The sequence below is a fragment of the Fodinibius salinus genome (genome assembly GCF_008124865.1).
GTDB lineage: Bacteria > Bacteroidota > Rhodothermia > Balneolales > Balneolaceae > Fodinibius > Fodinibius salinus.
Genome location: NZ_VNHY01000002.1, coordinates 749,728 through 865,070, shown reverse-complemented (window position 1 = coordinate 865,070; position 115,343 = coordinate 749,728). Strand labels below are relative to the sequence as shown.

The following is a 115,343-nucleotide window of genomic DNA, read 5'->3' as shown; positions in this document are numbered from 1 at the left end:
TGGTGCCATGACCAACATCATCTTTGATAACGCAGGCACCGTTGACAAATATATCGGTGATGCGGTTATGGCTTTTTGGGGAGCCCCCATTGCCCAGGATAATCATGCTGAACTGGCCTGCCGCAGTGCTCTGCAGATGATTGAAAAAGTGGACCAGCTAACCCCTCAGGATACTCCTACTCATGCTCGGTTTGGCATTGCTACTGGCAATATGATTGTCGGAAATATTGGGTCTTTCAATCGATTTAACTATACCGTTTTGGGTGACAATGTAAACCTAGCTGCCCGGCTTGAAGCTGCTAACAAAACATTTAACACCAAGGCCATGATTGCCGAACCTACGTATCAACAGATTAAAGATCAGTTTCTTTGCCGGCAACTGGATCTGCTGGTTGTAAAGGGCAAAACCGAACCAGTGAAGGTGTATGAACTAATGGCGGAAAAGACATCCGAAAACGATCTTACCTCCCTAAAAGAAGCTACTGAGATTTATAATCGGGCAATGGAATACTATCTTAACCGGCAGTGGAATCAGGCAATTAAACATTTTAGCGACGTCTTTGATATTTTGCCTGAAGACGGACCTTCACAAACCTACATTGAACGGTGTGAAGAATTTAAAAACACTCCTCCGCCTGATGATTGGAATGGGGTATTTCATCTTAAAACAAAATAGAGAGTATCATCATGAACCGATTATCAACATATACAGCTCTAATGCTTTTGCTTGTACTGGGGCTTTCCGCCATTTCAGCCACAAGCCGTATTGCACCAATCACTGTAAAGTCTAGCGTAGATATGCGCAACGGACCGGGTTCTTATTATAAGTTATTGCTTCGGCTAAAATCCGGGGCTACGGCTAAAAAAATGGACGAAGAACAACAGTGGCTTAAAATTAAAGCCTCTAATAAAACCGGGTGGATTCCAAGGCGATCAACCTATATCGAAGATACTGAAAAACGAACATCTCCTGACCAAGACCAAGTAAAGACAAGCGCTGAGGATGCTTTTGATGAGCTTGCTGATGGAGAAACTGACTCCGCCGGGACTCCCTCTGCTTCGCAAGCTCAGGTTGCAGCAGCTGTCAAAGGTTTTGCCAAGGACTTTACCTCTCAAAAAACAGAATCAAAAAATACAGATCTGTTGCAGAACTTTGACGGATTTGTTTCGCCCTCGGCCTATAAAGAATTTCGAAACCAGCGACTACAGAACTGGAGTTGGGATAAGGCACAATCACGCTTTGAACTTAAAGCCAATGAAGCTGCGGGATTAGATCCACTTAGAGAACAAGCAGGATGGGGCATAGCCAATGTTATTGCCCAGCAGGGGCTTGTCGAAAATGAGGCTCTGCAACAGTATTTAACTCATATTACGCTTGTCATTGCCGAAAATTCACACCGCTACGAAACCCCCGTGCAAGTCTATATTTTAGATTCAACGTCCATCACCGGCTATGCCTCACCAAATGGATCCATATTTGTATCCAGGGGCTTACTTAAACTGATCAAAAACGAAGCCGAGTTTGCCTTCTTCGCTGCCCACGAACTAGCACATATTGTCCATAATCACGGCATCAAAGAAACCGAAAAGCGCAAACCAAAAATCAAGGCGGAACAACAATTTGAAGAGCTTAACCAAGAGATTGGAGAGCGCAAAGAAAAATACAAAAAGGTGGAGGCCGAACTCACTAAACTGGCCAATCAGATGTATGAATACACGGTTAAAGATCGGCTGGATGAATATGAATATGACGCCGACTACTGGGCGGTAGCCTATACCTATCGCGCTGGCTATCACCCTGGCCGCGGGCTTGATCTACTAAAACGAATTAATAATCAACAACAACAGCTGGGAGGACAAATAGAAAAAACTAAATGGAAGGGGGCATCACTCCAAAAAAGAATAAATAAGATCGAGAACCAACTTAAAGACCTTCAGATTCCATCTTCATTCGGACGCAGTTATGAATACATTTTTCAGAGAAAAATGCAGGCATTATCCGATAATTGATCAACTACGTTTATCCACCAGCTTTTTAAGCTCCGAGACGAGCATCAATGATTCGATGGGGGTCATCCGATTAGGGTCGCAGGCTTCGAGCTTGTCGATAAGCTGCTCGGTATTGGGATCGAGCTGTGCCTGAAAAAGTGATGGCTGGGCAATCTGCCCCTGCTTTTCCATCTCCTCAGCCGCTTTTTTGACGGCCGCTTTCTTTTTCTGGGCACCCTCTTCGAGCGTACCGTTGCTATCGGTCACATCCAAGCTGTGACTTTCGAGATTCGACAAAATTTCTTTAGCTCGTTCAATAACGATGGACGGCAAGCCTGCCATATCAGCTACTTGTATGCCATAACTGTGATCGGCACCGCCGCGCACCAGCTTCCGCAGAAAAATTACTTTATCGTCATGCTCTTTGACCGATACGTTATAATTAGCTATATGCTCATACATATTTTCGAGCTCGTTCAACTCGTGGTAGTGCGTAGCAAAGAGCGTTTTTGCCGCCACCGAAGGCTGGTTGTGCAGATATTCAGCCAGCGACCAAGCAATGCTCAGACCGTCAAAAGTACTAGTTCCACGACCCACTTCGTCCAATAGAATCAAGGAATTACGCGTAGCGTTATTCAGGATATTTGCTGCTTCATTCATTTCTACCAAAAAGGTACTTTCGCCCGCAGCAAGATTATCAGATGCTCCCACACGGGTAAATATTTTATCCACCAAACCAACATGGGCCTCGTCGGCAGGTACAAAGCAACCGATCTGTGCAAGTAACACAATTAGTCCTGTCTGTCGCAGAATGATACTTTTCCCTGCCATATTGGGCCCGGTAATAATGAGAATCTGCTCGTCTTCATTCTCGATATGTATGTCATTGGGAATAAACGGATCGCCCGGCGGCAGCATCTGCTCCACTACCGGATGTCGTCCTTTGCTAATATCAATTTTCTGATCATCGGCAATAGCAGGCTTACAGTAATTGTTATGGTAGGACACCTCTGCAAAACTCTGCAAACAATCGATTTGGGCAATCGCCTCGGCCACTTGCTGAATCTGCTCGGCATAACCGGCAATCTCAACGCGCAGTTCTTCGAAAAGCTCATATTCAAGCGTCTTACTCTGTTCTTCAGACGACAGTATTTTCTCTTCTACCTCTTTAAGCTCAGGCGTAATATATCGCTCAGAATTTACCAGCGTCTGCTTGCGGATAAACTCTTCCGGCACTTTGTCGGCATGCGTATTTGTGACTTCAATATAATATCCATACACCTTGTTATAACCTACCTTTAGTGAGCTGATACCGGTTTCTTCGGCCAGTTCATCTTTAATTTCGGCGATATAATCTTTGCCGTTACGAGCAATATTACGCAGCTCATCAAGCTCGTCATTAAATCCATCCTTAAAAATATCACCGTCGCGCACGCTGGCAGGGGGCTCTTCGGCAATAGCTTCCTCAATACGCTCTTGCACTTCAATCAGCAGCTCCATGCGATCCAAAATATCAGACAACAGCGGTTCATCGAGATGATTGAATTGCATCTTAACGAGCGGTATCTGTCCCAATGACTCTTTAAGCTTCATCAAGTCGCGGGCATTGGCTCGTCCTACACAAATACGTGAAATAAGCCGTTCAAGATCGGCTACCTTATTCAGTTCTTCGCGCAAATTTTCGCGCGCATCGTGATGGGTCGCCAGTGCTTCAACGGCATTCAATCGCTTTCGGATAGGTTCTAAACTTTTAAGGGGACGCATGATCCACTTGCGCAACAGACGCCCACCCATGGCTGTAGCCGTATCATCAAGGATATTAATAAGCGTACCTTCACTGGCCCCTTCCTGGATAGTTGTGGTAAGCTCCAGGTTCCGTTTTGTAGAACCGTCAAGGGCCATATAGTCATTGTTTTCGAACTTTTGCAAGCGCTTGATATGACCCAGTGATGCTTTTTGGGTCTCCTGAATATAGTGCATCAGTGCGCCGGCAGCTACTTGTGCAACCTCTTGATCCTCAACACCAAATCCTTTCAACGAGTGCGTCTCAAAATGATCTGTCAGTAAATCATAGCCATAATCTCCTTCATATACCCATTCTTCAATAAAGGTGAGATTATAATCCAACAAAAATTCCGGTACATCATTTTTTAAATCCTTTGGCAACAATAATTCTGCGGGAGTGATAGATTGCAACAGATCATTAAGCTGCTCTTCAGGTACTTCACTGAGCGAAAATTCTCCTGTTGACACATCTGCAAACCCAATACCCGCACGATCGTCTTCCCAATAGATTGCAGCAGCGTAATTATTGCGCTTGTGCTCGAGTAATTTTTCCGACATGGTAACGCCGGGAGTGGTAATTTCGGTAACCTCTCGGTTCACTACTTTTCGGCCGGCATTCTTGGCTTCCGAAGGTTCTTCAACCTGCTCGCATACGGCTACCCGATACCCTTTTTTAACTAATTTTGGAAGATAGGTATCCAGGGCGTGATAAGGAAAGCCTGCCAGCGGTGTTTGATCACTGCCATTATTTCGTTTGGTAAGAGTAATCCCCAGTTCCTCACTTACCAGCTCAGCATCATCAGCAAAAGTCTCATAAAAATCGCCCACACGAAATAGTAATATCGCACCCTCATGCTCTTCTTTTATATGATGATACTGACGCATCAGCGGCGTAAGCGATTTTGTCTTGGTACTCATGGACAAGCAGTTGTGTTGATCTTTATATTATTAAGTAGTATTTACACTGTTTTGATACCAATTTCTCGAAGTTGGCCGGTAGAAATTGGCAAACATCTTCAATAGAAACGTTTAAACTTACGAAATTTGACAGTGCAGAAGTATAAGAATTTCTGGCGGCGCATCGTAACCCTGGCAAAGGATAACGACATTTTTTTTAACGCTTCTGCTATCACATTTAATCTCTTTATCTGTGCCATACCGTTTATTCTGCTGATGATTTCGATCATTGGTTTTGTCTTATCGTACGAGCATGCCTTTAACGAGATTGTACGCTATGGCCAAGAGCTCTTTCCCAGCTTTGCCTACGAATCACAATCAGGTGATGTTTATCGTGGAACTGCTACTATAGAATCAATACTACAACCACTTATCGGGGCGCGGCGTATTTTTGGTATCGTAGGTATAGTTATTTTGGGATTTTTCTCGCTGGGATTTTTTCGTACGCTCAAACATGTGGTTTTTGATATTTTTGAGATCCAAGACCGACGCCATCCTATCCTCGAAATGGTTTACAACTTCTTTACCTTTGGATTGGTAGGCGGAGTGTTCCTTTTCTTCAGCCTCATTATTGCGGTGATTTCACTAGTCTCTTTCGATCCACTTAACCTTCCCTTCACCGATATGATGTTTAAGCTAAGCTGGATATACCAGTTCTTAAATTTTGTTATCCCGATCCTTTTTACATTCATTCTTTTCTACATCATTTTTCGATACATTAGCGAAAAACGGATGCAGCCCAAAGTCGCATTAGTGGCCGGCACGCTTTATACCCTTTTATTTGAAATTGCCAAGTTTGGTGTTGGCCATTACCTGGGATATGCATTAAGTGGCTATCGGTATTTTTACCAGGGATATACTATACTCGTTATTATTGGTATTTGGGCATTTTACTCAGCAGTGCTTTTTGTAATAACCACCATAGTGGCGCGCGCCTATCAGGATGCGTTCATCGATCCAGAACCCGCCTATCAAAACCCCTACACCAAAATTTCTTAATGTAATGCACGGTTCTAAAATCCCACTCTCTTTTTACCGCCAGTCTGATGTGGTAAATGTCGCACAACAACTCGTCGGCAAGGTATTATGCACTAATATAAATGGACAAAAAACCAGCGGAATTATTACTGAAACCGAAGCCTACTGTGGCCGGGGAGACCAAGCCTGTCACGCTAGCGGCGGCACCCGAACAAAAAGAACTGAAACTATGTATCAACCCGGCGGTATCGCCTACATATATTTGTGTTATGGTATTCACCATCTTTTTAACGTAGTAACAAATGTTAAAGACAAGGCTGATGCAGTACTGATCCGAGCCGTTAAACCTTTCGAAGGCGAAGACATAATGCTACATCGGCGCAATGCCAATGCACATACTCCAGCACTCACTGCCGGACCCGGCCGATTAACCGAAGCACTTGGTATCAATACTGATTACGACAGTACTTCTCTTTCGGGCAAGAGCATCTGGATTGAAAAGCACGATACCAGCATTGGATCAGACAATCTCACAGCAACTTCACGAATTGGAGTTGATTATGCCGGCGATGACGCTTCATTACCGTGGCGTTTTTATCCCAAAAACTGCTCATGGATCAGCCAGAAATAAAAAAAGCCTGTCTTGAAAACAAGACAGGCTTAAATAAAATCCAGGTCAGCTTATTGCTGGTTTCCACCCATGGAACCTTTAGCAATTTTTTGGAACCGTTTCATGACATCAGGGTTGCCCTGCACCGCTTTCATAATAGCTTGAAAACGCTGGGGATTTAAGTCATTTTCCTGCATTGCAGACATCATCTTCTTACGTGACTTCTGCTGCATTTCTTGCATTTTTGGACGAATCTCTTCCACAACTTTCTGCTCTTTTTCGGTAGGCTTCAACGAATCAGGAGCTTTAGGGTTGCGCTTACTCATCATTATTTGCTGCATGCGCTGCATAGTCATGTCTTTATCCTTTAACATCGTCTGCAACTCCTTCATAGATTCTCGCTGAACTTGCTGACGTGCCTGCATAACAGCAGCAAACTTTTTGAGCTCTTTATCAGAGATACTGTCGGGCTGGGCATTGTTATTGTTCTGCATACCTTTCATTTGCTGACCTTGTGCAACAGCTGCACCGGCCATAAGAAAAAATCCTAATACAAAAGTGATAGAATGTTTAAGAAACTTCATATAGTATGTGATAGTAAAATTGGAATTAAAAAAATTTTTGCTAACAGTTTCGAAAATATATCGATTATTTGACCCGATATAAAATCGAGTTAAGAATATAAGAATAAACGATACTTGAGTACTTACCTCACAATAAAATAACGTTGTAAAACAATTTATATTATATTCTTTTTCATGCATGCTGTAACTTAGATTTACGAAAGGTAATGGATATATTAAACGGCCGTCTGCACTGAAATTAGTTTTATAACAATGCGCATTGTCTCTCTTTTACCAAGTACAACCGAAATTATTTCTGCTCTCGGTAAACAGAACCAACTTGTGGGGCGATCACACGAATGTGACTTCCCCAATGGGATCTCATCTTTACCTGCCTGTACCGAATCAAAATTCAATGCCGACGGCAACAGTTACGAAATTGATCAACGGATAAAGGCATTGCTGCAAGAAGGACTATCGATCTATCGCGTTGATGAAAACCAACTTGCAGATCTGGATCCTGATATTATTGTAACACAAGATCACTGTGAGGTTTGTGCCGCCTCAGTTGATGATGTAAAACAAGCCGTTCGTAACCGTCTGGGAAAGGAGGTGAAGATCATTTCTGTTTCTCCTACGAACTTATTTGAAGTGGTGGACTCTATTAGGACCATTGCTGATGCTATTGGCGCCCGTAAAGAAGCAGAAAAACTAACAGCACAAATGAAGTCAGAACTAAAGGGCATACAGGAAGCTGTAACCAATTTCTATCATCCCGAGGTATTGGCCCTTGAATGGATGGATCCACTGATGGCGGCGGGCAACTGGATCCCTGAGCTCATCCAGCTGGCAGGGGGCTATCCTGTAGGTGCCCAATCAGGCCAACATTCTCCCTCGTTGGGATGGCAAAAAGTTCAGAAAATGGATCCGCCAATTATTACTATTACTCCCTGCGGGTATTCCATTGAGCAGACACTTTCTGAAATTTCTATACTTACCGGTCGCAAGGGATGGGATCAACTATCGGCTGTAAAAAATAAGCAAGTTTTTGTAATGGACGGGAATCACTTTTTTAATCGTCCCGGCCCAAGACTGGTCGACTCAACTCAAATTCTTGCAGAAATTCTGCATCCGGCGAAATTTCGAAATGGTAATAACCATTCCGGCTGGATCAACCTTTATAAGCATCAATTTCAGCAAGACATATTATAATTTATGAGTAAAAAGATCGCTATCATTGGCGCAACATCGGGCATTGGCCGCGCCTTGGCACGAGAACTGCATTCTAGGGGACACCACATAGGCGCCACCGGCAGACGAATAGAACGGCTCGAAGAACTTAAACAGGAACTTGAGCGGCACATATCTGTCACATATATGGATGTGACGAACCACGAAAATGCTATTAATCAACTGGAACAGCTTAAGCAAAAGATGGGCGGTATTGATACTATTGTGCTGAATGCCGGTATCTCAAATTATCAAAAAGCGGTGGGGCGCGAAGGTGATCTGCAAATTATAGATGTTAATATTCGCGGATTTGCGAACCTAACGGCGTACAGTTTTTCAATGTTCTACAAACAGGGCCACGGACATATTGTGGGCATTTCGTCGGTAGCCTCTCTTTTTGGATGGGGATTAAGTGCTCCTTACAGTGCGTCAAAGGCTTTTGTAAATACCTACCTCCAAGGATACCGTCAAAAGGCTAATCATTCTGATGCCGATATTGCTGTAAGCACAATTTTGCCCGGCTTTGTAAAGTCTGAGATGACCGACGGCAAAAAGGGTATGTTTTGGATAGCTGAAACAGAAGAAGCCGCTACTCAGATAGCAGATGCCATCCGTCGTAAAAAAAATTGGTCCTATGTACCTAAAAGATGGCGATTGGTAAGCTGGTTGATTAAGCTTATCCCCAACTGGGTGTGGGATCGGCTTTGAAAACTATCGAAAAGGGACATTACTTTCCTTATTATTTATATTGGAAAACCCATCTTCGGGATGAACATTTATTGCAACCTGTAATAATCCCTGTCTGCCATCTGCATTTTTAAAATCCGGATCCACTCCGGATATATCACTAATCCCATAAATGGTAATACTGCTGTCAGACTGAACCTCCTTTAACACAAAGATATAATCGGACTGAAGATGGGCATTCAAATCAGATAACCGAATGGGGCGCTTAACACCAGTACTATCTTCAAATGCCAAGAAGCTTTGACCTCCGCCCCCTCTGTCAGCAGGCAGGTAGTACAATTCATAAGCTTTTCTTGCCATTTTTCTGAGATCACTTTCGAGCTCATCTGCTGTTTTTGAAAGCCTAATTAGTTTGTTATTGTTTTGAACGCTATCGTCTTGGAAGCTGATCAACCGAGTTGTTGTGCCATAAATAGTCGAAAATAATCCCATACCCACGAGAATAACACCCACATACCAGATAAAGCTCTTAAGTTTTATATGCTCTTTCTGGCTTCGAATTTCACCCCATATCCAACAAGCCGGACCAACGATAAAAAGCAACAAAATTGCTGCTAAAATTCTTAACTGATCACTGAAAGGAGCGGCTTCAAGTGGCGTTATTTTTTCGAAAGCATCAATCGCCTGTATTGTAAATACTCCGTTTACGAGGGGCCAGGGTGTAACAAATATGTTAGGCCAATCCATAAATTTTATGCCCAGTGAAATGCTGACTATAACAGAAAGGGCAACCGCCCATGGTAGCCAAGGCCGAGTATTATTAGTTTCTTCGCTCATAGCTTATTCCCTTAGGTGTTAATATTCCATGCATTTCAAATCTGCCCTGTGCTCCCGAAGCGTTTTGAAAGTCTCCAGACTTTGCGTCCAAAATACTGGATTCGCCCGCAATAATTAGCGTATCAGCATTCGCTTTATACACATAAAAAGCAGTTGTTAGATCACTCTCATCAAGAGCTGCAATCATTAATTCTCTATCCTGAACTAACGAGTCGTACCTTGCATAAAAAGTTTCATCAATATTCTGTTTTGCATCTTCAGATGTTTGATAGTCACGCAGTGTTTTAAGCAACGGCTTTTGAACATACGTGCTTAGTATTTCCTTTTCGATATGCGTACGAATGTGGGTAAGCCGATCGTGCTGATTATTGCTGTCAATGTAGATTAGTGTCGCATAAACACTTGACCCCAACAGCATTACAGCTAAAACCAATATTATGGCTTTTCGGTTAAGCGAAGAGTTGATCTCACCAATCCACCGAAAGGCAAAGCCAATAATAAATATAGTTCCAACAATGCTTGCAGTGATTACAGCCGGCCAAATTGATCCACTTCGATCGACAATAAAGAACGCTAAAACAGTAATCGCCAGCCCGCCAATAATCCAAATTATTTTTCTTATCATATTCAGACCCTCGATTTTTATTTTCTAATAATTATAAGATTTCAAATACAATCTCAACCACCTTGTCTAACAAAAGCGCCGGTATCCTTCTTTTTAAACGTAAACCGCACCTGCATGTATTACTTGCCCACCCAGGCGGTCCTTATTGGTGGGATAAAGACGAAGGCGCCTGGTCTATTCCCAAAGGAGAAGTAGAAGAAAACGAAGAACTACTAGAGGCAGCCAAACGTGAGTTTGATGAAGAACTGGGTTTTATACCCGATGGAGATTACATCGAACTGGGATCCATCCAGCAAAAAGGCGGAAAAACCGTACACGGCTGGGCAGTAGAATACCAAATCCCGGATGACTTTATTTTTGTCCCTAACGAGTTTGAGCTCGAATGGCCACCCGAATCGGGACAAAAAGAAACCTTCCCCGAAATCGACCGTATCGAATATTTTGGCCTTTTTGAGGCACGTAAGAAAATAAATACCAAGCAACGGACTTTCTTGAATCGATTGTTGGATAAATGCACCTAGCAGAACGTTAATGTCTTACTAGGAGTTAGATAAGTAGGAACATCTAATACTAAAAAACGAAGGTTCATATTATGGATGGAAAAAAACTTTTAATGCTGGTTGGTGATTTTGGAGAAGATTACGAAATCATGGTGCCCTTTCAGGCACTGCAAATGGTAGGCCATACTGTTCATGCGGTTTGTCCGGGGAAATCAGAAGGCGAATCGGTAAAAACTGCGATCCACGATTTTGAAGGAGATCAGACCTACACCGAAAAGCCGGGTCATAATTTTACCCTCAACGCAACATTTGATGAGGCAAATCCGGCAAATTACGATGCACTCGTTGTAGCCGGCGGACGTGCCCCCGAATATCTTCGTCGCGAAGATGGAGTATTGGATATGGTTCGTCACTTCTTCGATGAGGATAAACCAGTAGCAGCAATTTGTCACGGCCTGCAAATTCTTTCTGCCGCCGATGTAATCCAAGGCAAAACATTAACGGCCTACCCTGCTTGCGGTCCTGAAATGGAAGCAGCAGACGCTAATTACAAAGATGTTCAGCCTACTGAAGTGGTGGTTGATGGCAACTTGGTAACCTCTCCTGCCTGGCCCGGACATCCCAAATGGTTGTCTGCATTTTTGGATGTGCTGGGTACCAAAATTTCTCATCACGAGAAACCAACGGCTTAATCATTTAGCCCTATAAAATTAAAAAAGCGAGGAGTATTAAGCTTCTCGCTTTTTTAATAAAATGCTGATTTTCCCAAACGGTTCCTGCCTCCATACAATCTGCTAACTCCTTGTCTTCACATGTTTCTGGAGAATCCGCTCATTTTCTCTTTTTACTTTTGGATCATTTTTCTTTGACCAAAGCGTTTCATTAGCCTTATTGTATGCAACCTTATGATCTACTAATCGCTCCGGATATTCACTGCCCAACTTAACGCCATACATCTGCTGTTCCATCGGACTCATCTGCCACGGCTCATGGATCAGCTCGACAGGCACCGGTCGCAGTTCTGGTACCCACTGTCGAATAAAATTTCCATCGGCATCATGGTCATACCCCTGTTTCACAGGATTATAAATTCGCACACTATTTACGCCCATCGTTCCGGCTTGCATCTGAAACTGTGAATAATGGATTCCAGGCTCAAAATCCAGGAACTGCCGACCTAAAAACTGTGCTCCCGCCTGCCAAGGCTGCCACAGGTGATGCGTTAAAACCGATACCAACATAGCCCGCATCCGAAAATTAATATAGCCCGTTTGTTTGACCGCCCGCATGCAGGCGTCAACAAGCGGAAAGCCTGTCTCACCTGCTTCCCAAGCCTCAATAAATTCTTCATTTCGTTCTGTTCGGATGTCATTGTATCCACGATTTAAATTCTCAAATTCAATGCGGGGCTCAGCTTCAAACTTTTGAATAAAATGACAATGCCACTTCAAGCGTGACCCAAAACTTCGTAACGGCCATTGGTGATCCAGCTCTTCATACTGATCCCACAAAAATTGATAAGCTTGCTGCAAAGACAAATTACCCCAGGTTAAAAACGGCGAAAGGCGACTACATCCATAGCGACTGCCGGCCGGTTTTGAAATTAAATCGTTGTAGCGTCTTCCCCGTTCATACACAAAATCTTCAAGACAGCGCCACGCATTCGCTTCGCCACCTTGCTGAAATAACAAGTTCGGTGTTTTAAATGACTGTGGAATTGGCTTCAACTTAAACTCATTCCACTGATCCGATGAGATTCCAATCGCATTCAAGGCCGTAAGATCTGGTGCATGTAATTCCCTTTTGGCACGTTCTTTCCACCGATCCCGCCAGCCATCGCGATGCATAAGGCCCCGAAATACCGCATTCGTAGGCGACTCCTCCCACCGGATACCATAACGATCACAAAACCGAGCAAAATCCTTATCCCGCTCAAAAGTCAGATTAATGCCGGTTTCTTCGTGACTATACGCTGTGTGGATATTGTATATTTTCGATAGTTTTTCAAAGAATGGGATAACCTCATCATATACAGTAACAATATCAGCATCGTATGGTTCAAGCTGATCACGCATGTCACAAAGTGACTCCCATACAAAACGCCCATGCCGATTGCCGTAATGATCTGATTCAAAAAGGGATGGCTCAAAAATATAGAGCAGTAACACCGGACGTGGCGATTCGATAGCGTGTTTAAGCGGTACATGATCACTCAGACGCAAATCGCGTTTAAACCATACCACATCAATAGTCTGGCGATTATTCATCCGAATCCTCCCGCAAACGCAAGCGAATAGGACCCGAAACGTTATCCGGATCTACTGATTTTCCATCCTTTTCAATCTGTACTCTCCATTTCTGATGTAAATTACGGGCAACTGCCCTTACATCATCCATCAACTCACGCCAATTATCGGATGCGAATGCACGTGCCACTTCGGAGGGGCAGATCGTTTTCTTTGATCCACGCTCACGAATCAACTCCATAATAACTGTTCGTAACTCTTGGTCCAACATCGTCAATCTCGATTTCTGATTTCTTTGTACGACGCTTCCAAATCGATCATCGGCTCGGGATAATCACTGCCAATTTCAATGCCAGCCAACTTCTGCTGCTCCATTGCCATGGTATGCGGCTGATGGATAAATTCTTGCGGCACGTCCCCAAGCTCGGTCAACCAGTGGCCAACATACTCCTCTTTTTTATCATGCAATCGCAGATTATTTCGGAACCAAAGAATAGAAATGGCCATAAATTTTACTTTCGGTAGCCTTAACTGTTAATTAATTAACAAAACACAAAATCCGTTCGAAATTCATCGTTTTCAATTGTATAATTAATTAACAGAGTCCGAGATTTGGTATAACCGAAACGGCTTGCTTAAACAATAATATCGTGGATTATTTGAAACGCTCTGCCCTCGTCCTTTTCTGCTGGATGCTGAGTGCCGCTTTTTTTTGCGGATGCAGTTTTTCGCAGGAGAATCCTCAAAAGGTAGTCCAGCAATTACAAATGCCTGATGGATTTTCGGCCCACATTTTTGCAGAAAATGTACCCAATGCACGTCAGCTTGCCCTCGGGGATAACGGAACCGTATATGCCATCACGGATACCAACGGCGATTACAAGGCCGATAATGTCTATACCATTGCCGAAGAACTGCGCCTGCCCAGCGGAATTGCCTTTAACAAAGGATCCCTATACGTAGGAGCAGTAAGTAAAATTTTGCGATTTGATGAGATCGGTCAACGTCTTGAAAATCCACCTGAACCGGTTGTTGTAACCGACACCTACCCGACCGACGGTCATCACGGATGGAAGTTCATTGATTTTGGTCCTGATGGCAAGCTTTACGTACCCGTTGGAGCCCCCTGCAACATTTGCGATCCTGATAACGAGATTTATGCCAGCATTACACGTATCAATCCCGATGGAACGGAACGCGAAATTGTGGCTCACGGCGTTCGCAATTCAGTCGGCTTCGACTGGCATCCTAAAACAGCTGACCTCTGGTTTACCGATAATGGCCGCGACTGGCTGGGCGATAACCGTCCGCCGTGTGAGCTAAATCATCTTTCAAAAGTTGGACAGCATTTTGGTTACCCCTTTAAACACGGGAATGATATCTGGGATCCGAAATTTGGTGAGCAAGGCAAAAAAATGGAGCAACCTTTTCGAGCTCCTGCACAAGAATTGGGGCCACACGTAGCACCACTGGGCATGATTTTCTATACCGGAAAGATGCTTCCCAACGAATACAAAAATCAAATTCTGATTGCCGAACACGGAAGTTGGAACAGAAGTGAAAAAATCGGGTATCGTATAACCAAGGTTTCGCTGCAAGATGGAGAAGTTATCTCGTATCGTCCCTTCATTCACGGATGGCTACAAGATAACGAAGCTGTACTTGGCCGACCGGTAGATCTGCTCGAACTCGAAGATGGTTCTATTCTTATCTCTGATGATCTCAGCGGCACCATTTATCGCATAACTTATAACAAATAAGATCTTAGGATCCAATGCTAAACAAACGAAAAAACAATGAATACCGCCAGATTGGATATCTAATCCTTCGACTCGGATTGGGCATTATGTTTATTTTACACGGATATCCTAAAATGTTTGGGGGGCCAGATATGTGGACCGAAGTAGGCGCATCGATGCAATATGTAGGAATCGATTTTGCTCCCATGTTTTTTGGATTTATGGCCAGCGTCACCGAATTTTTTGGTGGTATATTTTTAGTTGGCGGACTATTCTTTACACCTACAGTTTCCTTTTTACTGATCGTTATGATTGTTGCCACTGCCAAACATATCGCTCTGGGCGACGGTTTTGCCAGCTATTCTCACAGTATTGAATTAGGGACCGTCTTTATAGCCCTGCTGTTTATTGGTCCCGGCAAATATAGCCTTGACCAAAAACTCCAACATCAACGCAGGCGCCGATACTAGAGAATAACAAATTTATCCTGACCAACTAACAAACTGTTATAATGCAAGCAATGCTCTTAGAAGAGCAAGGGGATCCGCTGCAACCCACCACCTTGCCTAAACCATCACCCGGCGACCAACAAGTCAGAATCAAAGTTGAAGTATGCGGAGTTTGTCGCACCGATTTGCACATTCTGGATGGGGACCTTAACCAACCTAACCTACCGCTTATTCCCGGTCATCAAATTGTAGGTACTGTTGATAAGGTTGGTACTAACACATCTAACTTTACTGTTGGCGACAAGGTGGGTGTGCCCTGGCTCGGTTATACCTGTCAACAGTGTGAGTTTTGCTCATCAGGAAAAGAAAATTTGTGCAACAATGCCGAATTCACCGGTTATACCCAAAACGGCGGCTTTGCCGAATATGCTGTGGCCGACAGCCGTTTTTGCTTTCCTATTCCGGATCATTACCCTGCCACCCAGGCCGCTCCGTTGCTCTGCGCCGGTCTCATTGGCTACCGCTCGCTGCGTAAGACAGACAATGCTCATACACTCGGCTTCTATGGATTTGGCTCTGCTGCTCATATCCTTATCCAAGTAGCCTCACACCAAAATAAAGAAGTATTGGCTTTTACGCGGCCCGGTGACGACGAAACACAACAGTTTGCACGGTCACTCGGCGCCAGCTGGGCAGGCAGTTCCGAGACAATGCCTCCCAAAAAACTTGATGCAGCTATTATCTTTGCTCCGGTTGGCAAACTGGTTCCCCAAGCACTTAAATCAATTAAAAAAGGAGGTAAGGTAATTTGTGCCGGCATCCATATGAGTGATATTCCGAGCTTCCCTTACGGTGATCTTTGGGAGGAACGCTCAATTGAATCAGTTGCAAACTTAACGCGCCAAGACGGTATCGATTTTATGCAATTGGCACCAAAAATTCCTGTTCGGTCTCACGTTACCACCTATCCCCTTTCAGATGCTAACCGAGCACTCAACAATCTTAGAAACGGTGATTTTGATGGGTCTGCCGTGCTCGAAGTATCATCCGAGGGAATAAACGACCATTAATTTTTCTGACATCACGTGCTTTTATTTGTATATTTGGGGCTTATTGAAAACGAAGAACTGAACGTTATAATCTGTAGAAAATTTTTTGTTATATGCATGACATTGTTTTAATACCGGGCGACGGTATCGGTCCTGAAATCACTGAATCTGTGACTACTATTCTTGACAAGGCCGGGGCCGACATTAACTGGATTCGATGCACAGCTGGGCTCAATGCCCAAGAAGAGTTGGGAAATCCCCTGCCTGATGAAACTATTGATGCAATTGAAAAATACCGCATTGCACTCAAAGGTCCGTTAACCACTCCTGTTGGTGCCGGATTTCGTTCAGTGAATGTAGCTATGCGTAAAAAGTTTGATCTGCACAGCAATATTCGTCCCGCCAAAACACTGCCGCATATCCACAGCCGGTACGAAGATGTTGACCTTGTCATGTTCCGTGAAAATACTGAAGGATTGTATATTGGCAAGGAAAAATGGGTTAAAGAAGATAGCCACGCCGAGAGCATTGCCGTTGTTACTCGTGATGCCAGCGAAAAAGTTATCCGATCGGCCTTTGAGTATGCCAAGAAGAAAAATCGCAACAAAGTTACGCTTGTCCATAAAGCTAACATCCTAAAATATACCTGCGGCTTATTTATGGAAGTGGGCGAAGAGGTTGCACAGGATTATCCCGATATTGAATATGAAGATCTCATTGTGGACAATATGGCAATGCAGATGGTACTCAATCCCAAACAATTCGATGTTATTGTCACTACGAATCTCTTTGGGGATATCCTTTCAGATCTTTCATCTGGTCTAGTTGGCGGACTCGGACTGACCGGAGCTGCAAATATCGGGGATGATGCCGCTATATTTGAAGCCGTACATGGATCAGCACCTGATATTGCCGGACAGAATATAGCAAATCCTGTTGCCTTTCTACTTTCGGCACTAATGTTGCTAGAACACCTCGATGAAAATAACCTGGCCGATCGAATCCGCCAAGCAGTATATTATACTCTCGAGAATAAATCAGTTTGCACACCTGACATTGACGGTAGTGGATCTACTACCAAATTCACTGAAGCCGTTTGCAGTAATCTATAGGGTGTAACTCACTCAGAAGTGTAATTCCATCGTAGCTTTTAGAGTCATTTATTAAGGTCATGTCCAGCTATGTATTCCACTTCTATTTTCTTTTAGGATGATGTCATACTGCGCATACTGATCCCGATGCTTCGGGATCAGTTTCCCTGCGCTCCATTCAGGATGGCACTCCTTGTAGTAATGAGCGTACCGCTAATTATGCTATTGGCGCCCTTCGACCAAGAGACACCGGCAATCCCGGACGGTACTACCATCGGCTCAGGAATGGCCACGCCTTTGGAATGTTTAACCTCGATTCAAAAACACTACGTGCCCATCATCCCCAGCATATCTCCATAGCATTCTCTGACCCCTCCAGATATATATCCTGTTTCAAACCAAATTCGTAAAAGCCCAAATCATACTTCTTGCCCTGCTTGGAGAGGAAGACTGAGATGGGGGGGATAGAAGTTAGCCATTTGCCAAGCGATACAGCGCTCCCCCTCCCCATTTCTAGATTTCTGACAGTTTATAAGCATTGTACTTCTGCTACCACGCTACTTCTTCGTTGTTAGTTGCCCCTTAGGCCTTGCTAACGGGGGTCTGTACTTCTTCGATCAATTTGATCTCTTTTTGTTCTGGGTTACGTATATAATAGTGGCAGCTGGAACACCTAGCCCTATCTGCCATGAGCGACCATAACTAATCATCAACAAAATCTCTTCTGTTATGTCTTACAAACTACTATTCCCCATTGTATTGCTGGGTGCCCTGCTTATGGCGGCCGGCTGCGGCTCTTCGGGTTCGACTCCGCAACATACCTTAACGCTCAGTGCCTCTCCCGGCCAGGGCGGCAGCGTAGCCCCGGCCGACAGCGCCTACGATGAGGGCACCACCGTCACCATCAGCGCCACCGCCAACCAACAGTGGCGGTTTGATCACTGGGAAGGGGACTACAGCGGCACCAGCGCTTCGGCATCGGTGACCATGGACGCAGATAAAACCATTACCGCAATCTTTGCCAAAAAACAGTATGCTCTTACCGTGGATACCACCGGACAGGGAACTGTTGATGAACAAGTGGTCTCCCCCAAGCCCACCGATTACGAGGCCGGCACAGTGGTAGAACTGACCGCCAACCCCGCCACCGGCTGGGAATTTATCGAATGGCAAGGGGCGATCACCGGCTCCGCCAATCCCCAGCAGCTCACCATTGACGACCCCAAACAAGTGACGGCCGTATTTGGACAAGCGGCATTTTACCTGGCCTCCAACGGAGTAACTATTAAGTGTGAGAACGCCAGCGTGGGCGATACCGGCACGATCAACGGCACCACCTATACCAAACGAAGTGTCGGACAGATCACCCCAGCCAATGCCCCCTCCACCTGCACCTCCGGCATCACGGATATGAACAATTTGTTTAATGGGGCCGGCTCATTTAACGGAGATATCAGCCATTGGGATGTCTCGTCCGTTACTGATATGAGTGAGATGTTTGCCTTTGCCCATGCCTTTAACGGGGATATTGGCAGCTGGGATGTGAGCAGCGTAACGGATATGGGTAGTATGTTTGTTAGTACTGACTCCTTTAACGGTGATCTCAGCAGCTGGGATGTTTCGAATGTGCAGATTATGGGCACTATGTTTAACGGGGCCGATTCGTTTAACCAAGACATCGGGAGTTGGGATGTCTCCAACGTTACGAGGATGGGAAGAATGTTTGCTTATGCTTCGTCATTTAATCAAGATATAAGCGGTTGGGACGTCTCCAGCGTAACGAATATGAGCACGATGTTTGAAGGCGCTGTTTCGTTTAATATAGACCTCAATAGCTGGGATGTATCCTCTGTAACGACTATGAGAAAAATGTTTTTGAATGCCTCCTCTTTCAATGGAGATTTGAACAGTTGGGATGTGTCCAGTGTGACTAATATGAGTAAGATGTTCCAAAATGCTGCGGCATTTAATACCGATATCAGCAATTGGGATGTTAGTAACGTTACGGACATGAGTTATATGTTTAGTGGTGCCAGCGCCTTTAACCAGGATATTGGCGGTTGGGACGTTTCATCAGTCACCAACATGATCAGAATGTTTGAGGGAGCGGATGTCTTCAACCAGGATCTAAACGGCTGGGATGTCTCATCTGTGATTTCCATGACAGGGATGTTTCAAAATGCCACGGCCTTTAACGGGAATATCAGCAGTTGGAATACTTCAGCAGTAACTAATATAGCTTATATGTTTGATGGGGGCTCCTCCTTTAACCAAGACATTGGAAGCTGGGATGTATCATCAGTAAGTACCATGTATTCAACCTTTAAGAGCGCGAGCTCTTTCAATCAGGACATTGGAAGCTGGGATGTTTCTTCGGTAAACAATATGGGTTTTATGTTTAATAACAGCAGTTCCTTTAATCAAGACCTTAGCGGATGGTGCGTATCCAATATTTCTTCAGAGCCTAATAACTTTTCAACGGGTAGTCCGCTTACAAACAGCAATAAGCCGCAGTGGGGAACGTGCCCCAGTCCGTAGCACGACCTTCCAAGGTTTAGTAATAATCAAAAATAAGTTAGTAGCTGGAACCCGGCAAGGCCTTTGGTGGCCTACCGGGTTTTATAATGGGTGACATTTTTATTAACTCTGAGAGATTTCGAATCCTGTCAGAGTTAGTTAGTTGAGAGTTCGGAGCTCCAGGGAAACTCAACTCTAAGGGAACTGCACACCTGTAAGCAACAGCAGGAGCATAGCTCCTTTGCAATTATAGAAAACTGATCACTTGATTAGGCAAAAATTTTATCAATGAAATTGGGTAAAGACCAAACAAATTAATAATATTATTCCATCTAACTGCTAACAACAACAGAGAGTACAAACATTATGAAAACATATCTATCTGTAATCTTTTCGTTTTGCATACTACTTTTTTGTGCTACCCAAACATCCGTAGCGCAAGATTTTGAAGGTATTATCCACTACGAAATTCCTGAAATGACTCAACAAGGAATGGGCCAAATGCCCTATATGGTAAAAGGCAATAAAGTACGCATGGAATTAAATCGAGGACAACAAAAAGGAGTCATGCTTTTTATGCCTGAGCAATCAAAGACGGTCATTTTAATAGATCAAATGAACGGCTACATGACCATGGATACAGAAACCCGAGATGATATAAATACAGGAAAGGATGGGAATGCCACCCAAACCGGACAAACCAAAACAATAGCCGGTAAAAACTGCAAGGTTTGGAAGATAGAATCCGATGGTAAAACCATGGAAGTCTGTATGGCAAAAGGTATGGGTTCATTTATGATGCCTAAAAGTCCAATGAGCAAAGGAAGTCAGCCTGACTGGGCAAAGAAATTAATGGCTAACGAAGCTATGCCTTTAGAAGTTATTGCAATAACAGATGAGGGGAAAAGTACAAAAATGAAGGCTGTTAAAATTGAAGAAAAATCTCTTTCTGCTGATCTATTTAAAATTCCGGACGGTTACAAAGACATGAGCGGGATGATGAATCCTAACCAAAACTAACTGCTTGATTTATTTTCCGGCAGAAAGCAATTCTTTAGCTTCCTGTCGATATGAGGATTCGGCCCGGGCACCAGCAATAGCATTCAAATATGTTTTTGCCTGGGCGGTATTCCCTTGTTTGTGTAATATTTTTCCGGCAGCATATCCCGAAATCACATAAAACGAACGTTCAGCCGGGTTGGGCAATGTACCGCTCTTTTCAAAAGCACGGCGATAGCAATCCAGTGCTTGTTTGTCCTTGCCGCGTTGTTCCAAGATACGTCCCTTCCACGTCAACAGCTCTTCCTGCATAATCGCCAAGTACGGCAGCTGATTATCATCCCAGCGTTGCAGAGTAGCATTAATAAATTGCAGTGCTTTCTCTTTCTGACCGTTCTGGTAATAACTTTTTACCAGGCGACGCGCATAAAAATTATTTCGGGGATATTTTTGGGCAAGCTTCTCAAAATTGTTAACCGCTACCTCTAAATTATCCTCATAATTAAAGTTGATATTCCCCAAAAAATAAGTAGCCTCGGCACGGGCAAATACCGCCTGTTGAGAAGCTTCTTTAATTAATGACAAACCCTGCTTTTTATCCCCTTTCGGCAAGGCCCAAGATACGGTTTTAACAATAGGGTATTCTTCGGGCAAGTGAGCAAGGTAGTACTTCTTTAATCCTTCTGCCAGCTTTAGATCATCCATCTCGGGCTGTAAGTTCATTAGGTAATCATGAGCACTCATCGCCTTCCGTCCGTATTGCAGGCTATTTAGCCATTCTTCGCGATTGGCATATTGCCGCGCCACATATCCATTAGCAATGGCTTTAATTAACAAGCCGTCAGCATGAGATGGTTGTTTATACAGCAACTTTTCAACCTGATAACTGGTTTTCTTCATTATCTCAAAAAACTGCTTATCGTGGGCAGTCGTTTCTAAATCCGACAGCACTTTCCACCAAAACTCAATACCTGAAAGCAGCATCCAGATGGGGTGTTCGGGGTATTTTTGCTTCCATTCGGCTATTGCCTGTTCTGCACCAGAAAATTGAAAATTATACATAGAATCTACTGCTGCTTTGGCATCTGACCGAAACTGTGGCTTCTTAATTAGTTCGGGAACTTGGGCATTAGCAGTCGAGAGCAGTGTGCCTATAATAACAAAGACGAAAAGAAGCTTTCGTATTACCATTTATATCTGGTGATTTAATACGTTCATAATTCTCGTGTCATTTTCATACGGTCTTATAACGAAAAGTGCAGCTATTCATTATTGCAAATAAATGAATAGATAACACCTTCCTTACTAACTTGATAGTAATATTTTTTTATTATAAAATGGTGTAAATTCAATGAATCCAAAACAATTTATGACTATTCGTAATTTTCTTTACATCTCCTTAGTATTCCTTATCACAAGCTGCAGTTCTTCTACCGGGGAACAAAAAATAAATTATACTGATCTTAAAAAAGTAGATTTTAAAACTACTTTAGAAATCGGGGAAAGTGAACAGTTTTTGCCGGGCCGACTAAGAGACCTTTTTGTTAATTCAGAGGGTGATATAATCGTATCTGACGGGGCAAGCACGAGCATTAGCCAGTTTGATAGTGAAGGCAATTTTGTGGCTACAGTGGCTCAAAAGGGAGGCGGACCGGGAGAACTGGCGCAATACTTTTCAATGCAGAGCTTCCGCTCTGATACCCTATTGGTGACGAATCAACAATCCGCGCAAAAAAAATATTTTGCACAGGGAAATAATGGAGTCTATCAGTTTGTACGTTCAACAGTTACAGAAGACAACAAAGAGAAAAACGCTGAAATTTTAGCCCAGAAATCAGACTCTACCTATTATGCCAGAATCAACAATTGGTTAACAAACATCCAAGACGCCACAAAAAATGCTAACGAATACAAAAAAACTAGGTTAGTGACCACTAATCTTGAGGGAGATATTGTCACTGATTCATTACTATTATTAAAAGAAGGGACCTATCACTTTACAAAGGATAATAAAATGATTCGAGCTTATCGTGTTCCTTATCGATATAATGATCATTTTACAATGCTTGAAGATGGATCCTTTCTCGTTGCTCGACCAGACAGCAGTGCTCTTTTCGTTTATGACCAAAACCAACGGCTTAAAAACCGCATACCGCTACCCATCAAAAAGCGACCGGTGAGAGATGATGATTTAGATTATGCACTTGACCATGTGGACCGAAAAATACGATCGAATATCGAAGCGAGAGTGAGTGAATATAAACCACTCTATCTTGATGTATGGGCTACCCAAGACCATATCTGGCTCAAAACGGATGAAACTAAGAAGGACAACCTAAATAAGTTGTAGTGGATTTAAACAGTGGTCCAGTCGGTAAATCCACCTTGCCCGAAGAAGATAGTATCGAGCAGATCCGTGGGAAGACGGTATATACCATCCATCGAAGCGAAACAAAGGGGAACATCATCCGGCGCTACCTAATCGAACTGTAAATATTATTACAATAAATTATCCGTAAACCACTGCTTGGTGCGGCGCAATACCTGCTGAAACGCTTCGGGGAAATCATCTTCCTCAAACGGATGAGCGGTATCAAAAGTATGTCCGGAATCCGGGATAAGCACCAGTTCTCTCTTATTTGATGAACAGCTTTGATACAATTTTTCTGCATTATTATAAGATACAGCTTCATCCCCTTTTGAGTGGATAAACATTGCCGGAATTGCCAGTTCGCCTGCCCGGTTATCAGCCATTAATCTATCAGCGTTCGCTTGAGCATCATCATAAACCACTTTTTTCAACGGCATCATTTGACCAGTGCGGCCATTTTTGATTTCCGTTACGCCTTTTGATTCCCAATCAGTAATCATTTCTTCGCTCCAGCGTTCGTTATAATTTGCTACTGCCGACCACGTAACCAGACAGGATATTTCAGGGTATTCAGCGGCTGCCGTCACTGCGGTATGTCCACCACGGGAGTGGCCAATCAACCCTATGCTATCCGATTTTAACACTGCCTTACCACTATTAATCTCTCCATCTTTAATGGCTTTGATTACAGATCCCAGATCATCAAGGTCCTGGCTAAAAGTTTCGCGCGAAAACCGATCCAACTCATCAAATTCGCTCATACTTTCGCCTACACCATTCAGCGAAAAATTAATCGCCACCACGGCAAAACCAGCAGAACTAAGAAAGGCACAACCTTCAGAAAATGCCCCCCAATCCTTAAATCCTTTAAAACCATGTACGAAAATGATAACAGGCAATGACTTTTCGGAGTATTCTTCCGGCAGGTGACAATCATAATAAATAGGTAATCCTTCTGTGGATGATATCGCACCTGATTTCTTTTGTGTCCCAAAATCCATCATAAAATCAAAAAGTATTATCCTTCAAAGTTCAATGCATTTAGTTTTACCATTTTTCGCAGTGCGTTTATTTCTCCTTTTTTGAGATAACGCCAACGTCCCATTTTTACCCCCTCGAGCGTCAAACCGGCATAATCAATACGTTTTAACTTTGTTACCGAAGATCCGAAATACTCAACCATTCGCCGCACCAGCCGATTACGACCTTCAAAGATGGAGAGCACAAACCCATTGGGGGTGGCTTGCAATGATTGTGCCTTTACAGGACCATCTTCAAGCTCAATACCCCTTGCCAACTGATCAAGCTCATCTCCCTTTAAACCAGGTTCAGATTCCACTTCATATGTCTTGCGCACCTCGTAGCTGGGATGCATGAGCCGGTTGGCCAGATCTCCGTCGTTCGTTAACAGCAAGAGTCCCATGGTGTGCCGATCGAGGCGTCCCACTGGATAAACTCGCTTATCAGTCGCCTCTTCTATCTTATCCATCACCGTGTCGCGCCCGCGGGGATCGTCAGTGGTAGTAATAGTATCTTTAGGCTTATTAAGCAGGATATAAACGAAATTTTCCAAGTTTAGTGCCTGCCCTTCTACCACAACCTTATCCGACCGTTTGACTTTAACTCCCATTTGGGTGACGACCTCTCCATTAACTTCCACTTTTCCGGCAGCAATATAGTCGTCCGCATCACGACGTGAACAAAATCCACAGTGGGCAATATATTTATTCAGGCGGATGTCTTCTTCTTTGCTGTAATTCTGATCAATCGCGTGCGATGGCTCTTGTCTATTACTCATATAATTATTCTTCTTCAGTACTGTTTGTATCAGATTGTGATTCTTCCTGTTCTTCTTGGTCTTCATCAAGTAGCAGCTCTTCGGCGGTATATTCCTCCAAATCCGGCACCTCTTCCTCATCCATATCTTCAACGGCTTCAATCAATGAAAGCGCCGTCTCGGCCGTATCCTCATCATCCACTTTTTCTTGCAAATCCTTAAGTTCGAGCTGACGATCAAACAGGAACTGCCGGTGTTCGGCCATGTCATCATCTCTGAGAATTTCTTCAATTTCGCGAGGTTTGGGCAACTCGTCAATAGAATTAATGCCAAAGTGTTTTAAAAAGTGTTGGGTAGTCTCATATAACAGAGGCTTTCCGGGTGCATCCAGGCGGCCGGATACTTCAACTAACACCTTTTCAAGCAGCTGGCGCAGAATATATCCTGAATCTACACCACGAATATCATCCACCTCAGGCTTGGTCACCGGCTGCTTATAGGCTACAATTGCAAGTGTTTCAATAGCCGACTGTGATAGCTTTCGATAGGCATTTTCGTGCTGAAATATACTAAGCCAGGGATCAAAGCGCTTGCGCGTAGAGAAGGTATATCCCCCGCCTACATTTGCTATCCGAAAAGCCAAACCGTTTTCTTCATAGCGTTGATTCAGCTTTTCAACAAAAGGAGCAATAGCGTCAGTCTCCAAACCGAGATTCTCTTCACCTTTAGCAATGACTTCACAAATTTTTTGCTCTGATATCGGTTCTGGGCTGGCAAAGATAAGCGACTCAATAACCGATGAAAGCCGCGTACCATCAACAAATTGATAATCTTCCATAACCAACTGCCTTTGCTATTTTTATTTGGAATCTACACCCCAAAGATAATAAAAAATGTTACCCCTCGTGCTCAATAATGATGAAAAAACCGTCATCGCCCTGATCCTGATAAAGGGGCATCAGGATATAGCCATCACAATCGGCAATAATTTTACCATCCTTGTCGCTAGCCAGCCACTCTCCTTTTTTGATATGCTGAAAATTCTTGTAGCCGGGCCGCATCCGAAACTCATCACCGGGCTCTATAATATGCTGATAAATAAGCTTAGTCTCTGTCGGTAAATATTTTGTGTGCGACTGTAGGTGCTTTTCATATTCCTTCAACTCATCAACATACTGCTCTTCAATACAGCCCACTGCCTGTAGCAACAACATTAGCGATGCCGTAGTATTATAGGCCGTCATATCGTTGGTATGCTGACCACCCTCCAGCCCAAATGATATAAATCCCTGCTTCTGATAATAGCCCAACGCCGTACCGCGAAGTGTTTTCTCAATCCCAAACACCATAGGTACATGCAGATTGGACAGCAGTTTTCGCTGCCGGGGGTCTGAGCTGGTGATAGTAAACATCCAGCCCTCAGCCGAAAAAGTATGAATATCAGCTAAAATAACGGGGCTCTCAGATTGGTTGTTGATATCATCCAAAACCGAAAGCAGCTGTTTAACCTCCCTGCGCTCGCTCGACTGCAGCTGTGATTCCGGTGTATTTCGAATGTCTTGCAGGATAGACGGGAACCAGATACGGTTCATATCCTCATCAATATATCGCACATTTTGTTCGAGTGCTTTAATATTGCCCCGCAGCGCCAACAGTTGCCCGCGGATGGGCGATTCAACATCTTTGAGTGTATCTAATACACTGGAGATAGCCCGCACTCCCGCCGGCTCATTGCCATGCACGCCCCCCAGCACAATTACAGTTGGGCCGGGCTGAAGTCCTTCTATAGATCCAATAATCCGTTCCTCTGAAACGTCAGATTTGCTATCTTTTGCTAAAGCTTCATTCATCAGATGTATCGTTCGCATGTAATTGTTTAAGTAGCCGTGCTACTGTTGTCATGTAATTTTGCTCGGTAATAATTCCAACTAATCTGTTATTTTTTACTACCGGCAAGCATCCAATTTGTTGGCTATCCATTATTTCCATCGCCTCCATAATCGATGCCTCGGGATGTACAGTAATCGGGTTCTTGATCATAAAATCTTCGACCGACTGCACGACCTCTTCATCATGGTTAACGGCATTGCTGTATTCATTAAAAAGCATTCGCATGGTAACAAGCCCCACCAAGTGCTTTTTATCATTCTCTACCGGCACATACCGTATGCTGCGCCAGTCAATCAGATTTGCTACAAATTCTAAAATATCATCTTTTTGTACTGTAAACAGGTCAGTTGTCATAAACTCTTCCACAATCAGGCTCGAAGGCTTCCAATGCTCCAAGTCTTCCATACGTGCTCGTCCCCATTTATGCACCGGCTCTCCTTTTTTCTGATTTTTGATCATGGCCGTAGTAATAGCTGCCAGCGTCTGTTCTTTGGAATCATGCTCTTTCATCAGTGAGGCATAATTATTAAGCATCCAATAAGAAGGAGTCTGACCCGCGGTAACCCGCTCCTCAATAATTTCGAGATATTCCGTAATATCCTGATCAATAATATCTGCCTTTTCAAGTCCTTCACGTGCAATAGGCAGCAGCTCCTCCGTAATTAAATCAACAGCATTGACACGCTTATCACCAAACCAACGAAACTTGGTATCCAACCCCAGCTTAGAGGCAGCCACAAAGTTCATACGCGCATCATCAAAGTCCATTTTCTCGGATACATTCGGATAATACTCCTCCATCTGATTCATGAGCCCCAGCCAAAAAGCGGAGTTCGCCATTTCATCAGTGACCGTGGGACCAGACGGAAATACACGATTTTCTATCCGCAGATGTGCCTTCCCGTCGATGACACCGTAACAGGGTCGATTCCATCGATACACCGTTCCGTTATGAACCTGCAGAGCTTTAAGAGCCGGTGGCGTGCCTTCATCCAACAACTTTCCCACATCTTCAGTTACCTCAGAACTCAGCATCACGCGGTAACGTGCAGTATCTTCTTGGAATATTTCGAGGATACTTTCATCCACCCATTTATTACCAAATGTTACCCGTGGACTGCTTTCACGCAGGTGATCACCCACAGTACGTGTATCGACAGATTGTTGAAAAAGTGCAATACGTGTTTCATTCCAAAGCCGTTTGCCAAACAAGATGGGTGAACCGACTGTACATGCCAATACAGGAGCCGTTATCAACTGAGCAATATTATACTTGGGCACAAACTCATCGGGACCAACCTGCAAGTGCACCTGGAAACCAGTATTACAAGCCTCAAGAAGGGGAGAATCAAACTTCATCAGCAGTTCGTCCATTCCCTGGATGCGGAGATCGAAATTTTCGCTGCGCAGCTTGTTGATCGCTTCGCATAGCGCACGATACCGTTGCAATGGAGTCAAGTTCTTTAAATCCACATCCATCTTTCTAATTGTTGGCAGAATGCCTGTCAACAATAGCTCTCCACCCATTTCTTCCGTTACAGAACGCACTTCATCAATATGGCCCTGCAAATTTTCTTCCATCTGCGATAAGCAATCACCGGTAAATTCGAGCGGACTAAGATTAATCTCCAAATTAAATTTAGCAAACTCCGTAGTATATGGGCTATTATCACCGTCCTGCAGCTGATCCAAAATTTCCATTGCCTTGGGCCAAGCTTTGGCATGCTGATCGACCAAGCAAAGTTCCTGCTCGGCTCCAATACGGATAGGGTCTGTCTCGAACCAATCATCCTCTTCCAACATACGATCCATCGCCCGCAGGTCTTTCAGCACATACTTCATAAACTGCTGAACTTCCTCCTGGCTGTCGGCTAATTTTACCCTTGCTTCACCCATAAATGAAAATTTGGTTAACCATAGCTGTTAATGGTTACAATAATCGAATTTATTGTACGGAATGCAAGTTTCAGCTACGATATTCAGTAGTGGGGATTACCTATTTTTTAATATATACGAGGTACACATTATTCCAGCGCATCTACATTTACATTAATTCGAACAGAACTCCCCCCTTGGGGTTTATGCTCGTCATAATCATCAAACACGTCATCAATAAGCTTCTCAATGGCACCGGCTCCGTTCCCGGGTTTTATTTTGATAAATGTCTCCCATCGATAATAATTCTGCATTTTTCCAATAGCAGCAGGCGATGGACCCAGTACCGGACCGGATTGCCCTAATACTTTGATGAGGCTTTCGGTAAATACCTGTGCTACCTGTTGTACCCTGCGTTCTTTTTTCCCTTTAAAGATAAAACGGATAATGCGCGAAAAAGGCGGGTACTGAAGTTGTTTTCGCTGGTCAAGTTCTTGTTCCGCAAAAGCTTCATAATCATGCTTTTGGGCCTTTTGTATTGCCGGGTGATCGGGCTGCCATGTTTGAAAAAACACTTTACCTTCTTTTTCAGCCCGGCCCGAACGTCCTGCTACCTGGCTCAACAACTGATACATACGCTCCCCCGACCGAAAAGATGGGAAGGCCAGCTCCGTATCGGCATCAATAACCCCCACCACCGTCACATCCGGGAAATCAAGCCCTTTACCCACGATCTGTGTACCTACTAAAATATCTGCCTCTTTGCGCCCAAAGGCATTGAGAATATTGGCATGTGCGTTTTTACCTGATGTTGTATCAAAGTCCATGCGCAGCGTTTCGGCATGCGGAAACAATTCTGTTATTTGCTCTTCAAGCTGCTGTGTGCCGCTGCCTTGAGCCGTAACCACTTCATGTCCACATTCACTGCACTGTCTGGGCTGCCGCTGCGAATATCCACAGTAATGACAACGCAGCTGTTTTTTTGATTTGTGAAATGTCAGACTTACCGAACAATTGGGACATCCCGGTATTTCACCACAATGTTGGCACTGCAGATAAGAAGAAAAGCCACGACGATTGTATAAAAATATCGCCTGCTCATCTTCTGCAAGTGCTTCTTTTGTTGCCTGATAAAGAGGTACAGCAATAGGACCCCGCATCGCTGAACGGTACTGCTTTAGATCCAGCACCTGTACCTCTGGCATGGTAGAATCCAAAGGTCGTTCGGCAAGTGTAAGCAGTTTGCTTTTTCCAGTTCGGCTCCCCTGCAATGATACCATGCTCGGCGTCGCCGAGCCCATTACAACTGTTGCATCGTTAATATGAGCACGCATAATAGCCACATCCCGACCGTGATATCGCGGTGCCGGGTCTTCTTGCTTATAAGAAGCATCGTGCTCTTCATCGATTATAATGATTCCTAAATTTGGGACAGGAGCAAATACCGCTGAGCGTGCCCCAATAGCTATACTCTTTTCTCCCTGCTGCAATGACCGCCACGCATCATAACGCTCTCGGTTTGTCAGACGACTGTGCAACACGGCAATTTCATCCCCAAAAATTTGATAAAATCGCTCTACAATCTGTGGTGTTAAACTTATTTCGGGCACCAGCACAAGTCCACCCTTTCCCTGTTCCAGTGCCCGTTTTAAAGCATGGATATATACTTCAGTTTTTCCGCTGCCGGTAACTCCGTAAAGCAGAAAGCTGCCAAATTCACCTTTATCCAATACTGATGTAATTTGGGTAAAGGCCTGCTGTTGCTCCTCATTAAGAGTATGCAGCTGATCGGGGCTATACTCATACCGAATGCTTAGATTGTTACGTTCTACCTCTTCAAAAGTAATTAAGTTTTCTTCAGAAATCCGCTGCAAAGTATAGTACTCCAACAAGCTGTGGGATGTCAGGTCTTTTTGGAACTCCGGCAATTCCGTTTCTGTAAGTACCTCCAGGGCTTGTACCCATTTATAAAAGTTGTCGTTTTCTTTGTATTGCGATACAAGATCACGCGCTTCTTCAACTGATGATAGGTCGGTCCACATCCATAGCTTTTCTGTCTTCGGAGCCGTCTTTTGAATGGGCTTTTCCCATATTCCTAACACTTTTTGCCGAACCAACTGATCGATAATGCCATCTCCCCATCGCTTTTCGGCCTCTTTTAATGGATAGGATTCTTTTTCTTTAATCTGCCTGACAATCTCCACCTGCTTCTCATTGAGATGAGCGGGTAATTGTTCCATCCCAACCTCAAGATGTTCTTCGGATGAAAAATTAAGTCCATGCGGCAGGGCAGCCTGTATTACCTCTCCCCATCCGCAGTAATAAAAGCGATGCATCCATTTTGTCAGTTGTAGAATCTCATCAGATACAATGGATTCTTCATCCAAAACTTGCTCAACAGGACGAGTATTGAAGTCCGGCTTTTCATGATGAATATTTACAACCATCCCCACCGCTTTGTGTTTTTGTAAGGGTACCCAAACGCGTTTACCTACCCCTGCCTGTTCCTGAAGTTCTTGAGGCAGTTTATAGGTAAACGGCTGGCGTACAGCTGTGGGGAAAGCAATGTCGGCAAATGTAGGCAAAACTGAAATCATTTATCTAGTTAGAAAAGCATCCGTCACTGTCATAAGTGGTCATAATAAAAAATTAAACAGCAAGATCAGACCCCCATTTTACACTGCCTGAATAAACCATGAGAACAACAATTATTGATTCTTATTAAGATTTTATTCTTTACGGAATTATATATATATATACAGGCGTTAACGTTTTCCTAACAAAAGGATCAAATTTTAATAACTAATCATAATCTAACTAATCATAAAATAAATAATCAGAGCTATGGTGAAGAAAATACTATCTCTATTTACGTTCTGCCTGATATTTTCCGCAAGCGCATTTGCGCAGACGGGAACTATTACAGGTACAGTAACCGACCAAAGTTCGGGTGAGACGCTACCCAGTGTCAATATTTTTATCGTTGATACACAGCAGGGTACTGCAACAAACCCCGACGGCGAATACACCATCAAAGGGGTCGAATATGGTACATATACTATTCGAGCCAGTTTCGTTGGTTATAAAACAGTCGAACAAAAAGTTACAGTTGATCAATCAACTGTTAATCTCGACTTTTCTCTTTCTGCCTCTACACAAGAACTTGAAGATGTTGTGGTGACGGCATACGGAGTTGAAAAAGAAGTTAATGACCTTCCGTATTCAGCACAGAGCGTTGATACGGAACAAATTAGCGAAACCGGAAGTGATGATTTCATCAGTGCACTCAGTGGACGCGTTTCCGGCCTGAAGGTCCAATCTGCCAGCGGAATGGGCGGTTCTACGGATATTGTACTGCGTGGTTATAATTCACTAACCGGTAACAACCAAGTATTATTTGTTGTTGACGGTGTGCCTTATGCCAATAATAGGTTTAACTCTGAAGCTACCGAAGAAGGGTCTGCTGGATATGATTACGGCAGTACCGGTGTTGACATTAATCCCGATAATATTGCATCTATGAACGTCCTTAAAGGTCCTGCAGCTGCAGCTCTTTATGGATCACGTGCTTCTAACGGTGCTATTGTTATTGAAACCAAAAAGGGTACCCCTGGACAAAAGGATGTTGAAGTTCAGTTCAAGTCCAGTGTCGGGGTAAACATGATGAACTCAAACACCTTCCCCACCTACCAAAAAGAATACGGTGCAGGCTATGTACCTTCTTTCTTCTCTGAAGATATCAATGGAGATGGTAATCCAGATGAGGTTGCTCGATACACTGCAGATGCTTCATTTGGACCTGCCTTTGACTCTAACCGCATGGTATATCAGTGGGAGTCACTCTATTCTGACAACCCTCAGCCAGAACCTTGGACCGCAGCTGAAAATATGCCATCTGAATTTTTCGAAACCGGGACAAATGTTCAAAATAGCATTTCTATAAACGGTGGTATTTCGGATGGTGGTTACTATAATATTGGTTATAGCCAAAGTAACATTCGCGGAATGTTACCAAACAGCGAGCTTGATAAATACAAGCTTAATTTCAAAGGAGGGTACCAAGTAAGTGATAAAGTTACGGTAAGCGCCTCCATCAATTATTCTAAAACCAGTGGTCAGGGACGACCAGAACGTGGATACAGTACCATCATGTCTGAGTTTCGCCAGTGGTGGCAAACAAACGTTGATATAGAAAAACAACGGCAATCTTATTTCCGCAATAGAAAGAATAACACATGGAACTTGACCTCAGATAAAGCCGGTGCTTTTTACTGGAATAACCCATACTTCGAACAGTATGAAAATTACGCCAGTGATGAGCGGGACCGTTATGTTGGTAGTGCTGAAGTGAAGTACGAAGTAGTCGATTGGTTAAGTTTTACCGGTCGTGTTGCACTTGACAGCTACAACCAGCTTATCGAGGAACGGCAAAATGTTAACAGCGTTGGAGTATCTTCTTATTTCCGACAAACGGAATCATTCTCGGAATATAATTTTGATCTTTTGGCAAACTTCAACAAACGCCTTAATGAGTCTGTGGCCATTGATGGTGTTGTAGGAGCCAATATTAGACGTTCTTACACAGAAGGTATCTCAGCCAGTACTACCGGCGGACTTTTAGTTCCCGGACTTTACTCGCTGGATAATTCTGCTAGCTCCATTCAATATCCTGGCGAAACAGATCGCAAGTTGGGTGTGAACGGATATTTTGCTCAGCTGAATGTTAACTATAATGACTATTTGAACCTCTCATTAACAGGGAGAAGAGATAAATCTTCTAGCCTGCCTGATGGAGAGAATGTTTATTATTACCCATCAGCTTCACTTGGTTTTACATTCAGTGAGTTCCTTAACAATGATCTTTTAAGCTTCGGTAAAATTCGAGGAAGTTGGTCTGAAGTTGGGAACACAGCACCTGCATTTAGTCTTCAAGATACCTATCAACGCCCAAGCAACTTTGGTTCAGCAGGACGTTACACCTTACCTTCAACCAAAAATAATCCAGACCTAAAGCCCGAACGAACAAAGAGTTGGGAGGTTGGATTACAGTTAGGGTTTATTCAGGACCGTATTTTCATAGATGCCAGCTACTATGATGAAAATACAATCGATCAAATTCTTCCTGTAAACGTATCTGCTGCTTCCGGTTATACCTCACAATTTGTTAATGCCGGAAACGTCGAAAACCGTGGCGTAGAAGTGAGCTTTACAGGTATTCCCGTTCAGTCACGTAATCTCCGATGGAGTATTACGGCAAACTGGAGTAAAAATGTGAATACCGTTAAAGCACTTGCTCCAAATGTTAACTATTATGAACTTGCTTCACCACAAGGTGGTGTTAGTATTGGAGCTCTTGAAGGTGGTCCATATGGTGCCATTCGTGGATCAGATTTCATAAATGTTGACGGTAATCCCGTAAATCAAGACGGCGGCGAACCTGTTGTGGGGCCCGGCGGTTATTACCAAAGCACCACTACTTCCAATAACGTTATTGGGAATATGAATCCTGACTGGCGTGGTAGTATTTCAAATACAGTGAACGTTCAGAATTGGACCTTAGACGTACTAGTAGATGTGCGTTGGGGCGGAGACATCTTTTCGCTTGACCAATGGTACGGACAAGGTACTGGGCTCTATCCTGTAACAGCCGGATTAAATGACAAGGGAAATCCCAAACGAGATCCGGTTGCTCAGGGCGGTGGCGCTCGATTAGACGGTGTGCAAGCAGACGGTAGTAAGAATGATGTTTATGCTCCGGTTAATTATGCTGGACCATACGGCTACTTCAGTAATCCAAGTGCAGCTTATATTTATGACGGTAGCTATGTGAAACTGCGTGAAGTGGGCATTACCTACAATCTGCCGCAAAGCTTGATAAATAAATCAGGCGTACTTACCTCTGCTTCTATTTCGGCCAAGGGTAGAAACTTGTGGATTATTCACAAAAATATTCCCCATGCCGATCCCGAGCAGAACCTTGCCGGAAGTAACGTTCAAGGATACCAGGGAGGGAACTTACCTTCTGCCCGAAACGTCACTCTCAATCTGAAATTGAACTTTTAGGATAGACCACTATGAAAAAACTAATAATTTCACTACTCGCACTAGCTTTTCTGCTAGGTTCATGCGATTTAACAGAACTGAATAAAAATGAGAAGGATCCCTCGGATGTTCCCGGGGAACCCTTGTTTTCTAATGCACAAGTGAATATGGGTACATTCCTGCATAACACGAATGTGAATGTAAACATATTCAAACTGATATCTCAGCAGTGGACAACCACAACCTATACTGCAGAACCAAGATACGAAATCGATACACGAGCAATTCCGGATAATGTCTGGATTACACTCTATCGAGATGTATTAGTTGATCTGCAGGAATCCAAAGCGAAAATTAAAAATGATGAATTCATCCCAGCTGGCGAAAAGAAGAATAAAATAGCCACCATCGAGGTGATGAATGTTCTAGCCTATTCAACATTGGCTAAAATATTCGGGGATGTGCCTTATGGTAAGGAAGCGCTGGATCCAAAAAATACTCAGCCATCATACACCGATGACGCAGAAATATATGAGAATCTGATGAGTCGGTTGAATACCGCTATCGGTAATTTTGATACCAACGCTGCCAGCTTTGGAAGTGCTGATGTATTTTATAATGGTGATGTTGACAAATGGGTTAAATTTGCCAACTCGCTTAAAATGCGATTAGCCATTACAATGGCAGACGCCAAGCCCAGCATGGCACAAAAGGCTATTCAAAACGCTGCGCCGAATGCCTTTACTTCCAATGCAGATAATGCACTTATTCCATTTCAGTCATCTCCTCCAACTACGAACCCGGTTTGGGAAGCACTAGTACAAAGTGGACGTGATGATTATCTGCCCGCCAACACGATGGTGGATAAAATGAACAATCTCAATGATCCGCGTCGTCCGATATTCATAACTAAGGTTGACACTACGGATGACAATATCGACAACCCAGAATTCGTGGGGGCTCCTTACGGAGAACAAAATGATTATCCTGCTTTTTCTCACTTTTCGTCTGAGATAGAGCGGCGTGATCGACCCGGGATGATTCTGAGCTACAGCGAAGTTGAATTTATTTTGGCCGAAGCTGTAGAACGCGGTTATAGCGTTAGTGGTACAGCACAATCCCATTACAATGAGGCGATCAGAGCCGATATGGAATTCTGGGGCGTCAGCAATTCAGATATAAACACCTATCTGGCGCAAACCAGTGTAGATTATTCTACGGCTCCGGGTACCTGGAAAGAAAAAATTGGTACCCAGAAATGGCTGGGAAGTTTTCTGCAGGGGATTCAAGGTTGGACAGTAGCAAGACGGCTGGACTACCCCAAGCTTGTACTTCCACCAAATGCACAAGCTTCGGCTGTACCTACTCGGTTTACTTATCCAGCTGATGAGCAGAACTTTAATGAGCAGAACTACAATAGTGCTGCTTCTGCAATAGGTGGAGATGAATTAACCACTAAGCTTTTCTGGGATCAAAACTAAGCTTGATGATCTCAATAAAATTAAAAGCCCCCGAATTTCGGGGGCTTTTTTATTTTATTAAATAAACTATAACACTATTTTCCCTTTTCTGTACGGATCTCTATTACCCCATATGCTCCCTGGTTACCATACATACTTGGTGTCGATAGTACACGTACAGATGTTATTGTTTGATTTAACAATGCGGTGTGTACATCGTAAAAATCACGACCCCATCGCTTACCATCCACAACAAAAAGCGGCTGTTTCCCCCTGTTCTTAACGGATTTTTCACCACGTAAGCGAACACGTGTATTTTCGTCATATCCTTCAAGAGAAACCCCGCCCGATCGTTCTAAATGTTGACGGAGTGTTAAATCCTTGCTTCCTTTTTTTTGCATATCGCCACTCGACGAACAACTAAAAACAAATAAGGAAGCAAATAAAATAATTGGGAATACAGTCTTTAAATATCTCATCTTGGTATATCTAATTAGAATTTATGTCATTTCATTATACTAATATTTTTTTAGGGAGAAAATATGCTCCCTTCACAAATATAATTACTACCCCAACCACCCTTCACGATCCAGACTGCGGTATTGAATAGCCTCTGCAATATGATTGGATCGAATTTCTTCGCTGTCCTCAAGATCGGCGATAGTACGCGATACTTTTAGAATTCGATCATAGGCACGTGCCGAAAGTCCCAATGAAGTAATAGCTTTTTTGAGCATTTGGGCACTGGTCTCATCGAGAGTGCAAATCTTTCGAGACATTTTAGTATTCATTTGTGCATTGCAATACACGCCTTCTATTCCTTCAAATCGCTGTGTCTGCAAGTCCCGTGCTTCTACCACACGCTGGCGAATGGTTGCCGAAGATTCTCCTTTTGATTTGCTAGACAGTTCATCATAACTCACTTTCTGTACTTCAATATGCAGGTCAATACGATCGAGCATAGGACCACTTATCTTACTGAGGTACCGTTGCATTTGCGAAGGTGATGCCCCGCCCGGGTCTGCCGGATCGTACCAGTCACCCGTGGGAGAAGGATTCATCGACGCCACGAGCATTATACGGCTTGGATAACTCACGCTCATGCGCGCACGAGAAATACTAACAGAACCGTCCTCCAGCGGTTGGCGCATTACTTCGAGGGCGCTGCGTTTAAATTCAGGTAGCTCATCTAAAAAGAGTACTCCATTATGTGCCATAGAAATTTCGCCGGGCATTGGAATACTACCACCTCCAACCAAGGCAACATCCGAAACTGTATGGTGAGGAGACCGGAAGGGGCGGTCTGTTACCAGGGCTTTACCACCAGGTAGCAAACCCGAAACAGAATGAATTTTCGTAGTCTCCAATGCCTCATCAAGCGTTAGTGGTGGTAAAATATCAGGCAGGCGTCGAGCTATCATTGTCTTGCCCGACCCCGGCGGACCTACCATAATGACATTATGTCCTCCGGCCGCCGCTACTTCGATTGCGCGTTTTACATTTTCTTGTCCGCGCACGTCACTAAAGTCTAACACCTTACCCTCTCCGTTCTGACGAAACATTTCTTTTACATCTACATCGAGCCGCTCGTGACTATCTTCATCACGCAGCCATTCCATCACTTCGGTTAAGTGCTCAAACGAATACACATCAATACCTTCAACGACCGCTGCTTCGGGGCCATTTTCGGAAGGCACTACCATATTTTTTAATCCTTTGTCGCGTGCCTGCACAGCCATGGGCAGCACACCCTTAACAGCACGCAACTTTCCATCCAGTGCCAACTCTCCCAAGATGAGCGTATCCTCAAGCTTATCTGTCTTTATTTGTCCCGATACGTTTAGCAACGTTACGGCAATGGGCAGATCAAAGGCACTACCCTCTTTAGGAAGATCAGCCGGCGCTAAGTTTACGGTGATGCGTCCGTCCGGGAACTCAGCACCGGAGTTTTTAAGAGCAGCATCAATCCGGTCACTGGATTCACTGACGGCCCGATCAGGCAATCCCACTAAAAAGTATTTGGGCATACCGCCGCCCGATCTGTTAACTTCAACTTCAATGAGTCTGGCATCAACGCCAATGGTAGAAGCACAATAAACACGTGAAAGCATAAATTCTTGATATGAATCTTTAACTGTTCTTTTACGTAGTAAGACCCTGTAGCGACTCATTCCTTACAAAAGGAATTAAATTGATTGCGAAAAACAGCTTTTTAACAGATCAAAGTAATATTATGGAATCTTCAAACAGCCGGAAAACATTTAGCCAAGAACTGCAAGGCACAATAACAGAAATCATCAGCCAGGTTAAGAGACTGATTAAAGAAGGAAATGCGCGCCGCGTCATCATCGAAGACAAAAACGGGAAAGTGCTTTTTCAAACCCAGCTGACAATTGGCGTAGGCGGGGCTGCAGTATTAACCACCATTGCGCCCGTAGTTTCGGCCATAAGCATGTTCGCTCTATTTATGAATGATGTGAAAATTATCGTTGAGCGATACGAGAATGGCGATGAATACGAGGTGGAAGCTGACTTTATTGAAATCCGTGACGAGGATGAGGAAAATGATACGTCTTCTGCAGCACAAGAAGATGATGAAGAAATAAATAAAACAATAGGAAAAGATAGTGAGGAGTAATAAGTAACGAGTAGAACTATCTCACTCGTTACTCATCACTCATTAAAGCTTATTCTGCCAACGCTTTTTCTTTTACTTCTTGTTCGGCTAAAAATCCTTCGGCGTCAAGTGCCGCGCGGCATCCCGTACCCGCTGCGGTAACAGCTTGGCGATATACCGGATCCATCGCATCACCGCACGCAAAAATGCCGGGCATATCCGTTTCTGTTGACTGTCCCTTTGTCTGGATGTAACCTACATCATCCATTTCGAGAACGCCCTTAAACAAATCAGTATTAGGTTTATGTCCAATGGCAATAAAAACGCCTGTCACATCCTCCAGGGTAGTAATTTCTTGCGTTTCGTTATTGATTACTTTAACACCGTCCACTGCTTCATCACCAAGAACTTCTTCGAGCTCAGTATCCCACATAAACTCAATCTTTTCATCGTTAAATGCACGCTGTTGCATTGTCTTGGATGCTCGAAGCTCCTGCCGACGATGCAAGATGGTAACTTTGCTGGCAAACTTAGTTAGAAATGTAGCTTCTTCCATCGCGGTATCACCGCCGCCAACGACAATTACATGTTCGTCACGGAAAAAGGCGCCATCACAGGTTGCACATGCTGATACACCCTGGCCACGCAAACGTTGTTCACTTTCAAGCCCCAGCCATTTGGCAGATGCACCTGTAGAAACAATAAGTGAGTTTGCAAAAAGTGTGGTTTCCTCGTCCACTTCCAGCTTATAAGGACGATCCTCGAAATCAACATCTGTGACCATACCGTAGCGGCAATCGGCACCAAATCGCTCGGCCTGTTCGCGAAAGTCCTGCATCATTTGGGGCCCCATTACACCTTCGGGATACCCGGGATAATTTTCTACATCAGTAGTTTGCATGAGCTGCCCGCCGGGTTCGGGTCCTTCAAAAACAAGAGGATCTAAATCAGCACGTGAAGCATATAGTGCGGCCGTCAAACCTGCGGGACCGCTTCCTACAATAACGACATCAAATGTTTTTCCAGCAATATCTTCCATCAGTACAAAAAAGTTTTTTAAGATTGTTCGATCTAAAAGTACAAAAATTAGTTCAAAGGATAGAGTCGAAATTTTCTATTGGATTGATAGAATAAGACAATTCACCTATGATTACTTAAACTTTAGACGTACTGGAAACCTTATATCTTACATCATTTTCCGTTTGTAATATTCCAACTTTTCAATAAGTTACGATCCAATTTAAAACAGGCGGAAACCAATTGTGATTGTAGCTATCCCCAAAGAAACGGCCGAGCGCGAAAAACGAGTAGCCCTGATTCCCGAAACTATTGCTAATCTTGTCGAGAAGGGATTAGAAGTACGGGTTGAATCGGATGCCGGTCGTGCTGCTAACTACCTGGATGAGACCTATCAAGAGGCAGGAGCTGAAATTGTAAAAGACCGAAACAAACTTTTTAAAGAAGCAGACATTCTTATTAGCATTCAAACACCGCCCAAAGAAGATCTTGAACAGATGAAAGCGGAAAGTATTTTAATCTGCTTTTTATGGGCACTGCAAAACGAGGAAACCGTTACTCTTCTCAAAAAAGAAAATATCACCGCCTTGGGAATGGATGCCATCCCCCGCATTTCACGTGCTCAAAATATGGATGCGCTATCGTCGATGAGCTCTATTGCAGGATATAAAGCAGCCCTTATTGGCGCCAATGAACTGGATCGTTACTTGCCCATGATGATGACTGCTGCCGGTACTATTGCTCCTGCTAAAGTACTTGTATTGGGAGCCGGCGTAGCGGGGCTTCAAGCTATCGCCACCAACAAAAGACTAGGGGCTGTCGTCGAAGCTTTTGATATTCGTCCTGCTGTAAAAGAACAAGTTGAAAGCCTTGGAGCGACCTTTATAGAAGTACCTGATCTTGATGATGAATCAGAAACTGAAGGTGGATATGCCAAAGAGCTGGCCGAGGATGAACAAGAACGGCAGCGACAAATAATTCATGAACACGCTAAAAAATCGGACATTATTATTACTACGGCACTCATTCCCGGAAAGCCGGCTCCGCTCTTGGTAACGAAAGAAATGGTGAAAGATATGCATGCCGGTGCTGCTATTGTTGACCTGGCAGCCGAGCAAGGCGGTAATTGTGAAGTTACCAAACCGGGAGAAACTACGGTTACTGATGAAGTAAAAGTTATTGGTCCATTAAATATACCCAGCATGTTGGCTTATCATGCCAGCCAAATGTATTCAAAAAATATGCTGGCATTACTCAATCATCTGCTTGATGAAGACGGTACCCCGGAATTTGATTTTGATGATGAGATCACCCTAAAAACAACAATAACGCATCAGGGCGACATTATTAGTCCAATACTGAAAGAATAGAACGCAGATTATGCTAATTTACACAGAAGAAGATTCAAATTAACATATAATTTTCCGTGGATATTTTCCTTAATCCGTTTTATCCGCGCTCCTTAAATAGTTGTTAATTATGTCCGGACTCATTTTTAATCTCTTTATTTTTGTGCTCGCCTCTTTTGTAGGCTTTGAACTTATTTCAAAGGTTCCACCGACATTGCACACGCCACTAATGTCCGGCGCTAATGCCATTTCGGGAATTACCATCATCGGAGCTGTTATTATTGCCGGACAAATCGATCAGCAAGTAGCTCAAATTATTGGTTTTGCTGCTATTGTCTTTGCCACTATCAACGTCGTGGGCGGATTTATGGTAACCGACCGCATGCTCGAAATGTTTAAGAAAAAAGAGGATAACGATGGGTAATTTCTTACCTCCGTCTATACAGTCGATACTGCCCAACATCATACAGCTTTGCTATCTTATAGCTACCGGGGTATTTATTTTTGGGATTAAGCGGCTCGGCTCTCCGGCCACCGCCCGGTCGGGCAATCAGCTGGCAGCGCTGGGGATGTTAATTGGCCTTGTTGTTACTCTCTTTGATCAACAAATAATGTCATTTGAATACATTATCGGTGGAATTGTGGTGGGATCGGCAATTGGTGTCTTTGCTGCCAAAAAGGTAGAAATGACGGCCATGCCCGAAATGGTGGCCATCTTTAACGGTTTTGGGGGTGGCGCTTCAGCGCTGGTGGCATGGGGTGAGTTTGTGCGCATCAGTGACCCTACCCTACTTGGTACACAAGATCTAATAACTATTGGACTCAGTATCCTCATCGGGTCCATAACCTTCACTGGTAGCTTTATTGCCTTTGGGAAGCTCAAAGGATTCATCAGCGGTAACCCCATTACCTTTCCGGGTCACAACATTTTTAATGCGCTATTGACGGTTGGCACACTCGTGCTAGTGGGGTTGCTAACGGTTAACCCAGCTAACCAGCTGGTGTTCTGGCTATTATTTGGCATTGCACTTCTACTCGGGATCCTCACCGTTATACCCATTGGCGGGGCCGATATGCCGGTAGTAATTTCCTTACTTAATTCCTATTCCGGCATTGCTGCTGCCATGGCCGGATTTGTAATCAATAACAACCTGCTGATTATCAGCGGTGCACTGGTTGGTGCTGCGGGACTCATCCTCACAAATATCATGTGTAAAGCGATGAATCGTACACTCACCAATGTGCTCTTTGGTGCATTCGGTGGCAGTGATAGTTCAGACTCTGGTCCTGCTTCCGATACTGACAAAACAGTGCGCGAAACGACCCCTGATGATGTAGCCCTACAGTGCACCTATGCTAACAAAGTCATTATCGTACCCGGCTATGGGCTGGCCGTTGCACAAGCACAACATGTACTCAAAGAAGTAGCAGATAAGCTAGAAGAGGAAGGTGTAGAAGTGAAATACGGTATCCATCCCGTCGCAGGACGCATGCCCGGACACATGAACGTACTGTTAGCCGAAGCAGATGTGCCTTACGACCAGTTATATGATAGGGAACAAATCAATCCCGAGTTTTCATCCACGGATGTGGTACTCATTATTGGTGCCAATGATGTGGTTAATCCCGTTGCCAAAACTGAGCCGGGCAGTCCTATTTACGGCATGCCTGTTATGAATGTAGATGACGCTGACCGAACAATTATTTTTAAGCGAAGCCTGAATCCCGGTTTTGCGGGTATTGACAATCCGCTTTTTTATGCTGAAAGCAACCAGATGTTCTTTGGCGATGCGAAAGACTCACTGCAAGCACTTTCCCAATCACTTAAGGATGTAAAATAGACGGCAAATCTACGCGGATATGTACCGATACAATCAGCCATAGCCCGATATCCGCTTAGATAAGATAAAAGCCTTTAGTTATCGATACGTAGCAACCCCATCCAACATATTATTAAATCTACCATCAACTTAAATGTTTTACCGTAGTAACAATCGATGGACATTGAACCCTGATAGCAAAAATCAAAAGTTTATTAAATTTCATCGTATGTAATTCTTTAAATATTTCAAGATGGGAACATATCTTTTAACAAGATTGCCAGTAGTAAATTTAGATATTGCATCAACTAAATAATGTGTTATAAAAATCGCAAAAGCCGCCGATTAGATTTGCAACCTTCCTCTTATTTCATCTACCGATTTCTTCTTTTCCCTTTGTTATTTCTATTCCTGATTTCTTGCGGCAATGAGGATAGTGCCAAACCCATGACTAAGGATACGGAACGGCTTTCTCAATCAATTAAAGTGGATGGCAACGTTCGGGAATACATTTTGCATATTCCTCATAATCAAGAAGAGCTTTCAACACTACCGATAGTATTTGTACTTCACGGAGGTCGAGGGAGCCCGGAGGCAATGGAGCAAATAACCAACTTTCACACACAGAAATCATCTACTGAATTCATAACTGTTTACCCTGCCTCTACAGGTAAATTTTGGAATGATGGCAGAGCCAATGCAGACTCAACAATTAATGACATAAAATTTATTGAAAGCCTTGTTGATACTTTAAAAACTCAATACTCCATTGATAAAAATGGTGTATTTGCGACCGGCTTATCGAATGGAGGAACCATGTCTGTACGCCTGGGATGCGAAAGTAGTAATATCAAGGCTATTTCAGCCGTTGCAAGTACTGCCGTCAAGAACGTAATCGACAATTGCAGCTTAGATACCCCTAAGCCCTTTATGCTCATTCAAGGTACGAGCGACCCTATCACGAATTTCAACGGCGTACAAAAAGAAAAGAGAAAAATTGTAAGCCATAATTATGCAATTGACAAATTTTTATCCCTTAACAACTGTAGTTCTAAGTTCACAGACAAAGCCATCCCAGATACCAGTAATGATAAAACTTCAACCGTCATCAAACGCTATGAGGATTGCCAAACCAAATCAAAGGTCATAAGCGTTGTGGTAAAAAACGGTGGCCACACGTGGCCCGGGAGTGTTAAATATCGCTCCAGATTTTTGGTAGGCAATATAAGTCAAGACTTTAATGCCTCAGAAATTATTTGGGACTTCTTCTATAGTCAGATTTAAGAACGATGCATTTATTACGCCCAAAGAACTGTTTCTTCTCACGGACCCTCACAAGACTCTACTCACTTCATATAGTTAAATCACTTCATAAGTTAAATACTAAACTCAAAACACGAAGGGGTATTTGAACCTTAGTTTATCTAATCATCTTCCACCTCTTGCTCATATGTTTGCATAGCCCTCCAAAAGCAGATGCTACCCAGAATGCCGCAGCACGTAAAGACCAGCATTAGCGCTTTAGCTGCACCGTAACTACCTGTAAATATCGTATCCATCAGCCAGCCGGTAAACGGCGGTCCGACCCCAAATCCCACTACGCTGATAACAAATAAATACAACCCCCCGGCCAGCGCCCGCATATTCGGTTTTACCAGATATTGCAAAATGGCGGCCGCAATTCCGTTGTAGGATGATGAAATTACGTTTGCTAATCCGATTAGAATTAAAGCAGCAGTTGCTGATTCGGCAAATAATCCAAGGTAATAAAACGGCAAACAAAAAAGTCCGGCCACCATCCCCATCACAAAACGGTACGAAGCATCCCATTGTTGAGCCAGCCAATCCGCGGCTTTGCCAGATGCCATCACGCTGAGTCCTGTAGCCATCATAAACCAACCGTACTGCGGCACCAGTGAACCGGCATCATGAATATCGGTAAGCACAATACCTATAAACCCGAGGATTGTATAACCGGTAAAGGCCAAGAACGAAAATCCCAGAAAGTGATAACGCACCGTTTTCTTCTTAAGGATATACGACACCACCTCAGTAAAACTAGCTTTGGTATCAAACCGTTGATTTTCTTGCGTAATGCCACGTGGAAGTTCCCGGATCACAAACCATGCAATACCAGCAATAAACAATCCCGGTACACCTACTGCCATCAGCGCCGTTCGCCAGTTGTAGGCCTGTGCAATAGATCCCCCTCCCAGAAAAGCTACGCCAATCCCTACAAAAATGCCGGCCGCATAAATAGAAAAGACCGTGGCCCGCTGGTCGGGACGAAAATAATCCGAAAGCAGCGAATACACCGCCGGACTTAAGGCCGATTCACTAATTCCCACAAAAAATCGGGCCGTAATTAAGAATGTTAGGGAACTGGCAAATCCACTGATGAAGGTCATCAGACTCCAAATGAGCAGCCCGGCAACAATCATTATTTTTCGGGAGTAAATATCTGCCAGCCGCCCCATGGGGATACCACAAATAGCATAGATAATAGAAAAGGAGGTGCCATACATCAGTCCCACTTGAAAGTTGGTAAGTGACAACTCTTGCTGAATCTGCGGTGCCAATACAGCAATAATTTGACGATCCACAAAGCTGGAAATATAAATAAGTGTCAACAGTCCCAGCACCAGCCATGCATAAGGGCTGGAAATCATTTTTTTTGCCTTCTCTTTTGGTAGAGACATTTGGATTGCTTTCATTTATTTAATGAAACAAAAGGTAGGAAAAATACCCCCTGGAAATCTACCTGAATGTACGTTTTAAATTTAGAACACTAAGCAACAATAATGCCTAAAACCAAGCAATACGAAGATCTCCCAAAACTGCCTGAAAAAACAGAGAAACAAAAAGAGCGGGCACAAAAAATTTTGGATGAGCTCTACAAGCACTATCCCAACCCACATTGTGCATTAGATCATCGCAATCCATTCGAATTGCTCTGTGCTACTATTTTGAGTGCCCAATGCACGGATGTTCGCGTTAACAAAACAACACCCGACCTTTTTGAAGCCTATCCCACGCCCGAACTAATGGCAGAAGCACCTGATGAAGAACTCCATGAGCTGGTTCGATCCACCGGATTTTATCGCAATAAATCAAAAGCACTTAAGCGATCATCACAAACAATTGTTGAAAAACACGACGGGCAAGTTCCCCAAAACATGGATGCTCTGCTAGAACTTTATGGCGTCGCTCGCAAGACGGCAAATGTAGTACTCGGTAATGCTTTTAATATCAATGTGGGAGTTGTAGTGGATACGCATGTCCGCCGATTTTCTAATAGATACGGGCTTACCGAACACGAAAAAAATACCGACAAGATTGAACGAGATTTAATGGCATTGTTCCCGCGCGATACCTGGACTGATCTTTCACACCTAATGATTCATCACGGACGTAATGCCTGTAAGGCACGCATTTCCGAACCGCCCGATCATCCTCTTTGTGAACAATACGGTATCCACTGTGAATGCCAAGAAATGAGACAAGCCGCCGAGTAGTATGAGTACTAATTCCATTTTTAATTCGATTTCTGATCCCATCCCAACGCTACGCCGAGACCTGCAGGTTATTCCCATTCAAGAGAACGGTAGTTCGTACCTGTACTTTCATGATGAGCGCGGCTATGCCACGCCCGACCTGGCGCTGCAGCAACAAGTGGGCACACTGCTTAATCTGATCGACGGACAACAAAGTATTGAAGATCTGGAATCCTATCTGGGAGATGATGTAACCAAAGAAGATCTGCTGGATTTTATTCAATTTCTGGACAAAAATCGGCTGCTTGCCTCCGACCATTTGGAGCATCATGCCAAAGAAATCGAAACTAACTATGAACATTCTTCTGTACATGAATCGGTAACTGCCGGTGCCTCCTATCCTGCTGATCCGGAACAACTTACAGACTATTTGGATCAAGCTTTTTCTGAACAAAGAATTGATCCTATTGAGAATGCCAAGGCGCTTTATGCACCGCATATTGATCCGCGGGTAGCTCTCGACAGCTATGTAAAGGCGTTCGCGCCCATCAGAAATTTGAACCCCAAACGCGTAGTAATCCTGGCAACATCACACTATGCCGGACTTTATCCTGAGCACTATAAAGAAGAGCCCTTTATCTTGGTGGACAAGGATTTTGAATTACCTCTGGGATCCGTCAAACGAGACCAAAAGTCAATCAACAAACTGAGAGACAGTGGGCAAAAATTTGGCATAACAACACACGACCGAGCTCATCGTATGGAACACAGTATTGAACTACACCTACTGTTCCTGAGTTATTTGTGGGACCACGATTTTAGTATTGTCCCCTTTCTTACGCGCGGACTTGACGATCTTTACTATATGGAGGACGGTCATCTTGGTAAACAACTCAATAATTTTTCCACCTTACTTAATCAAGAGTTTGGTAACGATGGTGACACCTTCTTTTTGATCAGCGGAGACCTTGCTCATTTCGGTAAAAAGTTTGGAGATCAGTCGGCAGCTTCCACCATGTTTGATGAAGTCGAAGGTTTTGATGAACAATTCCTGGACTATGGTTCAGCAAATAAAAAAGAAGAAATGCTGAATCTGATGCAATCCAACATGGACAGCTATCGTATTTGTGGCTTTCCGCCGCTCTATACCTTTTTGCAAAGTATGCCAGATCTCAGGGGCAGCGTACTAAGCTACGATCTGTGGGATCAACAAGAGCGTGACAGTGCCGTAACATTTGGCTCTATTCTTTACAGTTAATAACAATCCGTTGGGCAGCCCCCCCCCTGTCCACTGCAAACTGCCAATTGTCTACTCCATAATTTCCATTTTTTCAGCAAAGTAGGATGTAAAATCGCGCATGTCCTCAGCCATAGCCTCTTCTTCAGTTGCGTTTTGAAGCGTATCGGCCATGGTTACCAGCGTCTGGTGGAAAAAGATCTTCATTTCCTCCTTGGTCATTTCCTTGGTCCACAAATCCAGGCGCAGGGTGTCTTTCTTTTTAGGATCCCACATTGATAGCAGCATTGCTTTGCAATTTGCAATACCTTCTCCTGCTTTATCCGTAGCATTCCAGTCTATCTTTTCAGGGACATCGTTATCATCCAGTTCTACAGTGATACTAATTTCTTTTGTTTTGTCACTCATAAATAGTGCTTTGCTATGCAAAATTAACGAGGATTAAAATACAGTTAATTTCTCTTTTATCTAAAGCAGATACCTCAACATGACCCCTTTTTATAAACAAATACGCATATAACTATGTAATCACCCTAATTCTTAAATCATCTATCGGTATGAAAACGTCAAACTATTTTACTTGTAAAGCGATACTGCTCGTTACAACTGTGCTTCTTGCATCCTTGAACTTAAGCTGTACATCCGAAACACGACTCTTAAATAAGGTACCGGTCAACTCAGTTAATATTAAGGTTGTCGATCAGAATGATAACCCGATTAGTGGTGCACAAATTGAAGCCTCCAACGGACGCCAGACAACTACCGATGCCAATGGCAAAGCGAATGTCCGTTTCGGCAGTGTGGGTATCCACTCCATAACCGTACTTGCTGATAACCACATGCCTAATAACTTTATCGTTACCATGCCAACCGATCGCGGTGACACAATTACGGCACGGCTGGCCGACCCTATTGAATTTACAGGCATTACCTTTGGATCAGCCAATCTCTATCCACTGATGTTTAACTATATGTTTAGCAGCTATGGATACGGATTAGAGATAAATGACTATCAAGCAGGGCAATGGACATCGTGGGCGATTAATACCGGTGAAAATGAGGATACGATGATTATGTCTAAAGCCTTTCTCAAAGAATTGGACAATGGTCAGCAATGGTGGCAGATAGAAATAAAGGATGTCAATGATGAAGGCAGCAACTATATTGCCGAAGTCTTATTTGCTAAAAATAGAGATTCAATCGTCCGCTACCGTGAAAAAATAGGAGATAACGAAGCCCAGGAAAAACCTGTTTCAAAAGGATGGTACACCTCTCCTACTGAGCTTACTAAAGAATCACAAGAAGGTGCCCTCAGCAAACAAAATGTTGAAGTTATCATCCCAAAAGGAACATTTATGGCCAATCTTCTTAAATACGGTGTTGCCCCAGAGATATCCCTGAACATCTGGAAGGCTAAAGATAAGGCCATCCCCGGCAGCGTTTTAAAGTACGAAACCTCCAGTACTGATGGTGAGTTGATGTATCGAAGTACACTGCAAGATTTTGGAAATGATGCTTCTACCAAACTGAACAGTTACTAATTGTATTCAGTAGTCTGATCCAAATTTCTGAAACTTCTTTTAAATAAGAAAGCCTCTATCCTACTCAGATAGAGGCTTTTCTTTATTCCTTTTTATCTCAGATTAATATCGATAATGATCCGGCTTATAGGGTCCCTCTTTGGGAACGTCGATGTATTCAGCCTGGTCATCACTAAGTTCTTCGAGTTCTACGCCAATTTTCTTGAGATGTAGACGAGCAACTTTCTCATCCAGGTCTTTAGGCAACACACTCACTTCCAGATCAAAATCTTCCGGACGATTCCAGAGTGCAATTTGCGCCAGTGTTTGATTGGTAAAGCTATTCGACATCACAAAAGATGGATGTCCCGTTGCGTTTCCAAGATTCATCAGACGACCTTCAGAAAGCAATATCACTTCTTTGCCGTTATCCATCTTGAAAAGATCAACCTGCGGCTTAATATTGTCGCGCTCAGCATTTTCTTTGAGCCAAGCTACATCAATCTCATTATCGAAATGACCAATGTTACCGACAATCGTCTTGTCATTCATCTTCTTGAAGTGCTCCTCAGTAATAATGTCCTTATTACCGGTAGCCGTAATTACGATATCAGCTTTGGGAATGGCATCCTCCATTTTCATCACTTCGTAGCCTTCCATCGCGGCCTGCAGTGCACAAATAGGATCGATTTCAGTAACGATAACACGAGCTCCGCCACCGCGCAGTGAAGCAGCAGACCCTTTACCGACATCTCCGTACCCAGCAACAACGGCAACTTTTCCAGCAAGCATAATATCGGTGGCACGCTTAACCGCATCCACACAAGACTCGCGGCAGCCGTACTTGTTATCAAATTTCGACTTGGTAACAGAATCATTCACGTTGATGGCTGGTGATCCGAGCGTGTCATTTTTTGCCATCTTATAAAGACGATTAACGCCGGTCGTTGTCTCCTCAGAAATTCCATTGATACCGTCAAGTAATTCAGGATAATCTTCGTGTACCAATTTCGTAAGGTCTCCACCGTCATCCAGAATCATGTTTAGTGGCTCACCATCTTCAAAAAACAGCGTCTGCTCGATGCACCACCAGAATTCCTCTTCGTTCATTCCTTTCCAGGCATACACCGGAATGTCCTGATCGGCAATAGCTGCTGCAGCGTGATCTTGCGTTGAGAAAATATTGCAGGATGACCACTGTACTTCGGCTCCCAACTCAACAAGCGTTTCAATAAGTACTGCTGTTTGAATCGTCATGTGTAGGCAGCCTGCGATACGTGCGCCCTCTAGCGGCTGCTCATCGGCATATTCTTCACGAAGTGCCATCAGCCCAGGCATTTCGGCCTCAGCCAAACGAATCTCTTTGCGGCCAAACTCTGCCAGACCAATATCTTTAACTTTATAAGGAAGTTTTTCTTTTACCTTCTGTGCCATGAAAATATTATTCTAGGTTTAAATTTCTTAGTCTTCTAAAATACGATTTTATCCGCTTTCGTTCAATCAACTACCTGAACTGTAAAACGAGAGACGCAAAGCTACTTTTCATGTCTCACTTTCCTCTCCTGTCGAATCCGTATGTTTCTCAATAATTTTTTTAACCTTTTTATAATCTTCTTCGGCGCCTGAAGTTCCTACGGATTGTTTAATTACCTTTCCGGCGGTATCTACAAACACTTTATGTGGAATGCCTCGCACACCCAGTTTTTGATGTAAATTGTTTGAATCTATCAGGAAATTAAAATCATAGTCGTGGTTTTCAGCAAAAGAACGAGCATCTTCACGAGTATCCGTAAAGCCGGGTGTTACCGCTAAGATTTGAAACTTATTAGGGTACTCTTCCTGCAACTCTTGCATCGTAGGGAAGCTTGCAATACAAGGTTTACACCAAGTTTCCCAGAAATCTATTAACACTACCTTACCTTTAAAATCTGAGAAAGATACACTATTACCCTGCAGATCAGTAAAGGAAGCCGTCTTAACGTATTCGGTAGCTGTCTTAGAGTTAGATGAATTCTTTTTTGCAGATTCGTCAGAAGAATTACATCCCAAAAGAGAACTAAATAATAATACTACTAATAATCTTGAAAAATTATTTTTGTACATATCTGTTGAATAAATTAAGTCAAAAGTTACCGTTTAAAAATACAAAAAATCTCTTCTATCCATTAGAACAAATTCTCTGGCCTTTTGAAATAGCACAATAACTAACAAGCAATAGCTTTTTTAATTTATCCCTATCCTGTGTTTTTGTATTTTGAGCGACTAATTTTAGGGATGAACAGAATCTTTTCTACATGACATACGATTTCATCATCGTTGGTGCCGGCATTGTCGGGCTATCTACGGCCTATAAATTATCCGAATCATTCCCCGACTTGGATATCCTCGTCCTCGAAAAAGAGGATGAAGTAGCAGCTCACCAAACGGGTAACAATTCGGGAGTCATCCACTCAGGTATCTACTACGAGCCCAACAGCTACCGCGCTAAAAACTGTGTGGAAGGTCGCCATCAGCTGGTTGATTTTTGCCGGCAATACGATGTAGATCATGAAATATGTGGAAAGGTTATTGTGGCTACCGAAGAAGATGACATCCCCCGCCTGGACAATATTTTTGAGACCGGCAAAATAAATGACATTGAAGGTATCAAAAAAATCAGTCCACAGGAAGTTACTGAAATTGAACCCTATGTAACGAACAGTGTAAAAGGTATTCACGTGCCCTGCTCCGGCATTGTTGACTACGTGGGTGTTTGTAAAAAACTACGGTCGCTTATCGAAGAAAAAGGAAATGCCGTAACATGTGGACAAGAGGTCAAAAAAATAGATAATTCACAAAAAGACCTTTCCGTTACTACCGATAAAAGCTCATTTTCAAGCCGATATTTGATTAACTGTGCAGGCCTGTATAGTGATCATGTAGCCGAAACAGCAGGAGTATTTCCGGATATTCAAATTGTACCTTTTCGGGGTGAGTACTTTGAGCTTAAACCCGAAGCCGAACATTTCGTGAACGGCTTAATTTACCCCATGCCCAATCCGGCTTTTCCCTTTTTGGGGGTCCACTTTACCAAAATGGTCAGCGGTGCTATCGAATGCGGTCCCAATGCTGTCTTTGCTTTTGAACGTGAGGGCTATGAAAAACTTTCCTTTAATCTGAACGAAACCATAGAAACGCTCAACTTTCCCGGCTTTCAAAAGCTAGCGCAAGAGCACTGGAAGATGGGGCTCGACGAGTGGTATCGTTCATTCTCCAAAAAAGCTTTTGTCAAAGGATTACAAGATTTGATTCCTGCCATTCGTCCCAAGCATCTCAAAAAATCACCCTCAGGCGTACGAGCCATGGCATTAAAGCCGAACGGTGAGATTCTGGACGATTTTCACTATGAAACGACCAAAAATGAGATCCACGTGCTCAATGCCCCAAGTCCTGCTGCCACAGCCGGGCTGGCTATAGGTGACGAGATTTTAGAACGGGCAGAACAAGCATTTGCTTTGTAGTTTAATACCGGAAAAACAAAGCATTTACAAAATTCCGCGAAAGATCTTATCTCTTTGCAACTACTTCAGGGGTAGTTTCCTTATTGAGATTGCAATGGGGATAAAATATTGCTAACCTCGTTTCTATGGATAACACTGATGTATCGCCCAAGATCCACACAGATGACCAAACACGCCGGCTGTATGCCAATGATGCCTCCAGTTACGAAGAACTCCCAAAAGGCGTAGCCTTTCCCTCTTCCACACAAGATATTGTTGCTATCGTCAAGCAGGCTCAAAAAGAGGGGGAATCCATTACTCCACGGGGAGCCGGTACCAGCCTGGCAGGTCAAACAACCGGTGAAGGCATCGTCATAGATGTGGGACGGCACATGAACAGTATCCAACAAATTAATAGCGAACAACAGTGGGCGCAGGTGCAACCGGGTGTTATTCGGGATTCATTAAACCGTGAAACTGATCAGTACAACCTCGAGTTTGGACCTGATACAGCCACCACCAATCGCTGCATGCTGGGTGGGATGATTGGCAACAATTCTTGCGGCATTTTCTCCATCAAGCATAAAACCACACGGGAACATATCCTCGAAATTGACGCCGTGCTGAGCGACGGCTCTCGCGCCACTTTTAAACCACTGACACAACAGGAGCTAGCAAAAAAACAAAAACTTGACACGCTCGAAGGTTATATCTATCGCGAAATCATTTCTTTGATTCGCGAAAATCGAGACCAAATCCTCGAGCATTATCCACATCCCGATATCATCCGCCGTAATACCGGCTATGCCCTTGACCGCCTATGTGAGATGCAACCCTTTGTGCCCGATGGAAGAAAATTTAACATGGCTGAGCTACTCTGCGGCAGTGAAGGTACACTAGCCATGACCACATCAGCTAAAGTAAATCTCGTTCCTCAGGATCCCGAATCCGTCATTGTGGTGCCCCACTTCTCCTCCATCCGCAAAGCGCTGGAAGCCACTTCCGAAGTCGTTAAAATGGATCCCGCTGCAGCCGAGCTTGTTGATCACATTATCCTGAATGCCACTAAAGATAATATTGAGCAGCGCAAAAATCGTTTCTTTTTGGATGGAGAACCACACTGTATTTTAATCATCCAATTTGACGGCAATGATCAGCAGAAGCTGATTCGCAAGGCCCAAAAAATGGCCCGTCATTTACAAGAACAATCACTAAGTAATTCAGCTCCCATTATCACAGATGATAAAAAGAAAGAGCGGGTCTGGAACCTCAGAAAGGCAGGACTCGGCTTACTCATGGGACTCGGTTCTGAAGGACGAACACCCTCGTTTTGTGAAGATACCGCTGTCCGCGTGTCCGACCTTCCCGACTACATCGACGACTTTCAACAAATTTTAGATCGGCATGATACCAACTGCGTATTCTATGCTCACGCCTCAGTAGGAGAACTACACCTTCGTCCCCAGATTGATCTTCAGCAACCCGAGGGTATCCAGAAGATGAAAACAATGGCCGGTGAGATTGCAGAACTGGTTTGCAGCTATTGCGGGTCACTTTCGGGAGAGCACGGCGACGGGCGGGCACGGGCACCTTATATTGAGAAAGTGCTCGGTTCCGAAATGATGCCACTGCTCAAAAGAGTAAAACAAATTTGGGATACGCACGGTATTTTCAACTACGGGAAAATTACCAGTCCCAAACCATTAGAAGAAGACCTGCGGTATTCCCCCTCCTATCAAAAACCTGAGATAGACACCCAGTTCAACTGGCGCAAGGAAGATAGTTTTGGCAACGCATTGGAGCTTTGCAATGGCGCGGGGGTATGCCGCAAGCTTTCCGACAGCGGTGGTACCATGTGTCCCAGCTATATGGCTACCAAAGAGGAAAAGGACTCTACCCGGGGACGTGCAAATCTATTTCGACAACTTTTTTCAGGCAAACAACAAGAGGCTTTCCAATCCGAAGAGCTGAAGGATGCACTGGACCTTTGCCTAAGTTGCAAAGCCTGTAAAAGCGAATGTCCTGCCAATGTGGATATGGCACGAATGAAAGCCGAATTCACTCAAGGCTGGCACAACAAACACGGCATTTCACTGGGTGAACGATTTTTCGCTCAAGCCGCAAAATTGTATCCTCTGGCCAACCTGTTTCCCAATCTGTCCAACTGGATAATAAAACAGCCAGTCGTTAAAGAATTACTGCAGCAATTTTTGGGGATCGACAAACGCCGTAACCTACCGCAGTTTGCCGAAGAAACCTTTATGGATTGGTTTAACACTCGTCCCACAACAAATCCAGCTGCCGGAGAAGAGGTCGTGCTGCTCATCGATATTTTTACTAATTATCATGAACCACATATTGGTAAAGCGGCAGTTCAGTTTTTAGAATTTTATGGATATAAGGTTACGGTACCTGATTTTCATGAAGTAGGCCGCCCGCAAATCTCAAAAGGTATGCTCACGCACGCCAAAAATATTCTCAACCAAAATTTGCCAAAGCTTACTTCTTTTGCTGATCGTGGGCTGCCTATTATCGGACTAGAACCTTCTGAAATTCTTACGCTGCGGGATGAGTATATTGATCTCTGTGACGACGATCAGCTAGAACAAGCCCAGTTTGTAGCCGACCACAGCTTTACGTTTGAAGAGTTTGCTGCCGAGATCCTCAATAAAAACAATCAGCCTTCATCATCCCCCAAAAAAGAAAAAGTATATATCCATGGACACTGCCATACCAAATCACTGATCGGGAATTCGGCCATAAAAAAGTTACTGACACGAGCCGGGTTCCAACCTATTGTTCTTGACACTGGCTGCTGTGGCATGGCAGGCAGCTTTGGCTATGAAGAAGATCATTATGACGTATCAATGGATATAGGCAAATTGCGTCTGTTCCCAGCTCTTCACAATCTGCCGGAAGATACTACTATCTGCGCACCTGGATTCTCTTGTCGCCATCAAATTATGGATGGCACCGGCCGAACAGCTTCCCATCCAGCTGAAATCCTGATGGATTAAAAAGCCAATCCCCAATCTTTTCCTTTCGAGAAGTTTCTCTAGCAACATCCTCAAAAATTTTATCTCCCTCCACAGGCAACCCCAGGCATCAAAATGCTGTATAGGCAATACTATATAGGCAATCAATTCCAATAAACAACCCACATCATGACTATTGATACCCATCAGCACAGTTTGTTAGCATTCACAGTTGTTGCGCTGCTAATTGTTGTAGGGGGATGTAGTAATTCCACCGACAGCGAAAATGATCCCTCGGTCACTTTTGACAGTGGGACTATCAGTCCAAATGGCACATACAGCTATACATTCGAAAATGAAGGGGAAGTAGAATATTATTGCGAGCTTCATAAACCGGATATGCAAGGTAAAATTACCGTTACCTCCAGTGCTAATAGTACAGATCCGGATACCGTATTGATGAGTAATAACCAATTTCAGCCTCAACAACTTTCTGTTACTCCCAATACCAAAGTGGTTTGGGTGAATCAAGAAAGCCATAACCATACTGTTGTAACCGGGAATCCTTCCACCGGCGGAGGCGGTGGTGGCGGGGGAGGTGGAGGCGGAGACTATTAAAAATTAAGTAATTTCACCTCAGCAGCCTGTATCCTTTTCTATTATCGGCTCACGGGATTGAATATCACCGCATTCAATCCCGTTTTTATTTGTTGATCGGTAGTCCGGCTTCGATCCAGGAACGGAATCCACCAGCCAGAGATTTAACGTTATTATAACCCATTTTTTGCAGGTTGTCGGCCGCCAATGCCGATCGATAGCCGCCGCCGCAATACAATATGATCTCTTGATCTACATCGGGATATTCTTCCTCAATATCCCGTTCAATAATACCCCTCCCCAAGTATTCTGCTCCGGCGATATGGGACTTCCCCCATTCATCCTGCTCACGTACATCCACCAGAACAAAATCGTCGCCGGCATCAAATTTCTGCTTCACTTCCTCGGGATTTATTTCTTCAATGCGGGTCTTGGCATCGTCAACAAGCGTTACAAATCGATCAGAGTGATGTTTTCCCATAATAGAAATTGTTAAGATGATGTTATCCTGAACTCGTTTCAAAATCTCTTGCCATTAATTCTATAACCGCTTAGACGCTGAAACAAGTTCAGGGAGACATGGATAAATTAATTTGAAAAAGTATTTTTATTAATTAGTTCTTTTGCACTTTCCAAAGCGGCATCCGTAATATCCTCACCGCTCATCAGCGTAGCCACTTCGGTTACATGCTCATTTTCACTTAATGGAATAATTTGTGAGACCGTTCGATTATCCCGTTCCACTTTCTTCACTTTATAATGCTTATGGGCCTGGCTGGCAATCTGCGGCTGATGCGTAATAGCCACAATCTGGCACCGATCAGACAACCGTCGCATCGTGCGGCCCACCTTTTCTGATACCTCACCGCTGATGCCGGTATCAATCTCATCGAAAACCATCACTGGCAAACTCTGCTCGCGGGCAATAATAGATTTTAGGGCCAACATCACGCGACTGATTTCTCCGCCGGAAGCAATCTTGGCCAATGGTTTGGGCTCTTCACCTTTATTCGTAGAAATATAAAGTCGAATTTCATCGCAACCGTGCTCGGTACAACTCACTGGCTGACCGTCAACGGTTACCCACCCCTGCTCTTCGGATGCAATCATCCAGTCCACACGCACCTCAAAATCAGCGTGCGCAATACCTAAATTGTTGAGCTCATTCTCAATTTGTTTAGACAATGCCTGCCCCACTTTTTCCCTGGCCTGGTGCAAATCTTTTGCCTTCTTTGAAAGCTCATCGGCCTGATCCTTAATTTTTTCTTCCTGCTGCTCGATTTCCAGATCAAAATTCTCAGCCAGGCTCAGTTCTTTCTTAATTTCATGCAGATAATCTATCAGCTCGGGGATGCTACGGTGATACTTTTTTTGGAGGCTGTTCAACTTATTTTGACGCTGTCGAAGCTCCTCTAACCGATTGGGATTAAACTCAATCTTACTCCGATACCGTTCCGCAAATTGTATCGTTTCCTGGATACTAATACGTGCTGATGAAATTTCTTCGCGATATCCCTCAAAATCAGGCTCAATGCGGGCAAGATCCTCCAGGTGTAGCTTAATTTGATTCAGCAGTTCCATCACATTTACATCATCAGCCGCTCCTATCTCTGCTATCGCTGCTGCTTTTTGATCCAGCTCTTCGGCATTATCCAGCAGATGCATTTCTTCTTCGAGCTCCTCTTCTTCATTGGGATCCAGGTCAGCGTCTTCAAGCTCTTTCACCTGAAAACGATACAGCTCTACCTTTTCCTCTAGCTCTTCTTCCCGCTCTCGCAGTGATCGCAGCTCTTTGCGAAGCTCTACCATCTGATGATATGACTTTTTGTAGGCTTCCAAAGCCGGCTGAACATCCGCAAAACCATCAATCACCGACCGATGGTTCTCCTCCTTCAGCAACATCTGGTGATCATGCTGACCGTGCAGGTCCACCAAGTAATTGCCTACTTGCCGGAGCACCGAAATGGTCACCGGCGTATCATTGATAAATCCACGGCTTCCGGATGAGCGAATTTCGCGCCGTAAAATCATTTCCGATCGCATCGTTACCGCATTTTCTTCCAGGATCTGCCGGATCTCCTCATTTTCACCGGTTTCGATAATGGCCTCAGCGATCGCTTTATCTGCACCTTGACGAATCACATTGGTATCGGCCCGTTCGCCTAAAATCATATTTAGGGCGCCGATAATAATGGATTTCCCCGCGCCAGTCTGACCTGTCAGGATGTTGAGCCCCTCCTGAAAAGAGACCTCCAGTTCATCGATCAGTGCAAAATCTTTTATGTAAAGGGATTGTATCATAACCGCCGAACTTTAATTGGATCCTAAAATACAAAAAATAGAACACGGAATAACACCAATCGAATGTATTACAAGAATATAGAAAGAAGAAGTACGATTCGGCTTTTTTTAAATAAGATTTACAAGACCAGCTCAACAATGTTCTCGATTCCCCGATATTAAAATACCTCTTAAAAGAAAAAAGCCCCCGCTGTCGCGGGAGCTTAATTCGTTATGTCCTCAAGGTGTCTATCTTAATGATCAGTCACTAGTAAGACCATTGTGGAAGGCAATCCTTACAAAAAAAATCCAGAAATTTTGTACTTTAACATTTCATTACATAAATCTTTCATTTTAAGCTCACCCATGGGATCCCAACAAGCCGAGAAGTTCAAAGAATACCATCTGGAAGTTCCTGAGGATGAAAACTCCGGCACCCGGCTCGATAAATACCTGGCCGCCGCTATTGACGATACCTCACGTACCAAGATTCAAAAAGCTATCGAAAAAGAACTTATTACCGTTAACGGTGAATCCCGAAAATCATCTTACAATATTGAAGTCGGCGATGTTATTGACGTTAATTTGCCGATCCCCAAGCCGCCGGAAGCAAAGGCCGAGGACATTCCGCTAGATATTGTATATGAAGACGAGGATCTGCTTGTCATCAACAAAAGTGTCGATATGGTCGTCCATCCCGCGCCGGGCAACTGGTCGGGCACGCTCGTCAACGCACTGATGTGGCATACCGATAAGCTTTCGGATCCTGATTCGGATATGATTCGTCCCGGTATTGTGCACCGACTTGATAAGGATACTAGCGGATTGCTGGTGGTTGCTAAAAATGATGCGACCCATCGCACGCTCAGCAGCTATTTTCAAACCAAGGATATTGAACGCACGTATTGGGCCATTGTATGGGGAACACCTGATGAAAAAGAGGGTACCATCACCGGCAATATCGGGCGCAGCCCCAACAACCGAAAAAAGATGGCAGTACTCCCAGACGGCAACGGTAAATCAGCAACTACACATTATAAGGTACTTGAATATTTTGATCATCTGACACTGCTGGAACTTACTCTTGAAACGGGGCGAACACACCAAATTCGTGTACACCTTGCGGATAACAACCTCTGGGTCTTCGGGGACCCGAAATACGGTGGGGATTCCGTACGCTATGGTACCAATACCGGCAGCCGGCGACAAATGTTTAACAACTTGTTCAAGTTACTGCAGCGGCAGTGCCTGCACGCCAAAACGCTGGGATTTGAACACCCTACAACGGGAAAAATGATGGAGTTTGACTCTGCCCTGCCCGACGATTTCAAGCAGGTACTGCAGATGCTGAGACAGAACTGCCAACCCGAACATATCTACTGACGGCACCGACCACAAAAAGTAACAACGCTACGTTATTGCATTAAATCTTTGCACACAGCATGTTTGATTCATCCGAATGGGTATAAACATCAAATCACTGATTTTTTTGTGACACACAATTAAAAGTGATGGAATCGTTCTTTAACGGTTTTTTCCAATCCCTCTCTGTGGTCAGGATGAGCAATCTCAATCAATGCATGCGCTCGCTCACGGAGATTCTTGCCGTACAGATTTGCGATGCCATATTCTGTGACCACATAATGGACATGTGCGCGGGTGGTGACAACTCCTGCACCCTGCTTCAGATGCGGCACTATTTTACTTTCCCCTTTGCCAGTGGTTGAGGGCAGCGCAATAATTGGCTTGCCACCTTCACTGAGCGACGCTCCGCGAATGAAATCCATCTGTCCACCTACGCCCGAGTAATGATAGGTTCCAATTGAGTCGGCACAAACCTGTCCCGTGATATCGACTTCCACAGCACTGTTAATAGCCGTTACTTTGGGATTTTTACGAATCACCGCCGTGTCGTTGACATAAGCGATATCGAGCATGGCAAGCATTGGATTGTCATCCACAAAATCATAGAGGCGGCGACTGCCCATCACAAATCCGGCGACAATTTTTTCGGGATGTTTGGCTTTCTTTTTGTTCGTTATGACGCCTTTTTCCACCAAGTCAATCACTCCATCAGAAAACATCTCCGTGTGGATACCCAGATCCTTATGACCGTCGAGGGAATCCAGCACCGCATTGGGGATCGCTCCAATCCCCATCTGCAGAGTGGCCCCGTCATCTACCAGCTCGGCACAATGCTGGCCGATCTTTTTTTCAATGTCATTGGGCTCGGGAATGGTGAGCTCATGCAGCGGCTCATCAGTCTCAACGAGCGCATTAAATCGGCTGGCGTGGAAGATGCCATCCCCGTGGGTTCTCGGCATATTGGGATTCACCAGCGCAATGGCCTTTTCCGCCTCCTGCAGAGCTGCACGTGTGGCGTCAACCGAAACACCCAGCGAGCAGTAGCCGTGTTTATCTGGCGGGGAAACCTGAACAAGTGCCATATCAATCGGCATAATGCCCTGCCGAAAAAGACCGGGCACCTCACTAAGAAATATCGGAAGGTAATCGGCACTGCCCTGATTAACCGCCTTACGCACGTTGGCACCTACAAACAGTGCATTGGTGTGAAATGTGTCGCTGTATTCCGGCTTGACGTAAGGTGCCTCTCCCTCGGTATGCAGGTGCACGATCTCCACATCTTCGAGTTCCGGTGCCCGCTGGGTCATCGCATTAATGAGCGGTTGTGGAGCGGCGGCAACACTATGAATAAACACTCGATCTCCGGATTGTATCAGTTTAACAGCTTCTTCAGCCGTAGTAAAGTTATCTTGATATGACATCACGTATATTGGTTATCGTTGACTTTGCTTCTACTTTTTAACCTAAAAAGGAATCTCAAAAATTTTGGTTCAGTCGAAATGATTCTGGGCTCATGATGATGAATATTTCAGCATTCTTCAACTGTAAATTGCCCCTTTACGGACTGCAATATGGATGTTTCATCAATGATATCGATACTAAATTCTATCTGTCGGACATTATGAACACAAAACAACATCCCGTCTATGAACTCCCCGCTACCAACATAAACCAGAGGATGGGACATAAACACGGCACAACTATTGCTCGCAATGGATATATTGATCAACACTATTCGTTCAAACAGTTGTCCTCTTATTCTACAGCGGAAATATGAGGGTATAAATCGGACACAATTCCCGCTTGCCTCATTTTAGTAATAGTCGTATCTTTGGCCTCTTATTGAATTGCGCCTGTAGCTCAACTGGATAGAGCACCTGATTACGGATCAGGAGGCTAGGGGTTCGAATCCTCTCAGGCGTACTCTCTACTAAGCCCTTAACTCACAAAGAGTTACGGGCTTTTTGTTTTAAAGATATACCCATCTTTTAGAGAAAAAATATTACTCGGGACAACATAGGGACAACAAAAAACATTTTACCCCTGTAGTTTTTTACATTATTTCTATCACTATTTTGAGCATCAGCCCTCCTTTCACTCTCAATTAAACAGCTATTCTTAAAGGAAAGATTTACTTTTTAAATCTCCCTATGTTTTACAACCTTGCAAAATCATTAAGAATAGTTAAATAAATCATCAAACAAATGAGATATGCAATTCTATTAGCATTAATCTGTTTTATTGTTACTTCATGTGCTGGACCTGAAACAGTAGCAAGAGATGAAGTCATAAATGTAACTGGATATGACTTTTCAAAATATACCAGTAAGGGATTTTTAATTACTCCAGAACAATATCTCGAAGATTATCAGTCTATAGGATTAATTACAGTTACTCAATGGCCTGCTGTTAGAAAGATGGAGAGGAGAGTACGAAGAACTGAGGGAAAGGGATATAGAACAGTTGAAGAATTCTACCCTGAAGAGATAAATGTTGAAAAAGCTATAAATGAAATTTATCAAGTAGCTAAAGATATGGGAGCAGATGCAATTACTCGTTTTGATGTTACCCCCACTACTCGAAGAAATGGCACATTAAATGTCCAGGGAGTTGAAATATCAGGTTTTGCTATTGATCGCAAAGAATAAGTTTACAGTATTATAAGAGTATAACCTCATTTTATATTTTGCCGCTAAGCACCTGTATTATGGAATCAATGCCATGGTATGGCTCTTGCTAGTAGATACCGGGGCGGGTGTACCATGGGGAGACAATTAATAAATGGGTCCCATATCGGCGCGTATTTATTATAGTATTGCTTAACATTGATCCTAAATAATACAAAGTTAATATAAGGGATGGGTACTGAAATATGTAAACGGTTTCCCCAAATAGTACCCTTCTAAAAAATATAAAAACCTAATATTGGCCTATTAGCCAGAAACTACCTAGCCTGAAAATTAAAACCGTTTATTTCGGGCTACAATGCAACTTAATTTTCTAATAGGCAATAATAAGCTGAGATAAACTACTAGAATTATCTTTGTTAGTAGCAAAGTGAAGTTTTGGCCAGTTTCCATTCTCTCCCTCTCTGATCTTCCCCAGTTGTACCTGTTGAAGAAAAACTACCGGTAAAATAATTAAGTTCGACAATAGTAGCCTGGTCATTGTCCCAGAAAATTACGGCATAAGTAGAATAGCCATTGTAATCATAAGTTCCAGTCTTCTCGTTTAGAGTACTACCTTCAATAACTGTGACGTCTACGGTATAGCCTTGCGACCATCCAGTTTCTGTTTCATACTTGACACAAAGTGTCTCCTCATAAGGATCAGATATTACTGATAGAGTTTCATAAGCATGACTAATATTTATGAATGCTAATATAAATACAACGGATAGAAGAGCTTTTACTTTCCTCATTTTATTTCTTAGTCACTTGTTTCGTTTAAGTTAATTTTAGGTTTTCTATTGGATCTCTTAGAGCTTTTCAAGTTTGATCATACTATATCCACTGTTTCCTCAATAATATTATCCCATTTTTCTTCATCCGAATAACCGCCTGTTTTAATATACTTGGCGATTCTACAGGCTCTCTCACTTTCTAATTTCTCCCAAGATAGCTGGCTCCCAAAAGCTTCTTGAATTTTCTCTTTTTGATCTAGTAGTTCGTTATATATTCTTTCATTCTCCTCATGGGCCTTTTTCCCTTTGTCAATGTATAGTTCAACTCGGGCTTCATGCTTTTTTATGATGTAGTTATAACTAAGTCTGACTACTCCTGACGAGGTTCCTACCCAACTATATTTTCCTGGGGAAATATTTGAGTGCAGATTAGTTTTCTCAGAAGCATAATCAAGAAGCCTTTTCCAGTATTTTTGCCTGTGTACAAATCTTTCTTTCAGCTCTTTTTTAGTTTACAGTCCTAGCAAACACTTTTTAAAAGAATTTCTACCACCTTTTGAGACTGGAATCACATGGTCAAACTGTAAATTTCCAGTCGAACCACATTCTACACACTCTCCATATTGCTATTCTTCCCAATTGCTTTATGGGCTTTAAAGTTAATAGATCTTAATTTGATAAACAAAAGGATACTACTTTATATTAAATTGTTCTTTGCCTTATTGATGGATTTGCGTAACAAGCGTTATCAGCTCAATGAAGCCGATTAAGTTCGGTAGCGGTCTCACATACCGCCCCTTTGGTGTGGCACGAGTTCTTGGGGCCCTTTTTGAGGTATCCCTCGTTTTCCATATCAATACGGGAACTTTTCGTCCACATTTTACTCTGGACAGGTTCTCTACAAATAGGAAGGGTTTAATTAGGGTATTACGACGTAGGATAGCGCTTGCTGGTTGGGCAGGCAGCAAAGTGCTGTCTTAACAATCCTAATTAAATCCTGAATATTTATGAATTCAGATTTAATTAATCGCAAAAAGCTTGTAAATAAGCTGCAATCAATAATAAAAAGGAACCGTGATACCCTTACGGTATCAGAAATTGAAATACTAATAAGAGCGAAAATTAGGCTTGAGGATGAGCAAGCTGGAACTTTTAAAAGACGGAGTTTCACCGCGTTAAAGCGGCTACTTCCCCGAATTCCAGTCTACCTTGAGCTTTTTGAAATATTCGCTTAATCAGTTGATCAATGGAGTACCGAACCCTTCCTTTTCTTTATAATAACTAATTTCCATTGTTATTTCTTGATGGTACAAAGTCCTAAGAGATTAGCATTTCTTCTCGGAATAGATCTCAAGAAACTAAGAAAAGTTTCAAAGCAAATTGACAAATACTACTATGAGGATAAGGAATTAAAAAGGGATGAAGACGGAAATCCTCGTTGTAAAAATGGAGAGAAAGTATTCAGGACTTTACATCCAAGTACTGGATTATTAAAGCATATTCAAAATAGAATACAGACAGTACTGCTGCAGAAGATTGACTTCCCAGAGAATATCCAGGGAGGTATAAAGGGAAAAAGCAATATCACTAATGCAAAAGAACATAAAGGGAAGAAATATTTCTTATGTACTGACCTAAAGAAGTATTATCCTTCTGTTGATCATGACTTAGTGTATGAAGCCTTTTTGCGCTATGATTTTTCTCATGATGTGAGTCATTTACTTACTAGGCTGACTACTTACAAATATAGTCTCCCACAAGGAACGCCCACTAGTCCATATCTAGCCAACCTAGTTTTTTCTAAGTATGACGAACAAATTATTTCAAAGTGTGAGCAAATTGGGCTTTTGTACACACGATACGTAGATGATATTGCAATTTCCAGCAATTATAACTTTAAAAAGAAGGTGCCAAATCTCCTTGAAGTTATTCGACGCTCTCCTTTTCAGATCAACCATGAAAAAACGTTTTATAAAATTGGTCCTACTCTAATTACAGGTATCATTACCAAAAATAACGAGCTGGAAGTCAGAGATGATCAAATAAAGAAGTATGAAAGTGAGTCCCTTACAAAAGAACAAAAAAAAGGATTAAGAGAATATTTCAGTCAAGTGAGAAATAGTTAGTACTAATATCACTAAAAACTTGGCTTTTCGAGGTACAAAGTCAACCCTCTATATCTATCTTATCGATCTCTTGCATGATGCGATCGGTCTCCATTAGGGCTACAATAATCTTTTGGTAGTGCTGAATTTCCTCGAAGCTTAGCTCTCTGTCACGCCGATCTTTAAGCCATTTCTCGGCTGGCTGGTAACCGCCTATGTAGAAGTTCCAAGCTTTCTTGGGAACCTTACCAAAGTATTGTTCTTTATTAATCTGAATTCTTCCTAACTCTTCCCCGGGATAACGTGAATCTTTATCACTTACCATTGGCCCATCATCTTCTTCGGTGTAAGGAATAAAGCCCGGCTTGGTTTTAGTAAGGCGCTTAGTAATCTCGTTACCGCCTTCTACAGGATAGGTGGTAATAAAGTCATCTACTATTGGGGGCTCCAGCAGATGAATATTTCTTAGTTTCCCTCCAAGCTCAACCAGCTGCCAGAATGTTTCGGAATCAGTAGGATAAGGAACCCGTGGAAAATCAATTTTTAGAAATTCTTTATACTTTTCTCGGTAGGTGGGAGAATGCAGTACGGTATAGATATAATCCAATAGATCAATGGGGGCAAAGGTGCCTTCGGTATCTTCTTTCTCAGGGGTAAAAGTAAGACCTAAATTACTGGCAATCTCCTGTACTATTTCGGAATCCAAGTTGGGCTTTCGCTCAGGCTTTCCCTTAAGTGTTTGCTGGGCGTTAGATTCCGGATAGATGTAGAGGGGGCTGAATATCCTCTTGCATGGGCTGTACCTAAAATATGAGCATCAATTAATTTATTACTTATAAAAATATTAGTGAATTCACCTATTACACATTGTCTCTCAAATACCAATCCAAGATTTTCATTTAATAAATGTTTTGAAGTAGCAAAGCTTGCCCTTCTTTGTACTGTTTTGTCATAATAATTAAACCTAATATCAAATGGTCTATACGATATTTTCTGAATTTTATTTGGATCATACAAAGACCGAGACTTCTTTTTTATTTTTCATCTTATAAATTCTTTAGCTGATTGAGTGTTTCAAGCACTTCATTTTCAAAAAACGTAAGATTTACAATTAAATAAATATGTGATGAGTTATGGGACTATAAACAAGCCCAGAGGGAATAGTCCCACCTCCTATTATTTTTCTCTCTATTTAAATTTGTCAATCTCATAGTTGACAATAAATTATTATTGATTTTTCAATTTATAATTATGATATAGTTGTCAATTAAACAAGAGATTATTACCAACTTACAACCAAATACATCATGATGAATAAATATTCTTATACATTCGCCTTAATTATATCCACTTTTTTGATCACCAGTTGTGCAACTACTCAAGATGTCTCTAATGAAGTAAGAACTAAGATATTTCAAGAGGACTATAACAAAGTTTTTAAAACTACTGTCCAAACATTAAGTGATGGAGGGTATGTTATTAGCAACGCAGATTCTGAAACAGGACTAATAAATACAGACTATTCCCAAGCATCTGAATGGGAGGCATTCTGGACAGGTGATGAAAGAACTAAAGTAAATGCAATTTTATCTGAACAAAGTGGTAAAACACAAATTCGTTTGACTGTAAGTGTGCAAAAGAAGGATTTGTTAACAGGTTGGCAAAGTGAAAATATGACTGAAAGCAAAGCGCAAGAATATTATGAAAAACTATTTTCTGAAATAAGTAATAATCTATAATAATACTATTACTCCAGTCCGCTTCGCTCCCTTTCGGGAAACTCAACTATTTTAGAAAAAGGGAACACCGCTAAGTGTTCCCTTTTTCTAAACCCTAACCTATGGTTCCCAATCCATCAGTCAGGTAAAAGAGGTTTTGATTCTACTATCATCTGCTTGCCATATCTTACTTATAATTCAAAATTTATAGCTGCCATATTATTACTTAGTTATCTGTTTTGCTCTCTTGGAATTCGTTGTAAATCCCAAGAATAGCCCTTACAATACTCCTAATTAACCAGTAGCCAATCATTGAGCCTACTATGATAGCTAAACCTATCATCATTGATTCATGTAGATCCCTAATATTAATTGGTTCTGTTATCCCGAAAATCCCCCCGTTACAAACAAACCAGAACCAACTCCTATATATTCCAGCTACTAGAGGAAATAATCTTTTTTACTCCGTTATTCATGGTTTTCAATCTATCGAATAAAATTTTTTATACATTCCTGAAAAGAAAGAGCTATAAAACAAATTCGGCTAACATTTGATAACAGAATACTTTGATAGCTTGTAGTAGTCGAACTAAACTTTCTAGCTTTTTTAACTTCTTGTCCATTATTTAACTATAAACCTTTATACCTTATCTAATGAATGGTCAGCTATATCATTTTTCTTGATATTGACGGGGTACTTAATACTAGAAATCACTTGAAGCGCCAGAAAATAAAATCTGGCAAAGTGACTAATAAAGATTGGGACCCTACTGCCTGTAAATATATTTCTATGCTTTGTGAGCATTATAACGCAAGAATAGTTATTACATCTACATGGCGACATGAATATACTGTTAAACAACTTGAAGAATTCTTTGAATCCAACAACATATCCCCAAATTTTGTCAAAGATGTTACCAGCTCATATGCTCCCCAACCTGATGAAAAGAATTACTGCAGGGGACATGAAGTCAAATATTGGTTGCAAAATAACTCCAGCAAAAAAGCCTCCTATGTTATTATTGATGATGAAGCAACATTCTTAGAAACACAACAAGAACATTTAGTAAAAGTAGATAAAAACAAGGGATTTTCTACGAAAGAAGCTGTAACCAAAGCTTCAAATATTTTGGAAAAGAAACACCATTAAATCTATCGCTTGTCATTCAAGAAATATTCAATTTATGTCTAAAGAAAAGATTCTAACCACAACAAGAAATTTTACTATTTGTTAAACAAAGTGCTCTCGGACTGGCAAAAGCGTAAGCACAAGCTGGAGCGGTTTAGTTAGACATCTACCTCATTGTCAAAATATGTAGTAGTGACATGGTATTCGTTGACCGAGTAAAGGACTACCTCTTGTTGAACTTTTCGTGTTTGTTCTATTAATAAGTATAAAACCAGAAGATTTCTCGGGAAATTGTTTGGATGGTCTCGTTAAATAGATCAGAACTTTTACTTTCAGCCGAAATCCCGTAAATGTATAACATTTTCTGCCTGCTACGAGCTTTTATCAGCAAATGAACCTATTAATTCTTTCGGTTCGTTTGCCGGTTTAATTAAGAGCTATCTTCCCAACACCTTCTCTAGCTTTTCTCGAGTTTCTTCATGCTTCTTATCATCCATCTTTCTAATATTTATGAGCTTCCATTGTACACCCGGCAATTCTTTCAAATGATCTACTGGCATTAATCCCCATTTCGGATCGGCTTGCTGGAAACTTAATAGAAATTCTTTCTGCTCATCCGATAAACCATCCAGAAGCAGCTTCGGCAACTTTTTCTGCACCTTAGTTAAATCTTCTAAGGATACAGCTTCATTTGTCATTCCCTGAAATTCATTCTCATAGATTCCTTCGAGGTCCTGCTGGCTGGGATTTAACAGTTCGTTTATGGGACGGGAATGACTAATTAGATATCCAATAAAAGTAACAATAATTTTATCCGTTAAGCCCTCATTCTCAAGTAATAGCTTCACATCAAACAGATCCCGGGGATGCTGACGATCTAATGCTGCACAAAGCTTTCCGCCGTATAGGTCTTCCATCGAAAGCGTGGGAACTGCCGCAAATAGTTCAAATTCATCCTGAACCGAAGTAACCAATTCTTTCTCAACAGACCCAAATAGCGATCCTCTTAAAACCGTATTTACTTCCAACTTTACCTGGACCCCATCACTTCTTATTAGAAGCTTACTCAGAATTCCACCACTTTTTTGAGTAGTAACATTTGCATCGCCAATTCTTGAAGAAACGGTTTGGCCTATATGCTTTATTCCTTTTTTGATTTCATTTAAAGATTCTTCCCTATTCTTAATTGGTATATAGGTAAGATCAATATCCACGGATAGTCGTGGGAGATTACGCCAGAAAAAGTTAATTGCCGTACCTCCTTTGAGAGCAAATTCCTCTACTTCTGCCACAACAGGCAGTACCTTTAGCAATAGCCGTACTTGATCCCGATATCGGTCAATCATCGGCCCTCCCTGGACAACTCCGGTACTACTATCTTATATTTTTTATTCAGCTTACCGCCTTTTATTATTTCTCGTTTACCTTTTCCAAAATCTATTTTTGAAGGATCTAATCTCTTAAACCAACTATGATCATGGTGCTCAGCCAAATACATAAAAAGCCTCTTGGATCGTACTGAATTACATGCTTCAAGTAATTGCTGTAATACTTTTGGACGCAGTGAAGCAAGCCCTTCCATGATGTAATTGGCCTCATCAAAACCTTCCTGTTTCGGCACATCATATATATATTCCAATACAGCTCGTTCAGCCGATGATATCTGGACTTCCACCTGTCCTACAGTTGTATCAGAAAGAGTATCTACTTCTTTAGAAAAAAGAGTAGCAGACCGTACTTCCAATTCATTTGCCCATCCATCATAACTCTTGAACCATGATGGCAACCTTACTTCAGGTGTTTTCCACAGTATTACCTTTTCATGAGTGCCTATTTTAATATAGTGGCCATATCCCTGCAGCTCTAAAGCAGTTTTACCTCCCACATGAATTGAAAGACTTTGGAACTTCTGAAGCGCATATAAGGCTCCTTCCCACGATATTTCATCACCTTCCCTTTTATATGCTCCCTGACCTATCCGTTCTAACCATCCACTGTTTTTGTAGTTATCAACTGATTGCCGAGATACACCCTGTCTCTTTAACCAGTCAGTGGTTATAACAGTCTTTTGAGGCCATTTTTGTAATATTTGGTTTATTTTTTTCAATATTTGTCAACGTTTTATTGACATATTTAAATATGATTAAACCACAATTGGTTTACAAAATAACAGTTTTGTCAATAAAATATAGACAAATTTTAATTTTCTTAAACTATAGCAAGAATACAATTTCGAATCTAATATAGTCTTCACGCCGGGAATGTTTCCTGCTCCTCAGGAAGCGGACATCTTATATTTATCCCGCGGATAAACCAATATTGGATAATTCCGTAAGTGAGCAATAGTCGTTCAAGTGTTATCAAAAAGTACAAAATTACGGCTACGCTGATGTTACATGGAGTTCTTTGTCCATCGTTTTTGAATCTGTCCAACTATTAATGACATAAAACTTAATACAATGACCACCAGCCAGCCATCTCGGCTTGGCGGAGACAGTTGCAGCATTTCGGCAAAGAACAATGTTTGGGATAACCATAACAGTAGTATCATTGTACAACAGAGTAGTGCAACCCAAGAATACTTCTACTGATTATATTAAAGCCGTACAGTGAGGCAATTAATAACAAATCGGATCTCAATCTTCCAGTGAAGGATATAACAGCAAAAGGGTTAAAAGCTCAGCACGTTTAAGCGTCTCTTCCACTAATATTTTTTCATGATAAGCGTGAGCTCCTTCACCAACGGCACCGAGTCCATCAATAGTCGGTGAATAGAGGTTGGTAAAATTACCATCGGAGCCACCGCCTGACTTACCTTCCTGTAAATCCAGATCTAACTCTGCACCTAATGATTTCGTTATCTCCCACAGCTTTGCGTTTGCTTCTTCTTTTTCAAGCGGCGGGCGACTGATATCACCGCTCACCGTAATTTCAACTCCCTCCAAATCGGGTTCAATATTGTAGATCTTCTTCTTTATTTCTTCACCGTCTTTCTTTGTCGGTACTCGTACATCAACTACAGCTTTACTTTTAGCTGCCACAACATTAGCCCGCTCACCTCCCTCTATCGTCCCTACATTTACGCTTATACCCTTTTCGGGTGCATTAAGGTCCACAAGCTGTTGGACAACATTTGATAAGCCGACAATCGCGCTTACTCCTTTTTCAGGATCGAGACCCGCATGGGAGGGCTGGCCTTTTATAGTTATTTCAAACTGACCAATACCTTTACGCTCGGTTTTAATCTTACCTTCTGTTCCAAGGGAAGGCTCCAGCACAAAAGTCCGCTCTGCCTGTTTAGCCTGTTCTATAATAAGATTTTTAGATTCTCCGCTCCCAATTTCTTCATCGGTAGTAATTAAAAATACAGGTTGTATGTGGGGCTGTTTCTCAAGTTCCCTGATAGCTTTCATAGCAAAAATCATCATACAGATGCCGGCTTTCATATCAAATATACCAGGTCCGGCAGCTTCATTGCCTTCAACGGTGAAAGGCATTTCATCCAGCGTCCCAATATCCCAGACTGTATCAATATGTCCAACTAGAAGCTGAGTTGGAGCCTGAGAATTAAAATCGCCAGGTTTACAAAGTAACTGCCCGGCCGTTTCCTCTCCTTCTCTATACTCTACATCAAAATCCAAGTTTTCAAAATTTCGGCTGACAATTTCTAATATCTCAGTGAAAGAAGAAGGCTCATTCGACGGCGTTTCCTGTTCGACAAGCGATTGAAGCAGATCAATAAAATCCGCTTTCTTTTCCACAAAAAAATTATGCAGCTCCCGACCTAATTCTGTCATCCTGTTCAATTACCTTTTAAAATCTTTTGGCAGGGGAAAATTGTTACTTTTTTTAATTGTACTAAATCGATCGGGATGCAGATAGGCTAATAATGGAGATTCATCAACAAGTTTATTGTCGTCAGCATCCTCCCCTTCTTTCCTGAGCGCATCTTCATGTACATAAGCCGCTACAATTTCGCCAACAATCATTTCCCATTCGCCAAACTTTCCCATAATGTCATGCAAAACACATTCGAGCTGTAAATAGGAATTTTCCATAAATTTGCCCTCTATTTCTTGGGCTTTCACAGTTGGAATGGCATCAACAACTGGTTTGCTGTCATCCTCTTCACGGGGAGAAGCTGCCATGCTGGTTTGTACCAGCTGGTCGGGCTGTGGAAAGCTAACGGTAAAAACTTCTTCTCGCTTAATATTTCGATACGTTGTTTTCCGGGGCGTACCCATAAAACCGAAATATGGACCAAAACCAAGGGGCATGGCCATATGTTTGGGGGCCAAATTATAACTCTTATCCTTTTCTTGACTGCCAATGACAAGCAGAGCATGAACCATAAAGAAGCGGTTCCATAAATTAGGGTCATCTGTAATATCAATCATTGAAGAAGATTCATTAGACATATGCTATATATTTAGTCAGCTAGGATTTTGTCAAAGTTCCACAAATTTTCAAGACTTAAAATTTCAAGTATTTCAAAGAAGACAACAGGTGGGTCAATAAGTCGTAACTTATTCCCTTTTTGCAGCCATCGGTGCAAAAAAATAACACCCTCACTGTCAATACGTTCACAATTAATTAAGTTTATAACCAGCTTGTCAATAGCCGGATTAAGACGACTTAATATCATCTTTTTAGTCCTTAGATTAAAATCACCGTGGACCGTTATGTTAAGTTTTTTACCTTTCTTTTGAGTTGCTATGGTATTCATCAGCAATAAGTGATTTTATTTTTTTACCAAAATCGGAATAGATATCAATAATATTAAAATCGATACCAGCATACACTTTTTGCAGCCGGAGATAATCGGTATTAAAATGATACTGTGGCAATAGCCCACTGTAGATAAAATTCAAAGATGTTATATCTAAAAACTGCTGCGGTGTAGCTCTATTTTCTAGAGGTAAATCCAACAATATCGTTTTCGGAGACTTTTCTTCCAGGCTGTCCACCATATCAGAAAGTACAGTCAAAAAATCGTTTCCATATTTCTTGACAATAATGAGTGAAGAGGAGCTGGAATAATCTATTTCCAGATCAATATCAGATTTATCTGCTAACTGGTAAGATTCTGTTTCTTTGGGATCTACATCCATCCCCAACTCATCATATGTATCGAGAATAATTTCATTATATTTCTCCGGCAGATATACTGCTTTTTTTGAAGGCTGGATGAGGGGAAGAAAATCTAAAGCTATGGATACAGGTTGGGGATAATCCTCATCAAAACCCTTGTACTTAACATTTATCGAAGAAGCTAGTTCTATAGCTGTTGTCTTATATCCGAATTTATTATTTACTTTTTGGCTTACGGGATGGATGGTAACAGCCTCACCTAACAACATAGTCAACTGCTTGGATTTCGCGATTTCAATAAGGCGGTCCATCATCGAACTCATCACCCCATTTCTTCGATACTTGGGAGACACTACAGCTTCGGCAACTTCTGCAATATCGGAGTTGTCTTTAGGATTTACGCCAAAATATCCAATTGCCTCATTATCTTGTTTTCGGGCTATAACCCCAAGCTTATCTTTGGCAAGTACTGACTCTTCAACCTTTTTCGGTAGGTACAAATCTTCTTTATTATAGGTATAGCCATATGTACGATAAAAAAGTTTTGAGATATCTTCCGCATCAGTATGCTTAATGCGATCGACGGTAAAGTTTTCAATTTTTATATGGGGGTCTTGATCTTCCTCATCTCGTATTTCAGCCTCACGTTCTTCAGCTGATTGCAGTAGCAGTTCATCTATATCATGGATTTGAATGTTTTTAGCTATCCTGAATTCTTTACCTTCTTTTCCTTTATTAATGAAAGAAAATTCATCGCTAAAAGATTTCATGAGCAAAAAACCCGCACCATCGAAATCATCCTCATCACGTACTTTTTGCACATCATACGTATGACGATCCGGATCAAATGGTTCGCCCATTTCACTAACTACAATTTCTACGTTGGAGAATGTATGAGAAAACTCTATCTCAAAATTCTCTTTACTATCACCAGGAAAGGCAAAAAGAATAACATCTGTAATGAGCTCACTCACGGCTACAGAAAAACGAAGTGCTTCCCCTTTTGACAATCCACAGTTCACCCCCCAGCTGTACGTAAAATCACATACTGGATTTATAATCTGTTCATCTGTTGATATCTCAAATTTAGCATCCATATCTTCTCATAATCAAAACAGTATTCATTCTTTGTTCATCACATTAAAAATTATTCATACCTAATTCCAACCTGACTCATATTACAATATTATAAATATTCTCAAAATAGTTTTGTGAGGGAATGTCCTAATTTAGAGCACAAGAAACTACATTCCGAACAGCAAATAACTTAAATTATATTTCTAAATGAGTAGTCAAATTTTTCCCTGACAGTACTACGATTAAAAATGTAACGCCGAGCATATTTGACGAAGAGCAAAGCAACAAAATCATATTCGGTTTGTCGATATTTAGCCTACACATGTTGAAAGAGATCAACAAGTCAGGATATCGCCATGATCGTTATGGGGACCAAAGGTTAAACTAGGACTGGGAAAGATGTTTCGGAGCAGTACTACTGCTGAAATAGTATAACACTCGAACCCAAAGAAGCTCTCTAAAATGGCTATCAAGCAAGCTCTCTTTGTCACTAACTACAAGAATCAAGATTAAAAGTCCTGCTATTTGTAACCGGGTTGGCAAAACTGTTCATTTCTAAAATAAATACCTTCCATCTATCTGATGAAAGTGATCTTAAAACCGAAAACATGTTTCGGGGAGTCAAAGAAATAATTATTGGAAAAGTTAATTATACTACCCTTCAATTTGAAGTAGATCAACCCAAATTTTTCCTTGAAACAATCATCAATAAAAAAGAAACTAATAGTATCATACTACTCCTATTAGTACACTGCGATGAATCTGTTCCACCACTTTCCAAACAAGAATCAAAAGAGATCAACTATTATACGGAAGTACCACTGCTGGTATTATCGGGGGCAAGCTCATCAATAATGAAAAAAAGCTAATTATTTATGTTAGATAATATTAAAGAGATACTTCTTCCTACTGATTTTTCCAAACCTGCCCAAAATGCTTTGCAATATGCCTTAGAAATTGCTGACAAATGCGATGCTGATTTATCAATTATGCACTCTGTGAAACAGCCATATACGTACGGATCAGAAACAATGATGGAAGAGTTAATTAGTCAAAATAGGTACAGTGATTTGTCAATCACTACCAGTATCGAATTGGGTAGTACGGTTCCCAATATTCTAGAATCTTCTGGTGATCTGATTATTATGGGATCAACAGGAAAATCTAACATAGGAAAAATGCTGTTTGGCAGTATCTCATCAGATATTATGCTCCAATCACCAGTACCCGTCCTTGTCGTTCCTGCAGATCAGCCTTATTCAGATTTTAGCCATATGACCTTTGCAACTGATTTCCACAACAGAAATCTGGAAATCCTCCATCAGCTAACTAAATGGGCTGAACTTTTTAACGCCAAAATTACGGTACTCCATATTGCTGCTGAAGATAATCTGGAAACAAAAGCAAAGTTTAGGGGATTCAAAGAAATAGCTAATGAAGAAATTAGCTATTCACAACTTAACTTCAGACTACTTATCGAAAAAGATTTTTATACCGGCATATCTGCTTTTCTAGATGACGAAGCCAACGAACTTATTGTAATGACACGACGCCAAAAAACATTTTTCCAATCTCTTGTGGAAGAAGAGCATATCCAAAAAACGGTATATACAAAAATGCCCATACTCGTTTTACCCGAAGAATAAAAAGAGAACCCTAAATAGCAATTAGTCTTAAAAAGCCAATTGCAAAACGTTATCAGCCTTCCAATACAAAAGATACTTGTACACTGACACGGTATTTCTCAATTCGATTATTGGATACGAGTCATAAATTCCCCACATGGAATTTTCAGGCTTATTGCCATAATGATTACCCCTCAAGGAACTGGCTACGAATCAGCACCGGAAACTGTGCTGACGATTGGAACATTTCTTCTGGGACAAGCCGATCTCTTACAGCATGTAAAACATTCCATGCCAAATTTTCTCTGTCATCAATTTCCATTAAGACTGTAACCTGGTCTATCCAGGACAATAGCGTGGAGACAACTGAATTTACTTTTTAAATAATTACACAGATAACCGTTCTGGTATTCAAATTATACCTCGGTAAGTTATTGGCCTCTGTTTCTACTTCTCCATATAAAAATAGAGGAAATTCCGCTTACAGTAGGTAATCCCCAAAAAATATACTATACTTATGCGTTCAAGCGCTTATTATTGCGTTAGCAAGGCGTTATTGAACATTTAAGTAGCACACGAAGTAAAAATGTTTGGAGAATTAACATGGAAGATCGCGAAGTTGGAACAGTAAAGTGGTTTCATAACGGTAAAGGTTATGGATTTATCACTAGAGAAGAAGGTGAAGATATTTTCGTTCACTTCAGTGAAATTGAGATGGAAGGCTATAAAAAACTAGAAGAAGGCCAAGAAGTCGAATTTACAGTAGCTGAAGGTGACAAAGGACTTCAAGCTCAAGAGGTAATTCCCGTCTAAGGGCCAGTTACATATTGAGAATTCGAGGCGTCATTTGCATAAAATGACGCCTTTTTTATTTGGTTCGGAGTTGATACTAGATGTGCTGTTCAATTTTTTCCTGCAGCTCATTAGGATCAAAAGATTTGGACAGAAAGTCGTTCATGCCGGAACCAAACACCTCTTCTTTCACTTCTTCGAACTTGGCCGCCGTCAGCGCAATGATCGGCACGCCGGATTTCCCTTTATGATTTAAGGCACGGATCTCCTTTGCTGCCTCATAACCGTCCATCTTGGGCATTTGAAGATCCATAAGTATGAGATTCACGTTATTATTGTTAAACTCCTTAAGAGCTTGTTCGCCATCCTCAGCAACAATAACATTTACGCCCCACTCTTCAAGAAATCGCTGAATAACATTCTGGTTAATGGCATTGTCTTCGGCCACCAGAATAGTTGCCTCCTGCAGACTTTCTACATTACCATACTGCATTGCCGCTTCAGCGTCTTCTTCAGAGAACAAGGCAAAAGGCATTTCTACAATAAAAACATCTCCCTCATCAACGGACTCAACCTGGGCCTTACCACCCTGTAATTCAATCATCCTCTTGGTAGTCATCAGTCCGCCAAAGGTACGAACGCTGTCTTCATCCTCATCATTAAAAGTCTTAAAAATCTTTTGCTGCTCATCTTTGGTGATACCGTTAGCTGAATATAAAACCCGCAATCCAAGTGTTATCTCATCATCACTACTATCTAAAGATTCTACCGAAACACCAACTTCTCCCTCATTGGTAAACTTGACGGCATTAATAACCAGGTTATTCAAAATTTGTGTAAGCCTGTTGGGATCACCCACAATTGTTTCCGGCAAATCATCATCTACCTCCAGGCTCAGATCTATATCCTTATTCTCAGTAGTAAAGGCAAAACTATCAACAACGCTGTCTAATAGCTTCTGCAAATCAAACGGAATTTCATCAAATTCGATACGGCCGGATTCAATCTTCGAAAACACCAGCAAGTCGTTCATCAAGGCTAGCAATGTCTTGGAAGAAAAGTCCAGTATTTCAAGCTGTTCCAGCTGATCATCGCGCGGATCATCTTTGGAAAGCCGGTTGGTCATGCCAATGATAGCATTCAGTGGCATACGCACTTCCTGGCTCATATTTGAGAAAAACTCATACTTTTCCTTGCCTCCCTCTTCGGCCTGCTTCTTGGCTTCTTCAAGCTCCTGTACGCTCTGCTCTACCTCTTCTTTTTTATTGGCAAGCTTTTGAGTTTTGTCGGATAGCTGAGCATTCTTATCAGCTAGCTCTGAATTTTTATCCGCTAATTTTTGATTTACTTTCTTTTTCTCAGAAAGCTTACGGCTAAGATGACGTTTCTCTTCGCGCAGAATTTTATTCTCTTCTTCGGCCTCTTCTTTTGAGCTTAAAAAGCTTTTGAAAATAAGCCATGTAGTTACAAAAACAACGGCAATTATGCTCCATTTAATAATTTCAACGTTGCCAGATGAAAGTGTAACCTCAGTGAAAGAGATATAATCATGGACTAAAAATGCGACCGCAGACAAAAATACTCCTACGATACGCAGGTTTGAATGTTCGCGACCGAAAAATAATATCGACAGACCAATAGCGGGGATATAAAATGCTTCAACAAACAAACCCTGCGTAAAGAGTACGCTCAACAATAAAATAAAAGCATTGATATCAATGAGCATCAGTAACTTCGACGACTTGTGAGCACCCTTCCACGCCAAAAAGGGAATCAACAAAAATAACAATCCCATGCCTGCGAAATACCACGGTACAGGCATTGTCCCAATAACCTGAAACACCACCGAAAGTACCAGTGAAATAGCCGCAAGTGAAAATGCTACTTTGTAAAGGATTCCTAAGCCGGCATTACGAAGCGAAGCAAGCAAGCCAGCAGTATTATCGTTCACAGATTTTGATTTAGCATTTGCATTCATAACTGATGGGCATTGTTATTTGCTAATAATATTTATTGTGCAACAATAGTAAAGATTAATGACTTAAAAAAAAATCAAAAAAGGTAAAGATGAATGATAATTAAAAGAAATTAATACCAAGCGGTAACCTACGCCTCTTCTTTGCTATTTTCCAGCTTCGTTTTGTAGGCCATAGCATAAATTTTCATCTGCTTAACCATCGAGGCCAACCCATTGGAACGCGTAGGTGAAAGATGCTGCTCCATACCTATTTTCTTAATAAAACGGGGATCAGTATTAATAATAGTCTCAGGCGATTGGCCAGAGTAAAACCGAACCATCAAAGCTACCAGCCCTTTAGTAATTGCAGCATCGCTGTCAGCTTCAAAAATTACGTTCTCTCCATCAAGATGCGTATGCAACCACACTTGTGACTGACAACCGCGAACTAAATTCTCTTCTATTTTGTGCTCCTCATCGAGCGGCTCAAGGTTCCGTCCCTGATCAATAATATGCTTGTACCGCTCGGTCCAGTCCCCAAGAGCTTTAAACTCCTTAATAATTCGCTGTTCAATATCGTGAATATCAGCCATTGTACCAATGCGGATTTAGTCTCTTCCCCTTATATCTATATACCTTGTAAAGTATGAATAAATCCACAAAAATGAAGGCATCTGACAATATTTCTTGTATGAACCCTAAGGAGTTTATACATTATACTACTTAGATAGTATTAATATTACCAGTGAATTTCTTATGAAAGCATCTCACATTTTCATATTTGGATTCATTTTTCTGATATCGGGATGTGCCCTGTTCCGATCTTCCGCGAAATCAAACCATAAGCCAGAGATGGTACTTATTGAAGGCGGCACATTCACGATGGGCGACATCTATGATAATACGAATCCCGATGCTAAACCGGTTCATCAAGTAACCCTCAGTGATTTTAAAATTGGCAAGTATGAAGTAACCTACAGACAGTATGATGCTTTTGCTCGTCGCACCGCGCGCAAGCTTCCCGAGGCCGACTCCCTACAACAGGGCAACCGCCCAGTTGTAAATATAGATTGGCAAGATGCCCGTGCCTTTTGTAATTATTACGGGTGGCGGTTACCTACCGAGCAAGAATGGGAATATGCGGCTCGAAGCGGAGGAAAGAAAATGCGTTTTGCAGGGACAAATAATATTGACAGCCTCAATATCTATGCTCGGACCCAAAATAACAGTGCCCCTTTTGCCTTTAAAGTGGGCACTAAAAAACCTAACAGTGCTGGGCTTTATGATATGAGCGGTAATGTGTTCGAGTGGATCGGTAACTATTACCAATTTTATCCCAAAAATGGCAAAGAACCCACATGGGATAAATTAGAAAACAAAGGAGTCCGAATTATTCGCGGCGGCAGCTTCGAAGAAGGCAAGTATATTGCCTCCACCTATTGGCGGGTTGGAGTTTTAGCTGATGCAAAAGCAAACGACGTAGGGTTTCGCTGTGTAGATCCCCTTAACAAATAAAAAGCCAGAGTCCAAGCATTGAGGCTTTATAAAACCCAAGCGTTATTGCGCAATGCAATGACGCACATCCAGTTATAGTAGTTCGATCTTGCTATTGCTTCGTTTTACTCACAATAACTACCCGTAATGTAGCGGCTTTGTAAAGCCCTGTTGCTACTTCAGCAGCAGCTTTGAGATAGTATTAAGCTGCATATTAGATGTACCCTCGTAAATTTTTCCGATTTTGGCATCACGATAAAACTTTTCAACGGGATATTCTTTAACGTATCCATAACCACCAAACAAATCTACCGCTTGTGAACTAACGCGCTCGGCCACCTCAGAGGAATGATACTTTGCCATGGCGGCTTCTTTCAAAAATTTATCACCGTTTTCTTTCATCCGCGCAGCATTATAAACCAGTAACCGCGCCGTTTCAATATCAGTAGCCATCTTTGCCAGCTGAAACTGTACGCCTTGGAAATCGGAAACAGATTGCCCAAACTGCTCACGTTCTTTGGTATAATCAACAGCCGCATCCAAGGCACCTTGTGCTATACCAATCATCTGCGCACCGATGCCAATACGTCCCTCGTTAAGGGTTTCAATAGCTACTTTGTAGCCTTTACCTACTTCACCCAGCACATTTTCTTTGGGCACTTTGCAATCTTCCAGCAAAATTTCGCAGGTAGAGCTGGCGCGAATACCCAGCTTATTTTCTTTCTTGGATACCGAAAACCCTTCAAAATCTTTTTCGACAATAAAAGCCGTTATACCTTTGTATCCTGCATCGGGGTCAACCGTTGCGAATACTAAAAAGATATCGGCCTCTTTGGCATTAGTGATCCACATTTTGGACCCATTCAATACGAAGTGATCATCCTTTTCATCAGCTCGGGCCTTAAGCGCGAATGCGTCACTGCCTGAACCGGCTTCCGACAAACAATAAGCCCCTACTTTTTCAGTCGCCAACTGCGGCAGATACCGCTCTTTAATATCGTCACTGCCCCAATTCAAAAAGGCATTATTGACCAGCGTATTTTGCACATCCATGAAGACGCCGGTGGAGGCATCCACGCGCGAAATCTGCTCAATAGCCAGAATTGACATAAAAAAGGAACCTCCTCCTCCGTCGTACTCTTCAGGTACCTCAATCCCCATCAGCCCCATATCAAAAAACTGCTGCACCAGGTCTGGATCGAGCTTGGCCTGCTCATCCATTTCATGTACTTTAGGTTTAATTACATTGTCTGCAAAGTCACTTGCAGCATCCTGAAGCATTTTTTCATCTTCTGTCAGTTCTGTCAGTGCGGGCATCTGTTGGTCTACCTGTTCCATAGAATACTATTCTTCAAATTTAATCAGTTAAAAATACGTTGATTAATATAGCAAAAGCTTATCAAAAAATCGGGCAGCAATTTTTAATGGTATGTCTGTCCATTTTGAACATTCTTTTCTCATACTGGCTATTAGTAAAGTAACCACAAGCTCATTATTTTGAGAAACGGCAATTGTGACTAACATTATACTATGAGTGATTCTGAAACTACGAACAAATCTCTTTTTGAGGATTTCCCTCCCACCTCTACGGAAGAATGGGAACATGTTATTAAACAAGATTTAAATGGTGCGGACTATAAACAAGAGCTCCGCTGGGATACCGGTGAAGGACTAAGCCCACTCCCCTTTTACAGGCGCGAAGATCTTGATAAGATTCCACGACATTCAGCTATTCCCAAAGAATACGCTGGTGAGAACCCCAACGATTGGGAAATCCGCGAACCCATTTTTGCAAATACTATTGAAGAAGCTAATAGCTCTGCCAAACATGCGCTGAGTCGCGGTGCTAATGCATTACAATTTTACCTAACCCTGCAACGTACCGAAGGAGCACTTGGCGGAGACCTGAAGGGGATTCCTATTCAGAACCAAGAAGACTTTTCAAATTTAGTAGCCGATATTTCGCTCGAAGACACCGCCTTTCATTTTGATGCGGGCTTAGCTTCTCCGGCACTATTGGGCATGCTTTGGAATACAACCCAGCAGCAGAACTTGAATCCCCAAAAAGTTCGGGCCACCTTTTCTTATGATCCGTTCGTATACCTGCTGGAGCACGGCCATCTTCCCAAAGACAAACAACAACTTCGCCATGATATTTGTCAGCTTACTGAATTTACGAACGACAATCTTCCAGCTGCTCGTCCCCTGAGTATTGATGCGCGCTTTTATCATAATACTGGTTCAACGCTCGTTCAAGAACTTGGCTACGCACTGGCTGCGGCAGCAGAATACTTATCCATACTGACAGAAAACAAATTTAACATTAATGAGGTCACTGATCGTCTGCATTTCAGCTTCTCGGTAGGATCCAACTATTTTCTTGAAATCGCCAAATTTCGTGCGGCTCGTTTGCTTTGGAAAAACCTGATCGAGGCATTCGGTGCTGATTCCGAGCATAATGAGGCTTATCTGCACGGACAATCATCCCGGTGGAATAAGACACTCTACGATCCCTATACTAATATGCTGCGGACATCTACAGAAGGCATGTCCGCAGCTATTGCAGGGTGCGATTCAATGACCATCATGCCGTTTGACGAACACTTCCGTCAGCCTAATGAGTTTTCACAGCGCATTGCCCGTAACCAACAGCTCATTCTAAGCGAGGAGTCCTATCTTAATAAAGTAGCTGATCCGGCTGCGGGATCTTACTACATCGAAAAACTCACCGATCAAATTGGGAAAGCTGCGTGGCAGGTATTCCAGCAAGTAGAAGTCGAGGGGGGACTGCTCCAGGCTATCGAAAATGGTACCGTACAGTCGGCCATCCAAAAGTCGCAACAAAAACGAGATCAAGCCATTGCTTCACGGGAACGTACTTTTGTAGGTACTAACCAGTATTCAAATGACGAAGACACAATGGCTGATCAAATGGATTCGCCGTACAAGATTGTTTCCCTGAATACATCAGAGAAGGAATTCAAAATTGATATCAATAATTTCCCCGAGAACTTAGCCTCAGCCTTTGCTAAGGGAGCAACGCTGGGCGATGTTGCATCGCAGCTTGTTGATGTTGGAAAAACATTATACAGAACGGTACAACCGTACCGAGGGACACAGGCTTTTGAGGAACTGCGACTGGCAACAGAACATCACGATTCAACCCCACTTGTACTTAATCTTCCGCTGGGTAATAAAAAGTGGCGTAAAGGGCGATCTGCCTTTAGTGCTAACTTCTTTGGTTGTGCAGGATATGACATCGAAGATCCTATTGGCTTTGCGGATGCAGATGCTGCCCTTGAAGCAGTGGAACAGCAACAACCTGATATTGTTGTCATCTGCAGTTCCGATAAGGAGTATCCAAAGCTGGTTCCCACTATCTGCGATGGACTTAAAGAACTGGATAATCAGCCGATTGCAGTACTGGCGGGAAATCCCAAGAAGGATACTGACACCTTCAAAAAAGCCGGCATTGATGAGTTTATTTATTCCGGCTGCAATGTGCTCGAAACCCTCAAAAAATTTCAACAGAAGCTAAAAATCATAGAATAGAACACGGATGATGCGGATTCAGCAAATTTACATTGGTTATATTTGCAACAACCTATAGCATTCGCCTTATCTGTGTTCCATTAGTAAATACGTTATGAGACCTAACTTTTCTGATATAGAATTTTCTTCTGATTTCAATTCCGACACGTCAACAAACGGTGAAAGGTGGAATACTGCTGAAAAGATTCCCGTTAAGCCGAAATTTAATGCTTCGGATATTGAAAATATGGAGCATCTCAATTATGCAGCCGGCATCCCGCCTTACCTGCGCGGCCCCTACTCTACCATGTACACCTTTCGTCCCTGGACCATTCGTCAATACGCCGGGTTTTCTACCGCTGAGGAGTCCAACAAATTTTATCGCAAAGCCTTGGCACAGGGACAAAAAGGACTTTCAGTCGCCTTCGACCTGGCCACCCACCGCGGCTATGATTCCGACCATCCGCGTGTTTCCGGTGATGTGGGCAAAGCCGGCGTAGCTATCGATTCTGTCCTGGATATGAAGGTACTCTTCGACCAAATTCCACTGGATCAAATGTCGGTATCGATGACCATGAACGGTGCTGTCATCCCGATCATGGCCTTTTATATTGTAACAGCTGAAGAACAGGGGGTATCCAAAGAAAAGCTGGCAGGTACTATTCAGAACGACATCCTTAAAGAGTTTATGGTGCGCAATACTTATATCTATCCGCCGCGCCCCTCGATGCGTATTATTGGAGATATTTTTGAGTATACTTCTCAGCACATGCCAAAATTCAACTCCATCAGCGTAAGTGGTTATCATATGCAAGAAGCCGGAGCCACCTGCGACATTGAACTAGCCTATACGCTGGCCGACGGACTCGAATATCTCCGCAAAGGCATTGATGCCGGACTCGACATCGACGATTTTGCTCCTCGCATATCGTTCTTCTGGGCTGTTGGAATGAATCATTTTATGGAAATTGCCAAGATGCGCGCCGCTCGCATGCTGTGGGCCAAGCTGGTCAAACGCTTTGATCCCGAAAACCCAAAATCGATGTCTTTGCGTACCCACTGCCAAACATCGGGATGGAGCCTTACTAAGCAAGATCCTTATAACAATGTAGCACGAACTACATCCGAGGCAATGGCTGCGGCGCTGGGGCACACCCAGTCAATGCACACTAATGCACTCGATGAAGCTATTGCCCTGCCTTCTGATTTTACGTCTCGTATTGCTCGTAACACTCAAACATACCTACAGGAAGAAACCGGCATCACCAAAGCCGTAGATCCGTGGGCGGGATCCTATTATGTGGAATATTTGACCGATCGTATCGCGCATCGCGCCTGGGAGCTTATTGAAGAAGTAGAAGAGCTGGGCGGTATGGCCAAAGCTATTGAAACGGGAGTTCCCAAAATGCGCATCGAGGAAGCCGCCGCGAAGAAACAAGCGCGAATTGATTCTGGCAAAGAAACAATTGTGGGAGTTAATAAATATCAGCTTGACAAAGAAGAACCGATTGATATTCTTGAGGTAGATAATGAGAAGGTTCGAAAATCACAGATCCAGCGACTCAAGAAGCTGCGTTCCGAGCGCAATGAAGATGAAGTTCAATCAGCACTCGATGCTATTACCAAAGCAGCGGCATCCGGCGATGGCAACCTGCTGGATTTAGCCGTGAAGGCCGCGCGAAAACGAGCATCACTCGGTGAAATATCCGATGCGATGGAAAAAGAATTTGGACGATATAAAGCAACTGTAAGATCGGTATCAGGCGTGTATTCTTCAGAAATCGATAAAGACGAAAACTTTAAAAAAGCCCAGCAACTGGCTGATGATTTTGCCGAACTCGCTGGGCGACGCCCGCGTATCATGGTGGCTAAAATGGGGCAGGATGGTCACGACCGCGGAGCAAAAGTTATTTCTACCAGCTTTGCTGACCTTGGCTTCGACGTGGATATTGGCCCACTGTTCCAAACACCGGAAGAGGCAGCGCAACAAGCAGTAGAAAATGATGTGCATATTTTAGGTGTTTCGAGCTTGGCAGCCGGGCACAAAACGCTGGTACCCCAAGTACTTGACGAACTCGAAAGACTGGGCCGCGATGACATTATGGTAATTGTGGGTGGTGTCGTTCCGGAGCAGGATTATGAGTTTCTCTATGATAAAGGAGTTGTGGGTATTTTTGGCCCCGGTACGGTAATTTCACTGGCTGCCCAACAGATTCTGGAGATTTTGATTGATAGCCATAATCATTAAATGAGATTCTAAGTAAAGACATCTATCCAAAATAAATACCGCTCTCCCTTAGGAAGCGGACATCTTCCCTCATGGAAACACTGCAACAGTAATTTTAATACAGCAGCCAGCGTGTTTGTAAGTACGTACTTATGACAAAACCGTCTGACTCAAATAACGACTCTTCACTTTCTGTAACTGATGGTGTTAATCAGCAATCGGCTATCAATCCCCAGATAACCAATCGTTCTAACAATGAACGTAAGACATTATCTGTGGATGAATATGTACAGGGAATTAAAACGGGTGATCGTACTATCTTAAGCCGTGCTATTACACTTATCGAAAGTACAAAACCTTCGGATCGTGAGTTGGCACAGGATATTATTGAGCAATGCCTGCCCGATACCGGTAATTCCATTCGCATCGGCATTACAGGTGTACCCGGCGTGGGTAAAAGTACGTTTATCGAATCGCTGGGCAATCACATTATTGAAGAGGGTAAAAAACTGGCAGTTCTAGCTATCGATCCCAGCAGCACCCGGACTAAGGGTAGTATTCTGGGGGACAAAACACGCATGGAAAAACTAGCTACCAACGATAACGCTTTTATTCGCCCATCGCCTACCGGAGGATCGCTGGGCGGCGTGGCACGCAAAACACGCGAAACGATCTATCTCTGTGAAGCTGCAGGTTATAACACAATCTTTATCGAAACGGTGGGCGTAGGTCAATCCGAAACCACCGTTCATTCTATGGTGGATTTCTTTCTGCTGCTGATGCTGGCCGGTGCCGGTGATGAATTACAGGGTATCAAGCGCGGCATCATGGAGATGGCTGATACTATTGCTATAAACAAAATTGATGAAGCTACGGAAAAAGCAGTAACACAAGCAGTCCGGGAATATAAAAATGCCCTGCATCTGTATCCCGAAATGAAATCGGGATGGGAACCTAAAGTAACGACCTGCTCGGCAATTACCGAAGAAGGTATTGAAGATATTTGGAATACGATTCAGGAATACATCAGCCTGACAAAAGAAAACGGCTATTTCCAAAATAACCGTAATCGACAGGCCAAGCATTGGATGTATGATACGATTAGCAATCAACTCAGAGAGCGATTTTATGACAACCCTGCCGTAAAAGAACAGCAGGAACACATAGAGCAACAGGTGCTTGATGGCAAATTAAGTTCATTTAAAGCGGCGCAGAAATTGCTGGAATCATATTTCAATTCCTTCTAATCCTGCCCCTGCGTGGATGCTTGCGACTATTTTTGCAATTTTTCGCTACTCCCTCCTCAGAATTATATGACCTTCTAGCATTTTAAAGATTTCTTTTACATAGTGCGTAAATCAATTGTCCCATCATCGGTGATAATCCTAATATTGGCATTGCCGCCAGGTAATTTAAACTGCGATCTGTCATCTTCAATTTTGATATTTTCAAAGCTGTTGCCAATGTCGAGACTGGGATTATCATGACGAATATCAAACGTACCTCCCCCTCCGGTGATCTTAAACTTCAAGTCACCGTCATCCATATCAAATCGGTACTTACCGTCTTGTGCAAGTCGTGATGTTAGCACCACACTGCCATCATCATATTGGGCATCAACTTTAGTAAACGCTGCCTGATCCACTTCAAAATTTCCGTCATCCATCGAAAGCTTTAGATTACCCTCGGCCTTATCCATTGTAATAGAGCCATCATCCATATCAAAATAAAAGTCGTTGCCACCTACATTTTTGAGAGCAATTTCCGTATCATCAGCTTCAACAGCTATACGACCATTGACACTGGCAATATTGTACGTATCGTCATCACCCTTAATGTCAACTCCCACAGTAGTCGGAACTTTTATGGTGATGGTGTATTCCTTAGTTACCTTACCTACGACGGTGCGATTCTCGGTATCCGATTCGCGAATCATCAAATCGCCGTCGCGCTTTTCGACTTCGATATTAAACTTACCTCCAGACTTTATCTCCAGTCCGCTCACATCCACTTTTCGATATACCTTGAGATGCACATCCGAACGATCAGTACCCTTAATAGATACCTCGGCATCGTTGCTGTTTAGATGAACAGTTCCCTCACTCGATATTTGATAGGTCTCATCAAGCGTATATTCACTATCTTGCGCATTAAGTTGAATGGAGAACAATAAACAAATCGTGATTGTTACTATCAGTTTTAACGTTTTCATAAGCTGTGGTATTAAGTTCCGGTTACAATCAATGTTTACGGAAAAAGGAAAGAATTGTTAATAAAAAATCAGCTGAGGTTTAACTCCGATTGTGAAGACGAAAAAGCGACTTCTTCATCTTCAATATCCTGTTCCCCAAGTGCCTTTTTCATCTCGCTGCGTAATTTCTGGATAGTAAGTCCGCTGGTTAACGCTCCATTGCGAGCAATAGATATGCGCCCGGTTTCTTCGGAGACAACAATTACAAATACATTATTCGTCTCGGTAATGCCCACAGCTGCGCGATGACGCGTGCCAAATACAGCTGATATATTTTGATTCTGAGAAATAGGCAAATAGCAGCTGGCTGCTACCATGCGATTATTACGGATGACCACTGCCCCATCATGCAGTGGCGTATGTTTATTAAAAATCGTCTGCAACAACTTACTGTTTACTTTAGCATCCAACTTTACTCCTACATCAACTAAGTCTTGCAGTGAAGAAGAACGTGCAAAAACAATGAGTGCCCCAGTTTTTGAGTGTGACATACTCCGAACAGCATCTACTACATCATCAATAATGGTATCTGAATTAGACCGCACAAAAAAGCGATCCAGGTTGGTATTTTGTCCCAGACTGTAGAGCAGCTTTCGGATCTCCGGCTGAAAAATAATGAACACGGCCAGCACCCCCACGTCTAAAATACCGCGCAAAATAAAGTTGATGGTCGTAAGCCCAAGTGCACTTACAGCAGCATTGATAATAATGATAAATACCAATCCCAGTGCGGCCTGGATGGCAAAGGTTCCCCGGATCCATCGGTACAAGTAAAAAAGTACCATGGTAATGATAAGGACTTCAATGAAATCCTTAATACCGAACTCAAGGAAGCCAATGGGTATCAATGCAGTACCTCGTTTAACTAAATATTGTTTTAATTAATATAACTATAATTTTGAGAACTTTTGTAGGGGTTGTGCAATTAATATTAGCCCTATTCTTTAAAAGAGAATTCAGAGATACGTCCAGAGCAGAGTGAAACTAAATATTAATTACAACGCAAGGCACTGTAACCAGAAAAAGTGAAAGTCATAAGGATATGATGTACCATATCCTTACCGAGAAACTCTAAATTGTTAGATGTTAAAGTAACGTAACAAGATTAGCTACCTGATGGACCCACCTTTGTCACACAAAGAACTTCACAAAATCTATGTGTACACTTGATTGTGCATCGTGCAAAAAATTTATTTTACCGCAGAAATAGCATTAAATACCTGCAACGAATCATGGGCTTCTTGTACGTCATGCACGCGGATAATATTAGCTCCTCTCATCATGGCATCATAATGAACAGCTACGGTACCTGTGATCCGACCATCTGTCGGCCTGCCATCTAATATTTTACCAATCATAGACTTACGGGAAGCCCCTACCATGACAGGATATCCAAGCTGCCGGAATGTATTGAGGTTAGCCAACAGCTTTAGATTATGATGCATTGTTTTCCCAAACCCAATGCCGGGATCGATAATGATATTCTGCAATCCCTTTTCTTCGGCTTTGTTAATCTGTTCTTCAAAAAATTGATATACTTCTTTAACTACATCGCTATAGCTGGGATCATCCTGCATAGTTTTGGGATCTCCCTGCGAATGCATCATGATAAAACCCGCCCCGTATTCCACACAAAGATCGGCCAGGCGTGGTTCTTTCTGTAATCCGCTTACATCATTTACAAAATGTGCGCCAAGCTTCAGTGCCTCCTTAGCCACTTGGTATTTTGTGGTATCAATCGAAAAAAAAGTATCTGAAAATTTTGGAATAGCTTGTTCGAGGATGGGCTTTACTCGGTCAAGTTCTTCTGATTCAGCTACCGGCTCAGAACCGGGGCGCGTTGACTCTCCCCCTACATCAATAATTGACGCTCCCTGCTTAAGCATTTCTCCAATGTGCTCTACAGCATCATCTACCTGATTAAACTCTCCACCGTCAGAAAAGGAATCAGGCGTAGCATTCAGAATGCCCATAATTTTTGGAGAAGATAGGTCAAGTGTCTTATTCCTTATATTAATCGGACTAGGCACAGCGATATTGCTCATTCTAAAAGGTTACTAGTTATTTGTTAGTGGTTATTGGTGAGAAACCAATAACTAATAACCAATAACAAACTACCACGTTTCCTGCAGATGTTCGCGCTTGTCTTCTACCTCGGCCCACTCATCAGCATCTTCCAAATCTTCTTTGGTTTGGTTGATAATATGTTCTTGCCATTCTTCGGCCAGCCGCTCGTTTAACTCAATATACTGCTCCCACTCCAAAGGCACTTCATCATCGGGATAAATAGCCTCTACCGGACATTCTGCCACACAGGCATCACAGTCGATACATTCAATCGGATCAATAGTCAAAAAGTTGGGGCCTTCCCGAAATGCATCAACCGGGCAAACAGCCGCACAATTAGTATATTTACAGTTGATGCATGGTTCAGTTACTACGTAAGCCATTCGAAATCAAATCTTGTTGCTGTTTTCAAAGTTGCACTAAATATCTCGGCTTCAACGGATAGATGCAACGTTTTATATTATCATTACTAATTTAGAAACACTCTTATTAATCTGCTCTTTCTCCACTTCCATATACCCTCTGTTCTTTTAACAACAAGCACACTCATCAAATACATTAATAACTTTGAAGCAGGCAATTAAAGGAGCAAAGAGTCATCTTTATTTGAGCAATACCTTCACACTATCCAGCGAACCATCATTAGGCGCTGGATTGATATTCATTACATGATTGAGCAGCTCATATATATGGATACTTTGAAAAGCATCAACATCTGCGCTCTTTTTGAAAGCAGGACCGCGTGCTATAAAAATGCCCTGCATGGATTTTTGCTTATTATCATAACCGTGCGTAGCCCGGGGTAGAGACTGCAAAAAATCCTGCTCATATTGCTCATCCAGAATGGTATAGCCCAGATCGGCCACCATCACAATATCAGACACGCGCCGGTGATTTTTTAGATGATATCGTTCGGGCAGGTTTTCTTTTTTATATACCCGGTAGTTATGTTCGGCGGATTTTAACGACTGGTACAGCTTTTGCTTTTGCCCCTGCTTGGGCCAAATCATGGTCACAGGCCCCCAGTTCACGCGCTCGGTATTATTCATATTGATAATGTTATCCAATCGAATGGTCTTATCTGCCGACTGATTGATCATCCCATGATCAGAAACGAGTATAACATTCGTATTTTGCCAGAGCTCCTGCTTTCTCATCTGCTGCTTCAAATAACTTATCAGCTGATCGGATTTTCGTATAGCATTTTCTAATGAGTCGGATTCCGTACCGTAGCGGTGTCCTTTGGAATCTACATGACTAAAATAGAGCGTGCTAAAATTCACGGCTTGGCTGTCGGGTTTCGTCATCCATTTAATAACGGTATCAATACGGGCTCGGTTTGGCATGTTCCCGTTGTAGGTTTTCCAATATGTTGGATGCGTACCCTGTATATCCGCTTCGGAACCTACCCAAAACATAGTTCCGGTTGTAATACCTTGCTTTTCGAGAGTATTCCAGATCGGTTCTCCACCATACCATTTGCCATTCTCTACGGCCTCCCGGTCACGAATTCGGTACCATTCTTCCCATTTGGGATCGTACATAGTATTCCCAACCAGCCCGGTATTTTCAGGGTATAAACCGGTAACAATAGAATAATGGCTGGGGAATGTTTTGCTCGGAAATATCGGAATGAGTCCCTCTGCCTGTACACCATTATTTGTTAGGCTATCAAAATTAGGGGTATTAACCTTTTGCAAATAATCATACCTAAAGCCATCGAAGGAAATTAACAGTGTTTTTTGGGAATGGGATTGCTGTTTGGATTGCGAGCATCCAACACTAACCATCAACATTACCGCTAAAAACAAATATATATTTCTACTCATTGGGTAAATAAATTTGTAGTTAGAAAATCATAAATAAAAAGGGGGCAGCCCTCTAAGACTGCCCCCTTATAAGATACGCTTAACTGCAAGAAATTAGTTATCTACATAGACAGAAAACGATGTAGACACATTTTTGTCATTACCTTGTACAGCAGTAACCGCATAGCTGTACTCAGTATAAGCATCAGAACTTGTTGGAGTACCAGACAATTCAATTGCTGCTCCATTATTCACTACTTGCGCATTTAACCAGTCTCCTCCCTCTGTAAAGGAAGTTAAGTTAACATCATCAGCTGCGCCTCTGTTCGTATTGATCGTTAAAGTGAAGGAGTATTGCTGACCAGCCGGCACATAGTCAGCTTCAGCAAGATCGCCTGCATTAGTAAATGATATATAACCATTCTTAAAAGACTTGGGTATCTCAAGTCCATCTGTTCCTCCGCATCCTATACCAACAAGAGCAAGCAGAACAATAAGGGTCATTCTTTTAAAATTAAACATAATTAGATGTCTTTAGTGTTTTAAATTTATTTTGTTAGAAGCTGTAACGTACTCCAAACTGTAACTGCCAGCGTGACGATACGTCACTTACGTTATATATCTCTTCTTTAGTTACGTTATGTGGATCAAAAGAGATGATTGGTTTCCCAACATCACCAGAACCCAAGTTATACTGAGGGTTTTGACTAATGAATTTTTGATCTACATAACCTTGAAAGCCCACTGCGCGATAATTGTTAAAGCTTACTCCTCTTCGTATTCCCCAATCATCGCTAAGGAAATTAAGTACATTGAACATGCTTGCTGTAATTTCCAGACTTTGGTTTCCGACAGTCTTAATTTCTTGATTTATACGCAAATCAAGAAAATTAGTCCAAGGCTCTCGTGCAGAACCACGGGGTACAACCTCACCACGATACTCATTCAGAGATGACTCACTAGAGATCCATTCATCGAGCTTACTCCAGTTGTTACTGGTAAGTACTACTTCACCCGAAGATTCTGGAACATACATCAAGTCATTATCATAACGAGTGTCTCCATTTGCGTTCCCGTCATATATCCAGCTGAAAGGAGTACCAGAACGTCCATCGTAAATAACAGAAATTGTTGTATTAAAACGTTCGCTCCATGAGAGTGTATATCCAATATTCGCCAAAATTCTGTGACGACGCTCATAATCGGCCGTACCTAAGCGCGGACTATTGACATCAAAATTTTCATTGTATTGCCAGTTGGATATTGCCCGACTTGAAGACCCGTTATTTACACTGCGAGCCCGGTTATATGAGTACGAAACCTTAGTATTTAACCCCCAGTCAAACTGTTTTTGCAGTTCGCCCGTAATGGTATATCGATACCCTTTGTCGGTATTATCCAAAACAAGGGCATTGGTAAATCGAGGATCTTTTCGACTTATTGAACCACTGGCCGTATTGAAACCACTATTAAAGTTAATACTACCATAAAGAGGACGACCATAAGCAGAAGTTCCTACCTGATCAGCGTTGATATTTCGATAGGTTACTGCATTAATCGCCTTTGAGTAAATACCTTCCAGGGTACCAGTAATACCAAATGGCAGATCTTGGTCAATAGCAAGATTCAACTTAAGAGACTGCGGGTATTTAAAATCCTCAGTAATTAAGTTAACCTCGGTTGTTGATACAGGAGATAATCCTGACCCTCCTCCAGGTGTAGGCTGATTGTTAGGATCAGCACTAAAGAACCCATTAGTCAAAGCACTGGAATTATAATCATTAACAGCTACCCGGCCGTAATCAGCACCCGTATTGCTGTACTGGTTAGAAATCCATACAAAGGGCGGTGTACCTGAAAAAATACCTGCTCCACCACGGATTTGCGTAGTACCATCGCCGCCCAAGTCGGGTCGCCAGTTAAAGCCTAAGCGCGGTGACCATAGAATATTACCACTCGCCACACGATCCGTGCGGAAGTTAGGAAAAGCATTGGCCACATCAGGATTTGCAGTAGGCTTATCGGGCAGAATAGGCACGTCGATACGCAAACCATAAGTTACCGTAAGGTTATCCATAACCGACCATTTATCTTGAACGTACCCGCCTAACTGTAGGCCAGTGAAATTGGCCGAGCGATTACCATTTGGCAATAAATAGCTATAATTATAAGAAAAGGGATTACCATTTTGGAAGTCTGAAATACTTCTAAATTCATACGTTCCAAACTCATCTTGCACAAACAAGTTCTTAAACATGAAAATTTGGTTTGATGTACCGACCGTAAATTCATGATCGCCTTTTATATATTTGAACGTGTTTGTGAGCTCGATGAGATCTTGATCCAGGGCGTTGGCCTGAGAAAATCGGTCAATACCCATATCGATGCTTCCAAATCCACTTTTGTTTGGGAAAGGCAAACTCACACTAACCTCTGGAAAAGGTTCCGCATCAACATCCCGAGAGTCCCGAATACGTGTATAAACTGCCCGGAATGTATTAGACATATTATTACCAAAACTACTATTAAGCTCCGTTACAAATGAATGCTGCGTACTGTTAAAGTTGTATTGGCGATTTGAAAAACTGTATGAGCCAGCACTTCGGCTTATGCCCTCCTCATCCATGGCATCTACATAATTATAGCGGAATGTTAACTTATGATCCTGATTAATATTCCAATCGAGCTTGGCTAACACCTTATTGTTGTCTTGCCGCTGGTCCAACGTTCCCCCAAATGTTCCAGGATCATAACTATAATTGTTACGTGCAATACTTTGAATTTGAGAAAGTGTCGAAGTAGGAAAATCAAAGCTGTTAGGCTCTCCACTATTTAGCAATCCGCTTCTTAGAGGAGCGACCTCTCGCTTCAATTCTGCATTTACAAAGAAGAAGAGTTTATCTTCGATAATAGGTCCACCGACACTCAAACCAAAATATTGCTCTCTAAACTCATCTAAGTCAGTTGATGTGGTCCCATCAGGAAGTCGATAGTCACCTGCAAAATTTTCATTTCGCAACTGGTAATAAGCCGTACCGGTATATTTATTGGTTCCACTTTTAGTTACCGCATTAACCTGCCCACCAGTAAATCCGTTATTAGTTACATCGAAAGGGGCAATATCAACGTTAAATTCCTGGATGGCATCAATACTAATCGGTGAGCTTACACCGGCCTGACTACCAGGGGTTCCTTCGCCCAAACCGAATACATCATTCAGCGTAGCTCCATCAACCAAAATATTATTATAACGATCACTAGCACCACCTATACTACCACCTCCAGTAGACTGCGGGGTAAGACGAGTAAAATCTCCAAGTGATCGAGAGAGGGTTGGTGTTTGGTCAATATCTTCTCTGGAGATATTCGTTTTTGCCCCAGTACGATCTGAGTTAAAGATAGGATCAGCTTGAGCAGAAACCGTTACTTCCCCAAGCTCAGTTTCCCCTTCTTCTAATTCAAAGTTAACAGTAATGGTTTCACCGAGATTAATGCCGGAAACCTCTTTTTTAGTGGCATTGAAACCTACAAATGTTACTTGAATTTCATAAGGGCCGCCAACACGAACGTTACTAAATGAATAACGTCCATTGGGACGACTTGCCGTTCCATACTGAGTACCAGTTGGCTGATGGACAGCTACAATATTAGCTCCGGCAAGTGGTTCACCCTCAGTATCAACGACAGTCCCTTTTATAGAACCTGAAGTCGTACCTTGTGCAAATACCATAACCGGAAGCAATAAAATAGCAGCCAGTAAAAATGCGTATCTTTTCATAATCGATAGATATGTTCGTTTAAATTGTGATTTAATAACGTGAAAGAATAACACGATTTTCGAGAAAGGTAAAAATAACTAACATAATGTTACCAAAACATTAAACAATGCTAACCATTCTTTAAAGTACCTGAAGGTAATGAATTTTGGTTAAAAATCGTACCATGAATCATTCGAAATTTACGTAAATATCACGCTTTTATTCTAAAAAAATATGTTTGAGCGAAACCAAATACTCTTGCTCCACGCCCAAAAAGTACAACAGATAGATAAACACAAATACCAGCTGTAGTTTTACTATACCTACTCTTTGGTATGAACGGGCAGAGGTTATCACTGTATCATCAAGAATAGCAAATACATGACGTTTTTTTATGCGACGGACGATTTCATTGTCTTCCATTACTAAGTGGTCTTCATGAAATCCATTAATAGTAAAGAATACATCCCTATGTACAAACAGGCTCTGATCCCCAAATCGAAAAGCATTAATATCAAATTGTGTACACCACCCATAGAAACTGAGCAACCAATGGTTGCGGTCAAAATCCAGCTGGAAACAACCTGCATCAATGCCCTTTCTTAATGCATGTATAATTTTTTTTGCAAAGCCGGGCGGTGGCAGGGTATCACCATGCAAAAAATACAGTATCTCATATTGCGATTGCTGTGCTCCATAATTCATCTGTGCAGCACGTCCTTTCTGGGAAGCATCAACAACGCTAGCACCCACAGATTGGGCTCTCTCTACTGTTCGGTCTGTACTGTCAGCATCTACTACGAGAATCTCACCTATCCGTTCTCTGCCCCGCTTACGTACAGCTTGTATCGTCTGTACAATCTTTTGTTCTTCGTTATAGACAGGGATAATGACACTTATATTCATTTTTGGTATAAACTAACATCCGACTCTCGCATATCACTTTCGGTATCAATATCATTGAGCTCTGCTAATGCTGCAAGACTAATTTTCTTCTTCTTTGCCTGTTCTACCGTATCCTGATAAACTGACCCTGTACTCCATTCCTTATCTTTAAACAGGATGGGATAATAATCACGCATCCCCAGCAAATAATACCCTCCGTCTTGTGATGGGCCAATAACAACATCATACTCCTGCAGTTTTCTGAAGGCATTATCCAAGTGATGTTTTTGCAAATCTGCACAGTCACTGCCAATAATTACGATACGATCTGCACCGGATTTAAAACCTTTCCGGAATGCATACTGCATGCGTTCACCAAGGTTAACACCCTGTTGTACCTTTTTCTCAAACTGTTTGGAATCCCAGCGGTCATTCTCATCAATATATTTTGAATACCAAATCTGCCGCCGGCACGGCATTTTTTCTGCCACTTCCCGAGTCATAGTCAACAACTTTTGGTAAACCTTGAGAGCCGGCCCATCGCCAATGGTACGAGCCAACCGAGTTTTTACTGTACCGGGTTCCGGGTTCTTAATAAAAATAAGAAGCAGGTCATCTTGCGTAACACTCATTAATTTTCCACTATTTTTGATTTAAAAAAGTTTTTGCAGAATACTCTTTAATAGATTTCAACTCCGATTATAGTAATATTTTAACACAAAAATTTGTTGGAACTTTTTATCCTTATACCACTTTAGATAAAGCAATGATACAGGTTTCGATTTATTACTTTTAAATCCAATAAATTACTTTCATTTATGAAAAAATTATTAACAGCTACTGTTTTAACTGTATTTCTAGCTATTTCATTTACAAGCCTATCTCATGCCCAAGATGCCGATAAAAATTTAGGCATCGGATTTATTGCCGGAGAACCTACGGGGCTTAGCTTAAAATCATGGACCGGGGGCAACAACGCTTTTGACCTAGGACTTGCCTGGTCGCTGGGGCGATATGATGCAATAAACATTCACGGCGATTACTTGTGGCACAATTACAATATTTTTAGTGACGTTAATTCAGGATCACTACCTGTATATTTTGGTATCGGAGGCCGTGTGATATTGGCCGACAATGACGCATTAATTGGTGCTCGTATTCCTGTCGGGATTAACTATTTATTCGAAGATTCGCCCATAGGCCTTTTCCTAGAAGTTGCCCCAGTCTTTAATATAGCACCCGCTACCGACTTCGATGTTGACGGTGGCATTGGGGTTCGATTTTATCTCTAAAATCATACTCTGTTTACACAGGACTTTGCAAAACGTTGTGTCATTGCGAATGGAATGGATGGGATGAGCAAAATGTGACAATCTCCACTATATCCGGATCCAGGCCCCAAAAATCGTGGGGTTTGCAATGACAATTTTAGATTGTGTGGTTTTGCAAATGGCCTTTACAATTAAAGGTGCACAAGAACCAGATTGTGCACCTTTTTATTTTATAAGAACGGAAATAAATAGAGAATCTATGATGTATTCATCGTAACATTTTCATATACAAACTAAAACCGTAGAAATGAACTTGAATATATTTACGACCGTTATATAAGAATTTTGGCCCCTTCTTTAGCCAGCTGGATAGACTCAAAATCACGACCAAATTGAGAATGCAGTTTCTTATCTAATGTTGCCAATTCATAATCTGTTGAATCAGGATCATGATGGGTGATAAAAAGATTACGAACACCAGCCTTGCGTGCAAAATCAGCAACAATTTCCCAAGCTGAATGTCCCCATCCGTGCCTGTTTTTATACATCTGGCGATTGTATTGACCATCATGAATTAACACATCCGCATCCTGGCAAAACAACTTAAATTCGTTAAAAAAAGACGTCCCTTCCTTAAGCTCATTGTCGGGGCAAAACACAATAGTACTGCCATCAACATGGATCTTATAGGCCGCTGTATCAACGGTATGTTTTGCTTTCATGAACTCAACAGTATATCCATCATACTCTTCAGGGGCTGAAAGTTGTGTAATATATTCCAAATTGGCGTCAATCATTTCGAGCGTAACTGGGAAAAAGGTTTTTGTCAGATGGCCGGACAATATTTCTTTGCAACCCATGTCGCCCTGTTTAGGCATATGAATTGTAAAGTCATTATCCGAATCATATATAGGTTTAAAGAAAGGAAACCCCTGAATATGATCCCAGTGGGGATGAGTAATAAAAATACGTCCGGAAATATTTCCCGAATGCTTAACTAACTTATTTCCCAGATTACGAATACCCGTTCCACTATCTAAAACAACAACTTCATCACTTTTTGGAATTCGAAGCTGAATACAGGTCGTATTACCCCCGTACTCCATATTCTCACTATTTGCACAAGGCGTAGAACCGCGAACCCCCCAAAATGTCAAAGCAATTCGCTCATCTCGTTCACCCATCAGAAGCTAACCATTTAAAAAATTGTGTCTCAGTTCAGACAGCAGCGCACACTCTTTAGAACACTATTGACATACATTATTTCGGTAATTTTGATATGGTATATTCATTTAAAGTATTTTGTCAGCCAACGCTTTTACTACCCTAATCCCCTGAATCCCTGCGGATGAGATCCATTTTTTTAGTAAGTTCATCCATCTTCTCTTCTTTAGTCTCAATTTTTTCTTCTGCTGATGCTATTTTTTCGTCCACCTCATCAAGCAGGCTATTACCATCGCCACTAGGAGTAAAATATGTTTTCTTCTCCTTATAGCGAATCGCTTCTTTTTCTAAACTCCGAACTTCTTTCTTTAGTTTCTTATACTTTTTGCGAAGTTTTTGTATTTCGTTCCGGTCTTCCTGATCTAAATTTGCCTTAGCTAATTCCTGGTCAAATTTATCTCCCGATTTTGCTGCACGCATGCGATCGTAAATTACATCACATGCTTCACGATATTTCTTCCACATTTCATTTTTCTTCTCGATGGGTACATATCCCACATTCTTAAACTTCTCCTGCACCTCCTTGGCAATATCAACAGCTTCAATGGGATCTTCATGCTGACCGAGCTCATGAAGTTTTTCCAGCAGTTCTTTCTTACGCTCTAAATTTTCTTTCCGTTCTTCTTCAACCTCTTTAAAGTGTTCACGGCGGCGATCATAAAACTCATCCATCGCCCCTTTAAACTTTTTCCAGATCTTGTTTGATTTTTTCCGCGGTACAGGACCTATCTTCTTCCATCGGTCCATAAAACTTTGCATTTTCGAATGCCCTTTTTCAAAGTCGTCGGTATCCTTTACCGCATTCGCTTTATCAATCAGCTCTAGCTTCTGCTGGTAATGCTCTTCTTCCTGCTCCTCAATTTTGTCTTGGTTATTCGCTTTTTTCTCGTTGAACGCATCTGTCGCAGACTTAAATCGGTTCCAAAGCTTATCCTCAAGCCGTTGTGGTAAATTACCCACTTTTTTCCATCGGTGATGAAGCTTGTTAACCTTCCGTGCAGCAGTAGCAATATCATCCATTTCTACAAGCTGCTCTGCTTCTTCACAAATTTTTTCTTTCTTATGTGAAAAACGATCTACCTTGCTTTGGTGGTCAGGATCATACTTATACTTCTGGTCGTAATAGTTATCCTGAGCTTTTTTATAACGTTCCCAAACCTCATCGGATTTCTCGCGTGGAACCTTTCCTATTTCTTTCCACTGTTTGGTGAGATCCTCAAATTTTTCAGCAATTTCTTCCCACTCAGTGGTCTCATGATTAATATTCTCAGCAACCCGTTCCATCTTTTCCAGCACCGTCAACTTACCCATCAGGTTGTCTTCCTCTTGCTGGCGCTTTTGTACCAACCGATCCACTTTGTGATCGTCAAAAGTATCGACAAGCTCTTCAAACCGTTCATCAAGGCCTTCTCCTTTATCTGATGGCAGCTGTCCGATACTATTCCACTGGCTCTTCATTTGGCTAACACGCCGTGTGGCTGTCCATGTTTCGTTGGAGACGATGCCTTCAAATTCTTTAAGTAGTTTTTTCTTCTTCTCCAGATTTTGCTGGCGCTTTTTTTCCTGCTGCTCGTAATGTTCTTCCCTGCGATCCTCAAAAGTATCAACGGCTTTATTGAATTTTTCAAACAGCTTTTTTACCTCATCAGACTCTACATCCGGCCCATCAGACCATTTTCTGCTCAGCTCATCCAGCTCCGCCGACACATAGGACCAATCCGACTGCTTTGAAAGATCCTGGGCTTTGTCAACAATTTCACGATAGTAATCAAGAGAGTCATCATCTGAAGAATCCTCTTCAGTTTCAGAAGTTGCTTCCTGATGATCTGGAGACTCACCAGACCCATCATCCTGAGGTTCTTCATCATTCTCAGTCTCTGATGACTCGGGGGGTTTAGATCCTTCATCTGTATTTTCAGCTGCTGTATCCTCCTGTTCTGCTTCTGGCTTTTCTTCAGGCTCAGCCTCTGAATTTGCTATTTCTTTCTCAGCAGCATCGGACTCATCGAGATCACTCTCATAATCTTCAATCTTATCCATAAGTTTATTAAAATTGCCAATGGCTACTGTGGTTTTAACGTCTTCTCTTAATCCTGCAATATCATCTCCAGTGAGTGATTCTTTCTCTAACGACTCATGGATACGCTGCTCCAAATCAGCAAACACATTTTTCAGTTCTGCAACTTTGTCTTCCACAGCATCGGCAGACACCTCGCAAAGCTTTTGCTCTCCTTCGAGTCCTTCTTTTAAAAATAGATTATTTTGATCTGTCAAAAATACCTGTTCATCCTCATATACGTATTCGGATGTTTGTTGACTGTCTTCCATAGTTCTATTCACAAAGACCTCTATTGTAGCACTTGGCAATTCTGGTTTAACACGAAATATTTCTTGAGTCCATTTAAGATAATATTTCTAAAGAACTTATTACAATCCATGTTAAGAAGAAAATAACAAAAAAGCCGACTTCATCAGAAGCCGGCTTTCAAAACACATCTGTATATCAATAAATGTTACTCATCATCCTGATTGTAAACGTATACATCCTGCGATGGATACGGAAAGTTTAATCCCTCTTCGTCAAATCGTTTTTTGATGCGTTCGATAAGATCATGCTTGAGTGACCAGTAGTTTTCCTTTGTTGTCCACGGACGTACATTCAGATTTACAGAGCTGCCACCTAACTCTGAAACAGCAATTTGAGGTGCGGGGTCTTCCAATATGCGATCATCTTCTGATAGTATTTGCCTAATCGTTTCTTTAGCGTGATCGATATCATCATCGTATCCAAACCCAATAACCATATCTACGCGGCGCTTATCATTGACGGACATATTTTTAATGTTATTACCCCATACATTCGAATTGGGCACGAATATAGCCACATTATCAAAAGTATTAATTTTAGTGAGCACGAGGCCAACCTCTTCGACATTCCCTGAAGTACCGCCAATATCTACCGAGTCGCCTACGGTAAAGGGACGCATCACCAAAATCATAATACCGGCTGCAAAATCTGCTAGTACTCCCTGCCAAGCCATGCCTACTGCTAATCCAAGCGCACCAAGAATAGCAACAAGACTGGCTGTTTGTACTCCAAACCTACCAAGTATGGCCATTACCACAACGGCCATAACAAGTGCCTTAGCTATTTTTGCAAACAAACGAGTAAGTGTCTCATCCAGATGGGGAGAAACATCACCCTTTTTTCTAATCTTCCTTTTTAGCCAGTTGGCAACAATCCAGCCGATAACCAGCAACACAATCGCAAAGATAACATCCATGATATACGGCCATACGACATCAAGCCACCCATTTAACTCTTCCATAATCCACCCCTTCGGTTAATCGTATTATACTCTACAAATGAAAAGTAACAGCAGTCAAGAAAACAAGTTATTCTTCCTGAAAGATAGATTGAACCTCTGTGAATCCATCTTTTAGGTCATTCCATAATACTTCAGTATCCTCCTTCAACCTATCAAAAGTATCTTCACCAGAGTCCTTAATCTTGTCGAGCTTTTTACTTAGTGCGGATTTTCGCTGTTTGAGCTCTGCCTTTTTTAGCTCAAACTTTTCCTTAAGCTCTTCGGATTCTTGTTTACTTTTCTCCTGCAGCTTGTCAATCTGTTGATTCCATTCCTTAAGCTGCGCTTCCAATTTTTCGATATATTCTTCTCGTGTAGCCATAATATTTTTTTAAGTGTTATGTATTTACTCCAGAGAACTCTGTAGCATCTATGCCATCTTACCATGAATATGCAACCACTGAGTTAATAAGTCAATTTTTGTCCCACCTTCATTATCCCAATACTAATTTCAATATTTCCCTCCTTTTTTATTCCCATAACTGACAATAATCAATCTTTTCTTACTTATTACAGTTACAGTTTAATCGACATTGGTAATTTTTGTTTCGTGATCGGAATAGCTCTTTTAAAAGCTCACAAAAAAATTCTTTTAAATCGTGTAGAAGCATAATAATCCTTCATTTATGAATGTGATATACTATTACACTCAGTACTCTAAAACCGTTCCTGTTTACTCATAGAGTCTTTTTATGGAGCAAATAGAAACTTCCTTATCAGACCATCAAAAATAGAAAAGCATTAACTTTTGATGGCTGCTTACGAACGTGATTCCTTCTTCCAACGAAACTTTTCAATAAGCCGCATCATATCAGCAGGTATCTTGGCTTCGTAGTTTACCGTGCGCCCATGGCGCGGATGCTCAAAAGAAAGGCGGTAAGCATGCAGAGCCTGTCGGTTGATCAACGGTTCTCCTTTCTCTTCGGGCGCATAGTGCTGGTCACCCACCAGTTGGTGACCAATTTCGTTAAACTGTACTCGAATTTGATTTTTGAGTCCAGTATCAAGCTGCACCTCTACAAGCGTATTTTCAAGGAACCGTTCTTTGACTTTATAGGATAACCGAGCCGGTGTAGCTCCTTCTTCGGACGGATCTACAACAATATTGCGAAAGCCCTCTTTGATGAGTTTAAGATGATGGCTTAGCGTTCCTTCATCCTGCTGCAGCAAACCACGAACTACAGCTAGGTAGGTACGATTGGGCGTATGTTCCCTAAATTTTTCATACAGATCATCATAAGCACGCTCATTTTTGGCAAATACCATCAGCCCGCTAGTATAACGGTCAATCCGATGCACACAACCTACCCGAACGCCATGCTTACCCAAGTGATCAGCTACAAGGTCGAACAAATTTTTAACATCGCTATCAGGGATGGGTACAGCAAGCAACCCGGCAGGCTTATCCACCACAAAAAGGTCCTTATCCTGATCCACGATATAGAAATCGCGCTTTTTTGCGGCCATATCTAAAAATGCATTAAAGTAGACAAGCTAAAAACTATGCTTCTACATCATGAACTTCTTTGAGAATAGCTTTCGCTTCTTTGTCTTCATCCTGCATCACTTTATGCTGCAGGTTGGTAATAATCTCTTGCTGAGCATTTTCAAATGCCTTTTTCTCAGCTTCTTCTCTAGTCCCCGTGCGAAGCAGCTCAAGAATATCGTCAGCCCGGATAATACTATACAGTTTATCATCATTAAAGGCATGTGAGCGAAGCTCCTCATATTCATCGAACAACTCAGGGAACTCATCGGTCTTTTCGGCACGATCTATAATTTCAACATCCTTTGGACCTTCGGCACTTAGCGGTATCTTACAGAGATAAAAAAACTTGTGTTTGTACTTCATATCCTAACTATAAAATCAGTGGTCGTATTTTAATTCAACTGCTTTAATGTAAGAAAAAATCTTCGCACCTTCTTAACATGCTGTACATTAATTTTTGGACACATTAAATTCTGATTCATGAATCAATCTCGACCCTCATTTGCATTATCGATTTGTTCTTTTCTTATAGCTGTTCTGTTGTGTTCGGCCTGTTCTCCCCCCTCATCACTGTCCTCCTCAAAACCATTGCCGCCACCCACATATGAGATCCGCGATACCACCCAGAAAGGCAGTATGTGGCTCTTACCCCAAGTAAACGGTACGGTACACAACCAAATGAAAAAAAACGGCCTTAACATTGATTCCCCAAGTATTTACAGTCCAGAACAACCTTCTCTTAGCCAGGCAGTTGTGCAGATTAACACCGCTCCCAACAGCAGTGCCAGCGGATCGTTTGTTTCCCCGGATGGACTCGTCCTCACCAATTATTATCCAGCCCTAGAAGCACTTTCTTCCTCTAAAGATAATGTTACCCATTATCGTTCTAACGGATTTTATGCCGGCGGCGCAGAAGATGAAATACCACTTCCAGGTATCACTTTACGCATTACGATTGAACAGCGGGATGTAACAGATCAAATTAACAAGCTACTGGCCGACTCCCTGACCTACCGCGAAGAACAGAAACAAATACAGCAAATAAAAAAGCAGCTTATTAATAAACGCAAGCAGGATAACAAGAATCTAAAAGTAGAAATCAACGATCTCTGGGCAGGCAACCAGCAATATATGTCAGTGTATAAAGTGATAAGAGATGTACGGCTTGTACAGATGCCACCAGAAGCTATTGCCCGATTCGGCGGTATAAGCTCCAACTGGAAATGGCCACAATATTCAGCCAGTTTTTCATTTTTACGAGCGTATGTAAGTCCCGAAGGGAAAAGCCAGACCTACCAGTCCTCTAACGTTCCCTTTACACCAGCTAAGCATCTAAACATAAGCAACGAAATGGTTTCGACGGATGACTTTACCTTTACACTTAGTTTTCCCGGTCAAACATTCAGAAATAAAAGTAGCTACGGTCTCAACTTTTATCAGAACATCCGCAATCCTGTACTCACTAAATTATACCACTCTATCTTAGATGCTCAACAGTTTAGTAACCAGAAACAAACCAAACCACCCTCCCTCAGCAAAATATCGGCCGCCGACAATCTAACCTACTACTATGGCATTCAGCAGGGATTTGAGCAATATCATCCCGCTGAACAAAAACGAGTGCTTGAACAACAATTTAAAAACTGGACGGAACAAGACTCTCTGCGAGAGATCAAATATCGACGGGTATTGAGTCAGCTGGAGCAGGCCTACAATATACGATCCCAAACCGGCGACATGCTGTATGCACTCGTCTACCCACTCAATAACAGTAAGCTGCTGGAGATTGCCGGGCTGTACGATTCCTACCGAGAGTATATTAGCGACTCGACCAATACCGAGCCGATACAGGCCAAAAAAGATAGTCTGCTTACTAAACAGCAACAAATCCTGCAGTCCATAAATATCGATACACAACGGCGGATGCTTGCCAACATGCTGCACGTTCTGGCTACCCTGCCCGAAGGTAAAGTAATGTTTTACCTGCTACAGCAGTTTGGGGAGGCTGACGACGACAAACTCAAAGAGGAAATCCGTCAATACCTAAAAACACAACAAGAGCAATCTATTATCTTTAACACTGATAACGCTAAAAAGTTTGTTTCGCTGCCTGCGGCTGAAGCGCGTAAGCAACCGGTTGATGCAATGGTAAAACTGTACCAAGAAATTGTTGATACCTATCGATACAGCCGGAAAAACTATATGCAACATTTTGCATACCTGCGTCCTGCTCAACGACGATACCAACAGGGCATGCTCACATTTCTTAGAGATTCTACTCTCTATCCAGATGCTAACGGCACTCTACGTTTAAGCAGCGGGACCGTACGGGGAGTGACAACAAGCAGTACCAATTACACTCCATTTTCAAACTTTCGTACATTATCCGACAGCACGCTGTCCAAACTTCCCCCCTCACTCAAAAAAGACACCAGTAAGATCCCACGGCCTAATTTTTTGACAACTAATGATATAACAGGTGGCAGCCGAGGTGCACCTATACTAAATACCGACGGACAATTAATAGGACTTGCATATGACAGAAACCTACAGGCAGCTGCGGGTGATTACTTTTATGATCCCAAATTAAATCGTACTATCAATGTAAATGTCCAATATATTCGATATTTACTGGACCAACATTTTAGCGCAGATCGTTTACTAAAAGAACTCAAAGAATAATAGTCTTCACAGAGGGATGCTGAAAACTATAAGGGTAATCTTAAATCATGATATTCATAACGACAAATAATGTCATTTGAAATTATATTTGTCTTCGGATTATTAGCAATTGCATTCATCCTGTTTGCTACTGATTACGTATCGTTTGATATAACGGCTCTTATCCTGCTGTTAAGCCTTGTTAGTAGCGGTATTTTGTCACCAAGAGAAGGACTTGCCGGTTTCAGTAATCCGGCTACTATAACCGTCGCAGCTATGTTTATCCTTAGTGAGGGATTGCGCAAGACGGGGGTATTAAATACTGTAGGTGATTATTTTACCCAAAAAATTGAACAGAATTTTGGGTTGGGCCTCTTTCAACTACTATTATTTGTCAGCGTTTCGTCGGCCTTTATTAATAATACAGCAGTGGTAGTTATCTTTATTCCGGTTATGATGGACATTGCTGCACGCATTGAAATAAGCCCCTCAAAACTGCTAATGCCCCTTTCTTTTGCAGGAATATTTGGCGGTATCTGTACATTCATCGGCACCTCTACCAACATCCTTGTAAGTTCCATTGCCGAAGACCGCGGACTTGCTCCCTTTTCGATGTTTGAATTTTCACCTATGGGTCTTATTCTGCTGGGTAGCGGTTTTCTGTTCATGTTTACGATAGGTATCCGAATGATTCCCAATCGGCGTGAAAATGAACAACTTACAACAGGCTACGAAATGCAAGAGTTCTTGACTGATATTATTATCAATCCAACCAGTAATTTATTGGATGAGTATCTAGACGAAGAAGAACTTACAAAAAAACTGGATCTTGACGTCATCCGAATTTTTAAACCAGAGAGTAACCGTTCAGCACAGCGTACCAAAACAAAAATTGAAGCAGGTGATACGCTGAGGATTCGAGGCAGTGCATCCGAAATAAATAAGCTGCTGAATCGTAATGATTTTACCCTAAAGCCAACCAAAGAATGGATGGATGTCCATTTAGAACGCGGTACCGATGCCTTGGTTGAGGCTGTTATTGCTCCTGAATCTCCCCTCCAAGGAAAAACATTGAGTGAAATCAGTTTCGCCGAACGCTATGGGGCTGTTCCTCTTGCCATACGTCACCACGGACAAATTGAACAAGAAGATCTCGATAGTTTTCGCCTATCCGGCGGAGATACCTTGCTGCTGAGTATCAGTAAGGAACGCATACAAGAAATTGACCATGCTCCATCATTTGTTGTCGCATCTGAGGCTGATGTGAGCAAGAAACGGAGGGAGAAAACACCCATTGTGCTTAGTATTATTGCAGGTGTTGTCGCTGCAGCAGCCTTCAATATCGTCCCCATTGTTGTAAGCGCCATCGCTGGTGTTATCCTGCTAATGATGACCCAATGCCTGACTACAGAAGAAGCATATAACGCGGTCAACTGGAAAGTTATCATCCTGCTTGCCGGTGTCATTCCATTAGGAACAGCTATGGATAAAACAGGAGCAGCTAATTTACTGGCAAACCAAATGATTGCCCTGCTTTCTGATTTTGGTCCGCGAGCTGTCTTGTCAGGATTTTTTCTGCTCACCACGGGCATTACTGCTGTAATGTCAAACAATGCATCAGCAGCTCTATTGGCACCAATCGCCATAGAGTCGGCCAACTCAATGGGCATTGATCCTCATCCGCTGCTATTTGCCGTCACCTTTGCAGCATCATTAAGTTTTATTACGCCCTTTGGTTACCAAACTAATACCTTGATTTACGGAGCTGGACAATATAAATTTACTGACTTCACAAAAATAGGACTGCCGTTAAATATTCTTTTTTGGATATTGGCTACCATATTTATCCCAATTTTTTGGCCCTTTTAACTTATGAAGCAATGGTTTAAAAAAACATTTACCATTACCGGCTGGCTGCCCGAATATAATAGGCAGAAATTTTTGGGGGACCTTACCGCGGGGTTAACAACGGGTATTATGTTCATTCCCCAAGGAATGGCCTATGCCGTAATTGCAGGCGTCCCACCTATTTATGGGTTATATGCGGGTGTAGTTCCCCTGCTTATTTATCCACTGCTGGGCACCTCTAAAAATTTATCCATTGGCCCCGTTGCTATTGACATGCTCATTATTGCCGCAGGTATCAGCCTGCTGGCCGAACCTAACACAGAGCAATATATCAGCCTTGCTATCTTATTAACAATGATGGCCGGGGGACTACAACTCCTGATGGGCTCCATACAGCTGGGTGCAGTACTTAATGTATTTTCTCGTCCTGTTATTGCCGGCTTTACCCTAGCCGCTCCCATTATCATAGCATTTTCACAACTCAACCATCTTCTGGGGATCTCTCTACCCAACACCCAGTATGTTATTACTATCATTGAAGAGGTAGTTACCAACTGGGATGCCATCCACTTACAAACACTACTCTGGGGCACCGCTGCCATAGCCATACTGGGGATCGGCAAATACATCGACCCAGTTGTTCCCACCTCGGTTATTATCCTCGGCGGTGGTATCTTTCTGGCATGGAGTATAGATGCACAATCGATAGGCATTGAGCTGGTAGGCTCCATCCCCGAAGGTTTACCCCCTATTAAACTACCCAGTATCAACTTTAACAATATGCGGGAGCTACTGCCCACGGCTCTTACTCTTGCATTGGTACAATTTATGAACGTAGCTTCGCTGGGCCAAACCTTTGCCAAGCGTAACGACTATATCATTGATGCAAATCATGAGCTTGTAGCTATTGGAGCCTCTAATTTTTTGGGTAGTTTCTTCCAGTCTATTCCCGTTTCGGGCAGCTTTTCACGGTCGGCGGCCTCCGAGCAAGCCAATGTTCAAACACCACTGGCCAACCTCATCACCTCTGCGGTAATTATTGGTACACTGCTGTTGTTGACGCCTATTTTCTATTATTTGCCAATGCCCATTCTTGCAGCCATTATTATCGTTTCGGCCCTGAACCTCATCGACATTTCAGAGTTTGTATTTTTGTATTCTACTAAACACAGCGAGGGGCTCATTGCTTCTTTTACCGCTATATGCACACTTCTGATCGGTATCCAAGAGGGTATTCTGCTCGGCGTAGTAGCTTCAATGCTTCACATGCTGTACAAGTACAGCCGCCCGAGTGTGGCAGAGCTGGGCATTATCCCCGATACCAGGCTATTTAAAAACCTTGACCGCAATCCCGAGGCGGAAACCATCGACAGGATACTCATTCTTCGGGTTGATGCTTCGTTCTCATTTATTAATGCCGATTTTTTCAGGGACTATATTCTGGACAAGAGCCGACGACGCAATAACTCAACACAGTATGTCTTAATTGACGGAACCGCCATTAACTCCCTTGATACTACCGCCATCGAAAAAATAAAGTCAATGATTTCCATGCTCGAAAACTGGGATATTGAGCTATATATCGCCGGCTTAAAAGGCCCTGTGCGCGATGTTGTTGACAAATCCGGACTACGGGAATTTCTGGGAGAAGATCATTTTTTCAGAGAACCGCATGAAGCCGTTAAAGCGATTTTAAAAGAAATAGGCAACGAAGCACAAATGGAAAACTATGACGATATAAGCGGTTAACTATTCAGTATCTCCGGCGTCACCATCCACTGCAGGCGCGCTGTTCCCGGCTCAACCTGATCCCAGCTTATTGCGGGATGCTCCATACACACCAACGTACCCTGGAGCATGCGAACAAGATACTGCCCTTCGCTGCTGCACAGCCCTGATACCAGCCTAGAAACCAGCGGATTATGTCCGACCAGTAATATATTATCCACCTCATCGGGTGCCTGCCGGATAGCCTGGTGATAATCTGCCGGACCGCCCGAATAAAAATTATCATTCCAATTAATATTCAGGCTCAGGCCAGCACTTTCTGCTAATAAGGTAGTAGTCTCCCGGGCACGCTTAGCCGTTGAACTCTCGATATAACCAGCTGCAATACTTTGCTGATCAAGAAACTGCCCAATTTTGGTCGCATCGCCACGCCCCTTAGCAGTTAGCTTTCGCTTCTTATCTGTAGATGCGCTGCCGCCTCGCTGAGCTTCGGCATGACGCAATATCATAATAGTTTTCATGAGAATGTGTTAAATGTAATTTGGTTATTCTGTCAGGTGAACATAAAGATTAGTATTCATTCTTTCGTAACTATCATAACCCTTCGCGGCGGATGGCCAAATTTCGACGGTAATAAGACTGTTAATCCCAAGAATTCTGCAAAAACAAGATTGTGGAAACAGTTCGGTAGATCTATATAAGTCGGTTTTCAAAGCTCTTCTATGTAAGCCACAAAAAGAGTAAAAAGCAGGAGAAATGTATATCCAATAGCGAAGGAGTAGTAACTATTGCGGTAAGAAGATTTGTGCAGAAAAAAAGTTAAAGCAAGAAGAAACAGGAATGAAAGAATAGTGATAAGGGGAAAAGACATCATGCATTAAGGGTTAGACATCTAAACGGTTTATTGGATATTTGTGCACTTAGAGTAACTAAAAATGGGGATGGGAGCAATGAGGTGTTTCCCCTGACGTAAACCAAAATCACATGCCAACAATCTACCCTTACATATAAAACCCGACAAACCAACGAAGGCCTGCCGGGTTCCAGCTACTGCTATGCTACGTATTTTAGCATCACCACCAGTTTTAATGGGTGGCCATCCTTATTTCCTTTTTAAACCTACGGGCTGGGACATGTGCCCCACTGCGGCTGAATGCTGCTATTCCCGTCAAAACCGGCATTGGTATCAAAATCAGTGGGCTCTGACGAAATGTTGGATACACACCAAGTGCTAATATCCTGGTTGAAGGATGAAGCATCATTAAACATGAAATCCATATTGGTTACTGCCGAGGTATTCCAGCTGCCAATATCTTGATTAAAAGAGTTGGCAGACCTAAACATACTATACATGTCAGTTACGGAGGATACATCCCAGTTGCTAAGATCTCCATTAAAAGCATTAGCATACTGAAACATAAAGCTCATATTCGTTACACTACTAACATTCCAGTTGCTGATATCTCCGTTGAAGACAAAAGCAAAAGCAAACATGTAACGCATATTTGTCACATTTGACACATCCCAACTGCTGATATTTCCATCAAAGGAAGAGGCATCTTTAAACATTTGACGCATATTTTCTACACTCCCCACATCCCAGCTGCCAATACCCCCGTCAAAAACATCGGCATCCTCAAACATACGGCTCATTTCTGTCACACTACTGACATCCCAGCCGCTGATATCTCCGTTGAAGGCATCTGCTCCAGCAAACATAACGCCCATATCCGTCACCGAAGATACATTCCAGTTGGTAAGATCCTGATTAAAGGCTGAAGCACCAGCAAACATTGAATTCATATCAGTTACTGCCGAAACATCCCAACTACTCAGATTTTGATTGAAGGAACTAGCACCTTGAAACATGGCACTCATATTCGTTACCCCGGACACATCCCAGCTGCTAAGGTCTCCGTTAAAAACATCCGCTATATAAAACATAGAACTCATATTTGTCACGCTGGATACATCCCAGTGGCTAATATCCCCATTAAAGGTGCTGGCCCCATCAAATAAATTGCTCATATCGGTGATACCGGAGGTACAAGTGGTGGGGGCATTGGAAGGAGTGATCTGGGACTTGCTGCGCTTGGTATAAGTTGTACCGTTGATCGTGCCGGTATCACCCACGCTAGCTGCTTCACAGATGATGGTCACTCCGTTGGATGCCAGGTAAAATGCCTCAAATACCGCCGTTACCTCTTTAGGCTCGTCAATGGTTATCTGCTGGGGATTGCCGGAGCCCGTGATCGCCCCCTGCCATTCTACAAACTTCCAGTCCGCATTGGGGTTGGCCGTCAGCTCTACCACCGTGCCGCTATCGTAATCGGTGGGTTTACTCGAGACCACCTGTTGGTCCACGTTGCCCTGTCCGGTGGTATTGATCGTAAGGGCATACTGCTTTTTCTCAAAGATCGCCGTAATATTTTTATCCGAATCCACCGTAATAGTGGTTGTGCTGCTGGTGCCGGTGTGGTCTCCTTCCCAGCCCGCGAAGATCCACTCTTGGCTGGAAGTGGCCGCAATTTCGGCCGTGCTGCCTTCTTGGTATAGCTGTTCAGTAGGCGATACACTACCCCCATTGGAGGGAGAGGCACTCAGGGTGAGCTTATATTGCGGTTTGGTATCATCGTCTTGTGGTTTGGTATTGTTGGAGTTGCAGCTGCCAAACACCAGGAGTCCGCCCAGTAGCGCAGCTAATGATAGTAGTTTATAAGACATAATGAATAAGGTTTATTATATATAATATTCTCTTTTAGATAGTTAGATAGCAATAACGGTCAGTAGATCAGCCGCCTGTTATTATATACGCAACTGAATATGGGAAGGGGTCAAATTTGTTGAAATAATTTCTTTAACACCTTCAAGGAGTGAGCAAATAACCAACTAACCGGTATTAGATCTCAAAATATGCTTGGGAGCAAAGAAAGTCAGCGTGGCTCCGCGGGCAATCATAAAAAGCGTCATTGCCAGCCACAGCGCGTGGTTCCCCAGATAAAATACCCCAATACCATACGTCGGCAAAAAGACTAGTCCCGTAGCAATAATCATCGAATTACGCATGGGTCCCGTAGCCGTAGCTCCGATAAAAATCCCGTCCCAGATATAAGAAAAACTGCTTACTGTGGGACCGGCGATGGTCCATAAAAAGTAGATCATAGCCGTATCTATCACATCCTGCTGGTTGGTAAAAATTTTCAAAATATGAACATTGAAAATAGCATATACTCCCGATGCCAGCACGCCAATCCCGATTCCCCAGATAAAGCAGTATTTAACAGCCAAGTTTATCCGTTTCTGCTGATCGGAACCTGTATATCGACCAATCAGGCTCTCGGCTGCATATGCAAACCCATCGATGCCGTAGGAAACGATCATCCAAAGCTGAAGCAAAATAGAATTGGCAGCCAGCACTACATTACCAAACTCGGCAGACTTAGCCGTAAAAAATGAGAAGGTAGTAATAAGACACAGCGTACGAATAAATATATCGCGGTTAACAGAGAAAAATTTCTTGATTGCTTTAACTTCCAGCAACAGCTTGTGCACGTAATTTTGCAGCCAATCCTTGTATTTGACTACCAGTAAGATAACGGCCAGTGAAAGACCAGCATAGCGAGCAATGAGCGTACCCCAGGCCACACCATCTACATGCATACCCAAGCTATACACAAAGAAGACATCCAGAATAATATTCAGGCTGTTTAAAAAGATCGTCACAATCATGGGATAGCGAGCATTCTGCATCCCCAAAAACCAACCATTGATGGCATATAAACAAAGCGTTGCCGGGGCGGTAAATATGCGTATATTGAAATAAATGCGTGTATAACGCTCTACTTCGGCAGAGGCTTCAACCAGCCAAAAGCTAAAGTCAGCAATCCAGATCTGCAGAACCACAATAAGTACACCAATCACCGCAGCCACTGTAAGTGCGCGTGCCAACGTCATAATACTTGCGGTTTGCTCTTCTTCCCCAAAGGCCTGTGCTGTAAGACCTGTTGTGCCCATCCGCAGGAAACCAAATCCCCAAAAGATAAAGTTGAAAATCATGCTCCCTACAGCAATGGCTCCCAGGTAATAAGCATCATCAAGGTGACCAATAAGCGCAGTATCCACTGCACCCAGCAGCGGTACCGACAGATTGCTAAGAATGTTGGGGATGGCCAGGCGAAGTATTTTTCGGTTCAACCGACTGGGATATACTTTTATTGATTGGAATTGTCATCATAAAAACGACTGCGCAGCCGTTTTACAAAGTTCTCAATATAACCTAATCCAAAAAGAATTACGATGGCAATTAGGGTAAGAATAGTAGCAAATATAAATTCTTGTAATGCAACCGTAATACCAATGGCACCAGCAAATAAAATAGAAGCGGCTGTTGTCAATCCCTCTACGGTTTCGTCCTGATTTCTAAAAATAATCGTTCCTGCTCCTAAAAAGCTAATACCGGTAATAATAGCTTCAATAATACGGATAGGATCTGACTGGATAGCCTCAACGACAGGTCCACTACTGTAGTTAGCAATCATCAGGTCCCCCAGGACAACAAGCAACGAAGAGGCACCCGCCACGAGCATGTGCGTGCGCAGACCGGCCGGCTTCTGGGCCATCTCTCGTTCTAAACCCATTAGCCCACCCAAGAACATTGCAAAAAAGACTTTAAAAATTGGTATCCAATCAATATTAAATTCCATTACGGTAACCTTATATTTCGTGCATATTCTATTTTTTACCTATCATCCACCACTATGGAAATTAGCTATTGGCAAAGCCGTTGGCAAAAGAATAATATTGGCTGGCATATGGAGGAA

The 115,343-nt window shown here is 42.5% G+C and carries 103 protein-coding genes, 1 tRNA gene and 3 pseudogenes (2 of these 107 only partly in view); 49 read left to right on the top strand and 58 right to left on the bottom strand.

Annotated features, from left to right (window positions below; genetic code table 11):
• Together LX73_RS08740 and LX73_RS08735 are read left to right on the top strand one after the other, a co-directional pair.
• A protein-coding gene (locus LX73_RS08740) for a CHASE2 domain-containing protein (protein WP_211359393.1) crosses the window boundary here: on the top strand, window positions 1-676 show its 3' portion. It extends 1,430 nt beyond the left edge of the window; the window shows 676 of its 2,106 coding nt (coding positions 1,431-2,106); its start codon lies off the left edge, out of view; it ends in the stop codon at window positions 674-676.
• Window positions 677-687: 11 nt separating this feature from the next.
• Window positions 688-2,010, top strand: a complete 1,323-nt coding sequence (locus tag LX73_RS08735; protein WP_148899082.1) for a M48 family metalloprotease — start codon at window positions 688-690, stop codon at window positions 2,008-2,010.
• Here LX73_RS08735 and mutS read toward each other — a convergent pair whose 3' ends face one another.
• Entirely contained in the window at window positions 2,011-4,692 is a 2,682-nt protein-coding gene (gene mutS, locus LX73_RS08730) for a DNA mismatch repair protein MutS (RefSeq protein WP_246138207.1), read from the bottom strand.
• Window positions 4,693-4,824: 132 nt separating this feature from the next.
• Between mutS and LX73_RS08725 the strand changes: the two genes are divergently transcribed.
• Entirely contained in the window at window positions 4,825-5,730 is a 906-nt protein-coding gene (locus tag LX73_RS08725; RefSeq protein WP_148899081.1) for a YihY/virulence factor BrkB family protein, read from the top strand.
• Between the two features lie 4 nt (window positions 5,731-5,734).
• Window positions 5,735-6,340, top strand: a complete 606-nt coding sequence (locus LX73_RS08720; protein ID WP_148899080.1) for a DNA-3-methyladenine glycosylase — start codon at window positions 5,735-5,737, stop codon at window positions 6,338-6,340.
• A gap of 50 nt (window positions 6,341-6,390) precedes the next feature.
• Here LX73_RS08720 and LX73_RS08715 read toward each other — a convergent pair whose 3' ends face one another.
• Complete coding sequence (locus LX73_RS08715; RefSeq protein ID WP_170245638.1) at window positions 6,391-6,903, bottom strand: DUF4168 domain-containing protein; 513 nt, start codon at window positions 6,901-6,903, stop codon at window positions 6,391-6,393.
• Window positions 6,904-7,155: 252 nt separating this feature from the next.
• Between LX73_RS08715 and LX73_RS08710 the strand changes: the two genes are divergently transcribed.
• Entirely contained in the window at window positions 7,156-8,094 is a 939-nt protein-coding gene (locus tag LX73_RS08710) for a cobalamin-binding protein (protein ID WP_148899078.1), read from the top strand.
• A gap of 3 nt (window positions 8,095-8,097) precedes the next feature.
• Window positions 8,098-8,820 carry an SDR family NAD(P)-dependent oxidoreductase gene (locus LX73_RS08705; RefSeq protein ID WP_148899077.1) on the top strand — a complete coding sequence of 241 codons (723 nt, stop codon included), beginning with the start codon at window positions 8,098-8,100 and terminating at the stop codon, window positions 8,818-8,820.
• Window positions 8,821-8,823: 3 nt separating this feature from the next.
• Here LX73_RS08705 and LX73_RS08700 read toward each other — a convergent pair whose 3' ends face one another.
• Both LX73_RS08700 and LX73_RS08695 read right to left on the bottom strand, forming a co-directional pair.
• A complete protein-coding gene (locus LX73_RS08700; RefSeq protein WP_148899076.1) occupies window positions 8,824-9,636 on the bottom strand; it encodes a hypothetical protein in 813 nt (270 codons plus the stop codon).
• Window positions 9,620-10,261 (bottom strand): hypothetical protein, encoded by a 642-nt coding sequence (locus LX73_RS08695; RefSeq protein ID WP_148899075.1) that lies wholly within the window; start codon window positions 10,259-10,261, stop codon window positions 9,620-9,622. Before LX73_RS08695 ends, LX73_RS08700 begins: the two co-directional genes overlap by 17 nt.
• Window positions 10,262-10,323: 62 nt before the next feature.
• Here LX73_RS08695 and LX73_RS08690 point away from each other — a divergent pair, with 62 nt between their 5' ends.
• Both LX73_RS08690 and LX73_RS08685 read left to right on the top strand, forming a co-directional pair.
• Window positions 10,324-10,782, top strand: a complete 459-nt coding sequence (locus LX73_RS08690) for an NUDIX hydrolase (RefSeq protein WP_148899074.1) — start codon at window positions 10,324-10,326, stop codon at window positions 10,780-10,782.
• A 71-nt stretch (window positions 10,783-10,853) separates the two neighbouring features.
• On the top strand, window positions 10,854-11,453 hold the full coding sequence (locus LX73_RS08685; protein WP_148899073.1) for a DJ-1/PfpI family protein: 600 nt from the start codon (window positions 10,854-10,856) through the stop codon (window positions 11,451-11,453).
• A 102-nt stretch (window positions 11,454-11,555) separates the two neighbouring features.
• On the opposite strand, the gene LX73_RS08680 is transcribed toward LX73_RS08685, so the two are convergent.
• Genes LX73_RS08680 through LX73_RS08670 form a run of 3 tightly spaced genes read right to left on the bottom strand, consistent with a single transcriptional unit; the run spans window position 11,556 to window position 13,514 of the window.
• On the bottom strand, window positions 11,556-13,028 hold the full coding sequence (locus LX73_RS08680; RefSeq protein ID WP_148899072.1) for a cryptochrome/deoxyribodipyrimidine photo-lyase family protein: 1,473 nt from the start codon (window positions 13,026-13,028) through the stop codon (window positions 11,556-11,558).
• Window positions 13,021-13,278 (bottom strand): DUF3253 domain-containing protein, encoded by a 258-nt coding sequence (locus LX73_RS08675; protein WP_148899071.1) that lies wholly within the window; start codon window positions 13,276-13,278, stop codon window positions 13,021-13,023. The genes LX73_RS08680 and LX73_RS08675 overlap by 8 nt, the downstream gene beginning before the upstream one ends.
• A 2-nt stretch (window positions 13,279-13,280) precedes the next feature.
• Window positions 13,281-13,514 carry an FAD-binding domain-containing protein gene (locus LX73_RS08670; RefSeq protein ID WP_148899070.1) on the bottom strand — a complete coding sequence of 78 codons (234 nt, stop codon included), beginning with the start codon at window positions 13,512-13,514 and terminating at the stop codon, window positions 13,281-13,283.
• Window positions 13,515-13,666: 152 nt separating this feature from the next.
• Between LX73_RS08670 and LX73_RS08665 the strand changes: the two genes are divergently transcribed.
• The 7 genes from LX73_RS08665 (at window position 13,667) to LX73_RS08640 (ending at window position 20,872) form a co-directional block, all read left to right on the top strand.
• Entirely contained in the window at window positions 13,667-14,767 is a 1,101-nt protein-coding gene (locus tag LX73_RS08665; protein ID WP_246138206.1) for a PQQ-dependent sugar dehydrogenase, read from the top strand.
• Between the two features lie 14 nt (window positions 14,768-14,781).
• On the top strand, window positions 14,782-15,216 hold the full coding sequence (locus tag LX73_RS08660; protein WP_148899069.1) for a DoxX family protein: 435 nt from the start codon (window positions 14,782-14,784) through the stop codon (window positions 15,214-15,216).
• A gap of 41 nt (window positions 15,217-15,257) precedes the next feature.
• A complete protein-coding gene (locus tag LX73_RS08655; protein ID WP_148899068.1) occupies window positions 15,258-16,265 on the top strand; it encodes a zinc-dependent alcohol dehydrogenase family protein in 1,008 nt (335 codons plus the stop codon).
• A 92-nt stretch (window positions 16,266-16,357) separates the two neighbouring features.
• Window positions 16,358-17,356, top strand: a complete 999-nt coding sequence (locus LX73_RS08650; RefSeq protein ID WP_148899067.1) for an isocitrate/isopropylmalate dehydrogenase family protein — start codon at window positions 16,358-16,360, stop codon at window positions 17,354-17,356.
• A 180-nt stretch (window positions 17,357-17,536) separates the two neighbouring features.
• Window positions 17,537-17,695 carry a hypothetical protein gene (locus LX73_RS12990; protein WP_170245637.1) on the top strand — a complete coding sequence of 53 codons (159 nt, stop codon included), beginning with the start codon at window positions 17,537-17,539 and terminating at the stop codon, window positions 17,693-17,695.
• Between the two features lie 369 nt (window positions 17,696-18,064).
• Window positions 18,065-19,873 carry a BspA family leucine-rich repeat surface protein gene (locus LX73_RS08645; RefSeq protein WP_211359392.1) on the top strand — a complete coding sequence of 603 codons (1,809 nt, stop codon included), beginning with the start codon at window positions 18,065-18,067 and terminating at the stop codon, window positions 19,871-19,873.
• A gap of 345 nt (window positions 19,874-20,218) precedes the next feature.
• Complete coding sequence (locus tag LX73_RS08640; protein ID WP_148899066.1) at window positions 20,219-20,872, top strand: DUF4412 domain-containing protein; 654 nt, start codon at window positions 20,219-20,221, stop codon at window positions 20,870-20,872.
• A gap of 9 nt (window positions 20,873-20,881) precedes the next feature.
• Here LX73_RS08640 and LX73_RS08635 read toward each other — a convergent pair whose 3' ends face one another.
• Complete coding sequence (locus LX73_RS08635) at window positions 20,882-22,042, bottom strand: tetratricopeptide repeat protein (protein WP_148899065.1); 1,161 nt, start codon at window positions 22,040-22,042, stop codon at window positions 20,882-20,884.
• A 160-nt stretch (window positions 22,043-22,202) separates the two neighbouring features.
• Between LX73_RS08635 and LX73_RS08630 the strand changes: the two genes are divergently transcribed.
• Both LX73_RS08630 and LX73_RS12985 read left to right on the top strand, forming a co-directional pair.
• Window positions 22,203-23,201 carry a hypothetical protein gene (locus LX73_RS08630; RefSeq protein ID WP_211359391.1) on the top strand — a complete coding sequence of 333 codons (999 nt, stop codon included), beginning with the start codon at window positions 22,203-22,205 and terminating at the stop codon, window positions 23,199-23,201.
• On the top strand, window positions 23,201-23,344 hold the full coding sequence (locus LX73_RS12985) for a hypothetical protein (protein ID WP_170245636.1): 144 nt from the start codon (window positions 23,201-23,203) through the stop codon (window positions 23,342-23,344). The genes LX73_RS08630 and LX73_RS12985 overlap by 1 nt, the downstream gene beginning before the upstream one ends.
• A 6-nt stretch (window positions 23,345-23,350) precedes the next feature.
• Here LX73_RS12985 and LX73_RS08625 read toward each other — a convergent pair whose 3' ends face one another.
• The 6 genes from LX73_RS08625 to priA form a co-directional block, all read right to left on the bottom strand.
• Entirely contained in the window at window positions 23,351-24,226 is an 876-nt protein-coding gene (locus LX73_RS08625) for an alpha/beta hydrolase family protein (protein ID WP_148899063.1), read from the bottom strand.
• Between the two features lie 14 nt (window positions 24,227-24,240).
• Window positions 24,241-25,020 carry a pseudouridine synthase gene (locus LX73_RS08620; RefSeq protein ID WP_148899062.1) on the bottom strand — a complete coding sequence of 260 codons (780 nt, stop codon included), beginning with the start codon at window positions 25,018-25,020 and terminating at the stop codon, window positions 24,241-24,243.
• Window positions 25,021-25,024: 4 nt separating this feature from the next.
• Complete coding sequence (scpB, locus tag LX73_RS08615; RefSeq protein ID WP_148899061.1) at window positions 25,025-25,837, bottom strand: SMC-Scp complex subunit ScpB; 813 nt, start codon at window positions 25,835-25,837, stop codon at window positions 25,025-25,027.
• A gap of 58 nt (window positions 25,838-25,895) precedes the next feature.
• Window positions 25,896-26,849 (bottom strand): M14 family metallopeptidase, encoded by a 954-nt coding sequence (locus LX73_RS08610; RefSeq protein WP_148899060.1) that lies wholly within the window; start codon window positions 26,847-26,849, stop codon window positions 25,896-25,898.
• Window positions 26,842-28,785: a CBS domain-containing protein gene (locus LX73_RS08605; RefSeq protein ID WP_148899059.1), complete on the bottom strand. Its 1,944-nt coding sequence runs from the start codon at window positions 28,783-28,785 to the stop codon at window positions 26,842-26,844. Before LX73_RS08605 ends, LX73_RS08610 begins: the two co-directional genes overlap by 8 nt.
• Before the next feature lie 128 nt (window positions 28,786-28,913).
• On the bottom strand, window positions 28,914-31,349 hold the full coding sequence (gene priA, locus LX73_RS08600) for a replication restart helicase PriA (RefSeq protein WP_148899058.1): 2,436 nt from the start codon (window positions 31,347-31,349) through the stop codon (window positions 28,914-28,916).
• A gap of 259 nt (window positions 31,350-31,608) precedes the next feature.
• Between priA and LX73_RS08595 the strand changes: the two genes are divergently transcribed.
• Together LX73_RS08595 and LX73_RS08590 are read left to right on the top strand one after the other, a co-directional pair.
• Entirely contained in the window at window positions 31,609-34,827 is a 3,219-nt protein-coding gene (locus tag LX73_RS08595; RefSeq protein ID WP_148899057.1) for a SusC/RagA family TonB-linked outer membrane protein, read from the top strand.
• 11 nt (window positions 34,828-34,838) lie between these two features.
• On the top strand, window positions 34,839-36,287 hold the full coding sequence (locus LX73_RS08590) for a SusD/RagB family nutrient-binding outer membrane lipoprotein (protein ID WP_148899056.1): 1,449 nt from the start codon (window positions 34,839-34,841) through the stop codon (window positions 36,285-36,287).
• A gap of 74 nt (window positions 36,288-36,361) precedes the next feature.
• On the opposite strand, the gene LX73_RS08585 is transcribed toward LX73_RS08590, so the two are convergent.
• Together LX73_RS08585 and LX73_RS08580 are read right to left on the bottom strand one after the other, a co-directional pair.
• Window positions 36,362-36,745, bottom strand: a complete 384-nt coding sequence (locus tag LX73_RS08585; RefSeq protein WP_148899055.1) for a hypothetical protein — start codon at window positions 36,743-36,745, stop codon at window positions 36,362-36,364.
• Window positions 36,746-36,832: 87 nt separating this feature from the next.
• Complete coding sequence (locus LX73_RS08580) at window positions 36,833-38,377, bottom strand: YifB family Mg chelatase-like AAA ATPase (protein WP_148899054.1); 1,545 nt, start codon at window positions 38,375-38,377, stop codon at window positions 36,833-36,835.
• Window positions 38,378-38,499: 122 nt separating this feature from the next.
• Between LX73_RS08580 and LX73_RS08575 the strand changes: the two genes are divergently transcribed.
• Window positions 38,500-38,904: a DUF4342 domain-containing protein gene (locus LX73_RS08575; RefSeq protein ID WP_148899053.1), complete on the top strand. Its 405-nt coding sequence runs from the start codon at window positions 38,500-38,502 to the stop codon at window positions 38,902-38,904.
• A gap of 49 nt (window positions 38,905-38,953) precedes the next feature.
• Here the strand turns inward: LX73_RS08575 and trxB are convergent, their stop codons facing one another.
• Complete coding sequence (trxB, locus tag LX73_RS08570; protein WP_148899052.1) at window positions 38,954-39,922, bottom strand: thioredoxin-disulfide reductase; 969 nt, start codon at window positions 39,920-39,922, stop codon at window positions 38,954-38,956.
• A gap of 223 nt (window positions 39,923-40,145) precedes the next feature.
• Between trxB and LX73_RS08565 the strand changes: the two genes are divergently transcribed.
• From LX73_RS08565 to LX73_RS08550, 4 genes are all read left to right on the top strand, one after another.
• Entirely contained in the window at window positions 40,146-41,270 is a 1,125-nt protein-coding gene (locus LX73_RS08565; RefSeq protein ID WP_148899051.1) for a Re/Si-specific NAD(P)(+) transhydrogenase subunit alpha, read from the top strand.
• 109 nt (window positions 41,271-41,379) lie between these two features.
• Window positions 41,380-41,673, top strand: a complete 294-nt coding sequence (locus LX73_RS08560; protein ID WP_148899050.1) for an NAD(P) transhydrogenase subunit alpha part 2 — start codon at window positions 41,380-41,382, stop codon at window positions 41,671-41,673.
• Window positions 41,666-43,090, top strand: coding sequence for an NAD(P)(+) transhydrogenase (Re/Si-specific) subunit beta (locus LX73_RS08555; protein WP_148899049.1), 1,425 nt, complete (start codon window positions 41,666-41,668; stop codon window positions 43,088-43,090). The genes LX73_RS08560 and LX73_RS08555 overlap by 8 nt, the downstream gene beginning before the upstream one ends.
• A 294-nt stretch (window positions 43,091-43,384) precedes the next feature.
• Complete coding sequence (locus LX73_RS08550; RefSeq protein WP_148899048.1) at window positions 43,385-44,353, top strand: CE1 family esterase; 969 nt, start codon at window positions 43,385-43,387, stop codon at window positions 44,351-44,353.
• A gap of 140 nt (window positions 44,354-44,493) precedes the next feature.
• Here the strand turns inward: LX73_RS08550 and LX73_RS08545 are convergent, their stop codons facing one another.
• On the bottom strand, window positions 44,494-45,768 hold the full coding sequence (locus LX73_RS08545; protein WP_148899047.1) for a spinster family MFS transporter: 1,275 nt from the start codon (window positions 45,766-45,768) through the stop codon (window positions 44,494-44,496).
• A gap of 102 nt (window positions 45,769-45,870) precedes the next feature.
• On the opposite strand from LX73_RS08545, the gene nth reads away from it, so the two are divergent.
• Window positions 45,871-46,584 (top strand): endonuclease III, encoded by a 714-nt coding sequence (gene nth / locus LX73_RS08540; protein WP_148899046.1) that lies wholly within the window; start codon window positions 45,871-45,873, stop codon window positions 46,582-46,584.
• 1 nt (window position 46,585) lies between these two features.
• Complete coding sequence (gene amrB, locus LX73_RS08535) at window positions 46,586-47,821, top strand: AmmeMemoRadiSam system protein B (RefSeq protein ID WP_148899045.1); 1,236 nt, start codon at window positions 46,586-46,588, stop codon at window positions 47,819-47,821.
• 51 nt (window positions 47,822-47,872) lie between these two features.
• Here the strand turns inward: amrB and gldC are convergent, their stop codons facing one another.
• Complete coding sequence (gene gldC / locus LX73_RS08530) at window positions 47,873-48,208, bottom strand: gliding motility protein GldC (protein WP_148899044.1); 336 nt, start codon at window positions 48,206-48,208, stop codon at window positions 47,873-47,875.
• A gap of 149 nt (window positions 48,209-48,357) precedes the next feature.
• Between gldC and LX73_RS08525 the strand changes: the two genes are divergently transcribed.
• A complete protein-coding gene (locus tag LX73_RS08525) occupies window positions 48,358-49,341 on the top strand; it encodes a carboxypeptidase-like regulatory domain-containing protein (RefSeq protein WP_148899043.1) in 984 nt (327 codons plus the stop codon).
• 102 nt (window positions 49,342-49,443) lie between these two features.
• On the opposite strand, the gene ahcY is transcribed toward LX73_RS08525, so the two are convergent.
• Both ahcY and LX73_RS08515 read right to left on the bottom strand, forming a co-directional pair.
• The gene (gene ahcY, locus LX73_RS08520) at window positions 49,444-50,754 is read right to left on the bottom strand and encodes an adenosylhomocysteinase (protein WP_148899042.1); all 1,311 of its coding nucleotides are present in this window, start codon (window positions 50,752-50,754) and stop codon (window positions 49,444-49,446) included.
• 108 nt (window positions 50,755-50,862) lie between these two features.
• Window positions 50,863-51,423 carry a TlpA family protein disulfide reductase gene (locus LX73_RS08515; protein WP_148899041.1) on the bottom strand — a complete coding sequence of 187 codons (561 nt, stop codon included), beginning with the start codon at window positions 51,421-51,423 and terminating at the stop codon, window positions 50,863-50,865.
• A gap of 191 nt (window positions 51,424-51,614) precedes the next feature.
• Between LX73_RS08515 and lhgO the strand changes: the two genes are divergently transcribed.
• The 3 genes from lhgO to LX73_RS08500 all read left to right on the top strand — a co-directional run bounded on the left by lhgO (window position 51,615) and on the right by LX73_RS08500 (window position 56,392).
• The gene (lhgO, locus tag LX73_RS08510) at window positions 51,615-52,820 is read left to right on the top strand and encodes an L-2-hydroxyglutarate oxidase (RefSeq protein WP_148899040.1); all 1,206 of its coding nucleotides are present in this window, start codon (window positions 51,615-51,617) and stop codon (window positions 52,818-52,820) included.
• A gap of 125 nt (window positions 52,821-52,945) precedes the next feature.
• Window positions 52,946-55,816, top strand: a complete 2,871-nt coding sequence (locus LX73_RS08505; RefSeq protein WP_148899039.1) for an FAD-binding and (Fe-S)-binding domain-containing protein — start codon at window positions 52,946-52,948, stop codon at window positions 55,814-55,816.
• 147 nt (window positions 55,817-55,963) lie between these two features.
• Entirely contained in the window at window positions 55,964-56,392 is a 429-nt protein-coding gene (locus LX73_RS08500; RefSeq protein ID WP_148899038.1) for a cupredoxin domain-containing protein, read from the top strand.
• 85 nt (window positions 56,393-56,477) lie between these two features.
• Here LX73_RS08500 and LX73_RS08495 read toward each other — a convergent pair whose 3' ends face one another.
• Window positions 56,478-56,852 (bottom strand): rhodanese-like domain-containing protein, encoded by a 375-nt coding sequence (locus tag LX73_RS08495; protein WP_148899199.1) that lies wholly within the window; start codon window positions 56,850-56,852, stop codon window positions 56,478-56,480.
• A gap of 107 nt (window positions 56,853-56,959) precedes the next feature.
• The gene (recN, locus tag LX73_RS08490; RefSeq protein ID WP_148899037.1) at window positions 56,960-58,672 is read right to left on the bottom strand and encodes a DNA repair protein RecN; all 1,713 of its coding nucleotides are present in this window, start codon (window positions 58,670-58,672) and stop codon (window positions 56,960-56,962) included.
• 345 nt (window positions 58,673-59,017) lie between these two features.
• Here recN and LX73_RS08485 point away from each other — a divergent pair, with 345 nt between their 5' ends.
• Window positions 59,018-60,034 carry an RluA family pseudouridine synthase gene (locus LX73_RS08485; RefSeq protein ID WP_148899036.1) on the top strand — a complete coding sequence of 339 codons (1,017 nt, stop codon included), beginning with the start codon at window positions 59,018-59,020 and terminating at the stop codon, window positions 60,032-60,034.
• 119 nt (window positions 60,035-60,153) lie between these two features.
• On the opposite strand, the gene LX73_RS08480 is transcribed toward LX73_RS08485, so the two are convergent.
• Window positions 60,154-61,437, bottom strand: coding sequence for an acetyl-CoA hydrolase/transferase family protein (locus LX73_RS08480; protein WP_148899035.1), 1,284 nt, complete (start codon window positions 61,435-61,437; stop codon window positions 60,154-60,156).
• A 200-nt stretch (window positions 61,438-61,637) separates the two neighbouring features.
• Here LX73_RS08480 and LX73_RS12980 point away from each other — a divergent pair, with 200 nt between their 5' ends.
• The 3 genes from LX73_RS12980 to LX73_RS08470 all read left to right on the top strand — a co-directional run bounded on the left by LX73_RS12980 (window position 61,638) and on the right by LX73_RS08470 (window position 62,664).
• Window positions 61,638-61,793 (top strand): hypothetical protein, encoded by a 156-nt coding sequence (locus LX73_RS12980; RefSeq protein WP_170245634.1) that lies wholly within the window; start codon window positions 61,638-61,640, stop codon window positions 61,791-61,793.
• A gap of 72 nt (window positions 61,794-61,865) precedes the next feature.
• A tRNA-Arg gene (locus LX73_RS08475) sits at window positions 61,866-61,939 on the top strand.
• Window positions 61,940-62,220: 281 nt separating this feature from the next.
• Window positions 62,221-62,664: a hypothetical protein gene (locus LX73_RS08470; protein WP_148899034.1), complete on the top strand. Its 444-nt coding sequence runs from the start codon at window positions 62,221-62,223 to the stop codon at window positions 62,662-62,664.
• Between the two features lie 398 nt (window positions 62,665-63,062).
• On the opposite strand, the gene LX73_RS08465 is transcribed toward LX73_RS08470, so the two are convergent.
• The 4 genes and pseudogenes from LX73_RS08465 to LX73_RS13180 all read right to left on the bottom strand — a co-directional run bounded on the left by LX73_RS08465 (window position 63,063) and on the right by LX73_RS13180 (window position 64,298).
• Window positions 63,063-63,437 carry a hypothetical protein gene (locus tag LX73_RS08465; protein WP_148899033.1) on the bottom strand — a complete coding sequence of 125 codons (375 nt, stop codon included), beginning with the start codon at window positions 63,435-63,437 and terminating at the stop codon, window positions 63,063-63,065.
• Between the two features lie 77 nt (window positions 63,438-63,514).
• Complete coding sequence (locus tag LX73_RS13270) at window positions 63,515-63,919, bottom strand: DUF4268 domain-containing protein (RefSeq protein ID WP_148899198.1); 405 nt, start codon at window positions 63,917-63,919, stop codon at window positions 63,515-63,517.
• A 12-nt stretch (window positions 63,920-63,931) separates the two neighbouring features.
• Window positions 63,932-64,021 (bottom strand): annotated as a pseudogene (locus LX73_RS13265) (hypothetical protein); the annotation flags it as partial.
• 151 nt (window positions 64,022-64,172) lie between these two features.
• The gene (locus LX73_RS13180; RefSeq protein WP_281289667.1) at window positions 64,173-64,298 is read right to left on the bottom strand and encodes a hypothetical protein; all 126 of its coding nucleotides are present in this window, start codon (window positions 64,296-64,298) and stop codon (window positions 64,173-64,175) included.
• Between the two features lie 425 nt (window positions 64,299-64,723).
• Between LX73_RS13180 and LX73_RS08450 the strand changes: the two genes are divergently transcribed.
• Window positions 64,724-65,545, top strand: a complete 822-nt coding sequence (locus tag LX73_RS08450; protein ID WP_246138214.1) for a reverse transcriptase family protein — start codon at window positions 64,724-64,726, stop codon at window positions 65,543-65,545.
• A 40-nt stretch (window positions 65,546-65,585) separates the two neighbouring features.
• Here the strand turns inward: LX73_RS08450 and LX73_RS08445 are convergent.
• Window positions 65,586-66,541, bottom strand: a pseudogene (locus LX73_RS08445) (type ISP restriction/modification enzyme).
• A 290-nt stretch (window positions 66,542-66,831) separates the two neighbouring features.
• On the opposite strand from LX73_RS08445, the gene LX73_RS08435 reads away from it, so the two are divergent.
• A complete protein-coding gene (locus tag LX73_RS08435; RefSeq protein ID WP_148899029.1) occupies window positions 66,832-67,263 on the top strand; it encodes a hypothetical protein in 432 nt (143 codons plus the stop codon).
• 637 nt (window positions 67,264-67,900) lie between these two features.
• Entirely contained in the window at window positions 67,901-68,392 is a 492-nt protein-coding gene (locus LX73_RS08430; RefSeq protein ID WP_170245633.1) for an HAD domain-containing protein, read from the top strand.
• 416 nt (window positions 68,393-68,808) lie between these two features.
• Here the strand turns inward: LX73_RS08430 and LX73_RS08420 are convergent, their stop codons facing one another.
• From LX73_RS08420 to LX73_RS08395, 7 genes and pseudogenes are all read right to left on the bottom strand, one after another.
• Entirely contained in the window at window positions 68,809-69,717 is a 909-nt protein-coding gene (locus tag LX73_RS08420) for a nucleotidyl transferase AbiEii/AbiGii toxin family protein (RefSeq protein ID WP_148899027.1), read from the bottom strand.
• Window positions 69,714-70,478, bottom strand: a complete 765-nt coding sequence (locus tag LX73_RS08415) for a type IV toxin-antitoxin system AbiEi family antitoxin (protein ID WP_148899026.1) — start codon at window positions 70,476-70,478, stop codon at window positions 69,714-69,716. The genes LX73_RS08420 and LX73_RS08415 overlap by 4 nt, the downstream gene beginning before the upstream one ends.
• A gap of 285 nt (window positions 70,479-70,763) precedes the next feature.
• A pseudogene (locus LX73_RS12975) lies at window positions 70,764-70,940 on the bottom strand (hypothetical protein); the annotation flags it as partial.
• Between the two features lie 67 nt (window positions 70,941-71,007).
• Complete coding sequence (locus LX73_RS08410; protein ID WP_148899025.1) at window positions 71,008-72,168, bottom strand: M20 family metallopeptidase; 1,161 nt, start codon at window positions 72,166-72,168, stop codon at window positions 71,008-71,010.
• Between the two features lie 9 nt (window positions 72,169-72,177).
• Entirely contained in the window at window positions 72,178-72,789 is a 612-nt protein-coding gene (locus LX73_RS08405) for a flavin reductase (protein ID WP_148899024.1), read from the bottom strand.
• Window positions 72,790-72,800: 11 nt separating this feature from the next.
• Window positions 72,801-73,097, bottom strand: a complete 297-nt coding sequence (locus tag LX73_RS08400) for an STAS domain-containing protein (protein ID WP_148899023.1) — start codon at window positions 73,095-73,097, stop codon at window positions 72,801-72,803.
• Entirely contained in the window at window positions 73,066-74,559 is a 1,494-nt protein-coding gene (locus LX73_RS08395) for a GNAT family N-acetyltransferase (protein WP_148899022.1), read from the bottom strand. Before LX73_RS08395 ends, LX73_RS08400 begins: the two co-directional genes overlap by 32 nt.
• 516 nt (window positions 74,560-75,075) lie before the next feature.
• Here LX73_RS08395 and LX73_RS08390 point away from each other — a divergent pair.
• The 3 genes from LX73_RS08390 (at window position 75,076) to LX73_RS08380 (ending at window position 76,977) form a co-directional block, all read left to right on the top strand.
• Window positions 75,076-75,408, top strand: a complete 333-nt coding sequence (locus tag LX73_RS08390) for a hypothetical protein (protein WP_148899021.1) — start codon at window positions 75,076-75,078, stop codon at window positions 75,406-75,408.
• A 6-nt stretch (window positions 75,409-75,414) separates the two neighbouring features.
• Window positions 75,415-76,185: a universal stress protein gene (locus tag LX73_RS08385; protein ID WP_148899020.1), complete on the top strand. Its 771-nt coding sequence runs from the start codon at window positions 75,415-75,417 to the stop codon at window positions 76,183-76,185.
• Between the two features lie 582 nt (window positions 76,186-76,767).
• Window positions 76,768-76,977, top strand: coding sequence for a cold-shock protein (locus LX73_RS08380; protein WP_148899019.1), 210 nt, complete (start codon window positions 76,768-76,770; stop codon window positions 76,975-76,977).
• Window positions 76,978-77,053: 76 nt separating this feature from the next.
• Here LX73_RS08380 and LX73_RS08375 read toward each other — a convergent pair whose 3' ends face one another.
• Together LX73_RS08375 and LX73_RS08370 are read right to left on the bottom strand one after the other, a co-directional pair.
• Complete coding sequence (locus LX73_RS08375) at window positions 77,054-78,934, bottom strand: response regulator (RefSeq protein WP_148899018.1); 1,881 nt, start codon at window positions 78,932-78,934, stop codon at window positions 77,054-77,056.
• 128 nt (window positions 78,935-79,062) lie between these two features.
• On the bottom strand, window positions 79,063-79,506 hold the full coding sequence (locus LX73_RS08370) for a SufE family protein (RefSeq protein WP_148899017.1): 444 nt from the start codon (window positions 79,504-79,506) through the stop codon (window positions 79,063-79,065).
• Between the two features lie 163 nt (window positions 79,507-79,669).
• Between LX73_RS08370 and LX73_RS08365 the strand changes: the two genes are divergently transcribed.
• Entirely contained in the window at window positions 79,670-80,428 is a 759-nt protein-coding gene (locus LX73_RS08365; protein ID WP_246138205.1) for a formylglycine-generating enzyme family protein, read from the top strand.
• Between the two features lie 153 nt (window positions 80,429-80,581).
• Here the strand turns inward: LX73_RS08365 and LX73_RS08360 are convergent, their stop codons facing one another.
• Window positions 80,582-81,745, bottom strand: a complete 1,164-nt coding sequence (locus LX73_RS08360; RefSeq protein ID WP_148899016.1) for an acyl-CoA dehydrogenase — start codon at window positions 81,743-81,745, stop codon at window positions 80,582-80,584.
• Between the two features lie 192 nt (window positions 81,746-81,937).
• On the opposite strand from LX73_RS08360, the gene LX73_RS08355 reads away from it, so the two are divergent.
• The 3 genes from LX73_RS08355 (at window position 81,938) to meaB (ending at window position 87,412) form a co-directional block, all read left to right on the top strand.
• Window positions 81,938-83,959, top strand: a complete 2,022-nt coding sequence (locus tag LX73_RS08355) for a methylmalonyl-CoA mutase family protein (protein WP_148899015.1) — start codon at window positions 81,938-81,940, stop codon at window positions 83,957-83,959.
• 94 nt (window positions 83,960-84,053) lie between these two features.
• Window positions 84,054-86,186 carry a methylmalonyl-CoA mutase gene (scpA, locus tag LX73_RS08350; protein ID WP_148899014.1) on the top strand — a complete coding sequence of 711 codons (2,133 nt, stop codon included), beginning with the start codon at window positions 84,054-84,056 and terminating at the stop codon, window positions 86,184-86,186.
• Window positions 86,187-86,317: 131 nt separating this feature from the next.
• Complete coding sequence (gene meaB, locus LX73_RS08345) at window positions 86,318-87,412, top strand: methylmalonyl Co-A mutase-associated GTPase MeaB (RefSeq protein WP_148899013.1); 1,095 nt, start codon at window positions 86,318-86,320, stop codon at window positions 87,410-87,412.
• Window positions 87,413-87,507: 95 nt separating this feature from the next.
• Here meaB and LX73_RS08340 read toward each other — a convergent pair whose 3' ends face one another.
• The 9 genes from LX73_RS08340 to LX73_RS08300 form a co-directional block, all read right to left on the bottom strand.
• Window positions 87,508-88,377, bottom strand: a complete 870-nt coding sequence (locus LX73_RS08340) for a DUF4097 family beta strand repeat-containing protein (RefSeq protein WP_148899012.1) — start codon at window positions 88,375-88,377, stop codon at window positions 87,508-87,510.
• A gap of 68 nt (window positions 88,378-88,445) precedes the next feature.
• Entirely contained in the window at window positions 88,446-89,264 is an 819-nt protein-coding gene (gene cdaA / locus LX73_RS08335) for a diadenylate cyclase CdaA (RefSeq protein WP_148899011.1), read from the bottom strand.
• A gap of 342 nt (window positions 89,265-89,606) precedes the next feature.
• Window positions 89,607-90,461, bottom strand: coding sequence for a dihydropteroate synthase (folP, locus tag LX73_RS08330; RefSeq protein WP_246138204.1), 855 nt, complete (start codon window positions 90,459-90,461; stop codon window positions 89,607-89,609).
• 69 nt (window positions 90,462-90,530) lie between these two features.
• Window positions 90,531-90,866, bottom strand: coding sequence for a DUF3470 domain-containing protein (locus tag LX73_RS08325; RefSeq protein WP_148899010.1), 336 nt, complete (start codon window positions 90,864-90,866; stop codon window positions 90,531-90,533).
• A 219-nt stretch (window positions 90,867-91,085) separates the two neighbouring features.
• Complete coding sequence (locus tag LX73_RS08320) at window positions 91,086-92,312, bottom strand: alkaline phosphatase family protein (RefSeq protein ID WP_148899009.1); 1,227 nt, start codon at window positions 92,310-92,312, stop codon at window positions 91,086-91,088.
• 93 nt (window positions 92,313-92,405) lie between these two features.
• Window positions 92,406-92,795, bottom strand: a complete 390-nt coding sequence (locus tag LX73_RS08315; protein WP_148899008.1) for a hypothetical protein — start codon at window positions 92,793-92,795, stop codon at window positions 92,406-92,408.
• A 52-nt stretch (window positions 92,796-92,847) separates the two neighbouring features.
• On the bottom strand, window positions 92,848-96,069 hold the full coding sequence (locus tag LX73_RS08310) for a TonB-dependent receptor (RefSeq protein WP_148899007.1): 3,222 nt from the start codon (window positions 96,067-96,069) through the stop codon (window positions 92,848-92,850).
• 199 nt (window positions 96,070-96,268) lie between these two features.
• Window positions 96,269-96,955, bottom strand: a complete 687-nt coding sequence (locus tag LX73_RS08305) for a TIGR04283 family arsenosugar biosynthesis glycosyltransferase (RefSeq protein ID WP_148899006.1) — start codon at window positions 96,953-96,955, stop codon at window positions 96,269-96,271.
• Window positions 96,952-97,566, bottom strand: coding sequence for a TIGR04282 family arsenosugar biosynthesis glycosyltransferase (locus LX73_RS08300; protein WP_148899005.1), 615 nt, complete (start codon window positions 97,564-97,566; stop codon window positions 96,952-96,954). Before LX73_RS08300 ends, LX73_RS08305 begins: the two co-directional genes overlap by 4 nt.
• Window positions 97,567-97,752: 186 nt before the next feature.
• On the opposite strand from LX73_RS08300, the gene LX73_RS08295 reads away from it, so the two are divergent.
• Window positions 97,753-98,226, top strand: coding sequence for a hypothetical protein (locus tag LX73_RS08295; RefSeq protein WP_246138203.1), 474 nt, complete (start codon window positions 97,753-97,755; stop codon window positions 98,224-98,226).
• A 311-nt stretch (window positions 98,227-98,537) separates the two neighbouring features.
• Here LX73_RS08295 and LX73_RS08290 read toward each other — a convergent pair whose 3' ends face one another.
• From LX73_RS08290 to LX73_RS08265, 6 genes are all read right to left on the bottom strand, one after another.
• Window positions 98,538-99,389, bottom strand: a complete 852-nt coding sequence (locus tag LX73_RS08290) for an MBL fold metallo-hydrolase (RefSeq protein WP_246138202.1) — start codon at window positions 99,387-99,389, stop codon at window positions 98,538-98,540.
• A gap of 142 nt (window positions 99,390-99,531) precedes the next feature.
• A complete protein-coding gene (locus tag LX73_RS08285) occupies window positions 99,532-101,769 on the bottom strand; it encodes a DUF349 domain-containing protein (RefSeq protein ID WP_148899004.1) in 2,238 nt (745 codons plus the stop codon).
• A gap of 173 nt (window positions 101,770-101,942) precedes the next feature.
• The gene (locus tag LX73_RS08280; RefSeq protein ID WP_148899003.1) at window positions 101,943-102,758 is read right to left on the bottom strand and encodes a mechanosensitive ion channel family protein; all 816 of its coding nucleotides are present in this window, start codon (window positions 102,756-102,758) and stop codon (window positions 101,943-101,945) included.
• Between the two features lie 67 nt (window positions 102,759-102,825).
• A complete protein-coding gene (locus tag LX73_RS08275; protein ID WP_148899002.1) occupies window positions 102,826-103,119 on the bottom strand; it encodes a sll1863 family stress response protein in 294 nt (97 codons plus the stop codon).
• A gap of 437 nt (window positions 103,120-103,556) precedes the next feature.
• Complete coding sequence (locus tag LX73_RS08270; RefSeq protein WP_148899001.1) at window positions 103,557-104,264, bottom strand: RluA family pseudouridine synthase; 708 nt, start codon at window positions 104,262-104,264, stop codon at window positions 103,557-103,559.
• A gap of 34 nt (window positions 104,265-104,298) precedes the next feature.
• Window positions 104,299-104,649, bottom strand: coding sequence for a hypothetical protein (locus LX73_RS08265; protein WP_148899000.1), 351 nt, complete (start codon window positions 104,647-104,649; stop codon window positions 104,299-104,301).
• 117 nt (window positions 104,650-104,766) lie between these two features.
• Between LX73_RS08265 and LX73_RS08260 the strand changes: the two genes are divergently transcribed.
• From LX73_RS08260 to LX73_RS08250, 3 genes are all read left to right on the top strand, one after another.
• Entirely contained in the window at window positions 104,767-106,968 is a 2,202-nt protein-coding gene (locus tag LX73_RS08260; RefSeq protein ID WP_148898999.1) for a S46 family peptidase, read from the top strand.
• 69 nt (window positions 106,969-107,037) lie between these two features.
• A complete protein-coding gene (locus tag LX73_RS08255; protein WP_148898998.1) occupies window positions 107,038-108,816 on the top strand; it encodes an SLC13 family permease in 1,779 nt (592 codons plus the stop codon).
• A gap of 3 nt (window positions 108,817-108,819) precedes the next feature.
• Complete coding sequence (locus tag LX73_RS08250; RefSeq protein WP_148898997.1) at window positions 108,820-110,544, top strand: SulP family inorganic anion transporter; 1,725 nt, start codon at window positions 108,820-108,822, stop codon at window positions 110,542-110,544.
• Here the strand turns inward: LX73_RS08250 and LX73_RS08245 are convergent.
• The 4 genes from LX73_RS08245 to LX73_RS08230 form a co-directional block, all read right to left on the bottom strand.
• On the bottom strand, window positions 110,541-111,044 hold the full coding sequence (locus LX73_RS08245; RefSeq protein ID WP_148898996.1) for a SixA phosphatase family protein: 504 nt from the start codon (window positions 111,042-111,044) through the stop codon (window positions 110,541-110,543). The genes LX73_RS08250 and LX73_RS08245 overlap by 4 nt on opposite strands.
• A gap of 598 nt (window positions 111,045-111,642) precedes the next feature.
• Window positions 111,643-113,247 (bottom strand): BspA family leucine-rich repeat surface protein, encoded by a 1,605-nt coding sequence (locus LX73_RS08240; protein ID WP_148898995.1) that lies wholly within the window; start codon window positions 113,245-113,247, stop codon window positions 111,643-111,645.
• Between the two features lie 165 nt (window positions 113,248-113,412).
• Window positions 113,413-114,717 carry an MATE family efflux transporter gene (locus tag LX73_RS08235; RefSeq protein ID WP_148898994.1) on the bottom strand — a complete coding sequence of 435 codons (1,305 nt, stop codon included), beginning with the start codon at window positions 114,715-114,717 and terminating at the stop codon, window positions 113,413-113,415.
• A 17-nt stretch (window positions 114,718-114,734) separates the two neighbouring features.
• The gene (locus LX73_RS08230) at window positions 114,735-115,226 is read right to left on the bottom strand and encodes an MgtC/SapB family protein (protein ID WP_148898993.1); all 492 of its coding nucleotides are present in this window, start codon (window positions 115,224-115,226) and stop codon (window positions 114,735-114,737) included.
• Window positions 115,227-115,280: 54 nt separating this feature from the next.
• Between LX73_RS08230 and LX73_RS08225 the strand changes: the two genes are divergently transcribed.
• Window positions 115,281-115,343, top strand: partial view of a thiopurine S-methyltransferase gene (locus tag LX73_RS08225; protein WP_148898992.1) — the start only. The gene runs 600 nt beyond the window's last position; only the first 63 of its 663 coding nucleotides appear in the window; it begins with the start codon at window positions 115,281-115,283; its stop codon lies beyond the right edge, outside the window.

Bases quoted from the DNA above. Each gene is read 5' to 3' on its own strand.
- LX73_RS08735 (WP_148899082.1), top strand. From the start codon at position 688: ATGAACCGATTATCAACATATACAGCTCTAATGCTTTTGCTTGTACTG.
- mutS (WP_246138207.1), bottom strand. From the start codon at position 4,692: ATGAGTACCAAGACAAAATCGCTTACGCCGCTGATGCGTCAGTATCAT.
- LX73_RS08720 (WP_148899080.1), top strand. From the start codon at position 5,735: ATGCACGGTTCTAAAATCCCACTCTCTTTTTACCGCCAGTCTGATGTG.
- LX73_RS08715 (WP_170245638.1), bottom strand. From the start codon at position 6,903: ATGAAGTTTCTTAAACATTCTATCACTTTTGTATTAGGATTTTTTCTT.
- LX73_RS08710 (WP_148899078.1), top strand. From the start codon at position 7,156: ATGCGCATTGTCTCTCTTTTACCAAGTACAACCGAAATTATTTCTGCT.
- LX73_RS08705 (WP_148899077.1), top strand. From the start codon at position 8,098: ATGAGTAAAAAGATCGCTATCATTGGCGCAACATCGGGCATTGGCCGC.
- LX73_RS08700 (WP_148899076.1), bottom strand. From the start codon at position 9,636: ATGAGCGAAGAAACTAATAATACTCGGCCTTGGCTACCATGGGCGGTT.
- LX73_RS08695 (WP_148899075.1), bottom strand. From the start codon at position 10,261: ATGATAAGAAAAATAATTTGGATTATTGGCGGGCTGGCGATTACTGTT.
- LX73_RS08685 (WP_148899073.1), top strand. From the start codon at position 10,854: ATGGATGGAAAAAAACTTTTAATGCTGGTTGGTGATTTTGGAGAAGAT.
- LX73_RS08680 (WP_148899072.1), bottom strand. From the start codon at position 13,028: ATGAATAATCGCCAGACTATTGATGTGGTATGGTTTAAACGCGATTTG.
- LX73_RS08675 (WP_148899071.1), bottom strand. From the start codon at position 13,278: ATGTTGGACCAAGAGTTACGAACAGTTATTATGGAGTTGATTCGTGAG.
- LX73_RS08670 (WP_148899070.1), bottom strand. From the start codon at position 13,514: ATGGCCATTTCTATTCTTTGGTTCCGAAATAATCTGCGATTGCATGAT.
- LX73_RS08660 (WP_148899069.1), top strand. From the start codon at position 14,782: ATGCTAAACAAACGAAAAAACAATGAATACCGCCAGATTGGATATCTA.
- LX73_RS08655 (WP_148899068.1), top strand. From the start codon at position 15,258: ATGCAAGCAATGCTCTTAGAAGAGCAAGGGGATCCGCTGCAACCCACC.
- LX73_RS08650 (WP_148899067.1), top strand. From the start codon at position 16,358: ATGCATGACATTGTTTTAATACCGGGCGACGGTATCGGTCCTGAAATC.
- LX73_RS12990 (WP_170245637.1), top strand. From the start codon at position 17,537: ATGAGCGTACCGCTAATTATGCTATTGGCGCCCTTCGACCAAGAGACA.
- LX73_RS08645 (WP_211359392.1), top strand. From the start codon at position 18,065: ATGTCTTACAAACTACTATTCCCCATTGTATTGCTGGGTGCCCTGCTT.
- LX73_RS08640 (WP_148899066.1), top strand. From the start codon at position 20,219: ATGAAAACATATCTATCTGTAATCTTTTCGTTTTGCATACTACTTTTT.
- LX73_RS08635 (WP_148899065.1), bottom strand. From the start codon at position 22,042: ATGGTAATACGAAAGCTTCTTTTCGTCTTTGTTATTATAGGCACACTG.
- LX73_RS08630 (WP_211359391.1), top strand. From the start codon at position 22,203: ATGAATCCAAAACAATTTATGACTATTCGTAATTTTCTTTACATCTCC.
- LX73_RS08625 (WP_148899063.1), bottom strand. From the start codon at position 24,226: ATGATGGATTTTGGGACACAAAAGAAATCAGGTGCGATATCATCCACA.
- LX73_RS08620 (WP_148899062.1), bottom strand. From the start codon at position 25,020: ATGAGTAATAGACAAGAGCCATCGCACGCGATTGATCAGAATTACAGC.
- scpB (WP_148899061.1), bottom strand. From the start codon at position 25,837: ATGGAAGATTATCAATTTGTTGATGGTACGCGGCTTTCATCGGTTATT.
- LX73_RS08610 (WP_148899060.1), bottom strand. From the start codon at position 26,849: ATGAATGAAGCTTTAGCAAAAGATAGCAAATCTGACGTTTCAGAGGAA.
- LX73_RS08605 (WP_148899059.1), bottom strand. From the start codon at position 28,785: ATGGGTGAAGCAAGGGTAAAATTAGCCGACAGCCAGGAGGAAGTTCAG.
- LX73_RS08595 (WP_148899057.1), top strand. From the start codon at position 31,609: ATGGTGAAGAAAATACTATCTCTATTTACGTTCTGCCTGATATTTTCC.
- LX73_RS08590 (WP_148899056.1), top strand. From the start codon at position 34,839: ATGAAAAAACTAATAATTTCACTACTCGCACTAGCTTTTCTGCTAGGT.
- LX73_RS08585 (WP_148899055.1), bottom strand. From the start codon at position 36,745: ATGAGATATTTAAAGACTGTATTCCCAATTATTTTATTTGCTTCCTTA.
- LX73_RS08580 (WP_148899054.1), bottom strand. From the start codon at position 38,377: ATGCTTTCACGTGTTTATTGTGCTTCTACCATTGGCGTTGATGCCAGA.
- LX73_RS08575 (WP_148899053.1), top strand. From the start codon at position 38,500: ATGGAATCTTCAAACAGCCGGAAAACATTTAGCCAAGAACTGCAAGGC.
- trxB (WP_148899052.1), bottom strand. From the start codon at position 39,922: ATGGAAGATATTGCTGGAAAAACATTTGATGTCGTTATTGTAGGAAGC.
- LX73_RS08560 (WP_148899050.1), top strand. From the start codon at position 41,380: ATGTCCGGACTCATTTTTAATCTCTTTATTTTTGTGCTCGCCTCTTTT.
- LX73_RS08555 (WP_148899049.1), top strand. From the start codon at position 41,666: ATGGGTAATTTCTTACCTCCGTCTATACAGTCGATACTGCCCAACATC.
- LX73_RS08550 (WP_148899048.1), top strand. From the start codon at position 43,385: ATGTGTTATAAAAATCGCAAAAGCCGCCGATTAGATTTGCAACCTTCC.
- LX73_RS08545 (WP_148899047.1), bottom strand. From the start codon at position 45,768: ATGTCTCTACCAAAAGAGAAGGCAAAAAAAATGATTTCCAGCCCTTAT.
- nth (WP_148899046.1), top strand. From the start codon at position 45,871: ATGCCTAAAACCAAGCAATACGAAGATCTCCCAAAACTGCCTGAAAAA.
- amrB (WP_148899045.1), top strand. From the start codon at position 46,586: ATGAGTACTAATTCCATTTTTAATTCGATTTCTGATCCCATCCCAACG.
- gldC (WP_148899044.1), bottom strand. From the start codon at position 48,208: ATGAGTGACAAAACAAAAGAAATTAGTATCACTGTAGAACTGGATGAT.
- LX73_RS08525 (WP_148899043.1), top strand. From the start codon at position 48,358: ATGAAAACGTCAAACTATTTTACTTGTAAAGCGATACTGCTCGTTACA.
- ahcY (WP_148899042.1), bottom strand. From the start codon at position 50,754: ATGGCACAGAAGGTAAAAGAAAAACTTCCTTATAAAGTTAAAGATATT.
- LX73_RS08515 (WP_148899041.1), bottom strand. From the start codon at position 51,423: ATGTACAAAAATAATTTTTCAAGATTATTAGTAGTATTATTATTTAGT.
- lhgO (WP_148899040.1), top strand. From the start codon at position 51,615: ATGACATACGATTTCATCATCGTTGGTGCCGGCATTGTCGGGCTATCT.
- LX73_RS08505 (WP_148899039.1), top strand. From the start codon at position 52,946: ATGGATAACACTGATGTATCGCCCAAGATCCACACAGATGACCAAACA.
- LX73_RS08500 (WP_148899038.1), top strand. From the start codon at position 55,964: ATGACTATTGATACCCATCAGCACAGTTTGTTAGCATTCACAGTTGTT.
- LX73_RS08495 (WP_148899199.1), bottom strand. From the start codon at position 56,852: ATGGGAAAACATCACTCTGATCGATTTGTAACGCTTGTTGACGATGCC.
- recN (WP_148899037.1), bottom strand. From the start codon at position 58,672: ATGATACAATCCCTTTACATAAAAGATTTTGCACTGATCGATGAACTG.
- LX73_RS08485 (WP_148899036.1), top strand. From the start codon at position 59,018: ATGGGATCCCAACAAGCCGAGAAGTTCAAAGAATACCATCTGGAAGTT.
- LX73_RS08480 (WP_148899035.1), bottom strand. From the start codon at position 61,437: ATGTCATATCAAGATAACTTTACTACGGCTGAAGAAGCTGTTAAACTG.
- LX73_RS12980 (WP_170245634.1), top strand. From the start codon at position 61,638: ATGAACACAAAACAACATCCCGTCTATGAACTCCCCGCTACCAACATA.
- LX73_RS08470 (WP_148899034.1), top strand. From the start codon at position 62,221: ATGAGATATGCAATTCTATTAGCATTAATCTGTTTTATTGTTACTTCA.
- LX73_RS08465 (WP_148899033.1), bottom strand. From the start codon at position 63,437: ATGAGGAAAGTAAAAGCTCTTCTATCCGTTGTATTTATATTAGCATTC.
- LX73_RS13180 (WP_281289667.1), bottom strand. From the start codon at position 64,298: ATGTGGACGAAAAGTTCCCGTATTGATATGGAAAACGAGGGATACCTC.
- LX73_RS08450 (WP_246138214.1), top strand. From the start codon at position 64,724: ATGGTACAAAGTCCTAAGAGATTAGCATTTCTTCTCGGAATAGATCTC.
- LX73_RS08435 (WP_148899029.1), top strand. From the start codon at position 66,832: ATGATGAATAAATATTCTTATACATTCGCCTTAATTATATCCACTTTT.
- LX73_RS08430 (WP_170245633.1), top strand. From the start codon at position 67,901: ATGGTCAGCTATATCATTTTTCTTGATATTGACGGGGTACTTAATACT.
- LX73_RS08420 (WP_148899027.1), bottom strand. From the start codon at position 69,717: ATGATTGACCGATATCGGGATCAAGTACGGCTATTGCTAAAGGTACTG.
- LX73_RS08410 (WP_148899025.1), bottom strand. From the start codon at position 72,168: ATGACAGAATTAGGTCGGGAGCTGCATAATTTTTTTGTGGAAAAGAAA.
- LX73_RS08405 (WP_148899024.1), bottom strand. From the start codon at position 72,789: ATGTCTAATGAATCTTCTTCAATGATTGATATTACAGATGACCCTAAT.
- LX73_RS08400 (WP_148899023.1), bottom strand. From the start codon at position 73,097: ATGAATACCATAGCAACTCAAAAGAAAGGTAAAAAACTTAACATAACG.
- LX73_RS08395 (WP_148899022.1), bottom strand. From the start codon at position 74,559: ATGGATGCTAAATTTGAGATATCAACAGATGAACAGATTATAAATCCA.
- LX73_RS08385 (WP_148899020.1), top strand. From the start codon at position 75,415: ATGTTAGATAATATTAAAGAGATACTTCTTCCTACTGATTTTTCCAAA.
- LX73_RS08380 (WP_148899019.1), top strand. From the start codon at position 76,768: ATGGAAGATCGCGAAGTTGGAACAGTAAAGTGGTTTCATAACGGTAAA.
- LX73_RS08375 (WP_148899018.1), bottom strand. From the start codon at position 78,934: ATGAATGCAAATGCTAAATCAAAATCTGTGAACGATAATACTGCTGGC.
- LX73_RS08370 (WP_148899017.1), bottom strand. From the start codon at position 79,506: ATGGCTGATATTCACGATATTGAACAGCGAATTATTAAGGAGTTTAAA.
- LX73_RS08365 (WP_246138205.1), top strand. From the start codon at position 79,670: ATGAAAGCATCTCACATTTTCATATTTGGATTCATTTTTCTGATATCG.
- LX73_RS08360 (WP_148899016.1), bottom strand. From the start codon at position 81,745: ATGGAACAGGTAGACCAACAGATGCCCGCACTGACAGAACTGACAGAA.
- LX73_RS08355 (WP_148899015.1), top strand. From the start codon at position 81,938: ATGAGTGATTCTGAAACTACGAACAAATCTCTTTTTGAGGATTTCCCT.
- scpA (WP_148899014.1), top strand. From the start codon at position 84,054: ATGAGACCTAACTTTTCTGATATAGAATTTTCTTCTGATTTCAATTCC.
- meaB (WP_148899013.1), top strand. From the start codon at position 86,318: ATGACAAAACCGTCTGACTCAAATAACGACTCTTCACTTTCTGTAACT.
- LX73_RS08340 (WP_148899012.1), bottom strand. From the start codon at position 88,377: ATGAAAACGTTAAAACTGATAGTAACAATCACGATTTGTTTATTGTTC.
- folP (WP_246138204.1), bottom strand. From the start codon at position 90,461: ATGAGCAATATCGCTGTGCCTAGTCCGATTAATATAAGGAATAAGACA.
- LX73_RS08325 (WP_148899010.1), bottom strand. From the start codon at position 90,866: ATGGCTTACGTAGTAACTGAACCATGCATCAACTGTAAATATACTAAT.
- LX73_RS08320 (WP_148899009.1), bottom strand. From the start codon at position 92,312: ATGAGTAGAAATATATATTTGTTTTTAGCGGTAATGTTGATGGTTAGT.
- LX73_RS08315 (WP_148899008.1), bottom strand. From the start codon at position 92,795: ATGACCCTTATTGTTCTGCTTGCTCTTGTTGGTATAGGATGCGGAGGA.
- LX73_RS08310 (WP_148899007.1), bottom strand. From the start codon at position 96,069: ATGAAAAGATACGCATTTTTACTGGCTGCTATTTTATTGCTTCCGGTT.
- LX73_RS08305 (WP_148899006.1), bottom strand. From the start codon at position 96,955: ATGAATATAAGTGTCATTATCCCTGTCTATAACGAAGAACAAAAGATT.
- LX73_RS08300 (WP_148899005.1), bottom strand. From the start codon at position 97,566: ATGAGTGTTACGCAAGATGACCTGCTTCTTATTTTTATTAAGAACCCG.
- LX73_RS08295 (WP_246138203.1), top strand. From the start codon at position 97,753: ATGAAAAAATTATTAACAGCTACTGTTTTAACTGTATTTCTAGCTATT.
- LX73_RS08290 (WP_246138202.1), bottom strand. From the start codon at position 99,389: ATGGGTGAACGAGATGAGCGAATTGCTTTGACATTTTGGGGGGTTCGC.
- LX73_RS08280 (WP_148899003.1), bottom strand. From the start codon at position 102,758: ATGGAAGAGTTAAATGGGTGGCTTGATGTCGTATGGCCGTATATCATG.
- LX73_RS08275 (WP_148899002.1), bottom strand. From the start codon at position 103,119: ATGGCTACACGAGAAGAATATATCGAAAAATTGGAAGCGCAGCTTAAG.
- LX73_RS08270 (WP_148899001.1), bottom strand. From the start codon at position 104,264: ATGGCCGCAAAAAAGCGCGATTTCTATATCGTGGATCAGGATAAGGAC.
- LX73_RS08265 (WP_148899000.1), bottom strand. From the start codon at position 104,649: ATGAAGTACAAACACAAGTTTTTTTATCTCTGTAAGATACCGCTAAGT.
- LX73_RS08260 (WP_148898999.1), top strand. From the start codon at position 104,767: ATGAATCAATCTCGACCCTCATTTGCATTATCGATTTGTTCTTTTCTT.
- LX73_RS08255 (WP_148898998.1), top strand. From the start codon at position 107,038: ATGTCATTTGAAATTATATTTGTCTTCGGATTATTAGCAATTGCATTC.
- LX73_RS08250 (WP_148898997.1), top strand. From the start codon at position 108,820: ATGAAGCAATGGTTTAAAAAAACATTTACCATTACCGGCTGGCTGCCC.
- LX73_RS08245 (WP_148898996.1), bottom strand. From the start codon at position 111,044: ATGAAAACTATTATGATATTGCGTCATGCCGAAGCTCAGCGAGGCGGC.
- LX73_RS08240 (WP_148898995.1), bottom strand. From the start codon at position 113,247: ATGTCTTATAAACTACTATCATTAGCTGCGCTACTGGGCGGACTCCTG.
- LX73_RS08230 (WP_148898993.1), bottom strand. From the start codon at position 115,226: ATGGAATTTAATATTGATTGGATACCAATTTTTAAAGTCTTTTTTGCA.